Source organism: Pseudoalteromonas sp. RB2-MNA-CIBAN-0110, from assembly GCF_040309305.1.
Taxonomy (GTDB): Bacteria; Pseudomonadota; Gammaproteobacteria; order Enterobacterales; family Alteromonadaceae; genus Pseudoalteromonas; species Pseudoalteromonas arctica.
On sequence record NZ_JBEOOQ010000012.1, the window covers coordinates 1 to 100,555 of the forward strand.

A 100,555-nucleotide genomic window follows, 5' to 3' on the forward strand; every position below is an offset into this window, starting at 1 on the left:
GGAATAAGCCCAAATGAATCAGAGCGAAGATACAAATTAAGCTACAAAACTGTGGCCAATTTTACTTGACCACTTCATTGCAATATCAGCACATTTTAGCAGTTCATGAGATTCAGTAGCATCATTTGGGTATATGGCGCTTCCAATGCTAACACTGCAATTTAAAGTTCTGCCTTCATGCAAAAAGGGTTTAGAAACTTCAGCTAAAATTCTATTTGCTATCATACCTATTTGATTAATATTGCAAATTCCACCTATTATAACTGCAAATTCATCGCCTCCTAAGCGTGCAAATCCTTCGTTTTGCCTCAGGCAACTATGAATCCTTTCTACTGTTTGTATTAAAATTTCGTCGCCAACACTATGCCCAAGCGTATCATTAATATTTTTGAAGTTATCTAAATCTAAAGCAAGTAACGCCACGCAGTTTTTAGCACGTTTATTGTTAGCTATCATTACTTTTAGTATTTCTTCAAAATGATATCGATTAGACAAACCAGTAAGCTGATCCCGTTCTGCCATATGCTTTACAGCAAGATAACTGTTGTGCATACGTTGTTCTGCCTCGAAGCGTTTTTTGGCATATATAAGCGCTTTATTTAAACTATCCCTCGTTATATCACCTTTTGGTAAAAAGTCTTGAGGACCTGCTTCTATACACTCAATAGCCAAAGCTGAGTTCTCTGAGGAGCTAATCATGATAATTGCGGTGTTACCGAGTTTAGGCTTTGCACGCATTTCAATTAGCATTTCAATGCCATCTTCTTTAGGCATATTATAATCGAGTAGTATTATATCAAAGTGCGTGTCTTCAATGGCTTTCAAGCCCTCGGATACGCACGTTACTTCGGTAATGTCATGATGATGAGAGCCATCAGAAATAAGCATTTTTTTAATTAATTTGCGATCAACTAAGTCATCATCAACAATTAAAATATTCATAAGTTCCTTCTAAGAGCAGCATCTACATGATGCTCGTTTATAATTGATAATTTCATAGTTAAACTTTGGGCCAAAAAATAGTGAATGTACTGCCAAGTTCCCCATCGGAGGCTACTTCAATTTTGCCCCCATAATTAATAATGAGCTTATTGGCAATACAGAGTCCAATGCCGCTCCCTTCAACATCATCTCGAGATTGCAATGTCTGAAATAACTTAAATATGAGTGAAAAATATTTAGGGTCAATTCCAGGGCCATTATCTGTTATCTCAATAATGTAATATTGATTAGAGGGGATAAGTGAAATATCGATAACCGGGTGCTCTTTATTGTTATGTTTTATTGCATTACTAATAAGATTTTGAAAAACAGTTTTAAAAGGGATCAGCGGTATATCGAGTACTTCGTTATTGGCGTGTATATCAACAGTGACAGTTTGTGAAACTTCTAAAATTTGTTCTACATTTTGGTAAATACTTTCTAAAGATATGTTTGAACGAGTTGGATCACAGCTATTTATTCTCGAGTAGCTTAGTAAATCTTCTAGCAGTACTTGCATTCTATTAGCCCGGCTGAGCACAAGCTGAAAATTTTCTAAGTGCTCTTGAGGGAGTAAATCTTTACAGTCATCATAAATCCACTCTAATAAACGTTTTATAGCATTTAATGGTGACTTGAGATCGTGTGAAGCAATACTGGTAAATTCATCTAGTTCATCGCTCATTTTTTGTAATTTTTTGATTAGGCGATCTTTTTCAGTTTCGTCTTTTTTTAGCTCGCTAATTGTTGAGTGAAACTTAGAACTGTTTATTTTATCTAATGAATTTTTACGTTGGACTAACTGATTAACAAAGTTTTTTTGTAAACTATTTAAGATTAATTTTTCTTTTTCGGTAAGTAGTGAATCACTTGGTCGGTCAAATATAAACCACCCAAATTTAAGGTTTGAGGGCAAAATAATAGGTGATACCACTCTAAATATTTTAGGAGCATGCTCGATAATCGATTCATTAAAAACGTCATCAGATAGTTGCTCTTTAGCTACTGTTATTTTTGGACCTGATTTATATAGCTCGACAGCACGTTGAGGCAGGTTAGCAACAATAGAGGATGAGCTTGCATCAAAAATGTTTAAAATTAGCTCAGCAAAGCTTTCTAAGCTTGTTTGAATGTCATTATCAAGAGAAGTCGTTAATTGCTGCTCATCTATTAATGATACACCTTCTAAATAACTCTCTACATTGGGCATTCAAACTCCTACAACAGTATTAAATAAATATGCCTCATTAAAATGAGATGCAACAAATGATTAACTTATTGTAGTTGATTATTTTGAATGTGTTGAATTATTCACTTTATAAATTAACGCCTACCTTATTATAGTCAGTAGCTTATGAATCTATTTTCTAATAAGGTCAAACTAAGTCTGATCGTGAAATTTATAACTGAATAAATAAGTATTATGTAGGGTAGTGTTCTTACTAAAGATCAACATGCCCAAGTAAAAACAGCATATTTAATCGCTCATTTGTATAATTGTTTGCGCTACGCTAAATAAGGTTTTATGCGTATCCATTGCTTGTTTTTGTAGCTGTTTATGGGCTTGCTCTTCAGTGAGTTTTAACTGTTCAATAAGTATATATTTGGCTTGGTGAATTACCTTTTGCTCACTAATTACTTTTTTAGCGTCAAATAACGCTTGGTTTATTTGTTTAATATGTTGGCTTTGCTCGATAATTAAATCGTACATACTTTTATTACTATTGAGCTTATCAGCCGCTATGTTTTGGCTTACTTCTGGCTCTGGTTGCTTAACGGCTAATTGGCCAAAAGTAGGGGCTATGTGTTGCTCTACCATATTGTTAAGTACCTGCTTATTTGTATTTAAGCTACGTTGAGCACAGGCTATTTGCATTGCTGCGGTATCAATTAACTGATCTGCTATATTTTGTTCAATTTTGTGCATTATATCTATGCGCGTAGTGGTTACTTCGTACCATACTTCGCTTAGTTGCGAGAGCGGTTGAGCGTTCTCGTCATCGAGCTTTTGCAGTAAACTTCTAAGTTGCTCTACCTGATTATTAACCTGATGGGTTGTTAGTGTGGCAAAACATTTTAAAAGGTGCGCATCGGCGTATTCATTAAAAAAGTCAAAACTGTGGTTTTGTTCTTGTACAAAATGCGCGAGTTGTTGTTTTTGCTCTGTGGTAAATTTACTCGCTGCAAATGCTTGTGCACCACAGGCACGCTCTTGTCCTGCGTATTCCTTACCTTGCATAAAATTAAAAAATGCGACTAATAAGCGCGTTATTTTAGGATCGCTTGCGCCATCTGCTGCCTCTAAAATAATATTGAGTAAACTAGCAATTAACTGAGTGAATGACTGCGTAGCATGTACCGCACTAATGTTTTGTTGTGCAATTTGCTTGCGCAATACCGGTAATGCATCGAGTGCTTGTAAGCTGTAGGTAATTAAATTAAATAACCGAGTATGGCCAGTATCGGCGTTGTCGTTTATAAATGTTTGTTTAAGAGAATCATAAAATGCAGTTTGTGCGCTGTCGCTTAAAGGGATTTGTTCTTGTAATTGGGTTTTAAATCGCTCTCGATTTGAGGCCAAAAATATATTACTCATTGCGCGTTCTTTTTGTAACTGATGTACAAAATCGCCTAATTTAGTAAGCGAGGCACAACTGTTTTGTAATTGCTTTAGCGCGTGTATTTCTTGATACTTAGCCGCTAATAAAAACTGTTTTGTGAGAGGATTGCTTGTCACCATTGGTATTATTCCACACTTTTTTGTTTTTAAAGTGCAACCACTGTTCCAATCATTAATAAATTTCATCATTGAATTTAAAATCAAGCTAATACAATTGCTTAAAGTGTTATTTTTGTTTGTCACTGTGTTTCTATAATTTAACTTACCATTACTTTTAACTTATTTGGTGCATTTAAGCATGTTATTGCACACAACTTGAACCCAAATTAAAAACAAAAAAAGCGCCTACTCCTGGGGAGGTAGTAAGCGCGAAAAGTGCATTATTCATTTTGTATCATGCGTTAACATTTATACTGTTTAATAACTCAGGGCTAATTGCCATTTTATGATTTATTACTTCACCAATCATAATTAGGGTAGGGCCTTGAAGGTTGTGTTTAGCATGCTCATTTACTATCAGTTCAAGCGTACTAGTAATTACCTTTTGCTTAGTGGTAGTGGCATTCTCTATTAGTGCAATGGGTGTATTACTTGGCCAACCCACTGATTGCAAACCGTTGCTTAGCGTTTGTAAGCGCGAAAGCCCCATATAAACCACTAAAGTGGGGTTGTTGTTTGCAGCCATAAACGCGTAATTTTGCCAATGAGGTTGCTTGTTAGGATCGGCAAACTGCGCCGTTAAAAATGTAACACTACGCGCTACATCGCGTGCAGTGAGCGGAATACCCGTATAAGCGGACGTAGCACAAGCCGTTGTGACACCTGGCACAATAGCAAAATTAATATTATGCTTGGTAAGCGCATCGGCTTCTTCGTTAATGCGTGCAAATATACTTGGATCGCCGCCTTTTAAGCGCACTACGTTTAAGCCTTGTTGCGCGTATTTAACCAGTAGTTCGCAAATGTTAGCTTGGGTCATTGAGTGCTTACCCGCACGTTTACCTACAAATACACGCTGCGCTTTTTTAGGAAGCGTTTTTAATAAATCATCGCTTACTAACCAATCGTATAAAACAACATCGGCGGTATTAATTAAACGCTGCGCTTTTACCGTAATTAGCTCTGCGTCTCCTGGGCCCGCACCAATTATATAAACGTTGCCGCTTTTGGCACTGCGATCATTTGAGCTTGTTAGCTTAGTAACAAGCTTGTTTAGCCACACGTTTTCAATACCCGAAAAATAAGACAGTACACTCATAATATTCCCCTAAGCCACAGCTGTTGTAACTTTTGGTTCAGAGCTTATAAATACACTGCCGTCTTCAACTTTTGCATTAAAAACCGGTAAGTGTATTGCTTCTGCTTCTAAACATTCGCCTGTTTCTAGGCAAAAGTGTTGCTTATATAAAGGCGATGCAACAACTAATTTATTGTCGATTGAGCCAATAATGCCACGCGATAATACATTGGCTTTGCCAATAGGGTCGTAGTTGCTAATGGCAAACACTGCCGTTGGATTTTGTGGAATGTAAAAAATAGCCACTTGCTGATTATTAACTAATGCGCATACGCCGCTATTAGCCACTAGGTTGTCGATTGTTCCAATATTATGCCAAGACATCAGCTTGCTCCTCTTCAACTTCCATCACTGGAATACGGTTTTGTGTATTACGTTGCTCACGTTTTTCGGCTTCTGTAGCAGGGCGAATTTGGTTACGCTCTTGCACAAATAAAATGTTGTCGTCGGTTTCGGGGCTATTAACAAACTGGCGGAATCGTTTGGCAGCATCTGGGCTTTCAATCGCTTTTTTCCACTCACACGCATAAGTTTGTGTAATTAACTCCATTTGCGCTTCTAGCTCGTCGCAAATGCCTAAGCTGTCGTCAATTACTACGCTTTTAAGGTAGTCTAAACCGCCTTCAAGATTTTCCATCCATACCGACGTACGCTGTAATTTGTCAGCCGTTTTAATGTAAAACATAATCACGCGGTCAATATATTTAATCAGTGTTGGCGTGTCTAAATCGGTCGCAAATAAATCAGCATGGCGAGGGCGCATACCGCCATTACCACACACGTATAAGTTCCAGCCGTTTTCGGTAGCTATAATGCCAATATCTTTACTTTGTGCTTCGGCGCATTCGCGGGTACAACCCGATACCGCCATTTTAAATTTATGCGGCGCACGTAAACCTTTGTAGCGGTTTTCAATTTCTATTGCGTGTCCAACGCTGTCTTGCACACCATAACGACACCACGTACTACCCACACACGATTTAACGGTTCTAAGAGACTTACCATAAGCATGACCTGTCTCAAATCCGGCTTCAATAAGTCGCTCCCAAATAACAGGAAGCTCTTCTAAGCGCGCACCAAATAAATCAATACGCTGACCACCAGTGACTTTGCAGTACAGGTTAAAATCTTTTGCTACTTGTCCAATTACAATGAGTTTGTCGGGGGTTATTTCGCCACCAGCGATACGGGGTACTACAGAGTACGAACCATCTTTTTGCATGTTTGCTAGGTACGTATCGTTAGTGTCTTGCAAGCCAACATGAGCAGGCTCTAAAATAAAGTCGTTCCATGTTGAGGCTAAAATAGAGCCAATGGCAGGTTTACATATTTCACAGCCATGACCGCTGCCGTGTTTAGTTAGTAAGTCATCAAAGCTTTTAATGCTTTCTACTTTTACCATGTGCAGTAGTTCTTGGCGTGAATACGCAAAGTGCTCACATACATGGTTATTTACTTCAACACCACGGCTTGCTAATTCGTTATCAACAACTGATTTTAATAACGCGGCACAACCACCACAGCCGCTTGCTGCTTTAGTGCATGATTTCACCGATGCTAAATCGCATGAGCCGCCATCAATTGCACCTACAATGTCGCCTTTACTCACATTGTGACACGAACAAATAGTGGCGGTGTCGGGTAGGGCACTGCCCGATAACGACGGCGCGCCGCCGCTGTCTGGTAAAATTAAACACTCAGGGTTTTCTGGTAAGTCCATGTCGTTAAGCATGTACTGTAATAAAGTATCGTAATCGCTGGTATCGCCAACTAGTACAGCGCCCAGTAATTTATCGCCTTTTTCACTTAGTATGATTTTTTTATAACAGCCGCGAATAGCATCTTGATATATAAGTTCTTTACAGTCTGGCGTTTTTGCATGAGCGTCGCCAATTGAGCCTACTTCTACACCTAATAACTTAAGTTTTGTGCTCATGTCGGCACCTAAAAACTCAAGCTCGCCACCACTTAATTGGCTCGCTGCAACGCGCGCCATGTTGTAACCCGGTGCAACTAAGCCAAATAGTTTTTTGTCCCACAGGGCACATTCACCAATGGCTAAAATATCAGGATCTGACGTTTGGCATTGATTATTAATGATAATACCGCCGCGTTCACCGAGTTCTAAATCAGCAATTTTACCTAGCTGATCATACGGGCGAATACCGGCAGAGAACAAAATCAGATCTGTTTCTAAAAATGACTCGTCCGAAAAATTTAATCTAAAGCGACTGGTTTCGCCTTTTACTATTTCGCTGGTTGCTTTTGATGTGTGTACCGTTACGCCAAGTTTTTCTATTTTATTTTTTAGTAGCGTACCGCCTTGTCCATCAAGTTGAACAGCCATAAGTTGGGGCGCAAATTCAACTACGTGGGTATCAAGCCCTAGTTGCTTAATGGCGTTTGCGGCTTCAAGCCCCAACAAACCACCACCAATAACAACACCGCTTTTACTTACAGCGGCACTGGCTTTTATTTGTTCTAAATCTTCTAATGTGCGATACACCAAACAATGGGGTTGGTCGTTACCTTTTATAGGCGGCACAAACGGAAATGAACCTGTAGCGAGTATCAGTTTGTCGTATGGGTATTGCTCACCGGTTAATGTGGTCACTATTTTTGCTGTTCTATCAATGCCTTCAACCCACTGGCTGGTATGCACATTAATATTAAGCTGTTTGTAGTTGTCGTGAGTGGTAAGTGCTAAATCGGCGGCGGTTTTGCCATCAAATACACTTGATAAGTACACGCGATCGTATGCAAGATTTGCTTCTCCGCAAAGTACAGTAATGTCTGCGTTGGCATCGCTTTGGCGCATTTGCTCAACAAAGTGGTGTCCGACCATACCATTACCAATAATGAGTATTTTTTGCGAGGTTTGCATAGGGCATTCCTTAAAGTGACGGTTTAAATACAAATAACAAAAAAGCCCGCCACAAATACGCAATATGCATAACTGTGTGCGGGCTTCTTTGCCGATGGTTGCTAATAGCTATTGTGCTCACAACCTAAATTTTTGCCGTAAGTAAAACGGGCTTGTTAATAGAATGTTTGCAAAAATACAGCCAGTTTTTTAAGTTATTGTTTAAATAGTATTTAATGTGTTTTTAGAGTGAGGATAAAACCTATTTTGTTATATGTTGGTGCGCGCCTGGCACTAAGAGGGTGCAAGTATTGTCATTGTTTTGTGCATTATCAGTCAATAAAACACCCATTATCATTCATTGTGTATTGAGTTAAATTTAGCCCATGAAATACGCACACGAATTACGAGCAAAATGACTAACACAAACTCAATAGATGCTTCACCTTTTCACGAAGGCGAGCTGGCAGTACAAGACAAACTCGGTAAACGAGAAATAATGGAAACATTTGGTAAACGTGCCGTGCGCTCATTTATGCCAAAGCAACATCAAGCCTTTTTTGAGCAGTTACCATTTGTGGTTGCAGGCAGTGTTGATGAAAACGCTAATCCGTGGGTATCTATTGTTTCAGGACAGTCAGGCTTTTTAAGCGCCCCCACACCTACGTCGTTATTAATGAAGCACGCGGTTGATAAAAACGACCCCTTACATGACACGTTAAATATTGCCGGCTCGCCAATTGGTTTATTAGGCATTGAGCTAAGCACGCGTAGGCGTAACCGTTTAAATGTGCGCGTAGGTGAGGCAATTAGTAATAATAAAGTGAGTTTTAATGTTGATCAATCCTTTGGAAATTGCCCGCAGTATATTCAAACGCGCGACTTAACGTTTAATAGAGATCCTTTACTTAAAAGTAATGTGGTACAAAAAGTTGAATTTAATACACTTGATAACGCAGCCAGTGCGTTAATTGACACCACCGATACATTTTTTGTTTCGAGTTTTATAACCGCTAAAAACAATCCGAAAATTGAAGGGGTTGATGTTTCTCACCGTGGTGGGTTGCCGGGCTTTGTAAAGCGAGAAGGCAACACATTAACGATTCCTGATTACGCAGGTAACAATTTTTTTAATACCTTGGGTAACTTTTTATTAAACCTAAAAGCAGGTTTGTTATTTCCTGATTTTGACACGGGTAATGTATTAATGCTTACCGGCAGCGTTGAAATTTTATGGGACGGGCACCCAGAACTTGAAGGCTTTATTGGCGCAGACCGAGGCTGGAAATTTACCCTCACTAAAGGAATGTGGCTTAAAAATTTACTCCCGTTTAGTGCTAAATTTGATGCTTATTCCCCTAACACTAAAATGACGGGCACGTGGCTTGAGGCTGATAAAAACAAACAAGCCGAAAAACTAAAACATACTTGGCAGCCTTTTAAAGTAACTAAAATAATTAAAGAAAGTAATGTAATTACCTCCTTTTATTTAGAAGGGCATAACAATATAACCTTGTTACCGTTTAAAGCAGGGCAGCATTTAACCGTACAAATACCAAGTAAAAGTAGTAGTAATAACAGTAACAGCAAACCTGTTATTAGAACCTACACCGTTTCATCAAGCCCTCATGAACTATTTTATCGGTTATCGATTAAAAAAGAGCTCAGTGGTGAGGTGTCTAACTACTTTCATAATAACGTAAAAGTAGGCGACGTTATTTTAGCTAAATACCCACAAGGGCAGTTTTTTATTGACCCAACCAGTACCAAACCTGCGGTACTCATTGGTGGCGGAATAGGTATTACACCTATGATCTCAATGGCTAAACACATTACCAATGAAGGGTTAAGAACCCGCTATACACGCCCGTTGCATATTTTTCACAGTGCTAAACATGCCCAACAGCGTGCATTTTATAACGAGCTAAAAACACTTGCAGATACGAGTGGCGGCGCAATTGATTACTACTCACTTTTATCGCAGCCAGAGCTTAGTGAAAAGCAAGACAGTGGCTTTAATTTAAAAGATGAGAGCTTTAATTTAAAAGGGCGCATAAATGCGGATGTGTTTAGATACTATTTACCACTTGATGATTACGAGTTCTTTTTATGCGGACCGCAAGCGTTTATGCAGCACGTATATAACGAACTGTTATTGCTCGGTGTGCAGGATAAAAACATATTTGCGGAAGCATTTGGACCCTCCAGTATTAAGCGCAAAGTACTTAACACAAACGAAGCGCCTAATAAAAACAAAGAGATGAGCGTAGAAGAAGCAGACAACACTGTAATTAAATTTAGTAAATCGGGCTTTGAACAGCGCTGGAACAAAGGCGATAACACTATACTTAATGTAGCCGAATCCCATGGTTTAGAACCTGAATTTGGCTGTCGAAACGGCAGCTGCGGCAGTTGCGCCGTAAAAATAAACGCAGGCGCTGTGGTGTATCGTAATAACGTAAGTTACCCAGTAGAGACAGAGCAGGCGCTAATTTGCTGCGCCGTACCAGCTAAAGGCGTTAAGGAACTTGATTTAAATCTGTAGTGTTTTGAAATATAGCGCTTTTAAATACAGCGCTTTTAAATACAAAACTATGCGCTAAAACTAAAACAACTGTTTTTTGTTAAACAAACGGAGCGTTTTAAAAACGCTCCGTTGAATTACTTTTATTAAAACTCAAAATTAAAATTGACCGTAAGCCTTCTTCCGTCTAGCACAACGCCGTAGGTTTCATTGGTCACTACACGGTCTGTAACATTGTATAAACCAGCCATTACTTTCAGATTATCAGTCATCCAATATTGTGCGCCTATGTCCATCATGGTGTAGCCGGGTGTACCATTACTTAAGCTTGTACGGCTTAAATAGTCAGTGGTTTCACCACGGTAGTTTACACGACTCCATAAATTTATCGTGTCACTCGCATCCCAGTTTAAGGTAGCATTAGCCATACTCTTGGGTATTTTATTTAAAGGCTCGCCTGCAAAGTCTCCAGATTTTTGCTCAGAGTCTGTAAAAGAGTAGTCAGCTTTAAAGCGAAGGTTGTCGGCAATACGGTAGTTTACAGTCGCTTCTACCCCTTGCATTTCTGCCTCTGAAATATTTTTTTGTGTACTCAAAAATTGATAAGTGTTCCCACTGAATTCACATTGATAGTTTTCAAAATCATTTCTATCAATATTTTCACTAATACAGTAGCGATCTTCTGCTATTTTATCATCAAAATCAGTATGATAAAACGTTAAGCTGGTCGATAGTCCAATTTTAGGATCGTTATAAATAAAACTAACTTCGTAGTTAACGCTAGTTTCTGGATCTAAGTCAGGGTTACCTATTATCAGGGCACGTGAAATGGATGTTCCAGTGGAAGATAGGTTAGGAGATCCGCCCCCACCTGTGCCTCGACCAAAGCCTGCAGTAGCTTGAGATAATGAAGGCTGAGTATATCCTGTAGAAACCCCTCCTTTAACAGTAAAGCGGTTATTTGCATGCCAGTTAGCATAAATCCTAGGTGACCAATGAGAACCAAATTGCTCATCGTTATCGTATCTTAAACCGGTAGTTATGGATAAGTCTTTTATAAAGTTCCATTCAACCTCAGTAAATAAAGCCCCAATCCATCGGTCAACTGTATCACTGGCAATAGCCACGTTGGCATCTAGTAAACCATTCGTTTCGTCAACAAGTTCTTCGGTTTTATATCGTGCACCCACAGTATAAATATGTTGCTCTGCTGCATAAGTTGCAGATGTATTAAATGTAATTATTTCTTCTTTTTTATCTTCATCTTGCACGCGTTCAGATAAATCTTGCTGAAGATAAGTGTTTGTTGTTAATTTTCCGTAATTACCCATATGGGTGAGGGAGTACATTTGTTTTTCAAATTCGTACTGTGAGCCTTCTGCATCAATAGCTATTGAGTTACCTGGTGTATGCTCAAAATCAATATTTGATGTATCGTAGGCTAGGCTCACCTTGTTTTTATCATCAACGGCCCAGTTAAATTTAACCCCAAATTGGGTTGTATCTGAGTCTGGGCGGCTAGCAGTAGCGTCGCCACCGCCAGAGTAATCACTTTCATCTGTATGTTGTATTGAGCCTGTAAGCTCCATGCCTAATACATCTTTAATTAACGCACCGCCAGCGTAAAAGTCGGTATTGTATTGATCATTACTTACATCATTCATTGATGAAGTATAGCTTGCGGCTAAACTTCCAGACCATTGCTGTGGAGCCGTACGAGTAATAATGTTAATCACTCCGCCCATTGCTTCAGAGCCGTAAAGTGATGACATAGGACCACGAATAACTTCCACACGTTCAATCATTGCAAGTGGTGGAATACCTATTTGTTTACCCCCATCTGAGCCATTAGTATTTACTGAACGACCTGCCGAAAGAGGGCGACCATCGACAAGGTATAATGTGTATTGATCATCCATACCACGGATACTAATATCTTGCATATTACCGCCACCAGTTACATATACGCCTGGTATATCGCGAACAGCATCAACAACAGTGGTATAAGATTGTTTACGTAGCTCTTCTTGTAATATGACCGAAATAGATGCAGGGGCATCTATAATTTTCTGCTGATAACCGGTTGCTGTTACAACCATTGTTTCCATTTCATTTGTTTTTTCTGCCGCTGAAGCGCTCATGGCTATAGGGATCAAAATAGCGAGAGGTAACTTTTTACAGGTCAATGGTACTAACTTCGACATTGATCGTTTGGACATTAAAATGTTCTCCTTTACATGTAGGCCTAAATTCAAGAGTGCAAATGATAATACTTATTGTTATCATGTAAAGGAAATTAAATGGAACAATGTGTTGCCAAAGTTGCAACACATGTTGATCGTTTGCTCGTGTAATGGCTAATTTATTATTATGTAAATTAGCCGTCACTGAGCGTATTAAACGCAGTAGGGATGTTGCAATGCCTCAATTTAAAGAATTACGTAGTTTTGTCTCTGTGGTTAGTTCAGGAAGCTTATCAAATTCGGCAAAAACACTGCAGTTGTCTAAATCAACTATTAGCCGACATCTTAAAAACTTAGAGCAAGATGTGGGGAGTATTTTACTTAAAAGAATGCCTAACAGCTTGGTGCCTACAGAGGCGGGGCTGTGTTTTTACGATTATTGTGAGCAAATACTGAGTATAGCGAAAGAAGCTAAACAAGAATTAGATACCTTAGATGAAAAAGTACAGGGTGAAGTAGTTATCTATGTTGATACCGGCTTATTAAGAGGATGGCTAGGTGATGTTGTTACTCAGTTTTTAACGCGCTTTCCAGATGTTAGCGTGACTCTTAAAACAGATATAAAATCTAACTCAAACCAATGGCAAGACAATATTTTGCTTTATATGGGGCAGTTACCTGAATCCAGCCAACGCCAAGAAAAACTCTGTATCCTTTGGCAGGGGGTATTTGGTAGTAAAGATTACTTTAAGTGTAATGGCTATCCTAACTCACCGGAAGACTTAATAAATACTCACTGGTTACAATTAATTGGCAATAAAAATGAGCAGTTAGTTATGACAAACCAAGGAGGAGAAACATTAAGTGTACCAGTTCCTTCGTCACGAATTCAGTCAGATCAGTTGGTGTTACAAGGAGATGCAATAAGCCAAGGGCATGGGCTTGGTTTATTACCTCTATGGCAAGCAAAAATGCGTCTTAATGCTCACCCCGAATGCTTTGAGCGTTGCTTAAAAGACTGGGTAGGTCATCCTGTTCCTATTTGGTTATGTTATCCTTTTGGCAAATTAGCCAAAAAGCAGCGTGCTTTTATAGAGCATATAAAAAGCAATTTACCGCAGGAATGGGATAATGAGCTTTGCCAAGAAATGTAAATTTTATTTAGTATTACTTAGACAATTTATTTTAAGTGTTTTAGAAACTGCAACGTAAAAAACCGCTTTTTAATCAATAAAAGTAAATGCTACTCATTATTATTTAATGTGTGACATGCTAGCATATCCTTAATATGTTCATAAATTAAAAAGGAAATATAAATGTACGGCATACTAATAAAAATGTTTTTTATAGCTGGTCTTAGTTTTTTCTCAGTAGCTAGCTTTGCTAATTACCCAATAACAATTAGCCAAGGGAATACCCAAGTTGTTATAAAACAAAAGCCTATAAAGGTAGTTGTATACGATTTAGGTGTACTTGATACATTAACAGCACTTGATGTTGATGTAACTGCGGTTGCTAAGGGAGTGTTTCCTGAGTATTTAGCCCATTATAACTCCCCAAAAAAAGCAATAGCGGGTAGTTTATTTAAGCCAGACTTTGAGGCACTTAAAAAAATTAAACCTGATTTAATTATAGTCGGACCACGCAGCCGTAGAGCATTAGATAAATTAACTGCAATTGCACCTACCATCGATTTAACATTAAGTTCCGATGATTTTGTCTCTAATATTAAAAGAAATATTATATTACTGGGTGATGTTTTTGAAAAACAACAGCAAGCAAAGTTATTGTGGAACAATCTAAATAATAAAATTAATGCTTTACAGGCTAAAGCAATGGGTAAAGGGCCAGGGCTTGTTTTATTTACTGTAAAAGATATGTTTATTGCGCACTTACCTGGAGACAGATTTGGTGTGGTGTATGAACTACTTGGTATAAAAAGCCCAGATAAAATTAATAAACCACAGCTAAAAGATAACGATAAAAGCCAAACTAAAGTGCAAAAAGCCAAACAAGCTGCAGTATTAACAAAGGATTATATGGCAACAAAACCAAATTGGCTGTTTATACTCGACAGAGGTTTAGCAACTGGTGGGCAAAGCAATATTGAGCAAGCTTTAGCAAAAGCACCGTTTATAGAAAACTCTCAAGCGTGGCAACAAAAACATGTTTACTACTTAAACCCAACGCAATGGTATGTAATAACAGGCGGCTATACGAGTGTTCTTAATACCGTGAACGAGTTAAATACTATTTGGTAAACATTTTTATTAAAGGTGAGCTGATTATGAATATTTGCTCACCAATTCACTTTAGTTAGATACAAAACGGATAGCGAAAAATTGAAATGAGCGGCATATCTGGTGATCATAACAGAATTTAGCTCAGGACTTTTAAAATTTGCAATAGATAGCTTTATTAGCTCTAGCAGAGTAATTCAGTACCTGTTGTCAGATTGATTACATACCTTCAAATGCCAAATGAACAGGCATAAGTCCCTCATGAACGTCTCAAAACGCATAAGTTTCGAAGATATTATCATAAATAATTTTTAAGTTATTGTAATCAACTCTTAACCCATAATGTTGACCATCTAAGTTATAACCACTTAGGTGAATATGATTATTATGTGATGTGAGTTTACTAAAATAGTTGATTTTATATCGTAAAAAAGAGGCTTAATAGCCTCTTATAAAACAGTATTAAATACTTAAAACTAAGCCAGTAAACCTGCTTTTGTTTCAGGCATTGCTATAAAGCCATCAAGTTTACGAACGTTGTTTAACCATCTTAAAATATTTGGGTATTGTTCAAGTGATACGCCGCCCTCTGGTGCGTGTGCTATGTACGAAAAATTAGCAATGTCGGCAATAGTTGGCTGAGTGCCTACTAAGTACTCGCGATTTTGTAAGTATGCATCCATTGTTTTAAATAATGTATGGGCAATGTTTATCGCATTTTGATGATCAAGCTCTGCGCCAAATACAGTGACTAAACGCGCTGCACACGGACCTGAAGCCACAAGCCCTGCAGCAACGCTCAACCAGCGCTGAATGTGCGCTTGAACAGTTACATCTTCTGGGTACCAGGTTCTGTTAGCATCAAATTTTTGTGCCAAGTACAGCAAAATAGCGTTTGAATCGTTAATAACGTCATCGTTATGTTTAAGTACGGGTACTTGCCCAAAAATATTCATTTTTAGAAAGTCAGCTTGTTTTTGTGCGCCGTTTTGCAATGCAACATCGACCATATTTACATCAAGCTTTAAAAGCGATGTAAATAGCTCTGCACGATGTGAATGACCAGATAAAGTAAAACGGTATAGCGTTAGGTTGCTCATGGTTATCCTGTTTTTAATTTGAATAGTAATTTTTAATAACGCTATTCTTTCACTATTATCAGTATTGAAAAACCGAGCTAGTAAGGAATTAATGTCAATGCTATATTGACAATCATGGATACTATTATTGGCATTAAAACAATCATCGCGGTTGTTGAAACAGGCTCTTTTACAGCCGCAGGCGACAGACTAGGGCTTTCAAAGGCGCTGGTTAGTAAATACGTGGGCATTGTAGAGCAAGACTTAGGGGTTAGATTATTTAACCGCTCCACGCGCAGAATTTCGATTACCGAGGCGGGGCAAAGTTATTACGCAAGCGTAGTACCTGTAATTGAAAGCTACAGCGAAATGCTCGATAACTTATCGGGTCAAACAGCGCTTGCTAGCGGCAAGCTTAGGGTGAGTGCGCCGGTGTCGTTTGGTGAATCAAACCTTGCGCCGTTAATGCCTGAGTTACTGAGCCGCTACCCTGATTTAAGTATTGATTTAGTGCTTTCAGACAAAACAATTGATTTGCTAGAAGAGGGGGTTGATTTAGCAATTAGAATTGGCAGTGTGTCTGACTCTAATTTAATTGCGAGGCAAATTACCAGTTATCCTTTAATTTTATGTGCATCAGCCGAATACATTCAACGTTTTGGCGCACCTATAAGTGTTGGCGAGCTTGAACAACACGCTACGGTGATTGATAGCAACTTTAAAATAGGTCGCCATTGGCCTCTCGTTTCACCTAGTGGTGAGGCATTAACGGCAAGCGTAAACTCGCGTGTTTCGGTTAATAATCCACAAGCAGTAAGAGAGGTGGTTGTAGCGGGTGGTGGTATTGGTTTAATCCCTGAAATAGTGGTGAGAGACGATATTGCATCGGGTAAACTTGTACAGGTTATGCGGGACTATAAAACCTTTGAGTTTGGCTTATTTGCTATTTATCCGCATAGAAAGTTTGTGGCTCAAAAGGTCACGTCGTTTATTCAGTTTTTATTTGAAAAGTTTGAAGCTAAGCCAAAAACAAAAAAGCCTAAAATCAGTTAAGTGATTTTAGGCTTTTTAAAGTGGGTCATTAAAATATCATTTAAAACAGTTGCTTAATTAAAAGTGGCGCTTACTTAAAGCAACTATTTACTTTAATATAATAACTGGCACATCGTTGTTTTCGAGCATTTTAATGGTATTACTGCCCACAAAAAACTGCCTTAACTTCGAATGCCCAAAAGCCCCCATAACAATCAAATCAATATTATTTTGTTCTTTGTATTGCATTAACGAGTCAAAAATATTGCCCTCTAAAAAGCTTGCAGACACTTCAAAACCCATACTACTGAGTTTAAATTGAGCGTTAAGAAACTTCTCTTCTAAGTTCTTCTCATTATTATTAATACTCACTAAATGACAATGAAGCCCATGTAATAAACCGCCATCAATAACTTGTTGCAGTGCTTTGTCGGCTGTTTCGCGACCATCGTACGCAATCATAAATGAATTAGGTTGCTTAAACTTTCTAGAAATAAGCAATATTGGTTGCGAGGCGCTACGCACGAGCGTTTCGATGTGTGAACCAAGTGCATTTAAATCAACACGATGATCAACACCATTTCGACCAATAACGATTAAGCGAGTATCATCTTTAAAGTCAATAATAGCGTCGATTACATCACCGTGACGCTTAATTAATTCATAGTTTTGAATATGAGCAATTTTTGCTTGTACAGCAACCGAGTCGAGTAATTCATCTGCTAGTTTTAAAGAAACTTTACTACGGTGTTCATCGAGTTTTGTCATTTCTTCAAGTAAATCCGATTGGGCACCTAAACCAATTGTACCGGTGTAGTTACCTACATTAGTTTGTTGTATTTTTTCAAGCATATGTATAAAGCTAATTGATTTATCTAACTTTTTTGAAGCCCAAATAGCAGCTTCGGTTACAGCGTGTGTAATGACAGAGCCATCGATACAGGTAATTATTTTTTTCATTACATTCTCCTTAATGACCGCCAAGTAGTTTATCGACTTCTTTAGGGTCGTTATGTACGCCAAACTTATCAACAACTGTTTCGGTTGCGCTATTCATACCAACAATATTAACTGTTGCGCCTTCGCGTCTAAATTTAATAACCACCTTGTCGAGTGATGATACACCGGTTATATCCCAAAAATGGGCATGGGTTAAATCAATTACTACGTTAGAAACCGCATTTTTAAAATCGAACGACGCTATAAATTGCTCTGCTGAGGCAAAAAACACCTGGCCTACAACTTCATAAGTTACTAGGTTTTTAGTTTCATCGTGCTTAGTTGTAACAACCATAAAGCGACCAATTTTGTTCGCAAAAAACAACGTAGCTAACAACACGCCAACTAAAACACCAATGGCTAGATTATGCGTGGCAACAACCACAATAACCGTGGAAATCATCACTACGTTTGACGAAAGCGGGTTCTTTTTTAAATCTTTAACGGATGTCCACGAAAACGTACCAATCGACACCATAATCATTACTGCAACTAATGCCGCCATAGGAATTAAACGCAGCCACTCATCTAAAAACACCACCATGATGATTAAAAATAAACCAGCAATAAAGGTTGAAAGTCGTCCACGACCGCCCGATTTAACGTTAATGATTGACTGTCCAATCATGGCGCAACCCGCCATACCACCAAATAAACCTGCGCCAATATTGGCAATACCTTGACCTTTACACTCTTTATTACGATCGCTCGTTGTATCGGTTAAGTCATCAACAATAGTGGCGGTCATCATTGATTCAAGTAAGCCCACAACCGCAAGACCAATTGAATAGGGTAATACAATTTGCAGCGTTTCGAGTGTTAGCGGTACATCTGGCCATAAAAATATAGGCAGGGTGTCTGGCAGTTCGCCCATGTCACCAACGGTTCTTATATCAAGCCCTAAAAACAGTGAAACCAGCGTAATAACAACAATACACACTAAAGGAGAGGGGAGTATTTTGCCAATAGTTGGAATATACGGAAATAAGTAAATAATACCTAGGCCCGCTGCGGTCATCGCATAAACATGCCAAGTAACATTGGTCAGCTCAGGTAACTGCGCCATAAATATTAAAATCGCCAGTGCGTTTACAAACCCCGTAACAACAGAGCGCGATACAAACCGCATTAACTCACCGAGCTTTAAAAAGCCTGCAAATATTTGCAGTACACCGGTAAGTAAGGTGGCAACCAGTAGATATTCCAGACCATGATCTTTAACCAGCGTTACCATTAATAGCGCCATTGCACCGGTAGCCGCCGATATCATGCCAGGGCGTCCGCCTACAAAGGCAATAATAACGGCGATACAAAATGAGGCGTATAAACCCACTTTTGGATCAACACCCGCAATAATAGAAAAGGCAATAGCTTCCGGTATTAGGGCAAGCGCCACAACAATACCAGCAAGCACATCACCACGAACATTAGAGAGCCAATCTCTTTTTACGTGATCAAACATGTAATAAACCTAATTAGTTAGTTTCCCAAAGTATAGGGGAGTATTTTATTTAAATAACAATGATTCTCGCGCAGATGGCGATTAAGGTTGCACGCAACGTGCTGATGAAAAAGGAAGTGGTTGCCTAGGGCGGCGTAAGTTTCAAGTAAAAAGCTCCTTTTTGATTAGTGTATATTGATAATGGGAACGAATTAAAGGTATCACATATATATTAGCAATATGCTGTTTGGCCTTAAAGACCAAACTTTAATCCAATAATGTTTTTGAATATTTAAAACTCGAATGTAAAACCAAACTCTCTTAATTTTTCATATACGTTTATATCAAAACGGTACAAAGTAGCAGCTCTGTGGGCTACGTTGGTTTGTTTTTCTTTGCAGTTTATTAATAAGTTCATTTTTTGAAACTTACGTCTGAAGTTAGGCTTATCGAGTGACTTATTTAAAATCGACTCGTAAATTCCTTGTAGCTCAAGCAGGGTGAATTTTTCTGGGAGTAAGCTAAAACCGATAGGCTCGTGCCTTACTTTATAACGTAAGTAATCAAGGCCACTTTTTAAAATGTCGGCGTGGTCAAACATTAAAGCCGGTACGTTATTTACATCAAACCATTCACACTCTACAGCGTTATCGCCACTCACAAGATTGGTTTCTTCAAAGCGCACGAGCGAGTAGTAAACAATAGTAATAATACGCCTAGCGGGGTAGCGGTCTACGTTACCAAATGCACCTAACTGATCTAAATAAAGGTTTTCAACACCGGTGGTACTTTTAACAACACGCAGAGCTGCAAGGTCTAAGTTTTCGTCTTTACGAACCCAATGACCAATTAAACCCCATTGGCTTGTTGCAAGACCGCGATTATATTTAACCAGCAGCACTTTTAACTTACCTTCATGAATAGCAAATACAATATTATCTACGGTTAGATTACTAATGCAGTCATCAGGAATCGATTCTTCGTCGATGTTGTTAGAAATATTTGATGTTTTATGGTGCATAAATTACTCAGCCAATGCTATACATACATATTGTTATAAAGACTATTAAGAGTATATAAAAGGCGCTTAAAGCGCAAATAAAAAACATTTATAAATCCTATCTAAAACAATCACATCTATTTAATTAATCACTTTATACACTGTCCCTATTTTTACGCATTAACGCCGATATTCGACTTTGGTTTGGCATTGGTTTTTTATTGAACGAATAATACCTTTGTATGTTAGTAAATTTAACGCCAAATTAGCGTCATGTATTAAATAAATTACCAGTTGATTAAAAATGTAACATAAATGTTTACATGCGCTAAAAATGCATATAGTATTTTTGACTATATCGATTTGCATTGAAAATTGAGCACACATGAACAACACAAAACACACACTCACAATTAAAGAAAAAATAGGGTACGGCCTAGGTGATACAGCCAGTAATATTGTATTTCAAATGGTCGCTAACTTTATGTTGATATTTTATACCGATGTTTACGGTTTATCTGCAGCTGCTGCGGGTACGCTACTTTTAGCGGTTCGTTTATTTGATGGTATTACCGATCCAATAATGGGCAGCATTGCCGATAGAACGCGCAGCCGTTGGGGTTCTTACCGCCCTTACATATTATTTTTAGCTGTTCCGTACGGTGTGTTTGCTTGCTTAGCATTTATAACCCCCGATTTTGATTCTACGGGCAAGCTTATATATGCCTACTTAACTTACGGGCTATTAATGACGTGTTATACCGCCATTAATATACCGTACGGTGCACTTGGCGCAGTAATGACAAACGATCCTAAAGAGCGCGCATCGCTACAGTCATACCGATTTGCAATGGCAATGGCAGCACTGCTTGTAATTGTATGGGCACTGCCTAAGCTGGTTGCCTTTTTTGGCGACGGCAACGATGTAGTAGGTTACCCGCTAGCAATGGTGTTTTTAGGCGGACTTGCCGCAGCGTGTTTTTTACTGTGTTTTAAAATGACTAAAGAAACCAAACAAGTTAAACCCGCGCAAAGTAAAAAGAATGCCTTTCTTGAGTTTTTAAGCCTATTTAAAAACGATCAATGGGTTGTTATAGCCGTTATAAGCCTAGCAACTTTAATCTTAATTGGCGTTAGAGCCTCAGTAGCGCCGCATTATATTAAATACTACGTAGGGGAAGCCTCGCTTACTTCTAACTTTTTAACACTCTCAGCAATTGGCTCAGTATTGGGCGCTATATCTACCAACTTTTTAACCAAATTTATTGAAAAGAAAACACTTTTCATTGTCGCTTTAGTGGTCGTAATTATTTCTCACAGCATGTTTTACGTACTTGAGAGCGACGCAATCGTAACCATTTTTATTGTGTACTTTATTGCTAACTTTGCCCACATGATTATTACCCCAATTATGTTTTCGATGGTGGCAGATACGGTTGACTACGGCGCATTAAAAATTGGCCGCAGATTAACGGCAGTTACGTTTTCGGGTCATTTATTAGCAATAAAACTAGGCTTTGCAATTGGCGGTGCTATTGCAGGCTGGATATTATCAGGGTACGCCTACGTACCAAATCAAGAGCAATCAGAACACACGTTATCAGGCATTTTACTCGCCTTTGCTGGTATTCCAGTAATTTGTACCGTGGCATGTTTAATTTTTATAACACGTTACAAACTTACCGAGCCTGAAGTAAAGCGCATTCAAACGAAGCTGGCTGATAACAAAACCATAAACTAATTTAGCAGTCCATTTTTCACCTTTTAAAAGTGTAAATTGGGCAGGCAATACTAGGAGTAAAAATGCAAAATACAGCGCAAGCAGCACCCCCATCTAATGGATTAAGTGACGCTGAACTTAAACAGTTAAAAGACTTACAACGAGCCAACTCGTTAATACAAAATCACAATGTATTAGTTGATCACATGTATACCGCCGATCCTTCTGCGCATGTGTTTAATGGCAAAGTGTATATTTATCCATCGCATGACATTGAATCAAAAAATGAAATTAATGATAACGGCGACCACTTTGCAATGCGCGACTACCATGTGTTTTCGCTTGACGAAAGCTCAGGCAAAGCCATAGACCATGGCGTAGCACTTTGTGTAGACGACGTAAAATGGGCAAGTAAGCAAATGTGGGCACCCGATGCTGCGCATAAACTTGGTCAGTATTACCTTTATTTTCCGGCGCGCGATCAGCAAGGTATTTTTAGAATTGGCGTTGCAAAAAGTGACAGTCCAACAGGTCCATTTAAAGCCGAAGACGATTACATTCAAGGCACGTTTAGTATCGATCCGGCTGTATTTGAAGATAACGACTCAAGCCATTATTTATATTTTGGCGGTTTGTGGGGCGGCCAATTACAAAATTGGCAAACCAGCGAATTTAATGAACAAAGCACGTATCCAAAAAATGGTGAACCTGCAATCCCTGCGCGTGTTGCAAAATTATCTGAAGATATGATCAGCCTAAGCGAAGACGTAAAAGAGGTTTTTGTACTAGATGAAAGCGGCTCGCCAATTACAGTGTGCGATAATAACCGCCGCTTTTTTGAAGGCCCTTGGGTACACAAACACAACGGTGTTTATTACTTTTCGTACTCAACGGGCGATACACACAAAATTGTATACGCAACGGGCGATAATCCATACGGACCATTTACCTATCAGGGCGTTATTTTAAACCCAGTACTTGGTTGGACCACGCATCACTCAATTGTTAAGCACAATGATGGTTGGTTTTTATTTTATCACGACAGTACGTTGTCGGGCGGGCAAACCCATTTACGTAGTATGAAAATGGCTAAGCTCGAACACGACTCAAACGGAAAAATTCAAACAATAAGCCCATATGAACACGCTTAACAAAAATAGTTATAAACAATGCAAATTATCTGCGTAAGCACCGCTACAGCTTTTATTTGCACAAAAAAGATATAGTCAATATGACCATTAATTTATTTTATTAATGGTCTAAATAAGAGGAAGCTGAGGACATATGACAAAATGAAAATATTTTAAAGCAAAAAATTAGCACAAAGAATTAGCATAAACGTGCTGTTATCTAATGGTTTTTAGTTAAGTAGCACATGTTTAAAACTGGTTGTGGTCTTTGTAAAACGTTTAAAACATACACACACAATAATTATTTATTGACCGTAAAATGAAACAAATAGTTTACAATTATGTTTCGAGTAATTCTTAAAGTCTTGCAGTACGTCAATAATAATTAAATAAGAAAAAGGCATCATGATGTTTAAGAAAAAGATAATTTCAACAGCCATACTCGCTGCAATGGGTACCGTTACGCTTCCTCACCAAAGCTACGCTGCAGAAACCATTGTTGACGAAGATGTAGAAATAATACAAGTAACAGGCATTAGAGGTTCATTGCAGCGCTCTATGGATGTTAAACGCGATTCTTCTGGTATTGTCGATGCTATTTCGGCTGAGGATATGGGGAAATTTCCTGATACCAATCTTGCTGAATCGCTACAACGTATTACCGGCGTATCAATAGATAGAGCGGGCGGTGAAGGTAGCCGCGTGACAGTACGTGGATTTGGACCTGCTAATAACTTAATTACTATTAATGGCCGCCAACTTCCAAACACAACAGGTGACCGTACATTTGATTTTGCAAATGTCGCATCTGAAAGCGTATCGGGCGTGCAAGTTTATAAAACATCAGACGCAAGTGTTACCTCAGGTGGCATTGGCGCAACTATAAACTTAACAACAAACAGACCTTTAAATAGCCCAGGTATAAAAGCATCGTTTGGCGTAAAAGCTGTAGACGATCAATCAACCGACGAGGGTAGCATTACACCAGAGGTAAGCGGTTTATATTCGCAAACATTTGGGGATGACAAGTTTGGTATTTCGATTTCAGGTAGCTACCAAGACCGTGAAAGCGGTATGCAGCAGTTTATTCAAGATCAAGGCTACAGAGCATCTGATTACACAAATACAGGATGGGGCGGCGTACCTGCAGGCGCAGAAGGCGGAACAAACAGACCTACATCAGGCATTTACTCAAACCCGCAACAACCACGTTATGTGTTTGAAGAGCGTCAACGTGAACGTGTAAATGGTCAGTTGGTATTTCAATATCAACCTGTTGAAAATATTACAGCAACCCTTGATTACACGGGCTTTAAAACAACCGTTGAAGAGCAGCACACTGATGCCTCAGTTTGGTTTAACTACGCTGGCGACAGAAGTGAATCTGTTTGGGCGGGCGAGCCTAACGCGTACCCACTCATTTACTCAGAAATTTATGACATTCAAAGTGATGCCGATTACCGCGATACGTCGCTTACGGTAGGTTCTTGGGGTCGCGAAGAAAAAACAGATTCATTAGGCTTTAATCTAGAATGGGCGGTGTCTGATCAGCTTAACCTAGAATTTGATCACCACAGTTCAAAAGCATCAATGAAAGCAACTGATCCACGCCACGGTACACGTAATAATATTCAGTTACCGTCGTACACACGTTCGCGCTCAGGGCTTGATTTAACAGGCGACTTACCAGGTATTGCTATTGGTAATATTGAAAACTTTAACCCAAGTACTATGCGTTTATCGGGTAGCTGGTTTGCAAATGATAAATACGATTCAGAAATCGATCAAACGCAAATTTCGGGCGACTACTACATTGACGACAACCTAAGCATTGACTTTGGTGTTGCGGTTAATAAAGTAAATAACCATTACCGTCATACACAAGTACAGCGCCCAGATTGGGGTGGTGTTGGTGTTGAGGGTGACTTTGCTGATATTGATTGGCGCCAAGATACTATTTTAGATAAGTTTCAAGCTAAGGCGGGCAACTTTGAAGGCACTGCAACACAAGGCGAATACGATTTATTTAATACAATCTTTTTTGCCGACTTTGATGCGATTGTAAATGCAGCAGAGTACGCAGATCCTATTGCTAACGTAGATAACCTTTATGGTGATTGTAAAGCAGCCGACGGCGCAGCAGCAGGACCAAACGGCGAAGGACAATTTTGTGCCTCAACCGACTGGGATGCAGCAACAAACCGCTTTACTGAAGAAAAAACGCAGTCTGCTTTTGCACAAGTAAATTACAAAGGTGAATTGAGTGGCATGTTCTTCGACCTGCAAATTGGCTTACGCTACGAAAAAACAGACGTATTTTCTAAAGCAACCGCACCCGGTTACAGCCGCGTAGAGTGGAACGAAGATACAGCTACATCAGTAACCGGTGTTACCGGTATTGAAACGCTAAGCCAATCTGCAGATTACAGCCAGTTCCTGCCAAATATTAACTTTAATATTGAAGTTGTTGAAGATGTAATGATTCGCGCAGCAGCGAGCAAAACTATTTCAAGAGCGGGTTATGGTCAACTGCAAGGCGGTACAACTATTAATACCGGCGGTAGCTTAAGTGGTTATTCGGGTGGCTCTGGTAACCCAGGACTTAAACCGCTTGAATCAATTAACTACGACTTATCAAGTGAATGGTATTACGGCGAAGGTAGCTATATTTCGTTTGGTTACTTTAAAAAAGACGTAACAAATTGGATTACTACAGGTACTATCGACTCAAATATATTTAACTTAGCGGATCCATTAAATGGTGAAAAATTTAGAGCTGCATCAAGTGCTCTAGGTGGTAATGCATCTAACGAAGATATCAGAACCTATATATTTGAAAACTTTGCTGATGATCCAAATGTGCAACCTAAATTTGATGAAGATGGTGAGTTAGACGGCGGCACAATTGTTGGTGACCCAGACTCAGATGATCCAATTAACTTTAGAATAAACGTGCCTGTAAATGGCGACCAAGAATACACCATTGATGGCTTTGAATTTAATATTCAGCACTTATTTGGTGAGTCAGGCTTTGGCGGTATTTTTAACTACACCATGGTTGACTCGGGTCTTGAATACGACAACGACTCGCTAGAGGATACAGAAGCACTCGTTGGGTTAAGTGATACTGCAAACGTGGTGTTCTTTTATGATAAAGAAGGCTTACAAGCACGTATTGCGTATAACTGGCGCGACTCGTTTTTAAATGAGCGTCGTGTAAATGGCGATTTAACCGCACCAATTTACACTGATGAGTATTACCAAATAGACTTTAACGTAAGTTACGAAGTACCCGCAGTAGAGGGACTTACCGTATTTATTGAAGGTATAAACATTACTGACGAGTACGTAACATCGTACGGGCGTAAGCAACAGTTGATTTATAACATCACTCAAACAGGCTCTCGTTACGGTTTAGGTGTCCGTTATAATTTTTAATAAATCACCCTTGTAGCAACCTTATAAAAGCCGCATTTTGCGGCTTTTTTATTTGCCTAAATTAACCTAGTAATAATAATACCCAGCTGTTATAGTCAATATGAATTTAACTTATTTGTTACATTTTATTTGTAGTAGTAGGTAAAGGCACACAACAACAATTGGAGCACACAATCCATGGCCAATCATGCATTATTAAATAATGTTGAACATCAGCATTTAAAAATAAACCCTGCACGCAGCACACACCTAGGTGACGGGGTTTGGTATAGCGAAACATTTGTGAGCGAATTTAGAGTCGCTCAAGCACATTACCCAATATTTTTTACCAAAGACGATACAACAAATACATTTTCGCCGGTGTGTTTGTACGGCATAAATAAAGACGAAAACTTATTTTTAGTAAACCAGCAATGGCAAGCACACTATATTCCACTGAGTATGCAGCGACTGCCTTTTGCTATAGCGACTCAAAATACAATGCAAAACGGTGTGGCAACGCAAGAGCGCATGTTAAGTATTGATTTAGACTCGCCAAAAGTGTCAACAAAGCAGGGTATTAACTTATTTTTAGAACACGGCGGGAATAGCGATTACCTCGAAAACATCATAAACGTGCTCGACAACCTGCATCATGGGTTAGAACAAAACCAGCCCTTTATTAAAACCTTAATTAAACATGGTTTGCTTGAATCAGTATCGCTAGAGCTTGATTTAGTAAACGGGCTTAAACATAACTTACTCGGTTTTTATACCATAAACGAAGACTCGCTTAACCAGCTAAGTAGCGAGGCAATTGCGCAGCTTCACTCACAAGGGTATTTAGCGTGTATATACATGATCATTGCATCGCAAGTACATGTGCGTGATTTAGTGGCGCTTAAAAACGAGCAACTTATGCTACAAAAGCACGCTGTATAAGTAATTAGCTATGGAAAATTTAGCAAATAATATTCAAACCCTGAGTGGCTTAACTCCCAGTACGTTACCCAAGGAGCTTTTAAACTCGCCTGTGCCTATTGTACTAAAAGGGTTTGTAAGCGATTGGCCCCTCGTTATTGCCGCCAAAAAGTCAGACAGTGCAGCGATTGATTATTTAACGCCGTTTTACGAAGGTTTTTTAGTTAACACTTGCACAATACCCGCTAGTCAAAATGGGGTTGTAGGGTATAACCCCGATATGAGTGGTTTTAATTTTACTAATCAGCAAGCGGCATTTATTAATGCGCTTGAGCAAATAACGCAAACTGCAAATAACCCGCAAGCCGACACTTTATACATTGGCTCTACTAACATTGCACAGTGCTTACCTGGTTTGGTTAATCACTGCCAAGTTAACGCATTAAACGAAGGCTGTTTATTTAATGTATGGGCAGGCGGAAAGGTTACCGTACCAGCACATTACGACGTAGCACAAAATTTAGCATGTTGCGTTGCAGGTAAAAGGCGTTTTACTTTATTTGCCCCCGATCAAATAGATAATTTATATATAGGCCCGCTTGATAAAGCACCCGGTGGGCAGCCAATAAGCTTAACCACCACAACTGCGCCCAACTTCACGCAATACCCTAAGTTTGAGCAGGCAATAAAAGCGGCAATTACCGTTGATCTTGAAGCAGGCGATGCCCTTATATTGCCCAGCATGTGGTGGCACCAAGTAGAGGGGCTTGGCAGTTTAAATATACTGTTTAATTATTGGTTTAAAAATACGCCTGCGGTGTATGGGCAGCCTACTAATGCGTTGCACCTTGCTATTTTAAACATACGTAATTTACCAAAGCATGAGCGCGCAGCATGGCAACGTTTGTTTAATTACTACGTATTTGCCGATAACGAATTTACCCACATATCAACGCCTGCACAGTCTATTTTAGCAAAGCCAATGGATGAGCTTACAGCGCGTAAATTAAGAGCCGAATTACAAAATAAATTAAGACGCTAAGCGTACTTGTAAGGTTTGAAATATGAATCAAAATGCAATTAAAAAAATAGTAATAGCAGGTGGCGGCACCGCCGGTTGGATGTGCAGCGCTGCAATGGCAAAGCTGCTAGGTAAAAATATTGAAATATGCTTGGTTGAATCCGATTTAATACCTACCGTAGGGGTCGGGGAATCAACTATTCCTACGCTGCATATATTTCATGATTTACTAAAAATTAGCGAATCAGAATTTATGGCAGCCACTAATGCCACGTTTAAATTAGGCATATCGTTTGAGGGTTGGAAACAAAACCAGCAAAGCTACTTTCACTCATTTGGTTATGTGGGGCAAGGCTGTTGGGCTGCAGGTTTTCAGCACTTTTGGCTAAAAGGTATGCAACAAGGTGTAGCAGCCGATATTGGTGATTATTGCACAGAGCACGTAGCAAGTCGCTTGGGTAAATTTGCCGTAGTGCCGAATCAAGACCGTAACCATGCTTATCAGTTAGATGCCGGTTTGTACGCTAAGTTTTTACGAAATTTTGCACAGCAAAACGGCGCTAAACGTATAGAAGGCATGATAAGCAAAGTTAACTTAGAGCCCACTAATGGCTTTATAAAATCGCTTACTTTAGGTGACGGGCAAATTATTGAGGGTGATTTATTTATAGATTGCACCGGCTTTAAAGGTTTATTAATAGAGCAAGCGCTACACACCGGATACGAAGATTGGAGCCATTGGCTCCCGTGCGACAGCGCAGTAGCAGTACAAACCGAATTAGTAAGCCCAATAGTGCCATATACGCGTGCAATGGCACATAAATGTGGTTGGCAGTGGCAAATACCGCTGCAAAGCCGTCGTGGGAATGGCTTAGTGTTTTGTAGTAAATACATGAGCGATGATGAGGCCAAAACAGCGCTCCTAAATAACGTAGAAGGCAAACCGATTAATGAGCCGCGTGTTATTAAATACCGCACTGGTACGCGGCGTAAACATTGGAACAAAAACTGTGTGGCAATTGGCTTGGCAAGTGGTTTTATTGAGCCGCTTGAATCAACCAGTATTCATTTAATTCAGCAAAGCATTATTAGATTAATGCAAAACATGCCAACCAAAGCAATCGAGTCGTGCTATCAAGATGACTTTAATAACAAAATGCGCTTTGAGGCCGAAAACATTCGCGACTTTATTGTGCTGCATTACCATGTAACACAGCGCACCGACAGCGACTTTTGGCGTTACTGTAAAAACATGCCAATTCCAGAGTCGCTTGCCAAACGCATTGAGCTATTTAAGCAAAGTGGGCATGTTTATAAAGTAGAGCAAGAGTTATTTGGTGAAGCCTCGTGGTTACAAGTGATGTTAGGGCAAGGGCTAGTGCCGCAAAATTATCACCCAATTGTTGATAGCATGAGCGATGATGAGTTAAAGCGATTTTTAGAATCAATAAAAAATCATGCAGCTAAAAAGGCAAATAGCTTACCGAGCCACATTGATTTTATTAATCATTATTGCAAGGCTAAGTAAGTTTTATGCTAACACTTGGCAATAACTTACAGCCGCAATATGAGTTTATAGGGCAAGAGCAAACGCCAATTATTATAATTGACGACTACCTTAGTGAGCCGCAAAAACTTATAAAATTAGCGCAAAGTGCTGATGAAAGTGATGAAAATCATGCGCAAAATCAGGGAGAGTTTAAACCCGACGAACTCACTCAATACCCAGGTTTACGCATGCCGCTGCCAAAGCAATGTGTGGTTGATTATTTAAAACCGCTTATACAGGGGTTTTATAACGTATTTAATATTGGGCAAACACTTACCCCATACCCAAAAGATAATACCTTATCGTTAATTACTAAAACGGAGCAGCAGCTATCACCAATACAAACCTTGCCACACTTTGATACAAACGATCCTAACTTAATTGCGATTATTCATTACCTTGGGGAGGGAGCGCACGGCGGAACGGGGTTCTTTAGGCATAAAAAAACAGGGTTTGAAACAATAAGCACAAAGCGCAAAAACACGTATTTAACGCATGCTCAACACATCCTTGAGTGCAGTAACACAAAACCTAGTTATTGCACCCCACAGCACAGTGAGTTTGAATGCTATAAGCACATAGAATATAAGCCAAATAGGCTTATTGTGTTTCCTGGGTATTTGCTGCATACAAGTTTGCTTAATACGGCTACCGATATTTCACCGTGTCCACAAACAGGGCGGCTAACGGCCAATATGTTTGTTCATTTTAAATAGGAATACTATGTTTTTTTCTTTACCTAGATTCGCATATAAAGGTTGGCTATTAAGCTTTTTTGTATTGGCGCTGAGTACGGCAACAGTGCAAAAAAGTCATGCTACAGGGTTTGATACTCTCCCTAAAAAGCAATTTAATGTACTGCTATTTACAAAAACTGCAGGGTGGCACCATAAGTCGCAAACCGAAGGCGTTAAAGCGCTAGAACGCTTAGCCGATAAGCACTTTTTTAATTTAATTTGGCACGAAGAAAGCCATTATTTTAACGACGACTACTTAAAAAATGTTGATGTAGTAGTGTTTTTATCAACCACAGGCGATATTTTAAACCCAAAAGAGCAAGCCGCGCTTGAGCGATTTGTAAAAGCAGGTAAAGGCTTTGTGGGTATTCATAGCGCATCAGACACCGAATACGATTGGCCGTGGTATCAAAAGCTGGTGGGGCGCACCTTTAACATTCATCCTGTTATTCAAACCGGTGTATTAAGCAAAGTGCCTAATACTAACTTTATAGGCTTAAACCATATGCCGCAGGAAATGCTTTGGACTGACGAGTGGTACGAGTTTGGGCCAGAGCTTACTAAGTTAAACTACTTACTCACGGTTGATGAGCAAACTTACAACCCAACTGCCGATTGGGGTAATAACAAAACAGGCTCAGGCATGGGATCGTTTCATCCTATTTCGTGGCATCACAATTACGATGGCGGCCGCTCATTTTATACCGCTCTTGGGCATACTAATGCGGTGTATAGCAGTGAGTTTTTAACCGAACATATTTATGGCGGTATTTATTGGGCTGCAACAGGTAAAGGGTTAAAAAGCAGTAATTAATGAATAACTCATAAATGTACTTTTTAGTTTTATTTACATCGTTCAAGGCCGCTTTTTTAAGCGGCCTTTTGCATTTTAGGCACTGTTTAAACACCTCACTCATTTCACTTAGTTTATAAAATAAACAAATAATTTTGAGAATTGCTTGATCAAATGGTCAAGAAGACTATATTAAATTTGCACGCTGATATAATTCAAATAAAGAGGATAAACATGAAAGTATTTTTTAAAATAACAACTTTATTGTTAACACTAATAAGCTATCAATCACTTGCTGCATTTAATAATAACCCATCGAGTGTAGGCGCCGACAGTTCAGGGACATACCGTAACCTCGCACAAGAAATGGGTAAAACAAATATACAGCAAAAGGTGAATAGTACTTTTGACAATATGTTTGGCTATAACAACACTCAACAACTTTACTACCCGTACACCGAAAACGGTGTTTATAAAGCACACTACATAAAAGCAATTAACCCAGACGAAGGCGACGATATAAGAACAGAAGGGCAATCGTGGGGAATGACCGCCGCTGTTATGCTCTACAAGCAAGAAGAATTTGATAACCTATGGCGCTTTGCTAAAGCGTATCAAAAAAATCCAGACAATCACCCTGATGTAAAAAAACAAGGCGTTTACGCGTGGAAACTAAAGCTTAATCAAAACGGTTTTGTTTATAAAGTAGATGAGGGCCCCGCTCCCGATGGCGAAGAATACTTTGCGTTTGCACTACTTAATGCCTCTGCTCGTTGGGGGAATTCGGGTGAGTTTAACTACTACAACGATGCCATTACCATGTTAAACACAATTAAAAATAAGCTGATGGAAAACCAAATAATCCGCTTTTCGCCTTACATTGATAACCTAACAGACCCTTCTTATCACATACCTGCGTTTTATGACTATTTTGCAAATAACGTAACTAACCAAGCAGACAAAAATTACTGGCGTCAAGTAGCCACAAAAAGTAGAACCTTACTTAAAAACCATTTTACAAAAGTAAGTGGTAGCCCGCATTGGAACTTACCTACATTTTTATCGCGCTTAGATGGCAGCCCTGTTATTGGCTACATTTTTAACGACCAAGCAAACCCAGGTCAATGGTATGAATTTGATGCATGGCGCGTAATTATGAATGTGGGTTTAGACGCGCATTTAATGGGTGCTCAAGCGTGGCATAAAAGCGCAGTAAATAAAGCACTGGGCTTTTTAAGTTATGCAAAAACTAACAACAGTAATAACTGTTACGAGCAAGTGTATTCATACGGTGGAGCGCAAAACAAAGGCTGTGCAGGCGAAGGTCAAAAAGCCGCGAATGCAGTAGCGTTACTTGCTTCAACAAACGCTGGGCAAGCAAATGAGTTTTTTAACGAATTTTGGTCTTTATCGCAACCAACGGGTGACTACCGTTACTATAATGGTTCGTTATATATGTTAGCTATGCTGCATGTATCGGGCAATTTTAAGTTTTATAACAACACGTTTAATTAAAATAACGGTGCCTAAGTAGCAAAAATCTAAGTAGCAAAAGCTTAGGCAGCAAAAACTTAAATAATAAAAAACCGGTGTAACCAAGTTACACCGGTTTTTGTGCTTAACGAGTGAGCTTAACTTTCCCTTTAATAAGTTACTTAACTAATTTAGCTAATTAGCCAAACCCGCTACTTTTACATCAAGCGTAAACAAGCCCTTAGCGGTGGTTATTAATAATGTTTTGCGATTTTTACCACCAAACGCAAGGTTGGTTACATTAGGGCCCAGTTCAATTTTATCGATAAGTAAGCCGCTTGGCGTGTAAATATTAATAACGCCTTCTTTGTGGCTGCTAACGTAAATATTGCCAGCAGAGTCTACTTTTATACCATCGGGCGAGGTTACTTTAATAAAGTCTTCGCGCGGTGAAATATCACCGTTTTCATCGATAGTGTATTTGCTTACGCGGTTGCTAAAGTCGCCAACATAAAGGGTACGTTGATCGGGCGAGAGCGCAACACCGTTGGGCTTTTCAAGAGTAGCGTCAATTAAACTAAGTACGCCTGTATTGCTTAACTTATACACACCAGTATAAGGCATTTGTTGAGTGCGTTCGCCTATTTGCCAGTTAGGATCGGTAAAAAATATATCGCCATTTTTATGCATAGTCATATCGTTTGGCGAGCTAAAGCTTAGCCCATCAAACTCGCTAACTATTACGGTATTAGTTTTACTTTTTATATTAATTTTAGAAAGCGACTGCGTACTATGGTTAAGCGTATAGAGGTTCTGCCCTTTGGCATACAAGCCGTTTGTACCACTGTGTTTTAAATAAGTGGTGAGGGTATTGGGCAGCACTAATTTATAAATGGTCGAATCAGGGCCAAGTGCTTGCGAGCTAGCAAAGTTCATTTCTGAAAAATAAAACGCATTGTCTTGGCTTGACCACGTAGGCCCTTCTAAAAACAAAAGCTCGTCACTAACAAGTGTGGGCTTAACGCCTTTTATTAATGGTGACTGCTCATTGCTTTGGCTGTTTACAGCGTTTAACAAAGGTGTATTTTCAGGTTGTTGTGCCAGCGCTGCTTTATTAAAGCAGAGCATTAATACAACTAAGCTTAGCGTTTTTTTGTGTGTTTTTAGCATGGACGTTTACTCAGGTTTGTTTAATTTATAATTAATGGTCATTTTGACTATATCATTTATTTTTTTCGTTGTATGATATTTATCGAAAATAATAACGATTCAACGGAGCACACACATGCATAAAAAACACACACTCAGCCTGCTTTTACTTGCAGGATCTTTAAGCGTAAACGTTGCACAAGGCCAAGACCCAGCCCCAGCCCTTAAAAACACCTTTGCAGACTCATTCAAAATGGGGGTTGCTGTAAATCAAGATATAGTGACAGGCAAAAACGCAGCCGCGCAGTCAATTATTGCTAAGCAATTTAATACAGTCACCCTTGAAAACGCTATGAAAGCTGAAGTAATTTATCCGCAAAAAGGTAAGGTCGATTTTAGTGGTGCAGATGCGTTTATAGATTTTGCCAAGCAAAATAATATGTTTACCGTAGCTCACACCTTAGTGTGGCATAACCAAACGCCCGACTGGTTTTTTACAAATAGCAAAAATGAGCCAAATACCCCAGCACAGCAGCTTGAGCAAATGCGCAAACACATAGAGCTTGTAGCAGGGCGCTATAAAAACAAAGTAGATGCGTGGGATGTAGTTAACGAAGTAATTGCTGATGACGGCTCTTATCGCCCAACTGTGTGGGTTAACCGCGTAGGTGATGGCGATACTATGGTAAAAGCCGCATTTAAATACGCCCAGCAGTATTCACCTAATACCGAGCTTTACTACAATGACTTTAATGCATGGCGACCAGAAAAAAGAGACGGCATTATACGTATGATCAAAATGCTGCAAAAAGAAGGTATTCGAATCGATGGCATTGGCATACAAGCGCACTGGGGGCTTAATTTTCCTAAAATGCAATATATTGAACAAGCCATCGATGCATACGCCGCGCTGGGTATAAAAGTGATGATCACCGAGCTTGATATAGACGTGCTGCCTTTAACAAAAGAAGGGCAGATTACCGGCACCGATATGATGAAACCACAGTTTCAGTTAGAAGAGTTTGAAACCTACCTCGACCCATACAAAAATGGCTTACCTAGCGACGTAGAGGCGCAATTAAACGCCCGTTATAAAGCCTTGTTTGAACTGTTTTACGCAAAACGCGACAAGATAGACCGCGTAACCTTTTGGGGATTACACGATGGTATGTCGTGGAAAAACGACTACCCAATCCCAAACAGAACAAACTACCCATTATTATGGGATCGTAATTTAAACCCTAAGCCAGTTATTAAAACCATTGCTGAAGTAGTTCAGTAAACCGCATTATGTAGTCAAAGCCGAGTATTTTTAAATACTCGGCTTTTTTTTGAATTTTCACAAAGAAAAAAGAATGAGAAGTGCCCCGTGACTTTAAAGCATCATGATAAGCAAAAAGAGCTCAAAGTTTATAACTAGCAATACGTTATAGTATTTGGTACTAATGTAGTTAAAGAGCATGCTGTAATCATAAAGTGAAAAGAATTTTTGATTGAGCTTTTATTTGAATCTCTAATTGGGAATTTTATTGAATGATTAATATTTTAGGAAATTTTGCTAGATTAGAAGAGCTTTTTCTGATGCTTGATGCAAAATTATCCGAAATAGATTTAGCGATTCAAAGTTCAGCAGACCCTGATTCAGATGGCTTATTTGATCAGTCAGAATATTATGTTGGTCTTGGTTTTGTTGCTGCGCAGCAATGCTTAGTCGAAACAGTTATTTTTTCAGGTTTAGGTAAAAATAAAAAAGCATATAAATTAGGTCCTCGTCACCGTTCTGGAATTGCTTATGTAGCAGCAATAAACTCTGCCGCTGATTGGTGGAAACATGAAGCAGAATGGTGGGTTGATTTGGATATAATTAAAAATTCAAATGCTACAACTGTAAATAACGTTCTAGTCATTTCCAATAGTAATAGTTATAAACTATCGAACCTTTTATTCGCATTATCAAATAATAAGGAAATAAAGCTAAAGTGTTTGTTACCAATAATTACAGAATGGGAACATGCGTTAACTAATTGGAAGAACAAATAAGAAGTTGCCAAGACACATTTATTCTTTGAGGGGGCTTATATAACCTTATTTAGGAATGGTTATTTTTTCTCTTACTCAAAATAGCCTGTGTTCTGATCCAACATCAGGCTGTTTTGTTTTCCTCTAAAAGCGAAGCGCCTCTTAACCTCTTTGTGCATAATTCACTTAGTCTATTTCACTAAAAAACTAAAAAACTACTTAGCCTGATACCTCACTACTACAAATTTAAGCGGCACATCGCCGTTGTTATAAATGCCGTGTACGTCATTAGGGGCTGCAAATAAAATATCACCAGTATGAGCTGGCTGGCTTTTGCCATTAAGCGTCCACGTGCCAGAGCCCTCGAGAATCATTAGGTATTCTTCATCAGGATGCTGGTGGGCTGGGTGTATTTCGTTATTAGGTTTAATAACCGCAACGCCCGTAATAGCGCCTTTGGTGAGTGGTGTATCGCCATAAAAGTAGGTATGAAAATCGCCGCCTTCGTAGTGAGTAATGTGCGCGTCTTTTTGACTCACAATAGCTGATGTAAGCTGTGTGGTTTTATCTGCTGCGTTTACAGGCAATGCAATGGTGGCTGCGGTTGTAAGTAATACGCCGGTTACACAATGTTTAACTGTTAAATGATTCATGGTTGTTATCCTTATTATTTAGCGCTTAGGTTAATTAAATAAACCCAGTCGTTGTTAGGTGTGTTGGGTGGTGTTGCCAGTTGTGTACTCGTTGCGGTATTTACACAAAAGCGTTTGCCGTTTATGTAGTTGTTAGTTCGTGGGTTAAACCAGTTGAGGGTATAACACGCGTTTGGTAATGTGACCTGAGCTTGGCTTGCGTTACTAAAATAAAATAAGTAAAACGCTGAGTTATCACTTAACGCCCAGCCTGTTTTTGTAAGCTCTGGGGTGGGTGTAAGCTTTGTAAAAGGCACGTATTTTTGAAAAAATGCAACAGCGTTGGTCATCGCTAAATAGTAATCTTTGTATGGTGTTAAATCTTGCTCTGTTAAGTCGCCGCCACCGCCTAAATAAAACTCAATACCTGCGCCACCTGCCATAAATGTGGCCCACACATTGCTTTTACGCCACGTATCTACATTGTTTGCATACTCATAAATATAGGCTTCGTCCATGGTGATCACCCACGGGTGAGGAATGTTTTGCGTAAGCTGGCGGTACTTTAAAACATCGCTGTAAGTGGTGTTAGTTTTAAGTTCACCTTGTAAGCTTGCGCCTGTGTAGGCGGGGTAGCCCAAAATGTTGTCGTTTGGTTTATCGTAAATGTGGTAGTCGAGCGACGGGCCGTTATGTATCACAATATGCTCAGGGTAGTAGGTGAGTGATTGAAAGTAATCGGCAAATTGCTTTCTTTGTTTTGTGGTATTAGCTTTTTGTTGTTTATCGTCGCCGCTTGGATCTTGCCAGCCGTTTTCTTCGCCTATATTCCACGTGGTTGCTAAATGATAGCCAAAGCGGGCAAATAACTCGCGATAGTAAATTTTACGACTAACAGCAAAATCGTTTTTAAGCTGGCTTTCGTTCCATTCAAACAGTGATTCGTTTTCGGTTTCGCTCATTACAAAGTGAGTCATTATGCCTTTTTGCTGCATGTGGCTAAATACAATATCCCACTGAGCTAATTTAGATACATCGTAGCGTGTGGTTTGGGTTTTGCTAAGCCATGGCCAAACTTGGTCGCCATCGCCGTAGGCGTTCATGGTTAAAAAGTAATACGTGTTAATGTTAAGCGACGCTAAATAATTTATTAGCCCAATAATGCCTTTAGAAGATTGATGACTACTGTTATCAGTCTCTGTATTGGTTGTTTGCCATGTAGGGTCGCTATTTTGCCAATGCTTTATGTGCGCTTGGTAGTTACGCTTTGTGGGAGTGGCATCAAACCCTGAAAAGCCAAGCAGCACTTCGGGGCTGTTAGCACCGGCTTTTAAAAAGTACTCTTTTGAGCCATTAAACTGCAAATAGGGTTTGTTAACGTATTCAAGCTTACCTTTGCTTTTAATGTCTTTACTACTGGATGACTTAGTGGCGGCGGTAACATTAAACTCGCCTGTTTGTTTATCAAAAAATCCGGCTGATTGCTCATTTGTAACAGTATTTAATGGCACGCTTGCGATATTACTGCCTTTAACAAATGAGAGTGTATAGCGCCATTTGCCAAGCTCGTTGGGCGAAAACAAAACCTGCCATTTGTTACCTGCTGTTGCATGTGTTTGAGCAGTGTTTGCATCGGCCGCATAATATCCAGGTACTGTATATTGCTTATTAGTGGGGCTGGTAAATGTGGCATCTAAGCGGTAATCGGTAAAGGGGGTAGGCGTGGCAAGCTCGCTGGTGTGCGGGCCTTCAAGGGTTAAGCTTAATTTATGCCAGATAGGCACGTGAGTGCTGGTTTGCTCCGCGCGAATTAGGGCGCTGAATATAAATGAGGCGAAAAATGCGCTAATTAACAGAAGCCGTTTTATTGTTATTTTTTTCATGTGTATCCTTGCTAATTTTGTTGCTAGTAAAGTGTGTGATTAAGGAATGTATGCTGTGTTATTTTTGTTCAGTCTATTTTAATAAAACGTTGTTGTCAAAAAGACTATATGGTGTTAAGTTTACGTTGCACACTAAAAAACACACAACAGGTACATCATGCATAAAAATAAACTTACTATTGCTATTTTATTAGGAATGTCGAGCCTTGCACTTGGCTGTAATGGCTCAGCAGAGCAAAGTAAACCAACATTAAAAGCGCCGGAGCAATTAACGCTTAAAGCGCAATTTAAAGACCACTTTAAAATAGGTACAGCGATTAGCCGAGACCAAATATTAGGGGCTTTGCCTGAAGATTTAAATGTGGCTAAAGCGCAATTTAATACCTTTACGCCAGAGAACTCAATGAAGTGGGAGCGTATACACCCAGAGCTTGAAACCTATGATTTTGAAGCCGCTGATGCGTTAGTTCAGTACGCACAAGAGAACAACCAAGAATTAGTTGGGCACACATTAGTGTGGCATTCGCAAACTCCCGACTGGGTTTTTGAAGACGAACAAGGCGAGCCGCTAACCCGCGATGCATTACTTAAGCGCATGCAAAACCATATTAATGCTGTTGCAGGGCGTTATAAAAACCGCATTTTTGCATGGGACGTGGTAAACGAAGCACTTAACGAAGACGGCACACTGCGTGAATCTAAATGGAGCACCATTATTGGTGACGACTTTATAGAATATGCGTTTAAATACGCTAAGCAGGCAGCGCCTAATGCCAAGCTATACTACAACGATTACAACTTATATAAGCCAGAAAAAAGAGCCGGTGCAATTGCGCTTATTAAAAATTTACAAAGCAAAGGCATTGAAATAGATGGTATTGGTATGCAAGCGCATTATTCGCTTGATAACCCAGAGCTTTCGTTAATGGAAGACTCTATTGTGGCATACGCTGCAACGGGTATTGATGTGATGATAACCGAGCTTGATATTTCGGTATTGCCATTCCCTGAAGGTGAAGAACAAGGGGCTGATATTTCGTTAGATATTGCGCTACAAGAGCGATTTAACCCATACCCAGATGGTTTACCGAGTGAAGTAAACACTCAGTTAGGCGAGCGCTACAAAGCCGTGTTTGACATACTTAAAAAACATGACGATAAAGTAAGCCGTGTTACTTTTTGGGGTATAAGCGATGCACGTACTTGGCGCAACGATTGGCCAATGCAAGGGCGCACCGATTACCCATTATTAATTGACCGTGAGTTAAAACTTAAAAGCTTTGTAAGCGATTTATAATCGCACTAAACATTTAATCTCCCGTAAAGGATCGCTTAATAGCGATCCTTTTTTGGTTTACATAGTAGTTAAACAATAACTTATGTGTGTTTGTAAAGGCACTTGTGGTGTTAAATAGCTAAATGGGAAGTGTGGGTTATTAGGGCTGTCGGGGCAAAATTGCGGCTCTAGGCAAATACCGTCAAATTGGTTAAACGGGCTTTTTAAATGCTGCCCTGTATAAACCTGAATAGCAGGGTAGTTAGAAAGCACACTCAGCATTACTTTTTCATCGGCGCTAGTAAGCTCTGCGTGTTGCTTATTGGCTTGCAGATTGAGTACTTGCTCGGTTACAAAGTTATGATCGAGTTTATCGGTTTTATTAAGCACACGCGCATTTGTGTAGTCAAAAGTGGTATTTGCTACTGGGGCTATTAAACCTGTGGGAATGGCGTTTGTATCTACGGGGGTATAATGCGCGGCAGCCAGCTTTAATGTATGCCCTTGTGCGCTGTTAGTAATGCCATTTAAATTAAAATATGGGTGCGCTGTTGGCCCTGCAATGGTTTTTTTATTACTGGTAATCGTAAATTTAATATCAAGATTACTTTGGTTTTTACTGTTAGTGGTAAAGGTATACAGCACGTTAAATATAGTTTTACCGGGGTAGCCGTTGTATCCATCGGGTAGAGTAATACTTAAACTTAGCGCATTTTTTTGATGATAATCGAGCTGCCAAAATAAGTCGCTTAATGCTTTTTGGCCGCCGTGAAGTTGGTTTACTCCTTCGTTTTTATTAAGTGCATAGGCTTTATCATCAATGTTTATTTGGGCGTTACTTAGCCTGTTTGCATAAGGGCCGGCTACAGCGCCTAAGTAAAACGTGTCATTTAAATAGTCATTAATATTAGAATAGCCAAGTATAATATTTCGTTTTTTATTATCAACATGGGTAACCCAGCTGGTAAGCCGGGCACCGTAGTTAATAATACAAATAGTGTCGTTTACCTCATTACTTAGCGTGTATTGAACAAGTGAAGTTGTCATGTCGGTTACTCTTTTAATTGTTCGCTCTAGCTTTTTTAATTTCTTCTTTTACGATTGGGTACAGATCGTAAGTTGGGTAAAACTCAGTGCTGTAAGCTTTCCAGCCATAGCGTTCTATTGATAAGTTTACTTTTGGCAGTAGCGCTGCCGGAAAGCGCAGAGTAACTACTTGCCCTATACCCATCATTACTTTCCAAGATTCTACTGTTGCGCCCTCTGGTGGGAAGTGTTTGTAAAAGTTAGCGTTGTTTAGTATTTCTTTTATTTCAGAGAGGTTTTTTGATTGGTCGTGCTTTAAAAAAATCGTTAGCATTAGTTCATCATTTTGCTCGTCACTTGCCCATGCGTTAAAGCTAGTACTTGCACTAAAAAGCATAATTAATAGTAAGTATTTCATAGTTCACCTTTGTTAGTTAATTATAAAAATGCGCCGAGCTTTGGGAGGCTTAGCGCATTAATTGGATAAAATTGTATTATTGCGCGCATTACGCGTACAAAATGTATTAGGCGTTGGCTTTAATTAACGCCTGCGCGGTGCTAACTACGTTTTTGGTGGTAAAGCCAAAGTACTCTAATAACACGTTACCTGGCGCCGACTCACCAAAAGTGCTCATACCAATTACTTTGCCTTGTAAGCCTACATATTTAAGCCAGTAATCTTGGTGTGATGTTTCAATTGCAATGCGGTTTGCAACCGAGTTTGGTAATACACTTTGCTTATAATCGTCTGATTGCAGGTCAAACAATGTGGTGCTTGGCATTGATACCACACGCACTGCAACGCCTTGTGCTGTAAGCTCTTTTGCGGCTTGCATTGCTAAATCAACTTCAGAACCCGTTGCAATTAAAATAAGCTCAGGCACTTTATTGCTATCGCTAAGAATATAGCCGCCTTTTTCTATGTCGCTAATTTGCTGAGCGGTACGTGGCTGGTGGTTGAGCCCTTGGCGACTAAAAATAAGCGCCGTAGGTTGCTGCTGATTTTGTATCGCGTTTTTCCACGATACTGCAGTTTCTACTGCGTCACATGGGCGCCATGTGACTAGGTTTGGCGTCATACGTAGGTTGGCTAGTTGCTCAATAGGTTGGTGAGTTGGACCGTCTTCACCTTGACCAATAGAGTCGTGGGTGTACACAAATATATTTTGAATACCCATAAGTGCCGACATTCTTACTGCGTTACGGGCGTATTCCATAAACATTAAAAATGTAGCACCGTAATTAATAAAACCACTGTGCAGTGATATGCCATTCATAATGCCGCTCATACCAAACTCGCGCACGCCATAAAACAGGTAATTACCGCTGGCGTCATCTGCGCTTATGCCTTTAGAGCCAGACCACAACGTTAAGTTAGAACCGGCTAAATCGGCAGAGCCACCCAGTAACTCTGGTAAATGCGGGGCAAAGGCTTCAATGGTGTTTTGCGAGGCTTTTCGGCTGGCAATGTTAGCGGCGTCATTGTTGCACTGTGCAATATAGTTGTTTGCAATAGCTTCGAAGTTGTCAGGCAGGGTGCGTTTAATTACGCGGCGCTCAAATTCTTTAGCAAGCTCAGGGTGGCTTTTGGTGTAGTCGCTAAACAGTTGTTGCCATTGTTTTTGTTTTTTATCACCGCTTTGTTTAGCGTCCCAATGGGCGTAAATATCATCACTGATACTAAATGCTTTATCTGGGAGGTTTAAAAATTTGCGTGCAGCAGTTATTTCGTCATTGCCTAATGGCGAGCCATGGCAGTCGTGCGAGCCTGATTTATTTGGCGAGCCAAAACCAATCACGGTTTTACAACAAAGTAGAGTAGGTTTATCGCTCACTTGTTTTGCTTGTGCAATGGCGCTGGCAATTTGCTCTGGGTCGTGACCGTCTATATCTTTTATTACATGCCAGCCGTAAGCGTCAAAGCGTTTTGCGGTGTCGTCGGTAAACCAGCCCTCAACGTGTCCGTCGATAGATATGCCGTTATCGTCCCAAAAAGCAATAAGTTTACCCAGCCCTAATGTGCCTGCAAGCGAACATGCTTCGTGCGATATACCTTCCATTAAACAGCCATCGCCCATAAAACAGTAAGTGTAATGATCAACAATATCAAAACTCTCTTTGTTAAATTGCGCTGCTAGGGCTTTTTCGGCAATGGCCATGCCTACGGCATTTGATAAACCTGCGCCAAGCGGACCTGTGGTTGTTTCAACACCTGGGGTATAACCGTATTCAGGGTGACCTGGGGTTTTTGAATGCATTTGTCTAAATTGTTTAAGTTCGCTAAGTGGTAGTTCGTACCCGCTTAAATGCAATAAAGAATAAATAAGCATAGATCCGTGACCGTTACTGAGTACAAAGCGGTCTCGGTTTGCCCAATTTAGATCGTTTGGATTATGGTTTAAAAAATCGTTCCACAGTACTTCGGCTATATCGGCCATACCCATAGGTGCGCCCGGATGCCCTGAATTTGCTTGCTGTACCGCATCCATACTGAGTGCGCGAATGGCATTAGCAAAAGACGCACGAGAAGAAAGTTGAGTCATATATTACCTCAAATAAAATTAAAAAAGCCCGCACGTTATGTGGCAGGCTTGAGGGAAATTAGTTTAGTAAGTCTTCAACCAATTTAGCCAAAATACGCTGATCTTTGGCAAAGTTACGAATACCTTCACCGAGCTTTTCGCTGGCCATTGGATCTTCGTTGTGCTGCCATAAAAATTGCTCATGGGTGAGTGGGGTTAAGTCACTTTGCGGTGCTTTGGCAATGTTTGCAGCGTCAAGCTTTGTAACCAGTTCACCTTCTTGGCTTTGTAAATCATTGAGTAATGATGGCGAGATAGTCAGTAAATCGCAGCCAGCAAGTTCGATTATTTCCTGAATGTTTCTAAAGCTTGCGCCCATTACCACGGTTTTATAATCGTACTTTTTATAGTACTGATAAATACCTGTAACCGACTGCACACCAGGATCTTCGCTTGGGGTGTATTCTTTGTTTTCAGCCGCTTTGTACCAATCAAGAATACGACCAACAAACGGAGATATAAGCGTTACGTTAGCTTGTGCGCACGCAATGGCTTGAGCCATCGAAAAAAGCAGCGTTAAGTTACACTTAATGCCTTCTTTTTCTAATTGCTCGGCGGCTTTAATGCCTTCCCATGTTGAAGCAAGTTTAATAAGTACGCGGTCTTTTGAAATACCCGCTTGCTCGTAAAGTGAAATAAGCTTACGCCCTTTGGCAATACTTGCTGGGGTATCAAACGATAAACGCGCATCTACTTCGCTCGATATACGCCCAGGTATTACTTTTAGTATTTCACAGCCAAAGTTAACAATAAGTTGGTCGCATATAGCGTCAACGTTGTTGCCAGCTTTTTGTATAGCGTCTTCAATTAAATGTTTATATTGAGGTAATTTTGCAGCTTGTAAAATTAACGAAGGATTGGTTGTTGCATCAACCGGTTGTAGGGCTTTGATTGACTCTACATCGCCACTGTCGGCAACGACCGTGGTTACTTTTTTGAGTTGTTCTAACAAGTTCATAATGATGTACGCCTCGGCTTTAAAACCGAGGCGATGTCCTTATACGTAGCGGTTAACAATATTCTCAAGCAGTTCTTGGCGACCAGAAACTTGCTTAGGATCGATGTTGTTCTCGTGTACTAAGGCTGAAAGGCTCTCAAGTGATTGCTCACCATTTAGAATGCTTTGACCTAGGTCTTCTTTCCAACCAGCGTAACGTTTTTCAACAAAATCAGTCAGCTCGCCACCTTCAATCATTGCTGCTGCATTGAGTAATGCTTTAGCCATCGTATCCATACCGCCAATGTGGCCAATGAATAAGTCATCACGCTCACACGATTGACGACGAAGTTTAGTGTCAAAGTTAAAACCACCCGTTGTAAAACCACCCATTTTTAAAATTTCGTAAACAACAAGCGTACATTCAGCTACATCGTTAGGAAATTGGTCAGTATCCCAACCGTTTTGCATGTCGCCACGGTTAGCATCAATACTACCCATAATGCCCTCAGCGCAAGCAACTGCAATTTCGTGGTGGAAGCTATGACCCGCAAGTGTTGCGTGGTTTGCTTCAATGTTTACTTTGATTTCGTCTTGTAAGCCGTGCTTGTATAAAAAGCCTGCAACCGTTGCTGTATCGTAATCGTACTGGTGCTTAGTTGGCTCTTGTGGTTTTGGCTCAATTAATAATGTGCCTTTAAAACCAATTTTTTTCTTGTGTTCTACAACCATTTTCAAAAAGCGTGCGTACTGTTCGCTTTCTTGTGCAAGGTCTGTATTTAGTAGTGTGTCGTAACCTTCACGACCACCCCAAAGTACGTAGTTTTCGCCGCCTAAACGATGCGTTATTTCCATTGCATGTTTAACTTGTGCTGCTGCATATGCATACGTATTAGGATTAGGGTTTGTTGCACCACCGGCACAAAAACGCTGATTTGAGAATAAGTTAGCAGTACCCCACAGTAGTTTTACACCTGTGCGCTGCATTTCTTTTTCGATAATGTTAGCTATGTGCGTTACGTTATCGTGGCTTTCTTGTAGTGTTTTGCCTTCAGGGGCAATATCAACATCATGAAAACAAAAGTAAGGAACGCCTAATTTTTCATAAAATTCAAAGGCTACTTTTACTTTTTGTTCAGCAAGTTCTAATTGATTGCCTACAGGTTGGATCCAAGGACGGTCAAACGTACCTTCACCAAAAATATCAAACCCTGTAGAACAAAAGTTATGCCAGTAACAGGCTGCAAAACGTAAATGTTCTTTCATTGTTTTGCCAAGCACTACTTGGTTTTCGTCGTAGTAACGAAATGCAAATGGGTTTTTAGAGTTTTCACCCTCAAATTTAATTTTTTCAACGTTTGTAAAAAATTGTTCGCTCATAATGTGCTCCATTAATTTTATAATAGTGTATTAAAAGTATGTTTTTACACTTTGGTAAAGTGCTTTGTATGTTGTGTATTGCTGTGCGTAAAAGTTTTGCATGACTGGGTCTGGCTCAATTGTTTGCGTTACTTTGCCGTTAACACACACTTGTTGTGCAGGGAGTTGTGTTACTGCTATTCGGGCAAGCCTTGCTGCGCCAAATGCGGGGCCAACTTCTGAGCCTTCTCTGTAAATTAGGGGGCGGTTGAGTACACTTGCGATGATTTTTCCCCACAGTGGGCTTTTAGCGCCACCACCAATAACGGTTACATCGTCAATTTGTGCGCCGGCATCAAGCAGTACTTGTTGGCCATCGGCAAAGGCAAAAGCAACGCCCTCGAGTACTGCACGGCCAAGAGCTGCTGCATCGGTATCGCTGTCTAAACCAAAAAATACGCCTTTGGCATCGGGGTTATTATGCGGCGTACGCTCGCCAGTTAAATAAGGTAAAAATATGACTGAGCTTGGTTTGCTAAAATCGCATTTACTTACTTGTTCAAGCAATGCGCTTTCGTTTTTAAAACCGGTTAATTTAGTGACCCAGGTTAAACAGCTTGCTGCGCTTAACACCACTGACATTTGGTGCCAGGTGTTTTCAATGCAATGACAAAAAGTATGTACAGCACCTTCTGGGTTAGGCAGGTATTTATCGTTAGCAACAAAGTAAACGCCCGAAGTACCTAATGACAAAAACGCTTGTTTAGGCCTTACTACGCCAACACCAGCAGCGCCTGCGGCATTATCGCCACCACCTGCAACAACAGGCACTTGCTCCATACCCCATTTAGCAGCAACTTGGGCTGTTAATTTTCCAGTAATTTGTGTGCCCTCAAAAAGAGTAGGCATGTGTTGCTCTGTTAAGTCGCAGGCGCTAAGCATTTTTTGCGACCATGCTCTTTTTTCTACGTCTAGCCACAGTGTGCCTGCTGAGTCAGACATGTCTGATGCAAAATCACCGGTCATTAAAAAGCGTAGGTAGTCTTTTGGTAATAATACTTTGGCTACTTTTGCAAAGTTTTCTGGTTCAAACTCTTTTAACCACACCAATTTAGGTGCAGTAAAACCAGGCATTGCTATGTTGCCGGTAATATTACGAGAATTTGGTTCGCGTTTTTCAAGCTCTATACATTGTGCTGCACTGCGCCCGTCGTTCCATAAAATGGCTGGGCGAATAATATTATTGTTTTTATCAAGCAGCGTTGCGCCATGCATTTGCCCAGAAAGGCCCACAGCCTTTACCGATTTTAGTAATGCAGGGTGAGTATTTTTAAGCTCCTCGATTGCACTACATGTAGCAAGCCACCAATCTGTAGGGTTTTGCTCAGAAAAAAGTGGTGCTGGGCGTGAAACGCTTAAAGATCCACTTGCTTGAGCAAGCAATTGGTCTTGCTCGTCTAAAATAATTACTTTTACACCTGAAGTGCCTAAATCGATACCAAGGAACATAAATGTGATGCTTAATGTTGTTTTAGTGTTAGCGCTAACATTAATGATTTGATATTGTTAAGTCAAGCTAGTTTTAAACTATGTTTAACAATTAATTTGCAAGTTTATTGCTTGGTTGTTGGAGTTCACTTAAATTTCTTTTTAAGATCATAAGGAAACACTATGAAAAAAATAAACTGGGGTATTGTTGGTTGTGGCCGAATTGCCGCACAATTTTGTGAAGACTTAGCACATACAAATAATGGTGTTGCGTACGCAGTTGCAGCAAGAAATGGAGATGATGCAACCGCTTTTGCGAGTAAGTATGGTGCGGCCAATGCCTACGAAGGGTATCAGGCATTATTTGACGATAAAAACGTTGATGTAGTTTACATTGCGACCCCGCATAACTTTCACTTTAAAAATGCCAGCGATGCTATTAAAGCAGGTAAGCATGTATTGTGCGAAAAGCCCATTACGGTTTCGGCTGAAGAGTGTAAGCAGTTGTCTTTACTGGCTAAAAAGCACGACGTATTTTTAATGGAAGCCATGTGGACGTACTTTTTACCTGCAATACAAAAAGCAAAACAATGGGTAGAGCAAGGGCGAATTGGCACTATTAAACATGTTAAAGCTGACTTTGGCTATCCTGTGCCTTTTAACCCCGACGGGCGTGAATACAACCCAGATTTAGCGGGCGGTTGTTTACTTGATATGGGAATTTATCCGCTTGCCATTGCCAATTACTTTTTAAATAACGACCTTGAAAACTTACACGTAAGAGCAAATATTCGCTATAAAGGCGTGGAAGACGATGTACTTATTACTGCTAATTGTGGCGATGTAATGGTGAGCTTAGCAACGTCATTTCAATGCCGGTTAGGGAATGGCGCGTATATTATTGGCGACAAAGGCTATATAAAAATACCCGATGCATTTAGAGCTTATGAGTGCTCTTTGTATGAGCTTGATGATTTAATAGAGCATTTTGAAGATGGCAGGCAGTCACAAGGTTATAGCTTTGAAGCCCAAGAAGTAGGGCGCTTACTGAGCGAAAATAAACGAGAGAGTGACATTATGAGCCACTCTCAAAGTTTACTTTTACAATCGCAAATGGAGCGTATTAAAGCCCTGTTTTAAAATAGTTTTAAGAGAACTTTAATAGAGCTTTAAAAGAGTTTTGAATGAGCTTTAAAGCAGTTTCAAAAAGCTTTCAATCAAATAATAAACTTAACTGGCGGCGATTTATTCGCCGCTAGGTTCGTCATAATTAAAAAATGAATAGTGAGCTTCTTTATTTCTCCCCGATAAGTCTTGGCAGGCCATACCAACAAAAGCGCCGGTAAAACACGGGCGATACCCTCGCGGTGATTGCTGCACGTAATCATCAGATAAAATGCTGCCATCGAGCACTGGACCAAACTTTATCCAGCAGTTTTTCTCGGTAGCATAATAAAACTGTAGCTGCGCGCCATTAAAATCAGCTTTTAAGTAAACAGGTTTGTTTGTTTTAAGCAAAAGCGGTGCAACAGGCGTACTTGTTTGGTATTTATCGCAGCTTATTATATTTAAATAACGCGGTGTGGTTTCATCGCCTACATCGCCGCCGCTTATATGCAAATAGTAGTAATGTGCGGTGTTGTAATAACATACTAGCCCCGCCATTTGTTGAAAACTGCTTGGCGCAAAATCAACGCATGTGCTGCTAACAGTATGATGAGCCTGTACACGCCTGGCAATAAAACTTTGCTGATGCAATGAGCTTAAAGACTCTTTTCCCACTAGGGTGAGCGATGCTTTTTGAGTATTTTTATACACCCAGCTTTTGCACATGGGTATACGCAATGACTGAAAATCAACAGTAAGCTCATCGTTACTAAAATCAATCTTTGTTGAGGGTTGAGGCTGTGGATTTAGTGTTAAACCCTCAACGGGGACGTGTATTCTCGGGGCTTTATTTGTGTGCTTTGCATAAGGCCAGTCATCGTCTTTCCAGATTATTTGCTCAATCCCTGTTTCACGCCCTGTAATGCAGCGGCCACGCTCAGTCAGTGGTCTAGATGTTAAAAATACCGTGTACCAATCACCGGCTTGCGTTTGAAAAAAATCTCCATGGCCACATTTTTGTAGCGTATTACTCGGCTCGTGGGCTGCTGTAATAACGGGGTTGTGCGGGTGTACTTGGTAAGGGCCAAATACGTTTTTAGCACGCGCTACACTAATGCAGTGTTCATACCCAGTGCCACCTTCAGCGGTAATTAAATAGTAGTAATCGCCGCGTTTTAAAATATGTGGGCCTTCAGTGCAACCAAGTTTTGTGCCTGAAAATATAGGTTTAACATCGCCTATTAATTTATTGGTTTTTAGGCAAAGCTCTTGCATTGCTATACCACCAAATAGTGCGTTATTACGGTGATCAACCAGCATGTTTAGCAAATAGCTTTTACCGTCATCATCGTGAAAAATAGACGGATCAAAACCGCTAGAGTTTAAGTAAGTCGCTTGTGACCAGTTACCGGTAATATCAGTGGTTGATACAAAATAGTTTGGTGTGTCTTTCCAAGGGCCATCAAAGCTTTTTACATTGGTATATACCAAATAAAAACGCCCATTGTTGTAGCTAAGTTGCGCAGCCCATACGCCGCAAGAGTCGGGCACTCCTCGCATATCGAGTTGCTCTACGGTGTTAAGTGCTTGGCCTATAAGTCGCCAATTTACTAAATCGGTAGAGTGGTGAATTTGCACACCGCCAAACCATTCAAATGTTGAAGTGGCTATGTAGTAGTCGTTATTAACTCTGACAATGTTTGGGTCTGGGTTAAAGCCTCTTAGAATTGGGTTTTGCAGCATGCTCATAATATAGGCCTTTTTAAGTTTTTTATATTATTGGGTGTGAATATTATAAATTTGTTGTTAGCGCTAACATTTTCAGTGTAGTATAAGACTTTGTCAATAAGTAATCATTTAAAACGCGCTGTAAACAATATCAAGCTTCGCAATTATGTATAATGAAAATTAAGAAAGTTAATTATAACAATCCACTGATTGTGAGTAGGTAATAACAGTAATGGCCGATCCTAAAAGAGCAAGAATACAAGATGTAGCCGAGCAGGCTGGTGTATCAATGATGACAGTTTCGCGCGTGCTCAACCAAGACAAAAAAGTAAGCGACAAAACCCGCGAAAAAGTAATGGCTGTTGTTGAGCAATTAAATTACAGGCCAAATGTGTCTGCTAGGCGCCTTGCTAGTACTAAGTCATTCTTTTTAGGGCTTTTATACGATAACCCAAGTGACTCTTACATAAGCCAATTTTTATTGGCAGCGCTTAAAAAATGCCGCGCACTGGGCTACCACCTTGTTGTTGACGAAGCGCATACCGATATTGACAAAACAATTGAATCGGTAAAGCAACTTATTGATGTTACACAGGTTGATGGCATGATTTTACTGCCACCTATGTGCGACAACGAACAGGTTTTAGATGTTCTTACTAAAGCAAATATTCCGTTTGTAAGAATAACGCCAGATACAAAATTAAATCGCTCCCCTTATATATGCATGGACGATTACCAAGCCGCGTTTGATGTTACAGAGCATTTAATAAATCAAGGGCATAGCAAAATTGCACATATTATTGGCGACACTAAACAAGGTGTTAGCCGTTTGCGTTACCAAGGCTATTTAGATGCGCTGCGCTCTAATAAAATAATAACGCCACCTGAGTATATAGAGCAGGGTAGTTTTACCTATCAATCGGGTATGGAAGCGGCAATAAAATTACTTTCGCTTGATGATAAACCAACAGCTATTTTTGCAGCTAACGATGATATGGCAGCCGCTGTAATCTCAATAGCTCAAAAACAAGGTATTAATATTCCAAGCGAACTGTCGGTTGTTGGCTTTGATGACACGCAACTTGCAACCATAGTTTGGCCAAATATTTCTACGGTAAAACAGCCCATTAATGAAATGGCTGAGCTTGCGATTACTTTACTTGCATCGGGTCAGTATAACGATTTAAGCAATGTAAAAAGCTTAGACTTAAGACATATTTTAGATTTTGAATTAATAGAAAGAGAATCAAGCTCAACCAATAAAAATAACTAAATAAGCTAAAACGCACACCCTTTTGAGCTTCAAAATCTATATAAAATAACAACAACACACAATATGGATACTTATGAACGAGAAAGAAAATGTACTTTTAATAGTACTGGTTTGCTTTGTTGCGACCATTGGCGGTTTTTTATTTGGTTTTGACAGCGGCGTAATTAACGGCACTGTTGATGGATTACAAACGGCGTTTGGCTCCAGTAGTGCGGGTACGGGATTTAACGTATCGAGCATGCTAATTGGTTGTGCCATTGGTGCGTTTTGCGCAGGTCGATTGGCTGATAAATTTGGTCGGCGTCCAATTTTACTTTTTGCCGCTGCTTTATTTATTATAAGTGCTTGGGGCTCGGGTGTGTCAGTCACATCGTTTGAATTTGTGATTTATCGCATTTTAGGCGGCTTAGCTGTAGGGGCTGCATCGGTTATGACCCCAGCTTATATTAGCGAAATTGCCCCGGCGCGATACAGAGGCACGCTCTCTACACTGCAACAAGTGGCTATTATATTTGGTTTATTTAGCGCATTTGTGAGTAACTATTTTTTAGCAAATACGGCTGGCGGCTCTACGGCTATATTTTGGCTCGACTTTGAAACATGGCGTTGGATGTTTTGGGTTGAGTTATTACCTGCATGCTTGTTTTTAATCGCTTTATTTTTTATCCCTGAAAGCCCACGATACTTAATTATGGCTGGTAAAAAAGACGCTGCTGCACGTGTTTTATCGTCATTATATGGTGCTGAAACTGCCGCTCTTAAATTAAATGAAATAGCAGAGTCTCTTGCTGGCGATAAACACCAACCTAAATTATCTGATCTTATTGATAAACCTAAAAAACGTTTACGCCCCATTGTTTGGATAGGAATTGGCTTAGCTACATTTCAGCAATTAGTCGGCATTAACGTTGTTTTTTACTACGGCGCGGTACTTTGGCAAGCAGCAGGCTTTACTGAATCTGACGCGTTACTCATTAATATAATAAGCGGCTTTGTAAGTATTTTAGCGGTGTTTATTACCATGTATTTTATAGACAAAATTGGCAGAAAACCTTTTTTGTTAACCGGCTCAATTGGTATGACGGTGACGCTTTCGGTTATTGTCTATGCCTTTTTAAACGCAGATATTGGCTCAACAGGTAACTTAGAACTAGGAGAACAGGGCATAGTTGCTTTAATAGCCGCTAATGCGTATGTGTTCTTTTTTAACTTATCGTGGGGCCCTGTAATGTGGGTTATGTTAGGCGAAATGTTCCCTAACCAAATTCGCGGCTCTGGCCTTGCAGTTACTGGCTTTGCCCAGTGGATAGCTAACTTTTTAATTACTTGGTCGTTCCCTGTTATGCTCACAGGCATTGGTTTAGCTGGGGCTTATGGTTTTTACGCATTTTGTGCGTTTGTTTCAGTCATATTTGTATTTAAGTTTTTACACGAAACCAAAGGCAAAGAGCTTGAACAAATGAAAGGGTAAATATTATTCCTTTAATAAGCGCCAAAACTATTGTAATGGTTTGGCGCTTATTTTATTAATTTTCATATCTGCAATAATAAAGTGAGGTTATAGTTACCTTTGTTTTTTCTATAAAAGTATCTCAATCGATAAAGCCATATTTAGGAGTCGCTAATTTCCTTGCTTACACTGCCAAAAACCCTACATAAATTATGCTGGCTAAGTAGCTATGATAATAGTTATCCTATTTGGATGGTTGTTTTAGCAAACTTAAGAGGTTGTAATTTAGGTCTTGCAAAACAATACGCAAATGTCAGTGGACCAACTCTGCCAATCAGCATAAGTAAAATAATTATTAGTTGGCTTGGCAAGCTTAAGCTACTAGTAAAATCCCGAGATAGCCCTACGGTACTCAATGCCGAGATCACTTCAAAAGTAATATCTAAAAGTGACGCTTGCTCAATTTTACTCATTATCATAATGCTCAAAAAAGCCGTAAATAAGTACAAAATTACAACGCTTAGTGCTTTTATCACAAGTTTGTCGCTTAGCTCTCTGTTAAGTACGGTTACCTGTGGTTTTTGGCGTAAATAGCTATACATAGCAAGTAGTAAAATAACAAAAGTTCCAATTTTAATACCGCTTGCTGTACTTACCGAACCACCACCTATTACCATTAATAACAATGTAAGTAATGTTGAGTCGGAAGTTAGCTGGCTAATAGGTAAAGTATTAAAGCCTGCAGTACGCGGTGTTACAGCTTGAAACCAGGCTGCAATTACTTGCTCGTTAAAAGGTAGGTTGGCCAGTGTGGCTGGATTTGAATATTCAAATAAAAAAATAAGCAAAAATGCACAGCAATTAATTACAGCACTCGCAATTAATACAATACGTGTATTGATTGCTAATTTATGCCAGCGACGTTGTTGATATATATCTATTAAAACGGTAAACCCCAAACCACCGATTATAAATAATGCACTGATAATAAGATTAACAGATATATCACTTTTAAAAGCCATTAAGCTATTACTGTCTAGCGCAAACCCGGCATTGTTAAAAGCCGAAATAGTATAAAATAGACTTTGGTAGGCGCTACCCGCAATACCATAGTCATCTACCCAGCTAATAAAAAGTAAGCAAAATGCTATAGTTTGAATTATTAGCGAGTAAGTTATTACACATTTAGCTACATGGATCACTCCATTTAAATCGCTTGTATCGAATGCTTGGCTTGCAAGTAGACGTTGTTTTAAGCCTAAATTTTTACCAATACTTAAAAACGAAATAACGGCTACGGTCATAAAGCCGATTCCTCCAATTTGAATAAGCACCATCACAACACATTGCCCAAATGTGGTTAGCGCAGTACCTGTATCAATAACAACTAAGCCTGTTACTGTAACCGCAGAGGATGCAGTAAAAAAAGCTTGAATAAAGCTAAGCGATTCAACACTTGCAAAAGGTAATAGTAATAAGCAAGTGCCGAAAATAATGAGTGTAAAAAAACCAGCAGTTAAAATTAAAGGGGGATTAACAGGCCTTTTGAAATTATTTAAACGGCGATTAAATTGCTTTGGAAGTACGTTTGCTTGCCAGTTGATCATAAGGCTTTAAACCGTTTGGTAAGTTTTGTTAAATAATGCTTGGAGCCTAGTAATACAAGGCTATCACCATGGCGTAACTCGGTGTCGAGTGTTAGGTCTGTATTAAAGTTGTCATCTCGGCGTAAGGTAAGCGGCTTTATGTCTGAGTTACGCTCTTTTAATAGCCAGCCAATATTGCGCCCAGATAAATGTAAATCTATGGCAAGCTCAACAATGAATGTAGATTGTGTAAGCGCAAAGTACTGGCTAACCATAGGGTAGTTAAGTGCATGGGCGACTCTTACACCCATTTCTTCTTCTGGGTGAATAATACGGGATACGCCAAGTTTGCTTAAAATTTGATGGTGGCTTTTAGAGCACGCTTTAACCCATATTTGTTCAACACCAAGGTTTTTTAAATGCAGCACGCATAAAATACTCGCTTCTATATTTTCACCAATTGCAACTAATACAGCTTGGCAGCTAGTTAAGTCGAGTCGAGCAAGCTGTGTTTCATCACTAGCATCTAAAATGACGGTGTAATTTAACTGATTAGCAAACGCGTTAATGGTGCTTTCGCTTATATCGGCTGCGCAAACGTGATGCCCCTGATTAGCAAGCTCAAGCGAGGCGGTAACACCAAAACTACCTAATCCAATTACTGCAAACTGTGCCATGTGTGTTCCTATTAAAAAAATACGACATAGCAAAGACTATGGAATTTAAAAAAAGAGTCACCCCATATCAATTAAGCTTTATAAACATTTAACACTACAGCCAAAAATCTTTATAAAAACTTTATACACAACGTATTAAAAAGCAGTAACCTATAAAAAGAGAATTTTATGGGAGTGCACAAATGGGTATTAATAAATGGCTTAAGCCGCTTTTATTAACAACAATTGCGCCTATTTTTATTGTGCTGGCTATTTTTCCAGTTCGAGAGTGGCTAACGACCACCGACATTGTCATGTTGCAATTACTTTGGGTGGCATGGGTTGCGGTGCGTCAAAATGCAGCCTTAGCGGGAATTACAACGTTAGTTAGTGTGGCATGTACCGACTGGTTTTTTGTACTGCCGTACTTTACATTTCATATCGAAAAAATTGAATACTTAGTCACTTTTACTGTCATGCTTATAGTTGGCTTGATGATAAGTAAATTGGCGGGCGAGCTAAGTAAAAACGTTCGTGATACCCAGTTACATGCCAGTAATACACGATGTTTATATGAGTTAGCTAAGGCGCTTAATGGGCTTGATGATATAAACGCTCAGCGCCAAGTATTTACAACATCAATTAAAAACCATCTAGGTATTACACTTCGTTGGAACAATAATACAATGGATAATGGAGAGTACTTCAATATCGAACAAAACACACAATGGGGCGGCTTTATTTCAGATGCCGAACTTAGTCCTGAAAACCGTGCATTTATAGATACGGCACTGTCTTTGTTGTTTCAGGTCCACGAAAACTCAAATCTTAGAAACCAGTCGGCATCGATGAAAGTACAAGCAGAGTTAGAACGTGCTAAAAACGCATTGCTGCGTAGTTTATCTCATGATCTACGCACGCCTTTGGCTACTATTATGGGCTCATCAAGCATGTTAGCTGACGAAAATATTGAGCTGAGTAAGGCATCAATTACAGAACAAGCAAAAAATATTTATGAGCAAAGTGAAATCTTAAATCAGCATTTTAATAAAGTGATGGAGCTTAGTCGGGTAAATAAAATAGGAGAGCAGCTAGCATGGCAAGCTATCAACGTACATACACTTGTTACTGAGGCTAAAGCACGCAGGCAGCAGCAATTAAGTGGTTTTAACTTAGAGTTAGTCTTTGATAAAGCTACTTGTTGTATAGGTGATATAACACTTTTAGAAATCGCGCTTGCGAATATATTCGAAAATGCGGCACGTTACGGTGATGGAGTGGCGACAGTGGACTTTAATACTGAGCGAATTGGTAATATAACACACTATAAAATAGTGGTAAGCAATCTCATAGTCACTCATCCAAGCAGTTCGGATGAAGGAGTTGGGCTTGGTAGCGTAATTTGCGATGTAGTTGCGCAATTTCATCAAGGCGAATTTGTATTAGCTATTGATGAGCTGACCCAAGTAGCTACAGCAATACTTAGCTGGAGTGCAAAGAATGATTAATGTATTGGTGCTAGAAGACTCACCTGCACTGCAAAGTTTTTTAAAAACATTACTAGGTGCCAGTGGCTACAACGTATCAATTAGTGCGAAAGGGCTTGATGGTTTTTCATTAATGAGTGAGCAAAGCTTTGACTTAGTGTTACTTGATTTGGGATTGCTTGATATGGATGGACAGGCTTGGTTACTTGAAGTACGACAATGGAGCCAAATACCAATATTAGTGCTTTCGGCTCGCGATGGCGAGGTGGAAAAGGTTACAGCACTTGATAATGGGGCAAACGATTATATAACCAAACCTTTTAGTGCAAATGAACTTCTGGCAAGAATGCGTGTGCTACTAAGAGTAAATACACAGCCCAGTTTGGCACTGAAATGCGGTAACATCATTATAGATCCGCATAAGCACACCGTTACGCTTAACAGCAGCGATGTAAAGCTCACTAATAAAGAATATAAAATTTTGCTTATGTTATTTCAAAATAAAGATAAGGTGCTTACTCATAATGCTATTTTAAGTCAGGTATGGGGGGATCAATACATTAATAGACCTGAGTATATACGTGTACATGTAGCGCAGCTAAGACAAAAACTTGAGGCAAACCCTGCAAGCCCTATTCATATCTTAACTGAGCCAGCGGTAGGTTATAGATTAGTTGGGTAGGCACTAAAAAATTATCGTCCTAAATTTAGCTATTTAGGACGATAAAGTTATACGTTTTCTAGTTTCGTTCCTTTGGTTTCAGTTACTAAGTAAATAACAAAAAGTACCGATATAAAAGCAAAAAAAGCATAGAGCGAATACGCGAGTGCAAGCCCTCCACCGGCTAGCAATATTGGAAAGGTCATAGTAACTAAAAAGTTAGCCAGCCATTGAGCAAGCCCTGCAACCCCTAAGCCTAATCCCCTCATGTTATTTGGAAATATCTCGCCGAGCATTACCCACATTACAGGACCCCATGAAAGGTTAAAAAAGAATACATATAAGTTGGCCTGTACGAGTGCAGTAAAGCCCCAGTCGCCAAGTTGTAATTGTCCTTGAGGGTCTATAGTGCCGTTAGAAAATGCGACAACTAAACCAATGAGTGAGAAGGTCATGCCTATTGAACCGATTAATAAAAATGGCTTTCGGCCTAATTTATCAATAAGCGATAAAGTAATAAAGCAGGCAACTAAGCTAATTACGCCACTAATAATATTGATTAAAAGCGCATCTGATTCTGAAAAACCAACAGCCTGCCATAATATAGCGCCATAATAAAATACCACGTTAATACCGACTAGTTGCTGTAATGTTGCAAGCCCAATTGCAATATAAACGACTGGTTTTAGCTTGAATGAGTGTGCTTGAAATAAGTTACTTATCTTTGTTTTTTCGCTATTACCTAATGACTGCCTTATTTCTTCCCACATTGATTTGGCGTTTTTAGCACCGAATAACTGCGATAGAATTTTCATTCCTGCTTGTTGTTTATTTTTCATTGCTAAATAACGCGGGCTTTCTGGAATAAAAAATAAAGTGACTAAAAAAATAGTTGCAGGGACTAATTCTATCCAAAACATCCATCGCCACGTATCAAAGCCTGACCAAAGTACTTCGGTTGAGTTCCCGGATATTTGTACTAATGAATAGTTACTTAAAAAAGAGCAAAATAATCCTAAAATAATAGCAATTTGCTGAATAGAAGTAAGCGTACCACGTAAACGTGTCGGGGCTATTTCACTTATATAAGCGGGCGTTAGTATTGAAGCTGCACCTACCGCCAAGCCGCCAATTAAGCGATAAATTATAAATTCCCCAGACGACCCTGCAATGCCTGAGCCCCAGGCACTGATAATAAAAAGAACAGCAGTTGCAAGTAATACCTTTTTACGACCAAAGTGATCGGCGCTTTTACCTGCTATTAATGCACCAATAGCGCAGCCTAGCAGCATACTTGCTACATTAAAGCCGGTTACTACGCTGTCTGAGTTAAAGGCACCTTTGAGTCCATCAACTGTGCCATTAATTACACCGCTATCAAAACCAAATAAGAATCCACCAATCGCAGCTACGCACGCGATAAAAAATATACGTAGCAAGTTCTCGTTTTCGATACTCTCTAATTGAATAGATGTACCACTGAGCGTGGGATCTGTTGCTGTATTTTCCATTTTTTAATTCCTAGATTTTTATTATTTTTTATAAAACAATGTTAGACACTGTAAATTTATCTTTTGGTATTTTAATACCTTGCCCAGAGCCCACCGTAACAATTAAGCGTCCTTTGTAAGCCACGGCATTACCTTGCTCATTGATATAAGTGAGTTGGTTTTTAGGAACTGTGAATTTAACATCGTTTTGCGCTTTGTTTTTAAGGGTAACGTGTTTAAAACTCACTAATTGTTTATTAGGTGTTTTAATTGGCGCGTCGGGCATAGAAATATAAACTTGAGCAACATCGTCAGCTGTAAAACTGCTTTGGTTAGCGATTGTTGTTGTTAGGTTTAAATCGCCAGTGTCTGCGTTTATTGAATGACGTGTGTTTTTGTATTTAAAGTCTGCGTAACTTAAGCCGTAACCAAATGGGTAAAGTACTTCACCTTCATAATATTTGTATGTACGGTTTTGCATTGAGTAGTTTTTAAAGTCAGGTAAATCTGAAACTGATTTATAAAAGGTGATAGGCAATTTACCTGATGGGCTAAAGTCGCCGTAAAGTAAACCAGCTAGCGCGCTTCCTGCTGCCTCACCTGGATAGAAGCCCTGAACAATGGCATCTATATTTTCGTTCTCCCAATTTAATGCCATTGCACTACCGCTCATATTTACAAGTACTATAGGTTTACCGGTCTGCTTTAGCTTTTTAAGTAAATTAAGTTGGCTTTTAGGTAAATTAATATTGGTTCGATCTCCGTGAGAAAACCCTTCAATTTGCAGTGGCATTTCTTCACCTTCAAGATTGGCACTAATACCGCCTACAAATACAATAACATCCGCTTCATTGGCATTGATCAGCGCTTGTTGAGTAAGGTTTTGAGGGTTTTTCAACCAGCCTAAACTCGCTGTTGGGTTAATAACGTTGCTATGCCAAAAATGATTGAATTTAGCTTGTGCAGTTAATATATATTCTTCATTTTTATTAAGCGTTATAGCGCCATTAACAGTTTTACCATTAAGTGTAAAACTTATATTGGTGGCTTTAAAATAGTATTGTGCTGTTTGCTCAGGTTTAATTATTCCGTCCCATTTAACAGCAAATTCTTGCTCAATAGAGTTGTCGATAGGGGAGCGTTCCCAGCTAAAATCGATATTTTTATCTATTTGTCGTTTAGCTGGTTGACGGTCAAAATTACTCGCTGGGTAATACTGGGCAATTAACCCTGGCTGCATTTTATTATTATGATCTAGATGAAAAAAATGCTTTGCCTCAATAGGTTGGTAATGTGTATAAACCTCACCGGTAATGCTTGAGCCTGCAGAATATGTAAGTTTATTTTTACCTAGGCGTTTTTCTAATGCGTATTTAGGAGTAATAGGTTTGATAGGTGTGCCGTTGTAATTTCCTAATAAAATAGCGGTGTTATTTGCATTCGGGCCAATTAACGCTATTTTTTCGTTACCTTTTAAAGGCAGCAATTGTTTATTTTTAAGTAATACTAATGATTTTTGAGCTGCTTCTTCGGTGAGTTTTAAATGCTCTGTAGATCCAACTAACGTCATCGGTTTTTTAGAAAAAGGCACATTGTTAGCATCATCAAACATTCCTAATTTAAAGCGCGCATACATAAGGCGTTTTAATGCTATATCTATATCATTTTCTTCAACTAATCCTTCTTGTACTGCCTGAGTTAAATAACTATAGGTATTACCATGATGATCACCGCAGTTTAAATCGGTTCCTGTTCTAAGCGCCATCGCTGCAGCTTGTGCTTCTGTACTGACTATATTGTGGGATTTTATGTCGTAAAAATCGGCTATAGCACCACAGTCAGATACGATGTAACCTTTAAAATTAAATTCATCGCGTAATTTATTTTGAATTAACTCGTTGTTACCACAAGCCGGCGTGCCATTTACGCTGTTATATGCACACATCACTGATGCTACATCCGTTTGTGCTATTACATCTTTAAATGCAGGTAAATAGGTTTCTGCTAAATCTTTTTTAGAAGCAGTGTAGTCGTCACTGTGCCTTGAAACCTCCGGGCCGCTATGTACTGCATAATGCTTAAGTGTCGCTACAGATTTTAAATACTTAGAGTTATCACCTTGTAAGCCGTTAATAAAATTAACCGCAATACGGGTTGTTAAATAAGGGTCTTCACCGTAGGTTTCTTGGCCACGGCCCCAGCGTGGATCTCTAAAAATATTTATGTTTGGCGACCAATACGTCAGCCCTGTATACATTGAGTGGTTATTTTCATTTAAAAAGGCATGATGCTTTGCTCTGCCTTCGTCAGAAATAGCCGTACCAACTCTTAACATTAAGTCTTCATCAAATGTAGCAGCAAGACCAATCGCCTGAGGAAAAACAGTTGCTTTACCGGCTCTTGCTACACCGTGAAGCGCTTCGTTCCACCAATTATATTTTGGTATATTTAAGCGCTCAATTGCGGGGGATTTATCAAATAGCTGAGCTACTTTTTCCTCTAATGTTAAGCGATTTACTAAGTCATTTACGCGCTCGTCAGTTGTTGCTGATTCATTTTGATAAAGTGGTGTATCTTTATTTGATTGTTTATGGGGCGCACAACTAACTAAAGTAGCGATTGCTGTAAGTGCAATAAAATCTTTTATATTTTTGTTAATCATTGTTATCAACTCTTTATGGGTGTGTGATAAAAATAAATTAACAGAGCTTATTATTAGAGTCGTCTAAGGGTAAGATTAATATAAATTTGAACGTTTAAATGAACGTATTTACGTAAGTTCATACTCCAATTGCCTAAATAATAGGTATTACGCTGCAAATACGTGTTAATTATTATTTAACAGTATGATTTTCAGTCCCTATGTATTAATCCATTTATAAAAACTAGGTATGTATATATAACCAAAGTGGCTTAATAAAGCGTTCAAATAGCGGTATGTGTGGTTAGTTAGGCGATTTTTGCCTTTAATTTTATTAAACCTATACCTGCACGATAACCACATACACAAAAAAGACAGGATAAGAATTTTAAGTGCTACGTGAGTAGTCTTTAAATTCTGATTGGGGAAATAAGAATGAAGAACATAAAACAGAGCAGTAAATTTAAGTTGTCGATAATTGCCACTGCAATTATGGCATCACCATTTTCTTTTAATGTATTTGCAGCACAAGAAGAAACCGTAGCAAAACCTAATGAAGATAATATAGAAATTGTGATTGTAGAAGGTACACGCTCAAATCTCATTAATGCCCAAAATATGAAGAGAGAAGGCGAAACAGTACTCGATGCTATCTCAGCAAAAGATATTGGGTCTTTACCGGATCGAAGTGTACTTGAGGCAATTACCCGTTTACCAGGAGTGTCTATTGAACGCTTTGCAGCTGCAAACGATCCAGATCATTATGGTGTTGAAGGCAGCGGTGTTGTTGTTCGTGGATTAACACATACTCGCAGTGAATTTAACGGCCGTGATACTTTTACTGCAGATTCAGGGCGAGGGTTAAGCTTTCAAGATGTACCGCCAGAATTAATGGGGTCTGTTGAATTATTTAAAAACCAATCGGCAGATATGATTGAAGGCGGTATAGCTGGTACTGTCAATTTGGTTACACGTAAACCCTTTGATGCCGACGGCCGAGTAATCGCTTTTACTTTAGATGGAACATATAGCGAATTTGCAGATGAAACAACACCGTCATTTTCTGGCCTATATAGCGATATATTTGATTTAGATAATGGCAGGCTTGGCGTATTAGTAAATTATTCAAACTCTAAACTAAAGGCGCAGTCAGACGGTACACAAATAGGCCGTTACGAAGAGCAAAATGAACTTGTTAATGGGCAAGCTGTATTTGTGCCTCGTACTACGCGTTTAACCCGAAAAGAAGATGACAGAGACAGAGAAGGTTTTGCAGGAGCACTACAGTTTGAAAATGAAAGTAAAACGCTTTTAGCTACAGCCCAATTTATTCGCTCTGATTCGTCACTAGCGTGGACCGAACACGCTATAGAAATGGCCGATGATGCTGTTATTAATGATTTAGTGGCTCTTGAAGGTACTGAGTTTGATATTACTGACCAAGGGCTTTTTGAGTCGGGTTTTATTACATCAAATGCAGGTTGGCGTGGTAATGATGCGCAGCGACAACCCCCAGGTGAATTTGGTGCACAACATGCGATGATCACACGTTTTAGAGATCAAGATAACGTAGTGGACGATTACGGCTTTAATCTTAAGTATCGACCTAACGATACATGGTCGTTTAATTTTGACGCTCAATATGTAGAGTCTACATCAGAGATTTTTGATTTTTCTGTTATGGGCGCAACTCGCGCTGTAATTGGTATTGAACAAAACGGCTCAGAGTTACCTGATATTACTTTACTTGACCCAGCAAATAGCGGCGATGCAGGATTTTTTACCGATCCTCATAACTATTTTTGGCGCAGTGCAATGGATCACATATCTGATAATGATGGTAAAGAAGTTGCCTTTGCAGGTGATACACAATACACATTTGATAGTGGCTTTTTTACTAGCGTAAAAGTTGGTGCTCGTTATGCTAAGCGTGAGCAAACTACACGTCAATCTACTTTTAATTGGGGATGGTTGTCTGAGGCGTGGGCAGGTAATGGCAGTGCATGGTTTGATGCACAAGGCGACGAACTAGGTGCTAGTTTAGGCGATAGCTATGAGGAAGTAACTTTTGATAACTTCGCCAGAGGCGGGGTATTAAATGTTGCCTCAGAGGGAGCATTTTTGTTTCCTAAAGAGTCATTTGTAAAAGACTACAATAATGCAGAATCGGCCTTTGCGTCTTTATCACCAAATTGGCAACGTTTGTCGAGCAGGGACGGTACGGTTGGAGATTTTTTAAATAACGAAATAAATGAAACGTCTGAGGTGAATAATGCGTTTTACATTAAAGGTAATTTTGAAGGTGAATTAGGTGACATGTTTTATAGCGGTAATGTGGGCCTGCGCTATGTAAAAATAAAAAATGAAACAGATGGCTTTTTAACATTCCCAGATACCGTTGGCGATATTAACGATGCATCCGATCCCGATAATTTTTTACCCTCGGATCAAGCGGCCTTTGGCAATGCAGGATTTACAGAGCAAACTGCAAACAGCGAATACACAAATATATTGCCTAGTTTAAATGTAAAACTAAATTTAAAAGATGATTTAATTTTGCGCTTCGGTTTTTCAGAAGCTATAGCACTGCCGGCTTTAGGAAACCTAAGAAACTTTGTAAAAATAACGCCTGAAGACTTAGTGATCACCTACGATGAAAGCTCAGATGAAAGACAAATTCAGGACGCACGCTATTCACGCTATACAGCTAATTCGGGAAATCCATTTTTAAAACCAATGGAGTCGTACAACTACGATTTAGCGCTAGAGTGGTATTTCTCTGAAGGTGTTGGCTCGCTTACGAGTTCATTTTTTTATAAAGACATGAGTAATTATTTTATTAATGGCTCAGTAGATAGAGAGTTTACAAATAATGGGGCTACACAAGTTGTGCAAGTAAATGGCGCAACGAATGGTGATGAGGGATCAGTGAGAGGCGTTGAGCTTGCTTATCAGCAGTTTTATGACTTTTTACCGGGTGCTTTAAGCGGTATTGGTATGCAGTTAAACTACACCTACATTGAAGAGGAAGGTTCGCCAAATGCAGGGTTATCGCCAGATAAGCCTGACTCAACAGAAGGCGACGATGTTGCATTTGATGGATTGCCTCTCGAAGGGCTTTCTAAAGACAACATAAACATTGTAGCGATGTACGAAAAGTACGGCATAAATGCACGCTTAGCTTACAACTGGCGCTCTGAATATTTGCTAACCAGTAAAGATGTTATAACCCAATTACCTATTTATAACGAAGCGGGTGGGCAGCTTGATGGTTCTGTATTTTATAATCTAACGGATACATTTCAAATTGGCTTACAAGGTACCAATTTAACAAACGAAGTGGCGCGTACTTCTATGCAAATAGACAACGATAATAATCGTATATCTCGTTCTTGGTTTGCCAGCGAACGTCGATTTAGCATTATTTTAAAAGGTAACTTTTAATAAATACTACTGGCATATAAATACACGCTATTACTGGCTAAGTTGCAGTAGTAGCGTATTTTTTAGTTAAAAAGGTAATACACAATGAGCGATACACGCATTAAGTCGATTGTAATTGTGGGTGGCGGTTCAGCAGGTTGGATGAGTGCCTCGGCACTGGCTAAAGTTATTGGTTGCGATAATTGTAGCATTACACTTGTTGAATCGAGCGACATAGGGACTGTGTCTGTAGGTGAGGCAACTATTCCGCAAATTCAGCTATTTAATACAATACTCGACATCGATGAATCTGAGTTTATCCGTTTTACAAATGCAACGTTTAAACTAGGTATAGAATTTATAGATTGGAAGGAAAAAGGGCATCGCTATTTTCATCCTTTTGGAAATTACGGTACTAATATGGAGGCGCTGCCTTTTCATCATTTTTGGTTGAAAATGCAAGATGACCCCAAATTTAAAAAAACTTCCAACTTATCTAACTACTCACTGGCATCGGTAGGTGCTTACGCCAACAAATTTATGCACCCGTCTACCCAGCAAAATACACCGCTAGCAGGTATTAATTATGCCTACCACTTTGACGCAACCCTTTATGCTAAATTTTTAAGCAAATACGCTATAAATAAAGGTGTTAAGCGTATTGAAGGTCAGGTTGATGAAGTAAAAACCAACCCTGTAACAGGAATGATAGAGTCGTTAGTGTTAAACGATAGCACGGTACTCAGCGGTGATTTATTTATTGATTGTTCAGGTTTTAAAGGATTGCTAATTGAGCAAGCACTTAAAACAGGCTACGAAGATTGGACACATTTACTTCCTTGTAATAAAGCGGTTGCAGCGCCTTGTTTATCTACAAAATCACTAAACCCTTATACACAGTCTACGGCGCAGAGTGTGGGCTGGACTTGGCGAATACCGCTGCAAAACAGAGTAGGTAATGGGTTTGTGTATTCAAGCGAGTTTATGGATGACGATAAAGCGCAGAATTTATTATTAAACACACTGGAATCAAGCCCTCTAAATGATATAAATAGCTTACAGTGGGTTACAGGTATGCGTAAAAAAAGTTGGAATAAAAACTGTATTGCTATTGGTTTATCGGCAGGCTTTGTTGAACCACTTGAATCTACAGGGTTACATTTAATTCAGTCGGCTATTGCAAAACTGATGACGTTGTTCCCAAGTAAAGCTTTTACGCAGTGCGATATTGACTTGTTTAATCAGCAAACTGAAACAGAGTATCATCGTATTCGCGATTTTATTATTTTGCATTATAAGTTAACAAATCGCGATGATAGTGAATTTTGGCGTTATTGTAAAAACATAGAAATGCCAGATTCGTTAAAACAAAAAATAGATATGTTTAGTGAAAACGGGCGTATTTTTAGACATGACAACGAGTTATTTAACGAAACATCTTGGCTTGCTGTTATGCACGGACAAGGCATTAAACCTAAAAGCTACCACCCACTAGTTGATAGACTAAGCCATGATGAAATAGAGCGTAGACTAAAAAATATTGAATCAGTAATTAGTCGCTCAGCAAATGTAATGCCCGATCACCAGGCGTATATTTTAAAAAACTATACGCCATAATGCATTGTTGTAGAGAGTTGTAAGTGGACAAGCTAGGCTTTTGCTTGACGTTCCCAATGCTCTTTCCTAAATTGAGTGGGTGTTATACCCACTAGTTTTTTAAAAAATGTGTTAAAAGTCGCTTTGCTGTTAAACCCTGCTTTATCCATAACGTCTAACATGGTCACTGTTTTATTTTCTTCTAAAAGTAGCAGCCGTTTACTTTCTTCAATTCTGTAGTGATTTATAAACTCAAAAAAGTTTTTACCAAAGTGCCTATTAATTATTGATGAAAGGCTTCTTGACCCCATTCCTAATTGGCTTGCTAGGTTATCTAGTGTGAGTAAATGGTTTAAATAAGGCTTGTTTTGTAGCAAGTAGCTTTCAATTTTTTGTATTTTTTCGGGTTCAAAGACCTCTGGCAATTTACTTTGTTCGGTAGTGAGTGTGTCGTCAATACCTTGGAATATTCTTGAATGACCTGCACTAAAAAATATTAGGCTCGTTATTAATAAAAGTACCGCGTAGTTAGAGGTAAGCCCCAATAGCTCGTGATCGACAATTATCCCAATGTCATAAGACATAATAATGCCAAGCGAGACAAATATCGCGTTTAAATGAACAGCTAAAAAGCCAATAACTAAGACTTTTAACCAAGTCAGATCGACACTTTCTAGTTCTGCAAATTCATTTTTGATATTTTTTTGATATTTTTGTAGTTCTAAAAAGCATAAAACACTGATAGAAAAACGAAAACATTCCCGAGAAAAATAAATTATACGATCAACGATAGGTGTAGTTTCAATGGTACCGTTTTGGAGTGCATCTAATTTAACGCTGTTGTCGAGCATAAGCCAATCTAGTGTGAAATAGATGGCATAAAGTATAAAAGGAATAAAATACAGTGCGTCAATTTTTTTAACTTCATAATTTTTATTAACTAACGATTTTATATAGAGTAAAAGTAGCGGGACTTCTAACCAAAATGCTAAGCCGAATGTATAAAACAAATTTGGCGATAAATTTAATGCAAAAGGTCTAAATGCTTCACCAAAGTTTATAAGATTATCCATAGGGATAGCGGCTTGAGCTAATAAAAAGCAGGCAAGTAGGCAGTTACTTAATTTATTCCCTTTTTTTAATGTGATTAAAAATACGCTAAACGATAAGCATATAAACATTGTAAAAATTAAAGCGAGATCGTGAGTGTTAAAAAGTACTTCTTTCACAATTTAATACACCTTTATTAAAATTCTTATTTGGCACATCTGTGTCATTCGTGTGGGTATGTATTATCGAACAAGTTTAAATATTTAAAACAGGTTTAGCGTTCAAATAAAGTGTATTACACGTATTAGAACGCCTAAAACCTCTATTTGAACGACATTATAGTGTATTTGTAATAAAACTATTCGTCACACTAACAAAGTATCAGGTTATCAATTTAATGAAAAATATTTATTCTTCATTTGTTTTAGGTTCATTTTTGAGCATGTCATGCTCAGCTGCATTTGCTAAAAATGATATAACGCTATGGCCAAAACAAAAACCCGCAATAGAAAAAAATGCAGCGCTAGAAGCGGACATTACACGCTTAATAAATAAAATGTCGCTGGAACAAAAAGTCGGTCAAATGGTTCAAGCAGAAATAACATGGGTCACCCCGCAAGACGTTAAAAAATACCATTTAGGATCAGTTTTAAATGGAGGAGGTACATTTTTGCATAATGACCGCAATGCAAGTGTGTCTGATTGGGTGTCGTTTATGGATGAGTTGTACTTAGCCTCAATGGATACATCCGCTGGTGGTTTAGCTATTCCTGTTACGTATGGCATTGATGCCGTACATGGAAATAATAAATTTATTGGCGCTACTTTATATCCTCATAATATTGGTTTGGGTGCAGCGCATAACCCCGCGTTAATTTATAAAATTGGTGAAGCAACAGCAAAAGAAGTGCTCCTTGCAGGAATCGATTGGACCTTTGCACCTACATTGGCAGTTGCCAGAGATGATCGGTGGGGGCGAACCTATGAAAGCTATTCTGAAGATTCAGAGATAGTTGCTTTGTATTCAAAAGAGATGATTGAAGGGCTACAAGGTCAAGTAAATACATCTAACTTTTTAGATGACGACCATATCTATTCTACCGCTAAGCATTGGGTGGGTGATGGTGGTACTTATCAAGGGGTTGATCAAGGCGATAATAGAGAAACCGAAAAAGATTTAATTAAAAACCATGCTGCGGCTTATTTCCCAGCTATAAAAGCGGGTGTGCAAAGTATTATGGCCTCGCATAATATGTGGAATGGACTGCGTTTACATGGCAGTAAATACCTGCTTACTGACGTGTTAAAAACTCGACTCGGTTTTGATGGCTTTATAGTAGGTGATTGGAATTCGCATAGTAAAATACCTGGCTGTACTAACGATAGCTGCCCACAGGCTGTAAATGCTGGGCTTGATATGTTTATGGTAGTCGAAGACTGGAAAGCTTTTATAGGTAATACAATAGAGCAAGTTGAGAATGACATTATTCCCATTGAACGTATTGACGATGCAGTTAGGCGTATTTTACGTGTAAAAATGCGTTCGGGGCTATTCAATAAAGGACTTCCATCAAAACGTAAATACGCTAACCAAAAACAATTATTAGGTGCTCCTGAACACAAAGCGATTGCAAGGCAAGCTGTACGAGAGTCTTTAGTGCTGCTGAAAAACAATAATAATTTGTTACCGCTTAGCCCAAATAGTAAAGTTTTAGTTGCTGGCGACGGCGCTGATAATATGAGTAAGCAAACGGGTGGTTGGACAATTAATTGGACTGGTGAGGGTAATGTCAAATCTGATTTTCCTGGAGGTACATCAATATTTGACGGTATCGAACAGCTAGTAACAAAAGCCGGTGGTAAGGCGGTATTGAGCCCTGATGGAAGCTTTGATGAAAAACCCGATGTAGCTATTGTTGTATTTGGTGAAAACCCATACGCAGAGTGGATTGGTGACTTGAAATCGATTGCTTATCAGGCTCACTCTCATCGTGACGCTAAATTAATCGAGTTATTAAAATCAAAGGGCATAAAAGTGGTGTCGATATTTTTATCTGGCCGGCCACTTTGGGTTAATAGAGAAATAAACGCATCTGATTCGTTTGTTGCTGCTTGGCTTCCAGGTAGTGAAGGCGTAGGTGTAGCTGACGTGTTATTTACCAATAAAAAAGGAAATACCGAGTATGACTTCAAAGGTAAGCTTTCTTTTTCATGGCCTAAATACGCATCCCAAGTTGTATTAAATAGATTCGATAAACCGTACGATCCATTATTTGCTTATGGATTTGGCTTAACTTACAAGGATAATATAAATCTTGGTAAGTTAAATACTCACAATGATTTTGTATTTGAAGTACCCACTAATACACCTTATGTAATTATGCAAGGTAGGGCAAAAGGTGATTGGAACTATCAATTGCAAACTGAGCAAGAAACAAAAGATATCCAAACTCCGGTTGGTAAAATTCAAGGCTTAAGCATGATTGAAGCTGACAAGGAAATTCAAGGAGACGCAAAAGAATTCACTTGGACTGGCAGTAATCATGCATCTGCATTAATTAGCTCAACATGGTACAGAGAGGATTTATCGCAGTACTTAATCAATAAAAGTGCTTTAACATTTGATATACGTATAGAGGCTTACCCAGAAAAAGCGTTAAATGTTCAAATGGGCTGTGGTAAAAGCAAGTGTGGTTCATTTGACATAGCGCCTATTATTAAAGAATTTAAATTAAGTACATGGCATAAAGTATCGATAGACCTATTGTGTTTTGCTAATAAGGGGGTTGAATTTGAACGCTCTAGTGCGCCATTTGTTTTATCAAGTGAAGGCGCAGCTAAAGTACGCGTTGCTAATGTTCAATTTGAACCTAAAGCAAAGGAAACAGCTAATATAAAATGCGGTGAATAAATGGCAAAGGGTGCATATTAGTGCACCCTTGTTGTATTTTCGCTTGAATTTATGCGCATACGGAAAGGGCATTATGAAAAATGTTGTTTTAAAATTAACGTTAATCGCTGTGCTTTTCTTGAGTGCATGCACGGCGGTAGTAAAAGATGATTTTAGTAAACTGAGCACAGAGTCATCTAATCAAAAAATAGCAGTTAATCAGCTTGGTTATTTAGTTAATAGCGAAAAAATAGCAATAGTGCCAAATGTAACCGCGACTACTTATGATTTAGTGGATGTAAATACTAATAAAATAATACGTAGCGGCCAGTTATCACACGCTAAAATGTGGGATAACTCAGGAAGTGACATATTTAAACACGCTGAATTTACAGATAGTGTAACACCAGGAGATTACCTTTTACGTGTAAAAGGAGTGAGAGATTCTGCCGTATTCTCAATTAATAATCATATATATGACTCAGTTCATACAGCGGCGTTAAAATACTATTACTTAAATCGTTCAAGTATTGAAATAGAGAAAAAGTATGCAGGTATTTATGCGCGGCCTTTAGGGCATAAAGACGACAACGTGCTTTATCATTTATCAGCAGAGCAAGGTGATGACTTTAAAGCGAAAGAGGTGCAATCACAAAAAGGCTGGTACGATGCGGGCGATTATGGCAAGTATGTTGTTAATTCTGGTATTACCACGTACACATTACTTGCGGCGTTTGAGCACTACCCTGAAGTGTATCAAAAGCAAATACTAAACATCCCTGAATCGTCAGATAACGTCCCCGATATTATAAACGAAGCACTATGGAACCTTGAATGGCTGATCACTATGCAAAGCGATGATGGGGGTGTTTATCACAAACTCACAACGCGTGAATGGCCAGGTTATGAAATGCCGCATGAAGATAAAAGAGCGCGCTACATGATAGGAAAAAGCACAGCGGCTAGCCTTGATTTTGCCGCGACGTTATCGGTGGCAAGTCGAGTAATTGCTTCCTATTACCCCAATAAAAGTAAGCAATATTTAGCGGCTGCAATTAAGGCATGGAAGTACTCGCTTGAAAATCAAACCCAATATTATGAGCAACCTGATGATATTAAAAGTGGAGAGTATGGTGATAACCAGCTAAAAGATGAGTTTGCTTGGGCCGCTGCAGAGTTATTTATAACAACTAAAGACAGAGGTTTTTACACTGTTTATAAAGAGATAAATATTCATTATTCAGCTCCTTCATGGAGAAATGTATCGTATCTTTCTTTAAGCAGTTTACTGTTTAAGGCAAAAGATTTATTGAGTGAACAAGAATACGAAGATCTTAAAATAAAGCAAAAACACTTAGCTGATGTGTATTTAAAACAACATAAAAATAGCCCATATATTGTTGCGATGGAAAAGTCTGACTTTGTGTGGGGAAGTAATTCAGCAGCGTTAAATAAAGCGATAGTTTTGCTACAAGCCGCTCAGTTAAATAATAATTCGCAGTACTTAAAGGCTGCGCAAGGGCTTGTTGATTACATTTTAGGACGCAACCCAATAGGGTATTCGTTTGTTACTGGTTTTGGTGATAAAACACCACAACACCCGCATCATCGAATTTCACAAAGTGATGGCATTACAGCTCCAGTACCAGGTATGTTAGTTGGCGGTCCCCAAGCTGGGCAGCAGGATGAGTGTAACTATGATTCCAACGAACCTGCAAAATCATACAGCGATAGCTGGTGTAGTTACTCAACGAACGAAGTGGCAATTAATTGGAATGCGCCGCTTGTATATGTGCTGGGAGCGTTTGTTAGCCGGTGAGATTTATTTGAGTATTTTACAATCGTTGTAGCTCACTGATATACAACTTTAACTTTGCATCAATCAAAGGGGTCCAATCTTGACTTCATACATTAAGGGTTATGAATGTCCCTTCATGGCACATACCCGACGCTAATATAAAAGCCAAACGTTCAGCTAACCCAATACAAAGCAGATTAAACCTGCTCTACAGAATAACTTGCGAAGTTAAAACCTCAGTAATTAGCGAGTACTCCCTTTATTTCAGTTTGAGATACCCAAGTTAGTAATACTTATTTCTGATATACTCAGTCAGCACTTTTACTCAAAAGGTAATAGTCTTCAGCTTGCAACTCAATGCAAGTTAACTCACTGCTCTTCATTATTTATTGTCAAAATTACACCTTTGTAAAATAGAGTTGGTTCATCCGAGCCAAAAACGTACAGAAAAAACACCGCCTAAGTTTATTGGCGAAGTATGATGATTCGTTGATGAACTCAAGCGTACTTACTTTATAAACAGGACTTAGCATGAGTGAATTAACTATCGGCGTTATCGGAACATCCCGCAAGACAGATGAAAGACGGTATCCTATTCACCCAGAGCACTTATTACGAATTCCCGAAAGTCTTAGAAAACAAATGGTGTTTGAACAAGGCTATGGCACCGCTTTTAATGTTAGCGATGAATATATTGCAACGTTAACGGGTGGCATTGCATCGCGCAGCGAAATACTTACCCATATTGGCACGGCCATTATTGCAAAGCCTGTACTTGCTGACTTAGAAGAAATGCGCGAAGGAGGCACTATTTGGGGCTATGCCCACTGCGTTCAACAGCATGAAATAACACAAGCGGCGATAGAACGTAAACTTACCTTAATTGCTTTTGAAGATATGTATGTGTGGTCACCACAAGGAAATGTAGGGCGTCATACTTTTTATAAAAACAATGAAATGGCAGGGTATTGCGCTGTAATACATGCTTTGCAACTTAAGGGTATTGATGGTCATTATGGCGATCAACGTAAAACGATTATATTTAGTTTTGGTGCAGTGAGTAGAGGCGCTATTTACGCCCTTAAAGCGCATGGTTTTAGAGATATTACAATTTGTATTCAGCGCCCTGATCACGAAGTGCGTGAAGAAATATTAGATTGTCACTATGTTAAGGTACGAGAAGGTCTTGAAGGAGAAGCTCGCATGATGGTTGTTGAACATGATGGGACTAATCGACCACTTGGCGATCTTATTAGCGAAGCCGATATTATCGTGAACGGGACTTATCAAGAAACAGCTCATCCGGTTAACTTTGTAATTGAATCAGAAGCCGACTGCTTAAAACCAAACAGCTTAATTATTGATGTTAGCTGTGATGAGGGGATGGGATTCTTTTTCGCAAAGCCGACAACGTTTAAAAACCCTTTATTTCGATATAACAACACGGATTATTATGGCGTTGATCATACACCGAGTTATTTATGGGAAAGCGCGACGCGTTCAATCTCTGCGGCGCTCATTGTATATTTACAAACGATACTTAAAGGTGCTTTGCAGTGGCAAAAAGATGAAACCATTCGCCGTGCAATAAACATTGAGCAAGGAATAATTAAAAATACGGCTATTTTGGCATTCCAAAACCGCGAAAATATTTACCCTTATAACGTAATAACACAATGATTAAATCTATCTCTAATCTAATTTTACATTAGATTAATTAGGGGGTGCACTTCGTCTTAATGCTAGTAATTTTAAGGCGAAGTGTTTGTTGACTGATAGTAAAACTGGAGAACTTAAATCTTAAAAGTTTTGATAAAACGAACACCCACAATTTATAAGGCTACCTGATATGCCTAACGATTCTAAAAATATACTAAATCGTGGCTTAGACTATATGCACGACCCATTTTCTAATTTTATGCGTGCTCAAACCACCTCTAGTCTGTTTCTTCTGGTATCTACAATCATTGCACTATGGTGGGCAAATTCAGCTTATTCAGCTACCTATCTGAACTTAGTGCATACGCCTATTGGAGTCTCATTAGGAAACTTGGAGCTACAAACCTCGCTTAAACACATTATTAATGATGGTTTGATGGTGATATTTTTCTTATTGCTTGGGCTTGAAATAAAACGAGAGGTACTTGCTGGAGATTTAGCTGAGCCCAAAAATAGACACATGCTCATTTTTTGCGCCATAGGCGGAATGGTTGTGCCAGCTGGTATTTATTCGCTGTTTAACTGGGGGCAAGATTCACTGATTGGTTGGGGTATACCCATGGCAACCGATACTGCGTTTGCATTAGGTGTGCTTACAATTGTAAGAAAACATATACCAACAAGCTTGTTGGCTTTTATTGTAGGTCTTGCGATTGTTGACGATGTGGGGGCAATACTCGTTATTGCCGTGTTTTATACCCAAGAAATATCGGTGATGTATTTGTCATGCGCCGTTGTTCTATTTACTTTTTTAGTAGCCGCCAATTATGCAGGAATAAGGCAGCCGCTTTTTTACATTATAATTGGTCTTGCCACCTGGTGGATGATGTTACAGTCAGGTGTGCATCCTACTGTAGCAGGTGTTGCTATTGCTTTAACCGCTCCTGCACGCTCAATGTTGGGCTCAGGAAGGTCGCTTGAAAAGGCAAAAACAACCATTACCTCAATGCAAAAAGAAATAGAGAAAGTAGATGTTCTGGCTAGCAGACAGGATCATAAACAGGTACTCGAAATTCGTGATTTAGCCGAAAATGCAGGTACACCTTTGCGTCGGTGGGAAGATGTACTGCACCTGCCTGTCGCACTGTTTATTTTACCGCTATTTGCTTTAGTTAATGCGGGTGTGGTTTTTAACTTTAGTTCATTTGTTGAGAGTCTCAGTGATCCCGTTGGCTTAGGTATTATTAGTGGTCTTGTTGTTGGTAAGTTTATTGGTATTTCGGGTGCGTGTTGGCTTGCTTTACGCTACAAAATAGGTTGCTTGCCAGAAGGTATCAATCTTCAGCATGTTATTGGTGCTTCACTTATCGCCGGGATTGGATTCACCATGTCTACCTTTATTGCTACGTTGGGGTTTGATGGGCAAGCCGAGCATCTTCATAACGCAAAAACATCGGTTTTAGTGGCTTCGGTTCTTTCTGCAATACTTGGGGTTTTATATATTCGAGTGGTTGCCTCAAAAAAGAGCAATAAATCAATTAATTCAACGCCATAATAGGGCGTGAAGGGGCTAATGGGTATTCAATAATGTGTACTCATTAGTTGTACTTAACCCTTTATTTATCAATTAAACCTATTGTTTAAAACACGCTATGTGTTGTAGCGAACAGACCAATTAAAATAAATACGCTAATGTCTTACTAAGGTTTTTTGGCTTTAAATTAATCTATAAGTGCATGAATTTAAATCTTAAAACTATTCCTTAAATCATTACCCCTAAATTATTACCCTTAAATTATACAGAGGAAGTTATCACCTAGATTGCGAAGCACGTTGGCGCTTTAGGCTAGGGCTTATGACAATCTAAAGTAGTAATAAGGCTCCATATTTTTGGTTTCTTAAAAAGGAGAATATTATTTCTACACAAAACGAAAATAGTCCAAATTCTAAAAGTAAAAGCGGTCCGCCAGATATCGATAAAGTGATGAGCGGTGCGTTTAAAAAGTATAAGAAGTTGCTGAGTGGAAAATTTAGCACAAGTTTAACCATAGTATTGTTTTTGGGATTGATTGCTACAGGCTATAGCGCAGTCTATACCGTTCCCAGCGATTCAGTTGCTTTGGTATTAAGGTTTGGTAAGTTTCAAGAAATTCTGCCTGCGGGCTTACATGTAAAAATCCCATTAGGTGTTGATCACGTCACAATAGTGCCTACTAAGCGGCAACTAAAGCAGGAGTTTGGTTTTTCTACTCCTGGAGCCTCCGACCCAGATCAAAATATTAATCCTGAAAATAATATTCGCTCATTTGCGCCAAAAATTTCACCTGCAACAAATCAACGCGAAGAAACCCAAATGGTAACTGGCGATTTAAACACTGCGCTGATTGAATGGGTAATTCAATATCGGATAGCCGATCCCCAAAAGTACTTATTTGAGGTGCGCGACCCGGCAGGCACTTTACGATACGTGTCTGAATCAGTTATGCGTGAAGTTGTAGGCGATAGAACTGTAGATGAAGTAATTACCATTGGCAGGCAAGGGATTGAAATTGAGGCATTACAAAAAATGCAGGCATTGGCAACCAAATATGTAATGGGGATTAGTATTGATCAGGTTCAGCTAAAAAACATTAATCCACCCGTACCAGTACAAGGGTCGTTCAATGAAGTTAATCAGGCTCAACAAGAAAAAGAAAAGTTGATTAACGAAGCGCGTCGCGAATATAACCGCGTTATTCCGCTTGCTGAGGGGGAGCGGGACCAACGAATAAGAGAAGCTGACGGTTATCGCCTTAAGCGAGTTAATGAAGCTGAAGGCGACGCTCTGCGTTTTAATGCGCTGTTTGCACAGTACCAACTGGCACCTGAGGTAACACGCAGACGAATATATATAGAAACAATGACTGATGTTATGCCAACGATAAAAAATAAAATTATTATCGATAGCGAAGCACGCGGTGTATTACCTTTACTCAATTTAACTTCACTAAAAGGACAGCAGCCATGAAATCTTATTTAATCGTTGGCAGCAGTATTTTAGCTGCAATTGTAGGGGTTACTTTGTATAGCGCTTTATATACGGTTAACGAAGTAGAGCAGGTGGTTATTACTCAGTTTGGTAAACCGGTTGGAGAGCCAATTAGAGAGGCGGGTATTCAACTCAAAATGCCTTTTGTTCAGCAAGTTAATTTTATTGATAAGCGCGTGCTGGAATGGGAAGGAACACCTTCTGATATGCCGACCAAAGATAAGCTTTATATTTCTGTAAGTCTTTATGCGCGGTGGCAGGTTACCGATCCGTTGCAGTATTTTTTACGCTTAGGTGATGAGCGAAGCGCACAGTCTAGACTTGATGATATTTTTGGTAGTGAAACGCGTAATGCAGTAGCCACACACGAATTAATCGAAATTATTCGTACAACGAAAGATCGCCAACCCTTGCGTGACTCGTCACTCACCGAGGCTGAAAAAGAGCAGAATATTGGTAGTTTAGTGCCTATAAGCATGGGACGCTTAGTTGTCGAGCAAGATATATTTAATGCCGCAGCCAAAAAAGTAAAAGTATTTGGTATTGAGCTTATGGATATTCGCTTTAAACGTATTAATTATAATGAAAGTGTACGCCCTAAAATCTATGAACGTATGATCAGCGAACGTCGTCAAATAGCAGAACGCTTTTTGTCAGAAGGAAAAGGCGAAGCTGCCCGTATACAAGGTAACAGAGAGCGAGACTTAGATAAAATTCAATCTGAAGCCTACCGAGCAGTAACAGAAATTAGAGGTAAAGCTGATGCTAAAGCAGCCGCTATTTACGCCTCAGCCTATAACAAAAATGATCAAGCAGTCGCATTTTATGCATTTACCCGTTCGTTGCAGGCGCTTGAACTTGCCCTTAGCCAAAACACAACATTGGTATTATCGACCGACAGTGAGCTATTTCAGTATTTACAACACACTCAGGTGAGTGAGCCTAATCCTAAAAATTAGCATGCTTCATATTAAAATATTGTATAGATATCATTAAACTTAGGAGCAATAAATGCAAATTGAAACAATTAGAGATGTACTCAATTGGACCGTTTTATTTCACAAAAACTTAAAAGATAGCCTAAACCAGAGCTCTAAACAAAATAAGGATGAGGGAGCACGAATGATGCTTCGCTACCTATCTGAGCATGAAGAGAGTTTAGAGAATATTGTACAAGGATTTGAAAATACGGCAGACGAAAAAGCGCTAAACACCTGGTGTTTTGATTACATCGAAAAGCACTCAATTATTGAGCGCGTTGATTGCAACTCACTCTTTGAAGAGCTAGATATCTCAGACATTATGGAGAAAATAGTAAACCATCATGAACAAGTTATTGAGTTATACATTCATATATATTCTCGTGTAGATATTGAAAGCGCAAAAACGTTGCTTGATACAATAAAAGATATTGAAGAAAATGAGATAAAAAGAATTGTGCAATCGGCTAACCGGTTTTCAGATATGTAATAGACTGATTGAACTGGCAATATTAGTGTATTACTAAGGTGTCAGTTCAATCAAATGTATGTGATATCAATTTATATCCAGGATCTTTTCTTTTAATCGAGTTAAGTAAAATGGTTTGGTGTGCTCAACATATCCGGACAGTCAATCTTAGTTACTAAGTTATACCAATCTGCTTATATACGGGGTCTATTTAGCAACGTTATAGAGTGATTTAATTTGTTTTAATTGTTCAAATATTTATGCAGGTTGATATTAAAATGAGAAGCAGATGATATTGCATGACTATGAATCTACTTATTTTTCGTTAGATTATTCCCTCAATTTAATATATAGCCATAAAGGCTGTATCTTTTTATTTAATATAATACAAAACAATTAAATTTGACTGTACTAATACGGCAGTTGCTTTACAGTTTAAGATCTTGGCGACTCAAATTAGAAGGTTACAACAGACTCATGCGGTTATCTCTAACTCAATCAGCAGCAAGTATTTTATATTTAGGCTTTATTCAGTTTTTTGTTGTTGTAGTAATTTTGGGTGGGTTGGAGAGTATTTTACTTGAAGCACCTCTGATGCCTATAATTTCTATTAGTACCGCTTTAATATCGCTAGTTTTAGGCTCAATCTTAACTTTATTATTTAATTTTAAATTTACAAATAAAGTTAAATATGTGACTCCTGTATTAGGCATTCTAGGATGTGCTTTTTTCTTAAATTTTCAATTGAGCTTATGGGGAGTCGTTGACGAAAAGTTTTTTTTAATTAGTGATAATCCATTTATTACTGCTTTAAATGCCGTTATGGTTTTTTCTTTTTTCTCAGCGCTCATTATTAAAATTTTATGTTCTGCAACGATAACTAAAGGGGCTAAGTTTACCAAAGCAGTCATGTTTTTAGTTATCTTTACGGGTGTGTCTTTATGGTACGCTAGTGCAGTAAAAACAGTGAGTAGTGAAGAAGAAAAAGCACGAGAAAAAATAAGCTTAGTGGGGACAATGCTTAATAAAAACCTTGATGAGCATAAAAAGTCATTATCTCGGATTAAGTCGAGATTAGAAAAAGTGAGTCATGATAATTTTTTAAAGCTTGCCGCTGTTGATATGAAAAATTATGCGAGGGATTATAAAATCATCAAAGGGATGCTTATTCTTGATGAAAATCTTACGTTAGTTGAAGGTGACATATTTTCTAAGCAATTTATTTCCAGTGGATTTCTATCAAGTGATTCTGTAGTGAACTGGTTAAATACAACTACGGATGAAGTTAGATTTGCAGCTAATTCATTAACGTTGAAAACGAGTACGCCGACTATTATGTTTTCGATACCTATAAATTCAGTTACTGGCAGTAAGTATCAAGTTTTAGCTTTACTAGACATGAATTTATTAATTGAGAACAGATACATAGATTATCTAAATACGTTTGATGTATTTATTGAATTGACGCCTCAAGTTTACTTTTCTGTTAATGCTAAAAAGCAAAACGTATACGATTTAAATATACTATTGAGTTTATACAGTGACTATATTGTAGAAAAAGTCGATGTAATGGGCATTTTAAAGCACAATGTATATAGTTTTATTAATAACTACTCTGCATTAAAAGAAAGGGCAAAAGTCGAACAAATTATAATTTGGCTTACTTTCATCTTTATCTATATTTTTATACTCGCTTCAGACTCTTCATACCTACTAAAACAACAATCAAAAAAGCTGTTTAAAATGGCTAAATATGATGAGTTAACAGGGCTAATTCGCCGAGATGCGCTAGATGATGAAATAAACGCTAAACAGTCTAAGCAGGCCAAAGCGTTAAACTCACCGTGTGCAATGGTTTTTATAAACCTAGATGGCTTTAGTTCTATAAATAATAGTTTAGGGCATGCCATAGGCGATAAAGTTCTCAAGCTAGTTGCAAGAAGACTTAAAAATAACGCGCTGACAGCCGACTCAATAGCACGCTTTGGTAATGATGAGTTTATTCTTTATTACAGTAATATAAGTAAAGATAAACTAAGAGAAGAAATATCAGTATTAATAAGCTCTTTAGCAAACGTTTATTATTTAGAGGACGTTGATATTTATCTTACAGCCAGCGCTGGTATATCGATGTCTAAAGAAAGAGTAGGAAATTCAAAAGTACTATTACAGCATGCAGATATTGCTATGGACAGTGCGAAAACCCTTGGAGGGAATCAGCTTTGTTTTTATCATAAGCTAATGGATGATAAGCATAAAGAAATAGTCCACATTAGAGGAGAGCTTCAAAAAGCGCTTAAAGATGGTGACTTAGAAGTGTATTACCAACCAATCCATAGTTTATCTGATAACAAAGTGATTAGTGTTGAGAGTTTGGTGCGATGGAAAAGTAATGGTGCGTATATTTCCCCGGCTATTTTTATACCTATAGCAGAGCAAACGGGGCAAATATTAGAAGTTGGCAAACAAGTACTAGCACAGGTACTTAAAGATATGAGTAATACTGCGCAGTTAAAAAATATTACTGTGGCTGTTAATTTTTCACCCCAGCAATTACAGCTGCAAGGGTTTGTTGCAAATATTTGCCAATTAGTCTCTGATAAATGTATAGAGCCACATCGGCTCACCGTTGAAGTGACTGAAACAGTCATGTCAGAAAAAGGGGTTATCGAAGGCGTTCTTAGAAAGCTGATGGCTAAGGGCTTTAACGTTGCGATTGATGACTTTGGCGCTGGATATTCTAGCCTTTCTTACTTGTCGAGGCAGCCTGCTAATATTATAAAAATAGATCGGGAGTTCACGATTGGTGCTGAGCATGAGGGCCAAGAACGCGCTTTATTAGAAGGTATCATCAAGATTTGTACAGAGCTTAAAAAAATAGTGGTCATTGAAGGTGTTGAAAATGCTGAGCTGATCGCCTATTTATCTCAATTCAGCAGTATAAGGGTTCAAGGCTATTATTTTTCCAAACCAATACCTTTAAATAATCTTATTGATTATATTAATAGCCTAAATAAAACAAGTCATCATAAGTAAAACGAGAACAATCAATTATTACCTTACAACATGGATTAACTCGCCAGCTATGGAGTAATAACATAGCTACGAGCGTCTATTTTTTTGCGGGAATATCATTTAATAGCTTTATGATAGCGCTGTTATTACCGAGTTTAGCTAAGTCTAACAGGTAGCTTTTTTCTAGCTCTTGCATTGACTGATCTGCTAATAATTCTTTTACCGATTGTTCTTCCCCATTTGCTATTGAAGTTTCTAAGGCTGCAAAGTTTGCGATTGAGTGTTTAATTTCATTAGTCATAATAAGTCCCGTTCGTTGTGTTTTGTTAGAGCTTCGTTTTAAAAAATATTCATATAAAACAATTGTATATTATAAGCTCGCTTTGTTAATGAGCTATTTTATTACCTAAAAATAGATCACTTAATTAAGCGAATTGGTATTACAGTATCACCGTACATACTGCAATTTAACTTATTGAATAACAAATAAGTCCATAAAGCTGTTTACTGGCGTATTTTCAAGCTTGGCTTGATCTTTACAAAGGGTAAATATGGTTTGGCATTGTTGGGTTGCAAGGCGTGTTGCTAAATTAGATTTGAATTTAAGCTCTAATAATGGAATGCCTTCCTCACGACGACGGCGATGACCCAAAGGGTACTGAACAACCACTTCTTCTGTTTTACTACCATCGTTAAAGAAAACTTGAATTGCATTGGCAATAGAGCGTTTGTCCGCCTCTAAGTATTCAGCTGTAAAGCGTTTATCTTCTAACACCTCCATTTTGTCGCGTAGTTTATCGATGATAGGGTGCGTGTTGTGAAAGTCGTCCTCATAATGATCGCTAGTTAAGTTCCCAAATGCCAAGGGAACAGCAATCATATATTGTAAGCAATGGTCGCGGTCAGCTGCGTTGGCAAGCGGTCCTGTTTTAGAAATAATGCGTATGGCTGACTCGTGGGTGCGGATCACTATTTTCTCAATATCGTCTAAACGCGACTTTACTTGAGGGTGCAAAATAACGGAGGCTTCTGCTGCTGTTTGCGCATGAAACTCTGCTGGAAAAGAAATTTTAAACAAAATGTTTTCCATTACATATGAACCGTAACCTTGGGAGAACGAAAACGTGCGCTGCGCTTCAGGCTTTAGTGCTTGGTCTTTATTAGTTTTGGAGAAAGAGACATCATAAAACCCCCATTGCGCAGCTGTTAATGCACTGGGTATACCCATTTCACCGCGCATTGCCATATCAGCTAAATAAACTGCTCTGGAAGTTGCATCGCCCGCAGCCCAAGATTTACGAGACCCAGTGTTTGGCGCATGACGATAAGTACGCAGTGCAGAACCATCAACCCATGCTTGAGATATGGCTGCCATTATTTGCTCTCTACTGCCCCCCATCATTTTTGTGACAACAGCCGTTGAGGCTACACGCACCAATAATACATGGCATAAGCCAACACGATTAAAAGAATTTTCTAATGCGATAACGCCTTGAATTTCATGCGCCATAATCATGGCTTCAAGTACGTCTCGCATAGTCAGGGGAGGCTGTGAATTTGCGATTCTGACTTGAGACAAGTGATCGGCTACAGCTAAAATAGCACCTAAGTTATCAGAAGGGTGCCCCCATTCAGCAGCTAACCACGTATCGTTGTAATCGAGCCAGCGGATGGTACAACCAATGTCCCACGCTGCTTTAACAGGGTCGAGTATGAGCGAGGTCCCTGGTACTCGTGCGCCATTAGGAACAACGGTCCCTTTGACAATTGGACCAAGAAGTTTGGTACATTGTGAAAACTTTAAAGCGAGCAGTCCACAGCCTAAGGTATCCATTAGACAATTACGTGCAGTGTTTAGTGCTTCTGCGCTTGATACTTCAAACGTTAATACATAATCAGCGATATCCTGGATAACACTGTCGTAATCTGGGCGAGTGTTATTATCTGTATTACTACTCATTTTGTATCCTTAATTCGTTTGTTTATATTTTACTTGGTTTCAATTTATTAGAATTCACTGAGTAAACGCTTAGGTGAACTTCATGCTTTTGCTTATCGTTTTCAAGTGGAATATAAGTTGATTCAAGCGCTATACCGTCAAGTATTAGCTCACTTTTATTATGTTTTTTATCCCCTATAATTTGCTCAATTGTAATATGGTAATAGGTGCTCTCGAAGCGATAGTCGATTGAGTAGGTGCTCCAATCCTCTGGAATACACGGTGAAATGGTTAGCTTATTTCCTGTTCGTGTTACACCTAATAAAGATTCTATTATTAGTCGGTATAACCAACCCGCAGATCCGGTATACCACGTCCAACCGCCTCGTCCAATATGCGGAGCAACGGCATAAACATCGGCGGCTACGACATAAGGTTCGCCTTTATAGGTTTCAACTTGTTCGGCGTTTTTAGCATGATTTAATGGATTGATTATATTCATCAATTCCCAGGCTCTTTTTTTGTCGCCTTGTTGAGCAAATGCCATGCTTGCCCAAATAGCGGCATGCGTATACTGCCCGCCATTTTCGCGCACGCCCGGGACGTAACCTTTTATATAACCAGGGTTCATTTTTGATTTATCAAAAGGCGGATTGAGTAATTGGATTAATTTATCATCGCTATTGACCAAATGCTGATACAAAGACGACATTGCTTGCGTAGAGCGCTCATTATTAGCTGCACCAGAGAGCACTGACCAACTTTGCGCTATTGAGTCAATAGTGCACTCTGGGCTTTGTGATGAGCCCAGCGCGGTTCCGTCGTCAAACCATGCGCGACGATACCAAGCTCCGTCCCATGCGTGTTTAGCTAGGTTACCTTGTAGTTTTTGTGCTTCATCGTCACAACGAGTAGCAAACTCTATATCGCCATGTAATGCAGCAATAGGTGAAAATTCTTGTAGTATTTTATATAAAAAGAACCCCAGCCAAACGCTTTCGCCTTTGCCGTGTATTCCAACAAGGCTCATACCGTCATTCCAATCTCCTGAGCCCATTAACGGTAAACCTTTTTCTCCAAAGTGTAAACCATGCTCAATTGCCAACACGCAATGCTGGTAAAGGCTCGACCTTGCTGCACTCACAGAGGGTAAGTCGTAATAGGATTCTTCGTCGTCTTTAAGGGGGCGACCTTCAATAAAGGGCATTAGCTCATCTAAAATAGTGTTGATCGAATGGGGATTTGTTTTTTTGGGGGAGCTGATTTAAGCCAAGGGAAAAATGGCGAAAGGATGTTGATAAGCTTATTTTTATTCATCGTGGTAAATACTTGAGACTAAACGTCGTAGTGAAGATATTGACGGTTAAATTTATCACTGGATTTAAAAAAAGATGTTTTAAATTATTTTGGTTATTAGAGGTGAGCAAGTAATCATTAAAAATATTCATAAAGTTTATCTTATTGTTGAATACATACATCAACATATAACAAGCTTCGTTAAGGGTCGGTTCGTCAACACACATAGTCTAATAGTAGAGTTCTATTTTGTGTTTTATAACAGTGAGTTGTCGCCATGTTATGGTGTGGATTATCTTTAAATTTCATCAACCATTATGCATATATATCAACTAAAGGCAGATAAATTTAGACTATGTGTGTTAGCGTACATATTCGCCTTGTTATATTGAGTATTTTATTATTTCAGTGAAGTACAGCTGGGAGTGTCGGCTTATATTTAAAGTGAATAAACGTATATAAAATAATTAAAGGCACCTTAAAATTCTTTAATAAAAATAGAACAATTTTTATTATCAAAAAGCAACGACCTTTCATTTCTAGCGCCTAATAACTGTATAAACAAATCCGAGTTTATTATTAAAATATCCTGACTTACATACTTTCAAAGCCATTACTTTTAGGTTTTATTAGTTATAAGTTGGGCATATAAAAAGGAAATTCACATTAGATGGGTCAATTGAAGAACAAACTGCTTAATGCTTTATCTACTGACGCACAACACCGCATGTTTCCGCTTTTAAAGCGAGTCAATTTATCCCTTGGAGAAGTTATTTATGAAACAAGTGAAAAGCTCGATTACGTTTATTTTCCAATAGATAGTATTGTTTCATTATTGTATGTGATGATTGATGGCTCATCTGCTGAAATATCAGTTATCGGTAATGAAGGGGTTGTAGGTATAGCTGTATTTATGGGGGGAGAAAGCACTCCTAACCGGGCTATTGTGCAAAGTGCTGGTACTGCTTATCGCTTACCCGCTTGTGAATTACGCAGGCAATTTAATAGCGAGCCTGATATGCGTATGCTCATGTTACGTTACACGCAATCATTAATTACCCAAACAGCGCAAACCGCAGTTTGTAATCGACATCATAGTATAGTGCAACAACTAAGCCGCTGGCTTTTACTATCGATTGACCGTTTACCGAGTAACAATTTAATAATGACTCAAGAGCTAATAGCAAATATGTTAGGCGTAAGACGTGAGGGAGTAACTGAGGCCGCTGGTAAACTACAAAAGCTGGGTATTATCACTTATAAACGTGGTCATATTAGTGTGATAGACCGACCTCAATTAGAATCTCAGTCATGCGAGTGCTATGAGGTTGTAAAAAGAGAAACAGACAGGTTGGAGTCTTATATGGAAAAAAAACCTAACGTTAGAAAACTATCCATTATCAGTTAATATATTTTGGAATCAAATAAATGTTTAAGAGCGTCAAAAGAACAGCCTAGCAAGTTGTTCATTGAGCCTGGGCTCTAAAATAAATTTATAAACCGAATATAAATATATTCGGTTTAAAATTTGTGTATGTTCTGCTGTTACTGGGCTTTTTACATTTAACCTACTTTGGTAGTTGTCCGTCTACTTCCTTTTCAGCTTCAAGCCAATCATTTAAGTGATTGTCACCGGTAAAGTCACGATCACTGGCTAATGAGTAAGCTTTAGCTTCAATCATGTCATGTCGGCTGAGACCTTCTTTATTCAAATTAGGTTTAGTTTTTGATACTGAATTACTTGAGATGTTATTACTCATGTGATTATTCCTAAAATATTACTCGATAAAATAAAAAACTTAATACCAAATTAAAACATTGAGTGTAGTTACATCATTCTCAATCTTAAGTGGAATGTAAGCTCGATTTATCATAGTAATACCAATGTGCAATAATACTTGATCAATTTGAGGGCATAAACCTGACGCTAACTGTGTTAAAAATTTCTGAAAAAGAACAACTAAATAACGAAATTTTTGCCTTGTTATCGACACGGTTTTCTTACCTCAAAATAGCTCACCTAATTAAGCAGATTGGTATAAAAGCAGTACTACGTATAGCTTAAAAGACTATTCTACAATTTGTATGACCGCTTTATCCTAATGCCTTTGTAATTTTGAGTCTGTGCCACAGCGAACATAAATTACCCATTATCTGTATTTATAGTAATTTTGAGAAGGTGACAAGTGGTAAACATATTTACTTTTATAATATGCTGTTTGGCGCGATACCGTACAGAGTCAATATTAATAAACTCATATAATAAAATATAAAGTACTTAAATTATTTTAAGGACAGCGCGTGCAAACAGTTCCCGATATCGTATTTTTACTGGATGTTGATAATACATTGCTCGATAGCGATACTATTTTAAGCCATTTGAAAGATTTTTTAGAAGGTGAATTTGGTTGTGAAAATAGTGACCATTACTGGTCTATTTTTGAAAAACTTCGTAAAGAACTCGGTTATGCCGACTATTTGGGCGCACTACAGTGTTATCGAATGGAACATTCTGATGATCCGAGACTGCATCTGATTTCTTCTTTTTTAATTAATTATCCATATAAAGAAAGGCTTTATCCTAACGCACTTGCTGTGATTGAACATTTACAACAATTTGGCCCCACCGTTATTTTGTCTGATGGCGATATTGTATTACAACCACTTAAAATTTTACGCTCCGGTTTATGGGATGCAGTGGAGGGAAGGGTGTTGATATATGTTCACAAAGAGCAAATGCTTGCAGCAATAAAAGAGCAGTACCCCGCGAAACATTATGTAATGGTAGATGATAAGTTACGTATTTTAGCTGCTATGAAAGCGCAGTGGAAAAATGAATTAACAACTATATTTCCACGTCAAGGACATTATGCCCACGATATTAAGCAACTACTGACCTATCGAAAGGCAGATACGAGTATTGATAGTATAAGTGATTTACTCAACTACGGTTTTTCTTATAAAGAGGATTTAATTGAATACAATTTAAACTCTAATCAAAAATTGTTTTTATATTGATGTGTATTGCTCTTATTTTATTTGAATTTTACCTGAGTTTTACCTGAGTTTTACAAGTAACATTTGGAGGAAATATTTTTAAGTATAAAAAGCAAATATCATCCTTGAAAATTTGCTTGGTAAGAGTGTTATAAAAGGCAGATTAAGACACGCTTGTTTTGGGATTTGTGCCCGTTTTAACTTTGTTTATTTTACTGTTTTAGCAATTTTTTCCCAGTATGCAGCAAGTTCATAGTGATGAAAAACAGCTGCTTCAAAGTCCTGAGTTATCTCTTTATTTGGCTCATATACCGGCGCATCTTTTATCGCTTTACGAACTAAATCAGTTGAAATTGAGTTGTCGAGCCATTGCACTTCGTAAATCCATGCTGACGGGATAAGTGCTTGATGTCCTCCCCACCAATTGCTCGTCTCAACAATTAGGTAACGAACCGCCCATGTATTTTCTTCAACTAAAAATCCTGATACATGGCCAATGTCTCCGTCTTTAGCGTGTATGTTATAGCCAATAATAGCTTTGCAACTACGAAGATTAGGATCCCCTTTTTGATCATGCTGGCTTTTTATACTTTTATGAATTAGATTTGCGCTGCGGGCACCTTCGACACTATGTTCAAAAATGTCATTGCCAGGATATAAGGAGTAGGGATATATCCCGCTTCCCCAAAAATTAGTACCGATCCAGTAATACGGGTATCCATAGTAGTTTAGGTAATCCATTTCATGTTGTCGTGAAACGGGTTTATTAGTATCAATACCAGGACTATTTTTAACTTGGTCTTTACTGATTAAAACAGGGAAAATCTTTTCATCCCAATTTGGGTTTTGCACCGCAATAGGGGAAATTAAAACTTTGCGACTCGATAGCCACGTGCCTGTTTCTACAACAAAATAACGTATCACCCATGCTAGGTCATCAAACAAAAAATCTTTTTCTTTGCCTACAATACCGTCACTAGCAGCGATTGCACAACCTTCTAAGTCTTTCATACTACGTAACATAATAACGATCCTTTTTAGTGGGTTATTTGCATTTGTAATGCATTATTTTTGCAGTTTTTAACGCGCATTTGCTTATCAAGTGCTTTCTTCTTATTTAGGGCACGTTTATCTTTTGAGGTTAAACATGCGCAGCCCTTTGGGTTTGTCCTAGAGCGTGAGCTGGATGCGGAAGCTTTGCTCGGTTTTTACCGAGCCCGCTAGGTTGCAAACCTTGCGCCGCGATTAAATAGCCTCTAGATAGAACAAATTTCTATCTTAAAAGGTCAACAGACCCTAATGCTTATCTATAAAAACCATGCTTTATAAGCTGTAAAGTACAAACGATAAGTAGATTAATATTTCCAGTTTCGGCTTTTGAAAAACAAAGGTCTGTGCGCTGACGAACAAGCAATGTTATTTTTCATTGATTTTTAGGTAGCGCTATAACAAGAATAATTAGAACGTGCGAAGTGTATTTTTAAAACTGGCATTATATTTGAGTGTTAGCGCACGGACTCTATGCTTATTTTTGAGTAGCGTGGCTTTGTGACTGACTTTTATTCGCGCTGTAAGTGTTGAGAATACTCACTTTATTCAGCTAACTTTAAATAAAGTAATCGAGCATATAATGTTAATACATAATAAAAAGAGAAAGTTGGGTGCTCCAGCATTGGGGCTATATAACGTGCGCAAGTCGAGAAAACATAAATATAACACTATTTCTGGGCCGTCACCCAAAGTTGAATACGTTGCTGGTGTTTTAGCGCCAACAAGATCAAACAATGCTGTTATACGTTATATAGATTATTCAGCTAGCCGTATAGAAGCCAAAGAGGTTAGCGATATTGATGAGTTTTTAAAAACTCCCCAACCTGAGTGGGCAACGGTGAGGTGGATCCACGTGAGTAATACAGACTCTTATATTGTTGGTTTACTTCAACATCATTTCGCATTTCATACGCTCACCGCAGAAGATATTTTACATGTACCTCAGCGACCTCGTATCGAATTTTTTGACGATCATTTATTTGTTGTATTAAGCATGTTGAAGCTAGAGACGCATGAGCCCAATAATACAATCCTTGATATTGAGCAAGTTAGCTTACTTTTATATGACAATGTTTTACTGAGTTTTCAAGAAAAACCAGGAGACGTGTGGCAATCCGTTCGCGGTCGTTTGCATACAGAAAATCGTCGTATTCGCAAAAATGGTACTGGTTATTTACTTTATGCATTACTTGATGAACTGGTTGATAAATGTTTTCCGGTACTTGAACAATATGGCGATATCCTTGAGGAACTTGAAGTAACAACACTTGAAAATCCAACTCCCCACGTACTGCATCATATCCATAGTATTAAACGAGAATTGGCATTATTAAGAAGAATTGTTTGGCCTATGCGAGAGGTTATCGACCATTTGTATCGCGAGGAAGGAGGCAGAATAGATGACTCTACGCGCCCTTACCTTAGAGATGTGTATGAGCATAATATTCAAATTGTTGAAATTATTGAGTCATACCGTGAAATGGTAAGCGGTTTAAGTGAGCTATACATGTCAGCTATTTCAAATCGTATGAATGAAATTATGAAAGTGCTTACTATTATATCTTCTGTTTTTATACCGTTAACATTTATAGCTGGAATTTATGGAATGAACTTTAAATACATGCCAGAGCTAAACTGGACTTGGGCATATCCCGTTTTGTGGTGTGTTTTTATTTTGATAACGGCAGCAATGATATTTATTTTTTGGCGTAAAGGTTGGCTTAATAGAAATTAACTTTAATAGAAACAAAATTTAATAGAAACAGCAAGTAAATACTCAATAAAACAACTGCTTATGATTAACAATAATAAATGCGTACGCTAGCGAACAGAACCAATAATATCACTCACTTACACTCATTGTATTAATTGGGGTGTAAGTGTTTTGCGTTCCATATTTTAAGTGGAGATTAAAATGGGTCATGAGTTTTGGAGTGAGTGGTACTCAGGTTGGGGTTGGTTTTTATGGTTTGGTATGTGGTTATTGCTCATATCGAGTTTAAGCCATTGGGGTTATAGCTACCGAACCCATAGACGCTATGGGTTAGAGTCTAATAAAACAGCAATTGATATTCTTAATGAAAGATACGCCAGCGGCGATATTGACAAAAAAGAATTCGAGCAAAAAAAACAGGACATAACTACCACTGCGTAGTTAGTGCGCTGGCTAATCCTCGCCATGCTCTTATATAGAGCATGGCTTAAGCATTTTTGGATGCGACAAGATGGAAACCCTGCATATGATTCTTCCTTCATTAACATCAAAAGAATTAGAGTTAATTGACGCATATTGGCGTGCCACGAATTACCTGTCGGTAGGTCAAATTTATTTATGCGATAACCCACTTTTAGAGCGCCCACTGATACTAAGTGATATTAAAAATATGTTGCTTGGGCACTGGGGAACAACACCCGGGCAAAATTTTATTTATGCGCATTTAAATCGTGTTATTAAAATACACGATCTAAATATGATTTATGTATCTGGCCCAGGGCATGGCGGGCAAGCTATGGTTGCTAATACCTATCTTGAGGGCACCTACAGTGAAATTTACCCTGATATAAGCCAAGATAAAGCAGGTATGCAAAAACTGTTTTTACAGTTTTCGTTTCCCGGTGGCATTCCTAGTCATGTGTCGCCCGAGTGTCCGGGCTCGATTCATGAAGGTGGCGAGCTGGGCTATTCTTTGAGTCATTCATTTGGAGCTGTATTTGATAATCCAGACTTAATAGTTGCTTGTGTGGTGGGTGATGGTGAGGCAGAAACAGGGCCAATTGCAACTGCATGGCATTCTAATAAGTTTCTTAATCCTATCAGTGACGGTGCTGTTCTCCCTATATTGCATTTGAATGGGTATAAAATTGCGAATCCTACCGTTTTAGCGCGTATTACCCATGAAGAATTAGAGCAATTAATGTTTGGTTATGGCTGGAGCCCTATTTTTGTTGAAGGACATGAGCCTGAGCTAATGCATCAGGCTATGGCTAAAGCACTTGATGTCGCAATACATCAAATAAAAAAAATAAAAAAAGATGCTCTCGATAATAACGATCCAACTCGTCCACGTTGGCCAATGATTATCCTCATTTCACCTAAAGGGTGGACGGGTCCAAAGCTCGTAGATGGTTTTCAGATAGAGGGAACATCGCGTGCGCATCAGGTTCCTATTTCTAGCCCATCAGCTCATCCAGATCATTTGCAATTATTAGAAAGCTGGCTGCGTAGCTATCATCCAGAAACACTTTTCGATTCACAAGGGCGTTTATTACCAGAGCTTGCTGAATTGGCCCCAACGGGGAATCGCCGTATGGGGGCAAATCCTCATGCGAATGGTGGGTTGCTGCTAGAAGATTTACATATGCCTGATTTTCGCGATTATGCATGCGAAGTAATCTCTCCCGGTATACGCGGAATTGGTGATACCAGAGTTTTAGGTCCATTTTTGAGAGATATAGTTGAGCTTAATGACGAGCAACGTAATTTTAGAGTATTTGGACCCGACGAAACAGTATCCAATGGTTTAGGTGCACTGTTAGAGGTAACCGATAGACAGTGGAATGCAGCAACCCATAGCAACGATGAGCAGCTTTCGCCTAGTGGCAGAGTAATGGAAATGCTGAGTGAACATCAATGCGAAGGTTGGCTTGAAGGATATTTATTAACCGGCCGCCATGGTTTGTTTAATAGTTATGAAGCGTTTATTCATATTATTGACTCGATGTTTAATCAACATGCTAAATGGTTAAAAGTGGCGGCAGGTTTACCATGGCGTAAAAAAATAGCTTCACTTAATTATTTACTGGCATCGCATGTATGGCGACAAGATCACAACGGTTTTACCCATCAAGATCCGGGTTTTATCGATCATGTTATTAATAAAAAAGCTGAAATTGTGCGCGTTTATTTACCGCCTGATGCTAACTGCTTGCTGTCGGTAATGGATCATTGTTTGCGAAGTCGTCATTACGTTAATGTAGTTATTGCAGGCAAGCATCCTGCGCCGCAATGGTTAGATATGGTGGCAGCTGTTAAACATTGTGAGGCAGGGATTGGCATTTGGCAATGGGCGGGTAATAGCGTAGATGCAACACCTGATGTGGTGATGGCTTGTTGTGGTGATGTGCCTACATTGGAGACGATGGCAGCCGTTATGATTTTACGCGAGCATTTTAGTAATCTTAGAATCCGGGTTGTTAACGTGGTTGATTTGATGCGTTTACAGCCTAATACCGAACATCCTCACGGGTTAATCGCAGAGGATTTTGACACTCTGTTTACTATTAATAAGCCGGTTATTTTTGCATTTCATGGCTACCCAACGCTTATTCATAGGCTTACGTACAAGCGTAATAATCATCATAATATTCATGTTCGCGGGTATAAAGAAGAAGGCACTATTACAACTGCTTTTGATATGACGGTATTAAACGAGATTGATCGTTTTCATTTAGTGTTAGACACACTGGAACGCCTGCCAAACTTGGGTACAAAAAGAGACGCACTAAAAAAACAGCTTGAAGAAAAGCTTGTTGAGCATAAAAAATATATTAATAAGCATGGGCAAGATCTCCCTGAAATTCGTAATTGGCAGTGGCAGGCGCATCAATGAATTTTGTAGCTCAATCCACGATTAGTAAATTTGAAAATCTCGGTACAATTACCGCTATACGCGGCAGCGTAATTGACGTGCGTTTTGACACAAAGCTACCTGCGATTAATTCAATGCTTAGTGCTGGCGAAAATAAACAGTGTATTTTTGAAGTGCTAGAGCAGCGCAATGAGCATCATGTAAGAGCAATTGCGCTCACGCCTACACAAGGACTTGCGCGTGGCATGGAAGTTGTTGACAGTGGTGGACCGTTACTTACCCCTGTTGGTAAAGGAACCTTATCGAGAATGTTTGATGTGTTTGGTAACACGCTTGATGGCGGTGGTGAGCTTAAAGATGTTCAGTGGCGCTCTGTACATAATAAGCCAGTGCCATTAACCGAACGGTCAACTCAATCAGAGATTTTTGAAACCGGTATAAAAGTAATTGATGTGCTGGTGCCGTTAGAACGTGGTGGCAAAGCGGGATTGTTTGGCGGTGCAGGTGTTGGAAAAACAGTGTTATTGACTGAAATGATTCACAATATGGTGGGCAAGCACAAAGGTGTTAGCCTATTTTGTGGCATAGGTGAGCGCTGCCGTGAAGGCGAAGAGCTTTATCGCGAAATGAAAGACGCGGGCGTTTTGCCAAACATGGCGATGATTTTTGGGCAAATGAACGAGCCACCTGGGAGTCGTTTTAGGGTGGGGCATGCAGCTTTAACTATGGCTGAGTATTTTCGTGATGATGAGCAGCGAGATGTGCTGTTGCTAATCGACAATATATTTCGTTTTATTCAGGCAGGCTCTGAGGTATCGGGCTTAATGGGGCAAATGCCTTCAAGGCTTGGTTATCAGCCTACTATGGGCACAGAGCTTGCTGGGTTAGAAGAGCGAATTGCCAATACACAAAATGGTGCTATTACTTCTATTCAAGCGGTGTATGTACCTGCCGATGATTTTACCGATCCGGCCGCAGTTCATACATTTTCGCACTTATCTGCTTCTATTGTGCTCTCTCGTAAACGCGCTAGCGAAGGATTATTTCCGGCTATAGATCCCCTGCAATCTAATTCAAAAATGGCGAGCCCCGGGGTTGTGGGAGAGCGCCACTATTTACTTGCACAAAAGGTACGTAGCACCTTAGCGCAATACAATGAACTCAAAGATATTATTGCTATGTTAGGGCTTGAACAGTTATCAGTTGAGGACCGCAACATTGTTGGACGCGCAAGGCGTTTAGAACGTTTTCTTACTCAGCCATTTTTTACAACAGAGCAATTTACTAGTTATAAAGGCAAACTTGTTAGCCTTGATGATGCGCTAGATGGGTGTGAACGCATTTTAAAAGATGAATTTAAAAACGTGCCAGAGAGTGCACTTTATATGATAGGTGCCATAAGTGAGGTCAAAATAAAATCCACAGTAAATAATAATGAGGATACAAGCGGTGACGCAAACTCAGATACACCTTAAATTATTGCTGCCATATGAGATATTTTTCGACAGGCATGATGTGACTCATGTTGTTGCCGAAACAAGCGAAGGATCGTACGGATTTTTACCCAATCGCCTTGACTGTGTTGCGCCACTAACCCCAGGTATTTTGACATTTAATTGCGAAAAAGACGGTGAGATATTTGTAGCCGTAGATGAGGGCGTATTAATTAAAACAGGAAACACTGTGCTGGTATCGGTGCGAAGTGCCATATTAGGTACTGATCTGGCGACACTTCGCAGTGCTGTAGATAAAGAGTTTTTGGCACTCAATGAACAAGCACAACAAGTAAGAACAGTAATGGCTAAATTAGAAAGTAGCTTTTTAAATCGTTTTCGACTTTAACCACTAAAAGCTATTTATTTATGACAAACAAAAAAGACGACCTAGGTTCAAAAGACTCACAAAGCAGTTCATCAACACTTGCAGAACAAGTAGAAATAAAAGCCCAGCGTAAGCTAAAAGCAAGGCTTAACTCCCATCAAAAAATATGGTTTGGTTTAGGAATGATGGGCCTTATTGGTTGGTCGGTTGCAGTGCCAACCATACTTGGTGCAAGTTTAGGTGTGTATATCGACTCGCATTATGCCACTGAGCGGTCATGGACATTGGCTTTATTGGTGGCGGGTTTGGCGCTTGGGTGCTTTAACGCGTGGCACTGGATGAGCAAAGAAGACAGCGCGATACATCAAGAGCAAAAGGATGACGAAGATGCATGAGCTAGTTGGCGTATTAATTATTGTTAGTGTAGGTCTAATGCTTGGTGCCTTATTTTTTGGTGGCCTGTGGTGGACGGTGCAAAAAAGTATGGTATCGACTCACCCAGCGCTATGGGTTGTGCTGAGTTTATTTATACGCATGGGAATTACTTTAAGTGGCTTTTATAGTGTGATGACGAGTGACTTATTATCAAGATCTTGGTTGCAATTACCACTGTGTTTATTTAGCTTTTTGATAGCCCGTTTTATTACCACTTATGTTACCCGTACTGCATCAACCTCTCATTTAGCAAAGGTGACACATCATGCACCTGAGTCCTGATACGGTTATTTATTGGCAAAATGGTTTTTTAAAACTCAATGCAACCATCGTTTTCACTTGGGTTTTAATGTTGGTTTTGGTGATTAGTTCGATATTGATAACCCGTAAGCTTTCAACCACGTTAAAGCGTTCTCGTTGGCAAAATTTTTTAGAAATTATAGTAACGGGGATCACACAACAAATTGAAGACGTAGGCTTGAATGACGCTAAAAAATACCTTGGTTTTTTAGGCACACTGTTTTTATTTTTAGTAACCGCGAGCATGTTCACCATTGTTCCGGGTTATGAGCCACCCACGGCGTCGTTATCGACTACAGCAGCACTGGCGCTCACTGTATTTATTGCAGTGCCTTTATTTGGTATCAGTGAACAAGGGCTTGGCAATTACTTAAAATCTTATATGGCTCCTACTTTTATTATGTTGCCATTTAATATTATTAGCGAATTATCACGGACACTTGCTCTGGCTGTGCGGTTATTTGGCAACATGATGAGCGGGGCAATGATCATTGGCATTTTGTTAACCATTACACCCTTTATATTCCCAATCGTAATGACGGCACTGGGTTTGCTTACAGGCTTAGTACAGGCTTATATTTTTACTATTTTAGCCGCCGTTTATATTGCTGCGGCTACGCGCTCAGTAAAACCAGCCAAACAACGAGTTAATTAATCACGTATTTCTACACATCATACTTGGAGAGAACATGGATAGCATGACAATGATAGCAATGGCATCAATCGTTATTTCAGGAATTACAATTAGTTTTGGTTGTTTAGGTCCATCGCTTGGCGAAGGTAAAGCAGTAGCAACGGCATTGAGTGCATTAGCACAGCAACCTGATGCATCAGCAACTATTACGCGCACGCTCTTTGTAGGGCTTGCGATGATCGAATCGACCGCAATATACTGTTTTGTCGTGTCGATGATTCTTATTTTTGCCAATCCGTTTTGGAACTACGCTATCGCACAAGCTGCAGGAAGTTAAACCATGCTAATTGATTGGTTTACAGTTGCAGCCCAAGTGGTTAATTTTTTAATTTTGGTGTGGTTACTAAAACGCTATTTATATAAACCAATTTTGCACGCTATTGATAAGCGAGAAGAGCGTATAGCCGCTGAGTTAGACGATGCTGAAACAAACCAAAATGAAGCACTGGCGGAGCGTGAAAAGTTTTTTCTGAAAAATGAAGAGTTTGAACAACAACGTACACAAAAGATGCAACAAGTAAGCGTGAGTGCTAAGCAAGCAGAGCAAACACTTATGTTAGAGGCGCAAAAAAGAGTCCAAAGCTGGGGCACTAAATATCAACAAAATATAGTAAAAGAGACTGATAATTTAAAGGAGTCTTTAAGTCGAAAAGTTAAGCAAGAGGTATTTGCTATTAGTCGCAAAACCTTAACTGAACTGGCATCAACAACTTTAGAACAACAAATATGTGAGGTGTTTACAGCCCGCTTATATAAGCTTGATGACGACAAAAAAACTACTTTAGCGCAGGCGCTAAATACAAATAGTGAATTTGTACCTGCCTTAATTCAAAGTGCGTTTGAGCTAACTGAATCTCAGCGTTTAGCACTTAAGAATGCTATTAATACTGTGTTTTCAAAAGATATTACCATTAAATTCACCACCGATGAGAGCCTTATTAGCGGGATTGAGTTATGTGTCAATGGACAAAAGCTGGTGTGGAGTATTGACGATTACTTACAATCAATCGAGCAGGAAGTTGATATGTTACTAAAACAAAAAACAGCTCAGCCTACAACTTCTCAATCTGTTGATAAGTGATGAGTGACCTTAGCGAAAACACTCAAAATAAAAACACAAAAATACACAGTTTAAGAAACGCGTTTGGTGATGTGTTTAAGCACATTCAGCAAGGGCTAAAAACAGTTAACTCACAATTGAACTTACATGAGGTTGGTATTATTACCAGTGTATCAACGGGTATTGCGAAGGTGTCGGGATTACCTGGCGTTGGCTTTGAGGAACTAATTATATTTCCCGGTAATGTGCTTGGAATTGCGTTTAATATTGATGAAAAAGAAGTCGGTGTTGTGCTTTTAGGTGAATACGCCCACTTACAAGCTGGGGATGAAGTGCGCCGCAGTGGTCGTGTAATGGATGTAGCGGTTGGCAATGCGCTATTAGGGCGAGTGATAAACCCACTTGGCGAGGCACTAGACGGTGGAAGCGTTATACAAACCGAGCAGCGTTTACCAATAGAGCGTCCAGCTGCACCAATTTTGGACCGCTCTCCTGTTACTACGCCTTTGCAAACCGGACTTATTGTAATCGATGCGATGATCCCAATAGGGCGAGGACAACGAGAGCTTATTTTAGGTGACAGGCAAACAGGTAAAACAGCTATAGCCATAGACACGATTTTAAATCAGCGAGAACAAAATGTAATTTGTATTTATTGCGCTATTGGTCAGCGGGCATCAACGGTCGCTAAATCAATAGCAATATTACGCGCGCAAAATGCAATGGCTTATACGGTTGTTGTTGCAACAGAGGGTAATGAGCCACCGGGCTTACAGTATATAGCGCCTTACGCTGCAACCAGTATTGCAGAATATTTTATGGAGCAAGGACGTGATGTACTTATTGTATATGACGATTTAACTAAGCACGCAAGAGCTTACCGCGAGTTGTCTTTGTTGTTACGACGACCGCCCGGACGAGAAGCATTTCCTGGGGATATTTTTTATATTCATTCACGATTACTAGAGCGTGCGACCCATTTAAATAAAGAACGTGGCGGTGGTTCCTTGACCGCACTCCCCATTATAGAGACCGAAGCTCAAAATATTTCAGCCTATATTCCAACTAATTTAATTTCGATTACCGACGGACAAATTTATTTATCACCCTCATTATTTGCTCTAGGTGTATTACCAGCCGTTGACGTTGGTAAGTCGGTTTCTCGTGTGGGCGGTAAAGCACAGCGTGCTGCGTTTCGTGCAGTTGCTGGCGATTTAAAGCTTGCATATGCTCAATTTGAAGAGCTAGAAACCTTTGCTCGTTTTGGTGCCCGACTTGATGATGATACACGGCGTATAATTGAACATGGACGGCGTATTCGAGCGAGCTTACATCAATCTGAATCATCACCTATGCCAGTGCCTGAGCAAATTATGCTATTACTCGCACTCAGTAATGGCTTTTTAGATTCGATTGAACTGCTAAAAATAAACGACGCAAAAAATATTCTTAAAAAAGCAGTTGCGCAGTTAGACGATACTTTGTGTGATAGATTTGATACCGCTAAAAGCTTAAGTGATGACGATCGAGAAACAATTGTTGAGTTGGCTAAGCGCGCACTTGTTGATTTTGAGTCTGAAAACAAGGCAATAACAACATGAGCAATAGTGCCGCTAATTTACGCCATAAAATAGCCAGTGCAAGTGATTTACAAGGCGTGGTAAAAACGATGAAGGCACTTGCTGCCTCGAGTATTGGGCAATATGAAAAATCGATTAGCTCATTGACCGATTACTACCGGGCAGTTGAGTTAGGATTAAGTGCGAGTTTGCGTGATGACATGTCATTTCAATTTTCACCACAACCCAAAAATATAAATGAAAGCAGAGTGGGTGTGATCATATTCGGCTCAGATCAAGGGTTGGTAGGGCAATTTAATGAAAGTATTACCGACTTTACAATTAAAGCGCTAAGTAACGAGACCCAGCCACCTCTAATTTGGGTAGTAGGCGCACGTGCTGCATCTCGACTTACCGATGCCGGCTTTAATTTAGTAAAAGTATACACAGTGCCAGTGAGTGTTCACGATATAGATACCTTAGTTAGGCAAATTCAAATAGACAGTGAATCAAGCTTGGTTCTTAATCCTGGTTGCCGTGTATTGGTGTTTTATAATCAACCTAAACAAGGCGCGCTTTATGAATGTGTGTCTCAGCGATTACTCCCACTTGACGAGCAATGGCGAGATAATTTTAAAAATATTTTATGGCCAACTAAAGCTTTGCCAGAAGTACTCTGCAAGCACTCTACAACAATAAGAGCATTGATCCGCGAGTATATTTTTATTTCTCTTTATCGTGCATGTGCCGAGTCGTTGGTCAGCGAAAATAGCAGTCGTCTTAGCGCAATGCAACGCGCTGAAAAAAATATTGAAGAGCTACTTGATAAGCTTTCGAGTGAGTTTAATACTCTGCGTCAAAGTACCATTGACGAGGAGTTGAGTGATTTACTTGCAGGTTATGAATTACTAAATAAAATAGACTAGAGACTGTTGATCTTAGAGGTTGAATTTGCAGCTGTATGTGTTGTTTTTTAATCAAAACATCGCCTATACAGTGCGGTTATTGACTCTTTGTAACTCGATTTTTACTTATTCTTACAAAAATGTAAGCCATTAGAGTAACGCAGGAGCCGTTACCGAGCCCAATAGGTTACAAATCGCGCACGATTACCCCCCCGTAAATTGAATGAATTTTAATCATGAAATGTCAACAAAACTCACAAGGATAATTTACAAGAAATAAAGCTATAACCTGGTTGTAAGCGATCGTTAATTAATGATTAACTGTTGAAGTTGAGTGTTCAAGAGTAGAGAGTGCTTTTTCTTTTGATTTTTATTACTTTGAATTGGTACGACGAGTGGATTCGAACTGCTGGCACTTGGACAGGGTGATCAAGAGTGGGTAGTGCTTTTTCTTTTGGTTTTTTATTACTTTGAATTGGTACGACTGAGTGGATTCGAACCACCGACCCCTACCATGTCAAGGTAGTGCTCTAACCAACTGAGCTACAGTCG

At 39.2% G+C, this 100,555-nt stretch carries 76 protein-coding genes; 45 read left to right on the forward strand and 31 right to left on the reverse strand.

Annotated features, from left to right (window positions below; all coding sequences use genetic code 11):
- Positions 1-36 precede the first annotated feature (36 nt).
- The 6 genes from AAEY68_RS07995 to nirB all read right to left on the reverse strand — a co-directional run bounded on the left by AAEY68_RS07995 (position 37) and on the right by nirB (position 7,782).
- Positions 37-942, reverse strand: a complete 906-nt coding sequence (locus tag AAEY68_RS07995) for a two-component system response regulator (RefSeq protein ID WP_350585773.1) — start codon at positions 940-942, stop codon at positions 37-39.
- Positions 943-1,000: 58 nt separating this feature from the next.
- Positions 1,001-2,191, reverse strand: coding sequence for a sensor histidine kinase (locus tag AAEY68_RS08000; protein WP_350585774.1), 1,191 nt, complete (start codon positions 2,189-2,191; stop codon positions 1,001-1,003).
- Positions 2,192-2,458: 267 nt separating this feature from the next.
- Complete coding sequence (locus AAEY68_RS08005; protein ID WP_350585775.1) at positions 2,459-3,721, reverse strand: nitrate- and nitrite sensing domain-containing protein; 1,263 nt, start codon at positions 3,719-3,721, stop codon at positions 2,459-2,461.
- Between the two features lie 274 nt (positions 3,722-3,995).
- Positions 3,996-4,859: a uroporphyrinogen-III C-methyltransferase gene (gene cobA, locus AAEY68_RS08010; RefSeq protein ID WP_350585776.1), complete on the reverse strand. Its 864-nt coding sequence runs from the start codon at positions 4,857-4,859 to the stop codon at positions 3,996-3,998.
- Positions 4,860-4,868: 9 nt separating this feature from the next.
- Positions 4,869-5,222 (reverse strand): nitrite reductase small subunit NirD, encoded by a 354-nt coding sequence (nirD, locus tag AAEY68_RS08015; RefSeq protein WP_350585777.1) that lies wholly within the window; start codon positions 5,220-5,222, stop codon positions 4,869-4,871.
- The gene (nirB, locus tag AAEY68_RS08020; RefSeq protein ID WP_008135479.1) at positions 5,209-7,782 is read right to left on the reverse strand and encodes a nitrite reductase large subunit NirB; all 2,574 of its coding nucleotides are present in this window, start codon (positions 7,780-7,782) and stop codon (positions 5,209-5,211) included. The genes nirD and nirB overlap by 14 nt, the downstream gene beginning before the upstream one ends.
- A gap of 394 nt (positions 7,783-8,176) precedes the next feature.
- On the opposite strand from nirB, the gene AAEY68_RS08025 reads away from it, so the two are divergent.
- Positions 8,177-10,306, forward strand: coding sequence for a 2Fe-2S iron-sulfur cluster-binding protein (locus tag AAEY68_RS08025; protein WP_350585778.1), 2,130 nt, complete (start codon positions 8,177-8,179; stop codon positions 10,304-10,306).
- Between the two features lie 125 nt (positions 10,307-10,431).
- Here AAEY68_RS08025 and AAEY68_RS08030 read toward each other — a convergent pair whose 3' ends face one another.
- The gene (locus tag AAEY68_RS08030; protein WP_350585779.1) at positions 10,432-12,504 is read right to left on the reverse strand and encodes a TonB-dependent receptor domain-containing protein; all 2,073 of its coding nucleotides are present in this window, start codon (positions 12,502-12,504) and stop codon (positions 10,432-10,434) included.
- A 200-nt stretch (positions 12,505-12,704) separates the two neighbouring features.
- Here AAEY68_RS08030 and AAEY68_RS08035 point away from each other — a divergent pair, with 200 nt between their 5' ends.
- Both AAEY68_RS08035 and AAEY68_RS08040 read left to right on the forward strand, forming a co-directional pair.
- Positions 12,705-13,622 (forward strand): LysR family transcriptional regulator, encoded by a 918-nt coding sequence (locus tag AAEY68_RS08035; RefSeq protein ID WP_350585780.1) that lies wholly within the window; start codon positions 12,705-12,707, stop codon positions 13,620-13,622.
- A 162-nt stretch (positions 13,623-13,784) separates the two neighbouring features.
- Positions 13,785-14,729: a siderophore ABC transporter substrate-binding protein gene (locus tag AAEY68_RS08040; protein WP_350585781.1), complete on the forward strand. Its 945-nt coding sequence runs from the start codon at positions 13,785-13,787 to the stop codon at positions 14,727-14,729.
- Between the two features lie 455 nt (positions 14,730-15,184).
- Here AAEY68_RS08040 and AAEY68_RS08045 read toward each other — a convergent pair whose 3' ends face one another.
- Positions 15,185-15,808: a glutathione S-transferase gene (locus AAEY68_RS08045; RefSeq protein WP_166377590.1), complete on the reverse strand. Its 624-nt coding sequence runs from the start codon at positions 15,806-15,808 to the stop codon at positions 15,185-15,187.
- 114 nt (positions 15,809-15,922) lie between these two features.
- Between AAEY68_RS08045 and AAEY68_RS08050 the strand changes: the two genes are divergently transcribed.
- A complete protein-coding gene (locus AAEY68_RS08050) occupies positions 15,923-16,840 on the forward strand; it encodes a LysR family transcriptional regulator (RefSeq protein ID WP_350585782.1) in 918 nt (305 codons plus the stop codon).
- Between the two features lie 87 nt (positions 16,841-16,927).
- Here AAEY68_RS08050 and AAEY68_RS08055 read toward each other — a convergent pair whose 3' ends face one another.
- The 3 genes from AAEY68_RS08055 to AAEY68_RS08065 form a co-directional block, all read right to left on the reverse strand.
- Positions 16,928-17,779, reverse strand: a complete 852-nt coding sequence (locus AAEY68_RS08055) for a universal stress protein (protein ID WP_350585783.1) — start codon at positions 17,777-17,779, stop codon at positions 16,928-16,930.
- Between the two features lie 10 nt (positions 17,780-17,789).
- Positions 17,790-19,280 (reverse strand): SulP family inorganic anion transporter, encoded by a 1,491-nt coding sequence (locus tag AAEY68_RS08060; RefSeq protein WP_350585785.1) that lies wholly within the window; start codon positions 19,278-19,280, stop codon positions 17,790-17,792.
- 271 nt (positions 19,281-19,551) lie between these two features.
- Entirely contained in the window at positions 19,552-20,280 is a 729-nt protein-coding gene (locus tag AAEY68_RS08065; RefSeq protein ID WP_350585786.1) for an NUDIX hydrolase, read from the reverse strand.
- A 364-nt stretch (positions 20,281-20,644) separates the two neighbouring features.
- Here AAEY68_RS08065 and AAEY68_RS08070 point away from each other — a divergent pair, with 364 nt between their 5' ends.
- The 9 genes from AAEY68_RS08070 to AAEY68_RS08110 all read left to right on the forward strand — a co-directional run bounded on the left by AAEY68_RS08070 (position 20,645) and on the right by AAEY68_RS08110 (position 33,062).
- On the forward strand, positions 20,645-22,000 hold the full coding sequence (locus tag AAEY68_RS08070) for an MFS transporter (RefSeq protein WP_165727802.1): 1,356 nt from the start codon (positions 20,645-20,647) through the stop codon (positions 21,998-22,000).
- A 62-nt stretch (positions 22,001-22,062) separates the two neighbouring features.
- On the forward strand, positions 22,063-23,130 hold the full coding sequence (locus tag AAEY68_RS08075; protein WP_350585787.1) for a glycoside hydrolase family 43 protein: 1,068 nt from the start codon (positions 22,063-22,065) through the stop codon (positions 23,128-23,130).
- A gap of 387 nt (positions 23,131-23,517) precedes the next feature.
- The gene (locus tag AAEY68_RS08080) at positions 23,518-26,547 is read left to right on the forward strand and encodes a TonB-dependent receptor (RefSeq protein ID WP_024593839.1); all 3,030 of its coding nucleotides are present in this window, start codon (positions 23,518-23,520) and stop codon (positions 26,545-26,547) included.
- A 177-nt stretch (positions 26,548-26,724) separates the two neighbouring features.
- Positions 26,725-27,468 (forward strand): SapC family protein, encoded by a 744-nt coding sequence (locus tag AAEY68_RS08085; protein WP_024593840.1) that lies wholly within the window; start codon positions 26,725-26,727, stop codon positions 27,466-27,468.
- A 10-nt stretch (positions 27,469-27,478) separates the two neighbouring features.
- The gene (locus AAEY68_RS08090; protein WP_024593841.1) at positions 27,479-28,489 is read left to right on the forward strand and encodes a cupin-like domain-containing protein; all 1,011 of its coding nucleotides are present in this window, start codon (positions 27,479-27,481) and stop codon (positions 28,487-28,489) included.
- Positions 28,490-28,511: 22 nt separating this feature from the next.
- Entirely contained in the window at positions 28,512-29,996 is a 1,485-nt protein-coding gene (locus AAEY68_RS08095; protein WP_350585788.1) for a tryptophan halogenase family protein, read from the forward strand.
- A gap of 5 nt (positions 29,997-30,001) precedes the next feature.
- Entirely contained in the window at positions 30,002-30,733 is a 732-nt protein-coding gene (locus AAEY68_RS08100; RefSeq protein ID WP_350585789.1) for a DUF6445 family protein, read from the forward strand.
- 7 nt (positions 30,734-30,740) lie between these two features.
- Positions 30,741-31,568 (forward strand): ThuA domain-containing protein, encoded by an 828-nt coding sequence (locus tag AAEY68_RS08105; protein ID WP_197118757.1) that lies wholly within the window; start codon positions 30,741-30,743, stop codon positions 31,566-31,568.
- A gap of 213 nt (positions 31,569-31,781) precedes the next feature.
- Positions 31,782-33,062, forward strand: a complete 1,281-nt coding sequence (locus AAEY68_RS08110) for a family 8 glycosyl hydrolase (RefSeq protein ID WP_350585790.1) — start codon at positions 31,782-31,784, stop codon at positions 33,060-33,062.
- A 153-nt stretch (positions 33,063-33,215) separates the two neighbouring features.
- Here AAEY68_RS08110 and AAEY68_RS08115 read toward each other — a convergent pair whose 3' ends face one another.
- Positions 33,216-34,190, reverse strand: a complete 975-nt coding sequence (locus AAEY68_RS08115; protein WP_024611075.1) for an SMP-30/gluconolactonase/LRE family protein — start codon at positions 34,188-34,190, stop codon at positions 33,216-33,218.
- A 115-nt stretch (positions 34,191-34,305) separates the two neighbouring features.
- Between AAEY68_RS08115 and AAEY68_RS08120 the strand changes: the two genes are divergently transcribed.
- Entirely contained in the window at positions 34,306-35,451 is a 1,146-nt protein-coding gene (locus tag AAEY68_RS08120) for an endo-1,4-beta-xylanase (RefSeq protein WP_350585791.1), read from the forward strand.
- Positions 35,452-35,702: 251 nt separating this feature from the next.
- Positions 35,703-36,209, forward strand: a complete 507-nt coding sequence (locus AAEY68_RS08125; protein ID WP_350585792.1) for a hypothetical protein — start codon at positions 35,703-35,705, stop codon at positions 36,207-36,209.
- A gap of 194 nt (positions 36,210-36,403) precedes the next feature.
- Here the strand turns inward: AAEY68_RS08125 and AAEY68_RS08130 are convergent, their stop codons facing one another.
- Both AAEY68_RS08130 and AAEY68_RS08135 read right to left on the reverse strand, forming a co-directional pair.
- Positions 36,404-36,841: a cupin domain-containing protein gene (locus AAEY68_RS08130; RefSeq protein WP_350585793.1), complete on the reverse strand. Its 438-nt coding sequence runs from the start codon at positions 36,839-36,841 to the stop codon at positions 36,404-36,406.
- Positions 36,842-36,855: 14 nt separating this feature from the next.
- The gene (locus tag AAEY68_RS08135; RefSeq protein ID WP_350585794.1) at positions 36,856-38,703 is read right to left on the reverse strand and encodes a DUF5060 domain-containing protein; all 1,848 of its coding nucleotides are present in this window, start codon (positions 38,701-38,703) and stop codon (positions 36,856-36,858) included.
- A 157-nt stretch (positions 38,704-38,860) separates the two neighbouring features.
- Between AAEY68_RS08135 and AAEY68_RS08140 the strand changes: the two genes are divergently transcribed.
- Entirely contained in the window at positions 38,861-40,000 is a 1,140-nt protein-coding gene (locus AAEY68_RS08140) for an endo-1,4-beta-xylanase (RefSeq protein ID WP_169060246.1), read from the forward strand.
- 57 nt (positions 40,001-40,057) lie between these two features.
- Here AAEY68_RS08140 and AAEY68_RS08145 read toward each other — a convergent pair whose 3' ends face one another.
- From AAEY68_RS08145 to xylB, 6 genes are all read right to left on the reverse strand, one after another.
- Positions 40,058-41,026, reverse strand: a complete 969-nt coding sequence (locus AAEY68_RS08145) for an aldose epimerase family protein (RefSeq protein ID WP_350585795.1) — start codon at positions 41,024-41,026, stop codon at positions 40,058-40,060.
- A 13-nt stretch (positions 41,027-41,039) separates the two neighbouring features.
- On the reverse strand, positions 41,040-41,423 hold the full coding sequence (locus AAEY68_RS08150; protein ID WP_350585796.1) for a hypothetical protein: 384 nt from the start codon (positions 41,421-41,423) through the stop codon (positions 41,040-41,042).
- A gap of 106 nt (positions 41,424-41,529) precedes the next feature.
- Positions 41,530-43,548 carry a transketolase gene (gene tkt, locus AAEY68_RS08155; protein ID WP_350585797.1) on the reverse strand — a complete coding sequence of 673 codons (2,019 nt, stop codon included), beginning with the start codon at positions 43,546-43,548 and terminating at the stop codon, positions 41,530-41,532.
- 58 nt (positions 43,549-43,606) lie between these two features.
- On the reverse strand, positions 43,607-44,548 hold the full coding sequence (tal, locus tag AAEY68_RS08160) for a transaldolase (RefSeq protein WP_350585815.1): 942 nt from the start codon (positions 44,546-44,548) through the stop codon (positions 43,607-43,609).
- 36 nt (positions 44,549-44,584) lie between these two features.
- Positions 44,585-45,904: a xylose isomerase gene (gene xylA, locus AAEY68_RS08165; protein ID WP_007375167.1), complete on the reverse strand. Its 1,320-nt coding sequence runs from the start codon at positions 45,902-45,904 to the stop codon at positions 44,585-44,587.
- A gap of 30 nt (positions 45,905-45,934) precedes the next feature.
- A complete protein-coding gene (xylB, locus tag AAEY68_RS08170; protein ID WP_350585798.1) occupies positions 45,935-47,392 on the reverse strand; it encodes a xylulokinase in 1,458 nt (485 codons plus the stop codon).
- A gap of 162 nt (positions 47,393-47,554) precedes the next feature.
- Here xylB and AAEY68_RS08175 point away from each other — a divergent pair, with 162 nt between their 5' ends.
- Positions 47,555-48,511, forward strand: coding sequence for a Gfo/Idh/MocA family protein (locus tag AAEY68_RS08175; protein WP_024594230.1), 957 nt, complete (start codon positions 47,555-47,557; stop codon positions 48,509-48,511).
- Positions 48,512-48,616: 105 nt separating this feature from the next.
- Here the strand turns inward: AAEY68_RS08175 and AAEY68_RS08180 are convergent, their stop codons facing one another.
- A complete protein-coding gene (locus AAEY68_RS08180) occupies positions 48,617-50,227 on the reverse strand; it encodes a glycoside hydrolase family 43 protein (RefSeq protein WP_350585799.1) in 1,611 nt (536 codons plus the stop codon).
- A 211-nt stretch (positions 50,228-50,438) separates the two neighbouring features.
- Between AAEY68_RS08180 and AAEY68_RS08185 the strand changes: the two genes are divergently transcribed.
- Positions 50,439-51,479: a LacI family DNA-binding transcriptional regulator gene (locus tag AAEY68_RS08185; RefSeq protein WP_007375163.1), complete on the forward strand. Its 1,041-nt coding sequence runs from the start codon at positions 50,439-50,441 to the stop codon at positions 51,477-51,479.
- A gap of 67 nt (positions 51,480-51,546) precedes the next feature.
- A complete protein-coding gene (locus tag AAEY68_RS08190) occupies positions 51,547-52,950 on the forward strand; it encodes a sugar porter family MFS transporter (protein WP_442793210.1) in 1,404 nt (467 codons plus the stop codon).
- 218 nt (positions 52,951-53,168) lie between these two features.
- On the opposite strand, the gene AAEY68_RS08195 is transcribed toward AAEY68_RS08190, so the two are convergent.
- Both AAEY68_RS08195 and AAEY68_RS08200 read right to left on the reverse strand, forming a co-directional pair.
- Positions 53,169-54,536 (reverse strand): TrkH family potassium uptake protein, encoded by a 1,368-nt coding sequence (locus AAEY68_RS08195; RefSeq protein WP_342875210.1) that lies wholly within the window; start codon positions 54,534-54,536, stop codon positions 53,169-53,171.
- A complete protein-coding gene (locus AAEY68_RS08200) occupies positions 54,533-55,192 on the reverse strand; it encodes a potassium channel family protein (protein WP_303440464.1) in 660 nt (219 codons plus the stop codon). Before AAEY68_RS08200 ends, AAEY68_RS08195 begins: the two co-directional genes overlap by 4 nt.
- A 182-nt stretch (positions 55,193-55,374) precedes the next feature.
- Here AAEY68_RS08200 and AAEY68_RS08205 point away from each other — a divergent pair, with 182 nt between their 5' ends.
- On the forward strand, positions 55,375-56,679 hold the full coding sequence (locus AAEY68_RS08205; protein WP_350585800.1) for a DUF4118 domain-containing protein: 1,305 nt from the start codon (positions 55,375-55,377) through the stop codon (positions 56,677-56,679).
- Entirely contained in the window at positions 56,672-57,340 is a 669-nt protein-coding gene (locus AAEY68_RS08210; RefSeq protein ID WP_165725259.1) for a response regulator, read from the forward strand. The genes AAEY68_RS08205 and AAEY68_RS08210 overlap by 8 nt, the downstream gene beginning before the upstream one ends.
- Positions 57,341-57,387: 47 nt before the next feature.
- Here AAEY68_RS08210 and AAEY68_RS08215 read toward each other — a convergent pair whose 3' ends face one another.
- Both AAEY68_RS08215 and AAEY68_RS08220 read right to left on the reverse strand, forming a co-directional pair.
- Positions 57,388-58,830, reverse strand: a complete 1,443-nt coding sequence (locus AAEY68_RS08215) for a sugar porter family MFS transporter (protein ID WP_350585801.1) — start codon at positions 58,828-58,830, stop codon at positions 57,388-57,390.
- Positions 58,831-58,858: 28 nt separating this feature from the next.
- Positions 58,859-61,471 (reverse strand): glycoside hydrolase family 3 C-terminal domain-containing protein, encoded by a 2,613-nt coding sequence (locus tag AAEY68_RS08220; protein WP_350585802.1) that lies wholly within the window; start codon positions 61,469-61,471, stop codon positions 58,859-58,861.
- Positions 61,472-61,885: 414 nt separating this feature from the next.
- Here AAEY68_RS08220 and AAEY68_RS08225 point away from each other — a divergent pair, with 414 nt between their 5' ends.
- Both AAEY68_RS08225 and AAEY68_RS08230 read left to right on the forward strand, forming a co-directional pair.
- Complete coding sequence (locus AAEY68_RS08225; protein WP_350585803.1) at positions 61,886-64,894, forward strand: TonB-dependent receptor; 3,009 nt, start codon at positions 61,886-61,888, stop codon at positions 64,892-64,894.
- Positions 64,895-64,978: 84 nt separating this feature from the next.
- Positions 64,979-66,490 (forward strand): tryptophan halogenase family protein, encoded by a 1,512-nt coding sequence (locus AAEY68_RS08230; protein WP_350585804.1) that lies wholly within the window; start codon positions 64,979-64,981, stop codon positions 66,488-66,490.
- Positions 66,491-66,522: 32 nt separating this feature from the next.
- Here AAEY68_RS08230 and AAEY68_RS08235 read toward each other — a convergent pair whose 3' ends face one another.
- Positions 66,523-67,698 (reverse strand): helix-turn-helix domain-containing protein, encoded by a 1,176-nt coding sequence (locus AAEY68_RS08235; RefSeq protein WP_350585805.1) that lies wholly within the window; start codon positions 67,696-67,698, stop codon positions 66,523-66,525.
- A 218-nt stretch (positions 67,699-67,916) separates the two neighbouring features.
- On the opposite strand from AAEY68_RS08235, the gene AAEY68_RS08240 reads away from it, so the two are divergent.
- The 8 genes from AAEY68_RS08240 to AAEY68_RS08275 all read left to right on the forward strand — a co-directional run bounded on the left by AAEY68_RS08240 (position 67,917) and on the right by AAEY68_RS08275 (position 81,379).
- Positions 67,917-70,430 (forward strand): glycoside hydrolase family 3 protein, encoded by a 2,514-nt coding sequence (locus AAEY68_RS08240; protein WP_350585806.1) that lies wholly within the window; start codon positions 67,917-67,919, stop codon positions 70,428-70,430.
- Between the two features lie 73 nt (positions 70,431-70,503).
- On the forward strand, positions 70,504-72,228 hold the full coding sequence (locus AAEY68_RS08245; RefSeq protein ID WP_350585807.1) for a glycoside hydrolase family 9 protein: 1,725 nt from the start codon (positions 70,504-70,506) through the stop codon (positions 72,226-72,228).
- 510 nt (positions 72,229-72,738) lie between these two features.
- The gene (locus AAEY68_RS08250) at positions 72,739-73,887 is read left to right on the forward strand and encodes a N(5)-(carboxyethyl)ornithine synthase (RefSeq protein ID WP_024594224.1); all 1,149 of its coding nucleotides are present in this window, start codon (positions 72,739-72,741) and stop codon (positions 73,885-73,887) included.
- A 169-nt stretch (positions 73,888-74,056) separates the two neighbouring features.
- Complete coding sequence (gene nhaA, locus AAEY68_RS08255; RefSeq protein ID WP_024594223.1) at positions 74,057-75,421, forward strand: Na+/H+ antiporter NhaA; 1,365 nt, start codon at positions 74,057-74,059, stop codon at positions 75,419-75,421.
- Positions 75,422-75,931: 510 nt separating this feature from the next.
- On the forward strand, positions 75,932-76,873 hold the full coding sequence (gene hflK, locus AAEY68_RS08260) for an FtsH protease activity modulator HflK (protein ID WP_002962612.1): 942 nt from the start codon (positions 75,932-75,934) through the stop codon (positions 76,871-76,873).
- Positions 76,870-77,853 (forward strand): protease modulator HflC, encoded by a 984-nt coding sequence (gene hflC / locus AAEY68_RS08265; protein ID WP_024594222.1) that lies wholly within the window; start codon positions 76,870-76,872, stop codon positions 77,851-77,853. Before hflK ends, hflC begins: the two co-directional genes overlap by 4 nt.
- A 52-nt stretch (positions 77,854-77,905) precedes the next feature.
- A complete protein-coding gene (locus tag AAEY68_RS08270) occupies positions 77,906-78,364 on the forward strand; it encodes a hypothetical protein (RefSeq protein ID WP_024594221.1) in 459 nt (152 codons plus the stop codon).
- 456 nt (positions 78,365-78,820) lie between these two features.
- Entirely contained in the window at positions 78,821-81,379 is a 2,559-nt protein-coding gene (locus AAEY68_RS08275) for a putative bifunctional diguanylate cyclase/phosphodiesterase (protein ID WP_350585808.1), read from the forward strand.
- Positions 81,380-81,455: 76 nt separating this feature from the next.
- Here AAEY68_RS08275 and AAEY68_RS08280 read toward each other — a convergent pair whose 3' ends face one another.
- The 3 genes from AAEY68_RS08280 to AAEY68_RS08290 form a co-directional block, all read right to left on the reverse strand.
- Positions 81,456-81,659 (reverse strand): hypothetical protein, encoded by a 204-nt coding sequence (locus AAEY68_RS08280; RefSeq protein WP_024594219.1) that lies wholly within the window; start codon positions 81,657-81,659, stop codon positions 81,456-81,458.
- Positions 81,660-81,830: 171 nt separating this feature from the next.
- Complete coding sequence (locus tag AAEY68_RS08285) at positions 81,831-83,318, reverse strand: bifunctional 2-methylcitrate dehydratase/aconitate hydratase (protein WP_350585809.1); 1,488 nt, start codon at positions 83,316-83,318, stop codon at positions 81,831-81,833.
- Positions 83,319-83,340: 22 nt separating this feature from the next.
- Positions 83,341-84,504, reverse strand: coding sequence for a GH36-type glycosyl hydrolase domain-containing protein (locus tag AAEY68_RS08290; RefSeq protein ID WP_502935709.1), 1,164 nt, complete (start codon positions 84,502-84,504; stop codon positions 83,341-83,343).
- Between the two features lie 759 nt (positions 84,505-85,263).
- Between AAEY68_RS08290 and AAEY68_RS08295 the strand changes: the two genes are divergently transcribed.
- Positions 85,264-86,001 carry a Crp/Fnr family transcriptional regulator gene (locus tag AAEY68_RS08295; RefSeq protein WP_024590349.1) on the forward strand — a complete coding sequence of 246 codons (738 nt, stop codon included), beginning with the start codon at positions 85,264-85,266 and terminating at the stop codon, positions 85,999-86,001.
- A 160-nt stretch (positions 86,002-86,161) separates the two neighbouring features.
- On the opposite strand, the gene AAEY68_RS08300 is transcribed toward AAEY68_RS08295, so the two are convergent.
- Entirely contained in the window at positions 86,162-86,353 is a 192-nt protein-coding gene (locus AAEY68_RS08300) for a DUF2934 domain-containing protein (protein ID WP_024590348.1), read from the reverse strand.
- Between the two features lie 541 nt (positions 86,354-86,894).
- Between AAEY68_RS08300 and AAEY68_RS08305 the strand changes: the two genes are divergently transcribed.
- Positions 86,895-87,611, forward strand: a complete 717-nt coding sequence (locus AAEY68_RS08305) for an HAD family hydrolase (RefSeq protein WP_024609484.1) — start codon at positions 86,895-86,897, stop codon at positions 87,609-87,611.
- A 186-nt stretch (positions 87,612-87,797) separates the two neighbouring features.
- Here AAEY68_RS08305 and AAEY68_RS08310 read toward each other — a convergent pair whose 3' ends face one another.
- Positions 87,798-88,613, reverse strand: a complete 816-nt coding sequence (locus AAEY68_RS08310; protein ID WP_010552598.1) for a PRC-barrel domain-containing protein — start codon at positions 88,611-88,613, stop codon at positions 87,798-87,800.
- Between the two features lie 664 nt (positions 88,614-89,277).
- Between AAEY68_RS08310 and corA the strand changes: the two genes are divergently transcribed.
- The 12 genes from corA (at position 89,278) to AAEY68_RS08370 (ending at position 100,024) form a co-directional block, all read left to right on the forward strand.
- Entirely contained in the window at positions 89,278-90,375 is a 1,098-nt protein-coding gene (corA, locus tag AAEY68_RS08315) for a magnesium/cobalt transporter CorA (protein ID WP_225305725.1), read from the forward strand.
- A 180-nt stretch (positions 90,376-90,555) separates the two neighbouring features.
- Positions 90,556-90,795: an SHOCT domain-containing protein gene (locus AAEY68_RS08320; RefSeq protein WP_008168384.1), complete on the forward strand. Its 240-nt coding sequence runs from the start codon at positions 90,556-90,558 to the stop codon at positions 90,793-90,795.
- 70 nt (positions 90,796-90,865) lie between these two features.
- Positions 90,866-93,250: a phosphoketolase family protein gene (locus tag AAEY68_RS08325; RefSeq protein WP_350585810.1), complete on the forward strand. Its 2,385-nt coding sequence runs from the start codon at positions 90,866-90,868 to the stop codon at positions 93,248-93,250.
- Positions 93,247-94,704 carry a F0F1 ATP synthase subunit beta gene (gene atpD, locus AAEY68_RS08330; RefSeq protein ID WP_350585811.1) on the forward strand — a complete coding sequence of 486 codons (1,458 nt, stop codon included), beginning with the start codon at positions 93,247-93,249 and terminating at the stop codon, positions 94,702-94,704. The genes AAEY68_RS08325 and atpD overlap by 4 nt, the downstream gene beginning before the upstream one ends.
- On the forward strand, positions 94,679-95,071 hold the full coding sequence (locus AAEY68_RS08335) for a F0F1 ATP synthase subunit epsilon (RefSeq protein ID WP_024590342.1): 393 nt from the start codon (positions 94,679-94,681) through the stop codon (positions 95,069-95,071). The genes atpD and AAEY68_RS08335 overlap by 26 nt, the downstream gene beginning before the upstream one ends.
- Before the next feature lie 20 nt (positions 95,072-95,091).
- The gene (locus AAEY68_RS08340; protein ID WP_024607604.1) at positions 95,092-95,445 is read left to right on the forward strand and encodes an AtpZ/AtpI family protein; all 354 of its coding nucleotides are present in this window, start codon (positions 95,092-95,094) and stop codon (positions 95,443-95,445) included.
- Positions 95,438-95,767 carry an ATP synthase subunit I gene (locus AAEY68_RS08345; RefSeq protein WP_010552604.1) on the forward strand — a complete coding sequence of 110 codons (330 nt, stop codon included), beginning with the start codon at positions 95,438-95,440 and terminating at the stop codon, positions 95,765-95,767. Before AAEY68_RS08340 ends, AAEY68_RS08345 begins: the two co-directional genes overlap by 8 nt.
- Positions 95,751-96,440, forward strand: coding sequence for a F0F1 ATP synthase subunit A (locus AAEY68_RS08350; protein ID WP_010552605.1), 690 nt, complete (start codon positions 95,751-95,753; stop codon positions 96,438-96,440). Before AAEY68_RS08345 ends, AAEY68_RS08350 begins: the two co-directional genes overlap by 17 nt.
- Before the next feature lie 34 nt (positions 96,441-96,474).
- Entirely contained in the window at positions 96,475-96,756 is a 282-nt protein-coding gene (locus AAEY68_RS08355) for a F0F1 ATP synthase subunit C (RefSeq protein ID WP_010552606.1), read from the forward strand.
- A gap of 3 nt (positions 96,757-96,759) precedes the next feature.
- Positions 96,760-97,560 (forward strand): F0F1 ATP synthase subunit delta, encoded by an 801-nt coding sequence (locus tag AAEY68_RS08360; protein WP_350585812.1) that lies wholly within the window; start codon positions 96,760-96,762, stop codon positions 97,558-97,560.
- Complete coding sequence (locus tag AAEY68_RS08365; RefSeq protein ID WP_350585813.1) at positions 97,560-99,140, forward strand: alternate F1F0 ATPase, F1 subunit alpha; 1,581 nt, start codon at positions 97,560-97,562, stop codon at positions 99,138-99,140. The genes AAEY68_RS08360 and AAEY68_RS08365 overlap by 1 nt, the downstream gene beginning before the upstream one ends.
- Positions 99,137-100,024, forward strand: coding sequence for a F0F1 ATP synthase subunit gamma (locus tag AAEY68_RS08370; RefSeq protein ID WP_350585814.1), 888 nt, complete (start codon positions 99,137-99,139; stop codon positions 100,022-100,024). The genes AAEY68_RS08365 and AAEY68_RS08370 overlap by 4 nt, the downstream gene beginning before the upstream one ends.
- Positions 100,025-100,555: the final 531 nt, after the last annotated feature.

Coding starts and splice junctions, on each gene's coding strand:
- cobA (WP_350585776.1), bottom strand. CDS start 4,859: ATGAGTGTACTGTCTTATTTTTCGGGTATTGAAAACGTGTGGCTAAAC.
- AAEY68_RS08040 (WP_350585781.1), top strand. CDS start 13,785: ATGTACGGCATACTAATAAAAATGTTTTTTATAGCTGGTCTTAGTTTT.
- AAEY68_RS08295 (WP_024590349.1), top strand. CDS start 85,264: ATGGGTCAATTGAAGAACAAACTGCTTAATGCTTTATCTACTGACGCA.
- AAEY68_RS08100 (WP_350585789.1), top strand. CDS start 30,002: ATGCTAACACTTGGCAATAACTTACAGCCGCAATATGAGTTTATAGGG.
- nirB (WP_008135479.1), bottom strand. CDS start 7,782: ATGCAAACCTCGCAAAAAATACTCATTATTGGTAATGGTATGGTCGGA.
- xylB (WP_350585798.1), bottom strand. CDS start 47,392: ATGTTCCTTGGTATCGATTTAGGCACTTCAGGTGTAAAAGTAATTATT.
- AAEY68_RS08220 (WP_350585802.1), bottom strand. CDS start 61,471: ATGATTAACAAAAATATAAAAGATTTTATTGCACTTACAGCAATCGCT.
- AAEY68_RS08270 (WP_024594221.1), top strand. CDS start 77,906: ATGCAAATTGAAACAATTAGAGATGTACTCAATTGGACCGTTTTATTT.
- AAEY68_RS08000 (WP_350585774.1), bottom strand. CDS start 2,191: ATGCCCAATGTAGAGAGTTATTTAGAAGGTGTATCATTAATAGATGAG.
- AAEY68_RS08065 (WP_350585786.1), bottom strand. CDS start 20,280: ATGCACCATAAAACATCAAATATTTCTAACAACATCGACGAAGAATCG.
- AAEY68_RS08145 (WP_350585795.1), bottom strand. CDS start 41,026: ATGACAACTTCACTTGTTCAATACACGCTAAGTAATGAGGTAAACGAC.
- AAEY68_RS08285 (WP_350585809.1), bottom strand. CDS start 83,318: ATGAGTAGTAATACAGATAATAACACTCGCCCAGATTACGACAGTGTT.
- AAEY68_RS08135 (WP_350585794.1), bottom strand. CDS start 38,703: ATGAAAAAAATAACAATAAAACGGCTTCTGTTAATTAGCGCATTTTTC.
- AAEY68_RS08290 (WP_502935709.1), bottom strand. CDS start 84,504: ATGCCCTTTATTGAAGGTCGCCCCCTTAAAGACGACGAAGAATCCTAT.
- AAEY68_RS08045 (WP_166377590.1), bottom strand. CDS start 15,808: ATGAGCAACCTAACGCTATACCGTTTTACTTTATCTGGTCATTCACAT.
- AAEY68_RS08340 (WP_024607604.1), top strand. CDS start 95,092: ATGACAAACAAAAAAGACGACCTAGGTTCAAAAGACTCACAAAGCAGT.
- AAEY68_RS07995 (WP_350585773.1), bottom strand. CDS start 942: ATGAATATTTTAATTGTTGATGATGACTTAGTTGATCGCAAATTAATT.
- AAEY68_RS08055 (WP_350585783.1), bottom strand. CDS start 17,779: ATGAAAAAAATAATTACCTGTATCGATGGCTCTGTCATTACACACGCT.
- AAEY68_RS08060 (WP_350585785.1), bottom strand. CDS start 19,280: ATGTTTGATCACGTAAAAAGAGATTGGCTCTCTAATGTTCGTGGTGAT.
- AAEY68_RS08110 (WP_350585790.1), top strand. CDS start 31,782: ATGAAAGTATTTTTTAAAATAACAACTTTATTGTTAACACTAATAAGC.
- AAEY68_RS08130 (WP_350585793.1), bottom strand. CDS start 36,841: ATGAATCATTTAACAGTTAAACATTGTGTAACCGGCGTATTACTTACA.
- AAEY68_RS08355 (WP_010552606.1), top strand. CDS start 96,475: ATGGATAGCATGACAATGATAGCAATGGCATCAATCGTTATTTCAGGA.
- AAEY68_RS08300 (WP_024590348.1), bottom strand. CDS start 86,353: ATGAGTAATAACATCTCAAGTAATTCAGTATCAAAAACTAAACCTAAT.
- AAEY68_RS08360 (WP_350585812.1), top strand. CDS start 96,760: ATGCTAATTGATTGGTTTACAGTTGCAGCCCAAGTGGTTAATTTTTTA.
- AAEY68_RS08085 (WP_024593840.1), top strand. CDS start 26,725: ATGGCCAATCATGCATTATTAAATAATGTTGAACATCAGCATTTAAAA.
- hflC (WP_024594222.1), top strand. CDS start 76,870: ATGAAATCTTATTTAATCGTTGGCAGCAGTATTTTAGCTGCAATTGTA.
- AAEY68_RS08195 (WP_342875210.1), bottom strand. CDS start 54,536: ATGATCAACTGGCAAGCAAACGTACTTCCAAAGCAATTTAATCGCCGT.
- AAEY68_RS08035 (WP_350585780.1), top strand. CDS start 12,705: ATGCCTCAATTTAAAGAATTACGTAGTTTTGTCTCTGTGGTTAGTTCA.
- AAEY68_RS08205 (WP_350585800.1), top strand. CDS start 55,375: ATGGGTATTAATAAATGGCTTAAGCCGCTTTTATTAACAACAATTGCG.
- AAEY68_RS08325 (WP_350585810.1), top strand. CDS start 90,866: ATGGAAACCCTGCATATGATTCTTCCTTCATTAACATCAAAAGAATTA.
- AAEY68_RS08075 (WP_350585787.1), top strand. CDS start 22,063: ATGCAAAATACAGCGCAAGCAGCACCCCCATCTAATGGATTAAGTGAC.
- AAEY68_RS08140 (WP_169060246.1), top strand. CDS start 38,861: ATGCATAAAAATAAACTTACTATTGCTATTTTATTAGGAATGTCGAGC.
- AAEY68_RS08310 (WP_010552598.1), bottom strand. CDS start 88,613: ATGTTACGTAGTATGAAAGACTTAGAAGGTTGTGCAATCGCTGCTAGT.
- AAEY68_RS08365 (WP_350585813.1), top strand. CDS start 97,560: ATGAGTGACCTTAGCGAAAACACTCAAAATAAAAACACAAAAATACAC.
- AAEY68_RS08350 (WP_010552605.1), top strand. CDS start 95,751: ATGCACCTGAGTCCTGATACGGTTATTTATTGGCAAAATGGTTTTTTA.
- AAEY68_RS08090 (WP_024593841.1), top strand. CDS start 27,479: ATGGAAAATTTAGCAAATAATATTCAAACCCTGAGTGGCTTAACTCCC.
- AAEY68_RS08080 (WP_024593839.1), top strand. CDS start 23,518: ATGTTTAAGAAAAAGATAATTTCAACAGCCATACTCGCTGCAATGGGT.
- nhaA (WP_024594223.1), top strand. CDS start 74,057: ATGCCTAACGATTCTAAAAATATACTAAATCGTGGCTTAGACTATATG.
- AAEY68_RS08115 (WP_024611075.1), bottom strand. CDS start 34,190: ATGCTAAAAACACACAAAAAAACGCTAAGCTTAGTTGTATTAATGCTC.
- AAEY68_RS08245 (WP_350585807.1), top strand. CDS start 70,504: ATGAAAAATGTTGTTTTAAAATTAACGTTAATCGCTGTGCTTTTCTTG.
- AAEY68_RS08280 (WP_024594219.1), bottom strand. CDS start 81,659: ATGACTAATGAAATTAAACACTCAATCGCAAACTTTGCAGCCTTAGAA.
- AAEY68_RS08370 (WP_350585814.1), top strand. CDS start 99,137: ATGAGCAATAGTGCCGCTAATTTACGCCATAAAATAGCCAGTGCAAGT.
- AAEY68_RS08150 (WP_350585796.1), bottom strand. CDS start 41,423: ATGAAATACTTACTATTAATTATGCTTTTTAGTGCAAGTACTAGCTTT.
- AAEY68_RS08320 (WP_008168384.1), top strand. CDS start 90,556: ATGGGTCATGAGTTTTGGAGTGAGTGGTACTCAGGTTGGGGTTGGTTT.
- AAEY68_RS08345 (WP_010552604.1), top strand. CDS start 95,438: ATGCATGAGCTAGTTGGCGTATTAATTATTGTTAGTGTAGGTCTAATG.
- AAEY68_RS08175 (WP_024594230.1), top strand. CDS start 47,555: ATGAAAAAAATAAACTGGGGTATTGTTGGTTGTGGCCGAATTGCCGCA.
- AAEY68_RS08275 (WP_350585808.1), top strand. CDS start 78,821: ATGCGGTTATCTCTAACTCAATCAGCAGCAAGTATTTTATATTTAGGC.
- AAEY68_RS08230 (WP_350585804.1), top strand. CDS start 64,979: ATGAGCGATACACGCATTAAGTCGATTGTAATTGTGGGTGGCGGTTCA.
- atpD (WP_350585811.1), top strand. CDS start 93,247: ATGAATTTTGTAGCTCAATCCACGATTAGTAAATTTGAAAATCTCGGT.
- AAEY68_RS08215 (WP_350585801.1), bottom strand. CDS start 58,830: ATGGAAAATACAGCAACAGATCCCACGCTCAGTGGTACATCTATTCAA.
- AAEY68_RS08025 (WP_350585778.1), top strand. CDS start 8,177: ATGACTAACACAAACTCAATAGATGCTTCACCTTTTCACGAAGGCGAG.
- AAEY68_RS08070 (WP_165727802.1), top strand. CDS start 20,645: ATGAACAACACAAAACACACACTCACAATTAAAGAAAAAATAGGGTAC.
- AAEY68_RS08200 (WP_303440464.1), bottom strand. CDS start 55,192: ATGGCACAGTTTGCAGTAATTGGATTAGGTAGTTTTGGTGTTACCGCC.
- AAEY68_RS08030 (WP_350585779.1), bottom strand. CDS start 12,504: ATGTCCAAACGATCAATGTCGAAGTTAGTACCATTGACCTGTAAAAAG.
- AAEY68_RS08120 (WP_350585791.1), top strand. CDS start 34,306: ATGCATAAAAAACACACACTCAGCCTGCTTTTACTTGCAGGATCTTTA.
- AAEY68_RS08185 (WP_007375163.1), top strand. CDS start 50,439: ATGGCCGATCCTAAAAGAGCAAGAATACAAGATGTAGCCGAGCAGGCT.
- AAEY68_RS08050 (WP_350585782.1), top strand. CDS start 15,923: ATGGATACTATTATTGGCATTAAAACAATCATCGCGGTTGTTGAAACA.
- AAEY68_RS08125 (WP_350585792.1), top strand. CDS start 35,703: ATGATTAATATTTTAGGAAATTTTGCTAGATTAGAAGAGCTTTTTCTG.
- AAEY68_RS08180 (WP_350585799.1), bottom strand. CDS start 50,227: ATGAGCATGCTGCAAAACCCAATTCTAAGAGGCTTTAACCCAGACCCA.
- AAEY68_RS08105 (WP_197118757.1), top strand. CDS start 30,741: ATGTTTTTTTCTTTACCTAGATTCGCATATAAAGGTTGGCTATTAAGC.
- xylA (WP_007375167.1), bottom strand. CDS start 45,904: ATGAGCGAACAATTTTTTACAAACGTTGAAAAAATTAAATTTGAGGGT.
- nirD (WP_350585777.1), bottom strand. CDS start 5,222: ATGTCTTGGCATAATATTGGAACAATCGACAACCTAGTGGCTAATAGC.
- AAEY68_RS08225 (WP_350585803.1), top strand. CDS start 61,886: ATGAAGAACATAAAACAGAGCAGTAAATTTAAGTTGTCGATAATTGCC.
- AAEY68_RS08005 (WP_350585775.1), bottom strand. CDS start 3,721: ATGGTGACAAGCAATCCTCTCACAAAACAGTTTTTATTAGCGGCTAAG.
- AAEY68_RS08250 (WP_024594224.1), top strand. CDS start 72,739: ATGAGTGAATTAACTATCGGCGTTATCGGAACATCCCGCAAGACAGAT.
- tkt (WP_350585797.1), bottom strand. CDS start 43,548: ATGACTCAACTTTCTTCTCGTGCGTCTTTTGCTAATGCCATTCGCGCA.
- AAEY68_RS08210 (WP_165725259.1), top strand. CDS start 56,672: ATGATTAATGTATTGGTGCTAGAAGACTCACCTGCACTGCAAAGTTTT.
- AAEY68_RS08095 (WP_350585788.1), top strand. CDS start 28,512: ATGAATCAAAATGCAATTAAAAAAATAGTAATAGCAGGTGGCGGCACC.
- AAEY68_RS08240 (WP_350585806.1), top strand. CDS start 67,917: ATGAAAAATATTTATTCTTCATTTGTTTTAGGTTCATTTTTGAGCATG.